The following is a 112534-nucleotide window of genomic DNA, read 5'->3' as shown; positions in this document are numbered from 1 at the left end:
GTACGCGGATGCCGGCGATTTCGAGCTCGATCGGATCGGGGCCGGCGGGGGTGGCGGCGACTACGCCCTCTCGCCCTGGACGAACCCTGATCCCGTCGTCGCGGACGAGAGCGACGCCGACACGTACCGCGGCCCGGACGGCGCCGTGATCCGGCTGACGGGTCTCGACGTCGACACCCCGATCGTCCTCACCCCCGCGGAAGACACCCGCGTCAGCGCCGTCTGGGTCACGGGTGCCGATGGCCGCATCGTCACGGAGGGCGAGGGTGGTGAGCCGCCCCGCTTCTCGACGCTGTGGGACGGTCAGATCGTCATCCTCGTCGAGCAGCCCGACGTCGAACTGTGGATCGACGGCTCCGGCGACGAGCCGTGGGAGGCGTCGCTGCGCTTCGACCGGGGACTGCGCGCCGACGACGTCCTCTCGAGCTCGCAGACCCTCATGTTCACCCACGACGGCGGCGCGACGACGGCGCGCGTGAGCGCACGCGGCGGTGACAACCTCTCGATCCAGGCCGTGACCGCCCACGGCAGCGAACGACCGCTCACCGAGGATTCGCCGTTCGACCGGTCGATCGCCTGGCGCGACGCGCCGCTCGTTCTCTTCTACATCGAGTCCTGGCACGACACGGCCTGGCGGATCGAGTTCCCGACCGACGCCGGATCCACGCCGACTCCGACCCCGGAGGGGACGCCATGACGACCGCGGATGCCCGGATCCGGCGCTTCTCGACGATCACGTTCCTCGCGGGGTCGGTCGTCGCGGTCGTCCTGGCGTTCATCGTCGTGCCGTTCGTGGGCATCAACCCCGCCACGGGGGAGTTGCTGCTCGACGATCCGAACGAGTACGAGTACCGCCCGTGGGCGGACCCCGCCGCGCAGGAGGTCGGTCGCGACGGCGACACGCTGATCGGGGCCGCGGGCACCCGCTATCTCGACATCCCCGCGGGGGACGACGTCTGGGTCATCGGCCCGCTCACCGAGGGTCAGCAGGACTACCTCAGCATCCATCAGCAGATCGACGCCGACGCGAGTACCGCCGACGATCGTCCGGCCTACATCGGCCTCGTGAGCGGGTCGCGGTCGCTCACGTTCGTGGCCGGCGACGACGCGAGCCGTCTCTGGTTCGCCCCTCGGCTGACGGACTGGAGCGCGACGGTCACCCGCGAGACTCCCACGCCCGTCGACGGCGCGACGGTGTCGGGCGAGGGATCTGCCCTCCTCGTCTACGACGGCGAGGCCCTCAGCGCGCGGTTTGTCTACGCCGGTGACGGTTTCTTCGGCGTCGAGGCCGTCTACCCCGGCGAGGCCGCCCTCGACGTCGTGCAGGGGTTCGACGCCGTCGACACGAGATCGTCCTGGCCGCCGAGCGACCGGGTCGTCCTCCGCGTCGACTCCGACGAGGGATCGGGGAAGTGGACGATCCGCTTCGACGAACCGGCATCCGACTCACCATGACCACCACACGAAAAGGAACCGACGTGACCTTCGACGCCACGCTGGATGCGGCCTTCAAGGCCCGCCTGCCCCTGCTGTACCTCGAGACGGCCGAGGAGGTCCGTGCGGTGGCCGCGATCACGGATGCCGCGCACGCCCAGCGCAACCGTCGCCGCGTCTGGACGTGGACGTCGGCGCTCGGGCTCATCGACCCCGACGGCAAGAGCGTCTCGAACACGACGAACCCCGCGCGCGCGCTGCAGCACGCGGCGGGGGTGACCGACCCGAGCGTCTTCATCTTCTGCGACCTGCACGCCTACTTCGGCGGCGAGCACCGGCAGGGCGACCCTGCGATCGTGCGGACGGTGCGCGAGACCGCACTCGAGTTCCGCCACGGCGACGTGTCGCGGACGCTCGTCGTCACGGCGCCGGTGCGGGTGATCCCGCCCGAGCTCGACGAGCTGACCCACCTGTTCGACTTCCCGTTGCCGACCGCCGCGGAGATCCGCGATCTCCTCGACACGATGATCGAGAACAACTCGGGTGACATCCGTGTCGACGCCGACGACGCAGCGCGGGAATCGCTCGTCCAGGCCGCGCTCGGCCTCACGATGGCCGAAGCCGAGAACGCCTTCGCGCAGGCGATGGTGAACGACGGCAAGCTGACGGGCGACGACATCCGCGTCGTGCTGCACGAGAAGCGCCAGGTGGTGCGCAAGTCCGGCGTGCTCGAGTTCGTCACGGGCGACCTCGACCTCGACGATGTCGGCGGCCTCAACAACCTGAAGCGCTGGCTCGAGCGTCGCAACGGGTCGTGGCTGCCGAGCGCACACGAGTACGGGCTGCCCTCGCCGAAGGGCGTGCTGATCACGGGCGTCCCCGGCTGCGGCAAGTCGATGACCGCGAAGGCGACGGCGGCCTCGTGGGGGCTGCCGCTGCTGCGGCTCGACATCGGCCGGATCTTCTCGGGCCTCGTCGGCTCGAGCGAGCAGAACCTGCGGACGGCCATCGCGACCGCCGAGGCGGTGGCCCCCTGCATCCTGTGGGTCGACGAGATCGAGAAGGGCTTCTCGAACACCACGGGGCAGGGCGACTCGGGCACGACGGCGCGCGTGTTCGGCACGTTCCTGACCTGGATGCAGGAGAAGAAGCACCCCGTCTTCGTCGTCGCGACCGCGAACAACATCGACGCCCTACCGCCCGAGTTCATGCGCAAGGGGCGCTTCGACGAGATCTTCTTCGTCGACCTGCCCACGACCGTCGAGCGCGAGGTCATCTGGTCGCTGCAGCTCGCCGCGCACGCGACCCCGGCCAACGGGCTCGACGCGATCGCGAACGATGAGGCGGCCGTCGCCGCCCTCGTCGCCGCGAGCGAGAACCACTCGGGCGCCGAGATCGAGCAGGCCGTGGTCGCCGCCCTGTACGAGGGCTTCAGCGGCCGGAAGACGATCACCACCGATGTCGTCACCCGCGTCGTCGAGACGATGATCCCTCTCGCGGTCACGCAGGCCGAGGAGGTCCAGCGCATCCGCGCCTGGGCCGCCCAGCGCGCCGTCGGCGCGACCGGGACCGAAGACCTCGACGCGCACGACGTCACCGCGAGCGGCACGGAGACCCACGGGGCCCTGTCGTCGCGTCGCGGCGGTCGTACCGTGGACTACTGACCGGTCGAGACACGCAGGAACGGGAGTCGGACATGAAGAAGCTCGTGGTGCAGTTGCGCTCCGACGGGTCGGTCGCGGCCGAGACCTTCGGGATGACGGGGGCCGAGTGCCTCGATTACATCGAGCAGCTCGAGGCGCTGCTCGACGCCGAAACGGCCTCGTCGCAGTTCACCGAGGACTACACGCGCGTCGCGTCGGCGGCATCCGATTCCCTCGTGCAGGAGGATCGGGACCGGTGATCGTCACCCAGTCGCTCGGCGCGGGCGGGGAGGGCAGCCTCCTCGGGACGACGCCGCCCCCGCGCGGCGGTGCAGCGCTGCGGTGGTCGCGTTTCGTGCCGGCCACCGCGGCCGAGGGCCCGGGGCTGCGGGCGGCGGTGTGGGTGCAGGGGTGTTCGGTCCGCTGCCCCGGGTGTTTCAACCCGCACATGTGGGCCGAGCGGGGGGCGCTGCTCGATGACCCCGCCGATCTCGCGTCGCGGTGGGTCGAGGACGCACGTGCCGCCGGCGCCGAGGGCCTGACACTCCTCGGCGGCGAGCCGTTCGATCAGGCAGACGCGCTCGCCACGGTTGCCGAGGCGTTCCGCGACGCGGGACTCGGCGTCATGGCGTTCTCGGGGTACACGCTGGACCGTCTGCAGGCCTGGGCCGCGGAGCGCGACGGCGTCGCGCGCCTGCTCGCCGCGACCGACCTGCTGTGCGACGGACCGTACCTCGCCGACCTCCCCGACACGCGTCGGCCGTGGATCGGGTCGCAGAACCAGTCGATCCGCGCCCTCACGCCCCGGTACGCCGCGGAGGTCGACCGCATCGCGCGCGACGGCGGCCGGGACGCCCTCGAAGTGCGCATCTCCGCCGACGGCGCCGTCGCCGTCAACGGGTGGGCGACGGATGCCGCGCTCGCCGACCTGCTGGACGATCTGGGCGTGCGCGGTGACCGCGTGGCATCCATCAGAAAGGGAACCTCCCGATGAGCATCTCGCTGATCCTCCTCCCCGCCGCCCTCGCCGCCGCCGCGGCCGTCGGCGGTACGGGCGCCCTCGGCGCGATCGCCCTGAACTCGGGGGCGACGTCCGGCCCCCGCGGCGGGTCGGAGGCCGTCCCGATCGCCGTGCAGACCCGCATGAAGGACCCCGACCTGCTCGCGGCCGCGCTCGCCGACCTGGGCGGGGCGGATGCCGCGCTCGTCGACGGTGTGCTGACGGCGACGATCGACGACGTCGAGATCGTCATGTCGCGGACCGCCGACGGGGTCTGGGGCGCCCACCTGTCGCGGCTCGACGGCCACGAGGTGACCGAGGCCGAGGCGACCGCCCTCATGATGCGAGTGGATGCCGCCTACGCCCGTCACGTGCAGCGTGCGGTCGCCGAGCGTATCCGCTCCCGCGCCGATCAGGCGGGGTTCGAACTCGTCTCCGAGACGCGCGACGAGGATGACACCGTGACGATGGTGCTGAACGTGCGGGACTACGCGTGAGCACGCCCGCCCGCGACGGCGGGGTGCCGAGCTGGGGCTGGCTGCTCGGCGTCAGTTCGTGGCTCCTCCTCGTCTTCTTCGGGCCGGGGTCGGCGTGGATCGGCTTCCTCATCGTGGGGCTGGTCTCTCGTCGACGTGCCGCGTTCGTGGCGACCGCCGTGAGCGGGCTGTTGTACATCTCCGTGATCACCGAGCTCTGGGGCGGGCTGACCAGCATGGTCAACGCGGTCGCCCACCTCGGGGGCATCGTCTTCGCACTCATCCTGAACCCCGGGTGGCTGCGGTCGCGGTGGGAGGCCCGCACGTCGCGGGGAGCGGCGCGGACGTCGACCCACGGCTCGCGCGGACGGCGATCCACCCAGCGGTCCACGAAGCGCACCACGACCGCGGCATCCTCCGGCTCGGCCCGCTCTGCGGCCTCGACCCGCTCCGCGGCTCCGACGCGCTCGACCGAGGCGACGCGCCTGGCCGCCTCGGTCGGCGCGTCGTCCGCCGACCTGCTGCAGACGGCGGAGCCGGCCGAACCCGTCGACGTGCAGAACGCGACGGCGGACGAACTGGCCGAGCTGCCGGGCCTCTCCCGCACCAAGGCACGTCGCGCCGTGCGGACGCGCGGCAAGAACGGCGGGTTCACCTCGCTCGAGGACTTCGGCGAGGCCGCCGGCCTGCAGCCGCACGAGATCGTCCGACTGCGATCGGTGGCGACCTGCTCGCCCCGGCCCCGCGGCGAACGCCGGTTCGGCCGACGGGTGGATCTCTGACCGACGCTTTTCCAACGTTGCAATTCGGTCGCGCGGGGTCCAGGATCGGGGGCATGGCCGACTCCCCTCTCGAGCCCCTCGACCCGGCATCCCTCCCCCCTCGGGTCGACGTCAGCGACAGTTCGGCGGCGATCGCCGCGGTGCAGGACGTCATCGACGCCGGCCCGTACGATGCGACGTGGGAATCGCTGCGGGCGTACGAACCGCCGCTCTGGTACCGCGATGCGAAGTTCGGGATCTTCATCCACTGGGGCATCCCCTCGGTCCCCGCCCAGGGCGAGTGGTACTCCCGCACGATGTACCTCGAAGCCGATCGCGCGTTCGAGCACCACCGCGCGACCTACGGGCCGCACGATCAGTTCGGGTACAAGGACTTCATCCCCTCGTTCACGATGGACCGCTTCGACCCGGCCGAGTGGGCCGAGGTGTTCCGCCGCGCGGGCGCCCAGTTCGTCGTGCCCGTCGCCGAGCACCACGACGGGTTCGCGATGTACGACACCGATCGGTCGCGGTGGAGCGCGGCCCAGATGGGGCCCCGACGCGACGTGTTCGGCGACCTCATGACGGCCGTCGACGACGCGTGGATGGTGCGCGGGGCCTCCTCGCACCGTGCCGAGCACTGGTTCTTCATGAACGGCGGGATGCGGTTCGACTCCGATGTCCGCGATGCGCGCTTCTTCGACCTGTACGGTCCCGCCCAGCGCGAGGAGACGGCGCCGAACGAGTTCTTCCTCGAGGACTGGCTGCTGCGCACCGTCGAGATCATCGACAAATACCGGCCGCAGGTGCTGTGGTTCGATTGGTGGCTCGAGCAGCCCGCCTTCGAGCCCTACATCCGCAAGCTTGCTGCGTACTACTACAACCGTGCGGCCGAGTGGGGCCGCGGCGTCGTCATCAACTACAAGTGGACGGCGTTCGCCGAGGGGAGCGCGGTCTACGACATCGAGCGCGGGGCGATGCCCGGCATCCGTCCCGACGTGTGGCAGAACGACAGTTCGGTCGGCAAGACGTCGTGGGGGTGGATCGAGGACCACGACTACAAGAGCGTCGACGACCTGATCGGCGAACTCGTCGACGTCGTCGCGAAGAACGGCAACCTGCTGCTGAACATCGGGCCGAAGGCCGACGGCACGATCGCCCCAGCCGAGCGCGAGATGCTCGAGGGGATCGGCGACTGGCTCACCGTCAACGGCGAGGCGATCTTCGGGACCCGGCCCTGGCTCATCCCCGGCGAGGGACCCACCGAGGTCGTCGCGGGGTCGATGATCGACGACGCGTTCGCGCCGTACACGTCCGAGGACGTCCGCTTCACGACCCGCACGGACGTCACCGGCGACTACGTCTACGCGACGGTGCTCCGCTGGCCCGAGGACGGCGTCGCGTCGATCCGCTCGTGGGGTCGGTCGAGCGGTCTGCTCGGACGCCGCATCGCGGAGCTCACGGTGCTCGGCGCGGGCTCGGCCGAATGGACCCAGGATGCCGACGCCCTCCGCGTCACGCTGCCCGAGACCCCGCCGTCCGCCGTCGGGGTCGTCGTGAAGCTCTGGCTCGAGCCCGTGCACGAGCCGGCGCGCAAGGACTTCCTGCACGGCTGAGTCTCATCACCGACCGCGGTACTCTCGTCGCCGGAGGAATCATGACCGACCCGAACGTCCAGCTGCAGACCCTACGATCCAGCATCGACAACATCGACGCCGCCCTCGTGTTCATGCTCGCCGAGCGATTCCGCTGCACGAAGCAGGTCGGCGTCCTCAAGGCGGAGCACGGGATGCCGGCATCCGACCCCTCCCGCGAGGAGCAGCAGACCGCGCGCCTGCGACGCCTCGCCGAAGAGGCGGACCTCGACCCCGAGTTCGCCGAGAAGTGGTTCAACTTCGTCGTCGCCGAGGTCATCCGACACCACACCGAGGCCGCCGAAGAGCGCTGACGGACGGGTCCTCGACGCGACCCGTCAGCGGATGCAGCAGTTCGGCGGCGACACGCCGATCAGGCGAGGGATGCCGCGGCGCGCCGCGCGGAATCTATTGCATCCGCTGACGCTGTACCCGCAGCCAGCGGACGCCGTGCGGCGCGAGCTCGAGGCCGTCGGTCAGATCCACGGCGGCATCCGTGACGACGTCGATCGCTGTCGCCTCGAACCCCGAGAGCGTGACCGCATCGATCGCCACCGCGTCGTCGCCGACGTTCGCGAGCACGAGCACGACGCCGGCGCCGACGCGTTGGAACCCGACCACCGACGGATGCGGCGTGCGGAACGGCGTCAGCGGATTGCCCGCGAACTCGGGCGTCCGCTGCCGGGCCGCGATGAGCGCGGTGAGCCGGGCGTGGATGCGCCCCGCGACCGTGGCGGTGTCGTGCCGCGCGGCGAACGCCGCGGCATCCGCTGCCGGACGGTGCACCCAGCGGCTGTCGCCGGCGTGCGCGGGGTCGTCGAGGTACGAGTGATCGTTGAGCTGCCCGAGCTCGTCACCGAGATAGAGCAGAGGGATGCCGCCGGTCGACAGCGCGAGCGCATGCGCCAGGATGACGCGGTCCTCGCCGCCCGGGTCGCCAGCCTCGACGCCGGCGAGGGACGCCGTGGTCCCCGCGACGCGGGCGTCGCCGGTCTTCGGGTTCTCCTGGAACGGCACGCCGCGCGAGAACGTGCCGTCGAAGCGCCCCACGTAGAAGTCGTTGAGGAACCGGCGGTGCGAGTAACCGTCGATGCCGAGGGTCGCGGCATCCTCGTCGGCGAAGGTCCAGCCGATGTCGTCGTGGCTGCGGACGTAGTTCACCCACGCGGTGCCGGCGGGCAGGGCGTGCCGCTTGTCGAGCGCCTTCTGCAGGAGGCGTCCGTCGCGGGTCGCCAGCGCCTCCCAGCCGAGCGCCATCTGCAGCGGGTTGTAGGAGAGCTGGCACTCGTCGGGCGAGATGTAGGTGATGACCTCGTCCGGGTGCACGATGGCCTCGGATTTGAAGAGCACCGACGGGGCACCGAGGGCGAGGACCTGGTTGAACGCCTGCAGCAGCAGGTGCGCCTCGGGAAGCGATTCGCAGGTGGTGCCGAGCCGCTTCCAGATGAACGCGACGGCGTCCATGCGGAGCACCTCGACGCCCTGGTTCGCGAGGAAGAGCATCTCGCCCGCCATGGCTCGGAAGACCGCCGGGTTCGCATAGTTGAGGTCCCACTGGAAGTGGTAGAACGTCGCCCAGATCCAGCGGCCGTCGGGCAGCTGCACGAACGCGCCGGGGTGGTCGTCGGGGAAGATCTCGCGGACCGTCTGCTCGTAGAGATCGGGCATCGTGCGGTCGGGGAAGATCAGGTAGAAGTCCTGGTACCCGGGGACGCCGGCGATCGCCTTCTGCGCCCACTCGTGCTCGTTGCTCGTGTGGTTGAAGATGAAGTCCACGACGAGCGAGATCCCCGCCTCACGCAACTCCGCCGACAGGGCGGCGAGGTCTGCCATCGTGCCGAGGCGGTCGTCGACCGCGCGGTAGCTCGACACCGCGTAGCCGCCGTCGTTGTTGCCCTCGGGGGAATCGAACAGCGGCATCAGGTGCAGGTAGGTGAGACCCAGCTCCTGGAAGTACGGGATGCGATCCCGGATGCCGCGGAGGGACCCCGCGTAGCGGTCGACGTAGCAGACGCCGCCGAGCATCTTCTCCGACAGGAACCAGCCCGGGTCGGCGAGGCGTCGCCGGTCGAGGGCCTTGAGATCGGCGGGGCGGTCGCGCCAGCTCGCGGCGGCGGCGGCGATGACGTCGGCGAGGGCCTCCTGCCCGTCCTCGCGCTCGCCGTAGAGCTGCAGGAACAGGCCGTGCAGGACGGGGAACACGTCGTCGAGGCGGGCCTCGAACTCCGCGTCGGGTCGGCCTGACGCGGCGGAGGCGGCGGCGACGGCGGCATCCCTGTCATTCTGCGTAGCCGGTGTCAGACGTGCCATCGTGCTCCCCACCGCCCTGTCGAGTGGATCGAATCGTATCGCGGCCGGGGACCGCGCCAGGCGATCCCCGGCCGCGGCCGTCGGAGGGTGTCGTCCTCAGGCGATGGCTCGTCGGAGCGTCCCGTACGAGACGGCCGAAAGTGCGGCGATGACGAGGACGAGTGCACCCGTCAGGGCGATCGGGGTCAGCGAGCCGAACCAGGTGAACACCGGACCCCAGGCATCCATCCGTCCGACGATCCAGAGGCCGCCGACGAGGATCAGCCCGAGTCCGATCAGCAGGACGGTGAGGATGAGGTTGCCCCAGCGCTTGTAGACGGTCGCGAAGAAGAAGCCGACGACGAAGAACAGCATCGCGACGACGGCGAAGAACAGTCCCGCCACGAGAGGCCCCTGCGACCAGATCCAGGTGAGGCGGAACATGTAGGCGTTCATGCCCCACCCGCGCGTGGCCTGCTCGATGAGTCCGCCGATGACGAAGATCACCGCGAGACCGACGGACGTCAGCGCGGCGGTCAGGAGCGTGCCGAGGTAGAACTCGCGCCGCGTCACGCTCATGGCCTGCGAGAACGGGAAGCTCAGGGTCAGCGCCTGGACGCCGACGGCCAGGAAGTACCAGAGCGGAGCCTGCGCTCCGCCGCCGAACATCGTCGTGGTGTCGATAGCGCTCGTCGAGAGCATGCCGAAGATGAGGAGACTGATGGCGAGCGTCCCGCCCAGCACGATCAGCGGCACCCAGATGAAGGTGGCGCGGTTGACGAGCTGCATGCGCACGACGTTGAGGGTGCGGTTCATCGGAGTGCTCCTTCGTCGGTGTGGACGGCGTTCTGCGTCTGCCGCACGATGAGCTGCTGCAGCGAGACCGGCAGGACGTCGAGGCCCGCCAGCGAGAGCTCGGTGCGGTCCTCGGGGCTCAGCGCGCCGAGGAGGGTGGCGCTCGTGGTGCGTCCGAGGCTCTCGCGGTGGATGACCTCGCGACCCGCGACGAACTCCTCGACCACGGAGGTCTCGCCGACGATCGTCGACGCGCGTCCCCGGATGGACTCGGTGTCCTCGTCCATGATGATGCGGCCGGCGTCGATGACGAGGACCTTCTCGAGGAGGTTGGCGACCTCGTCGATCAAGTGGCTGGAGAGGATGATCGTGCGCGGGTGCTCGGCGTAGTCCTCGAGGAGGCGGTCGTAGAAGATCTGGCGGGCGACGGCATCCAACCCCAGGTACGGCTCGTCGAAGAAGGTGACCTCGGCGCGGGCGGCGATGCCGATGATGACGCCGACGGCCGAGAGCTGGCCGCGCGAGAGCTTCTTGATGCGCGTCTTCATCGGCAGGCGGAACTCGCGGACGAGCCGGTCGGCGACCCCCTGGTCCCAATTCGGGTAGAACAGCCGGGCGATGCGGAAGGCGTGCGTCGGCGTCGCGTCGTCGGGGTACTTCTGGCTCTCTCGGACGAAGCACATCCGGCTGAGGACGGCGGCGTTCTCGTAGGGAGCCTCGCCGAAGACGCGGACATCGCCCGCGGTGGCGAAGTTCTGCGCCGTGAGGATCGACATCACGGTCGTCTTGCCGGCGCCGTTGCGGCCGAGGAGGCCGTAGATGGCGTCGCGCTCGATCGTGAACGAGATGTCGTCCACGGCGGTGGTGTCGCGGTAACGCTTGGTGAGGTTCTTCACGTCGATGACGGCGGTCATCGTGACGTTCCTTTCGTGGTCGTGGCGCGCTCGGTCAGCAGGCGCGCGAGGTCGTCGGGTCCGAGGCCGAGCTTGTGTGCCTCGGCGATCAGAGGATCGAGATAGCGGTCGGCGAAGGCCGATCGCCGTTCGGTGAGGAGCAGCTCGCGAGCGCCGTCGGCGACGAACATGCCGATGCCGCGGCGCTTCACGAGGACGCCTTTGTCGGTGAGCATCGCGATTCCCTTCGCCGCGGTGGCCGGATTGATGCGGTGGAAGGCCGCCAGCTCATTCGTCGACGGAGCCTGCTCCTGCTCGGACAGGCTGCCGTCGATGATCGAGTCCTCGACGCTCTCGGCGATCTGCAGGAAGAGCGGGCGTCCTTCGTCGACCATTCCGACTCCGCGTTCTCGTTCGTTGGTTAGTTACATGAGTAGGTAACCACCGAACCCCAACGGTGTCAACAGCCGGATACGACGAATCCCGCGACCCCTGAGGGATGCCGCGGGATTCGTCGTCAGTGAGGTCAGCTTCGGATCAGCCCCGGACGGCGGCGCCGACCCGGCGCACGATCTGTTCCAGGATCGGTCGCGGCGTCGCGAAGATCAGCCGGGTGAAACCCGTGCCGGCGACGCCGCACATCGACCCCTCGGTCAGCGTCACGCCGGCTTCGCGGGTGAGGAACTCGGCGGGGTGATCGCCGAGCCCGACCGCGCGGAGGTCGATCCACCCGACGTACGTCCCCTCGGGCTTCGGCATCCATGCGTCGGGGATCTCCTCGGCGACAAGGTCGAGCAGGGTGTCGCGGTTGTGCTGGAGGTAGGGCACGAGGTCGGCGAGCCAGGGGTCGCCTTCGCGGTAAGCCGTCGCGTTCGCGATCGCGCCCAGGTTGCTCGTGCCGTGGCCGGCGAAGGGGCCGAGCCGTTCCCAGGTCGCGCGGTCCGTGTCGCTCGTGAGGACGAGCTGGGCGCACTTGAGCCCGGGCAGGTTCCACGCTTTGGACGCGCTCATCGCGGTGATCGTGTGCTGGGCGGCGGCGGGCGAGACCGTGGCGTAGGGCACGTGGGTCGATCCGCTGTAGACGAGGGGCGCCCAGATCTCGTCGGAGAAGACGCGCCCGCCGTTGCGTTCCACAACCTCCGAGATCGCGATCAGCTCATCCCGCGAGAACACGCGGCCGACGGGGTTGTAGGGGTTGCAGAGCAGCAGGAGGTTCCCGCCGTCGTCGAAGGCGCGCTGCAGGGCATCGAGATCGAACTCGTACCGCCCGTCGCGGACGGCGAGCGGCACCTCGATGACGTCGCGTCCGCGCATCGGGGGCACGAAGAGGAACGGCATGTACGACGGCGTGGGCACGATGATCTTCGAGCCCGGCGCGGAGCAGTGCTCCATGGCCAGCTCGAGTCCCATGATCACGTCGGGAACCGGCTGGACGTCGGATGCCGCGACCTGCCAGCCGTACCGCCGCGCCACGAACTCGGCGGTCGCCTCGGACAGATCGGAGCTGATCCCCCTGGGCATGTACCCGAACGACCCAGCGTCGACCGCGCGGTGGAGAGCCGCCGTGATCGCGGGATCGATCCCGAAGTCCATCTCGGCGACGAAGGCACCCAGTGACCCGTCGTCGGCCGACCACTTCGTGGCGCCCGTCGACCTCAGGTGGTCGATCGTCGTGGCGTCGATGCGTCGGGCGAAATCGCTCATGCGTGGTGCTCCTCATTCCGGGTGGACTCCCTCCACTCTGCACCCCCGCGGGCGTGGACGGGTTGCTCTCGCGGCGGGTGCGCGCGCGTGATATCCGCGCTTCGGGAGGAGGTCAAGGGGGTGGCTCGATTTGATCCACGTCAACCGACTTCGTTACCGTCGAACGTGGGCCTCGTGCCCTCGACGACCAGTCCGCGGCCGTTCGAGCCGGCGCCTCAGGGCGTGGTGACGAGCGGACGTATGGTCGGCGGTCTGGGCGATGGACCCGATGTTCGTCGCCGAAGCTCTGCACTCGAGTGAGGTTTCGCTCGTGCGGATGCCGGTGATCGCCACCCGGGCGCTACCGATGCGGACGCGTGCGCGCCCGCCGAGGGAAGCACGTGACAACTGCCGCTGTCGAAGCGAAGAATCTGTTCAAAGTCTTCGGACGCAATCCCGGCCAGGCGGTCAAGCGCCTGAAGGCCGGGGAACCCCGAGACCAGGTCCGCGATGCCGGGACCGCCGCCGTCATCGACGCGAGCTTCCGCGTCGAGCGGGGCGAGATCTTCGTGATCATGGGCCTGTCGGGCTCGGGGAAGTCCACCATCATCCGCATGCTCAACGGGCTGCACGACGCGACCGGCGGAGAGGTGCTCGTGCACGGCGAGCCGATCACCGGCATCCCGGCCGCGAAGCTCCGCGGCATCCGTCGTGAGCGCATCGCCATGGTGTTCCAGCACTTCGCGCTGCTGCCGCACCGCACGGTGGCGGCGAACGTCGCCTACCCGCTCGAGCTGCAGGGCGTCGGCAAGGCGGAGCGGCTCGCGAAGGCCGAGGAGATCCTCGGGCTCGTCGGCCTCGAGGGCTGGGGCGACAAGCTGCCGTCGGCCCTGTCGGGAGGTATGCAGCAGCGCGTCGGCATCGCCCGTGCGCTCGCCGCCGACACCGACATCCTGCTCATGGACGAGGCGTTCAGCGCGCTCGACCCGCTCATCCGTCGCGAGATGCAGGAGCAGCTGCTCGAGCTGCAGCACAAGCTGCAGAAGACGATCATCTTCATCACGCACGACCTCAACGAGGCGATGTTCCTCGGCGACCGGATCGCGGTCATGCGGGACGGCCGCATCGTGCAGATCGGCACGCCGGAGGACATCCTCACCGACCCCGCCAACGACTACGTCGAGCAGTTCGTGCAGGACGTCGACCGCGCTCGCGTCCTCACCGCCGCGAACGTCATGGAGCGTCCCGGGTCGGTCTCGGTGACGGATGCCGCCGGCCCCCGCCGCGCCCTGCGCACCATGCGCGACGCCCGCATGGCCGCCGTCTACGTGACGGACCGCAGCCGCAAGCTCATCGGCATGGTGAGCGACCGCGACGCGCTCAAGCTGGTCCGCCGCGGCGAGAGCTCGCTGGCCTCCGTGCTCCGACCGGTGCCGCAGGCCGTCGGCCAGGACGACGTCCTCATGGACCTCTTCGTCCCCGCTGCCGAGTCGCCGCTGCCGCTCGCGGTGACGGATGCCGAGGGTCGCCTCGTCGGCGTCATCCCGCGCATCACGCTGCTGACCGCGCTCGGCCCCTCGACGACCGAGACGACGGAGATCCCCGTGATCCTCGACCCGGTGCCCGGCTCCGTGATCGATGAGGCACTGGCCGGCGGCGCGGTCGACGGACCGGCCACCGAGAAGGAGGAGGTGCGCTGATGGGTGGTTTCCGCATCCCGATCGGTGAGTGGGCCGAAGCAGGCGTGGCCTGGATCCGCGACACGCTCGGCTGGCTGTTGTCCGGTGTCTCGGCCGTCGTCGGCTGGTTCGTCGACGCGCTCGCGAACGGTCTCCTGTCGTTGCCCATCGTCGCCGTGATCGTGATCTTCGCGGCGCTCGCCTGGGTGCTCCGTTCGTGGCGCTTCGCGATCGGCACGGTCGTTGGCTTCGTCCTCATCCTCGGGGTCGGCCAGTGGGTGACCTCGATGCAGACGCTCGCGCTCGTCCTGGTCGCGGCGATCATCGCCGTCGTCATCGCCGTGCCCCTCGGCATCGCCGCGGCCCGCAACGACACGTTCAGCGCGATCCTCCGCCCCGTGCTCGACCTCATGCAGAGCATGCCGGCGTTCGTCTACCTGATCCCCGCCATCGTGTTCTTCAGCATCGGCGTCGTGCCCGGTGTCGTCGCGACCGTCATCTTCGCGCTGCCCCCGGGCGTGCGTCTGACCGAGCTCGGCATCCGCGGCGTCGACAGCGAGACGGTCGAGGCCGGCCACGCGTTCGGCGCCACCCCGGGCCAGATCCTCCGCGGAGTGCAGCTGCCGCTCGCGATGCCGAGCATCATGGCCGGCGTCAACCAGCTGATCATGCTGGCCCTGTCGATGGCGGTCATCGCCGGTATCGCCGGCGCCGACGGCCTCGGCAAGGAGATCGTCCAGGCGATGTCGACCGTCGACATCGCCAAGGGCGTCGAGGCCGGCCTCAGCGTCGTCATCCTCGCCGTCTACCTCGACCGCCTGACGGGAGCCCTCGGCGCTCTGAAGACGCAGCGCGGCTCGCTGCTCGGTGCGATCGCGCGTCGTCGCGCACCGAAGGACGCTCGCGTCACGACCCCGACTCCCGCACCGGAGCCCGTGGGCGTCTGACCCACCTGACCTGCTCGATACGGAACCAGCAATCACATACGGAAGGCACACATGAACAAGCGACACCTGACCGGCATCCTCGCGATCGGCGCTGCGGCATCCCTCGCCCTCGCCGGCTGCGCGACCGGCAACGACGTCGAGAACGGCGGCGGATCCAACGGGGGCGGCGAGGGCGACCTCGGCACCATCACGCTCGGCTACCTGCCGTCGTGGACCGACGGCCTCAGCACCGCGTACCTGCTCCAGGACCAGCTCGAGAAGGTCGGCTACACGGTCAAGATGCAGGAGCTCACCGAGGCGGGACCGCTCTACGCCGGTCTCGCGCAGGGCGACGTCGACATCTACCCCTCGGCCTGGCCCGAGCTGACCCACAAGTCCTACATGGACCAGTACAAGGACCAGATCGAGGACCTCGGTGCGTACTACGAGGGCGCGAAGCTGACCATTGCGGTGCCCGACTACGTCGACATCGACTCGATCGACGAGCTGAAGGCGAACGCGAGCCGCTTCGGCGGCAAGATCTACGGCATCGAGCCCGGGGCTGGTCTGACGAAGCAGACGCAGGAGTCGATGCTGCCCGAGTACGGGCTGGAGGACAGCTACCAGCTCGTCACGTCGTCGACGGCGGCGATGCTCACCGAGCTCGACAGCGCCGAGGCCGCGCAGCGCGACATCGTCGTGACGTCGTGGCGTCCGTTCTGGGCCAACGACAAGTACAACCTGAAGGACCTCGAGGACCCGAAGGGAGCGATGGGCGAGGCTGAGGCCCTGCACTTCCTCGCGACCGACGGCTTCAAGGAGGAGAACCCCGAGGCGGCGAAGCTCATCGCCGGCATCAAGCTGGACGACGAGGAGTACGCGAGCCTCGAGGACACCGTCGTCAACACCTACGGCGAGGGCAAGTACGCCGACGCCGTCGACGAGTGGCTGACGAAGAACCCCGACGCCTACGACACGATCGTCACCGACTGATCGGTCCGTGAGGTCACGGGGATCCGGCTTCGGCCGGGTCCCCGTTGTCGTTCGGGCGCTCGGTCAGCGGCTGGGCCACCTTCTTCTCGAGCACCTCGACCGCCTCGTCCGAGAGGGCGATGAGCCCGTCGATCTCCTCGCGGACGCGCTGGTAGGCGAGGTGGCGTTCCGCCGGCGTCGCGGCGTCGTCGGTGGCGACGGCGAGCATGCGGGATGCCGTCGCGAGCCGTTTGCGCTCGGCGTCCGTCAGTCCCGAGTCACGGGTGCGACGCGCTTCGCGCTCGGCGAGGTCGAAGGCGACCTCGAAGTCGGTGACGGCCCGGCGGTACTCGGCGACCTGCTCGGCCGTAGGCTTCGAGCCGTCGGCGGGGCGGGCGCGGTCGGCGATCTTCTTGGCGCGGAGGAACCCGGCGGTGAGGGGGTCGCGCCCGTTGCTCATCGACGGGAACGCGATGAGCTTGGCGACGTCGAGCTCGTAGTCGAGCCAGCGGTGCGTGACCTCGTCGTGGACGGCGCGCAGGTCGTCGGCCTGGTCCGCGACGGACTGCGAGGGGGCGTCGATCTCGGCGGCGGAGGCCGACCCGATGCCGCGCTTGGCCGCCGCACGCGCCGCCGTGAGTTCGGCCTTCGCCTTCATGATCTCGAGGCGCTGCTTGTGTCGGCGCTTCGACGACGCGGCGAACGATCCGCTCGCCGCGGAGGCGAGCCCGAACAGCGGGAACACGAGCCACCAGTAGTGGCCCGCGAATTGCCAGAAATCGGTCACTCGCTACACCTTACGGGCGGTGCTGGTCGCGGTCGCGACCGTCCCGCCGTGAGCGGTAGGCGTCCAGAGCGGATGCCGCGCCCTCCGCGGCGCGCGAGATCCCGTCCACCGAGCGGGCGATCGCCTCGGTCGCGACGATCGTCCAGCGTGCAGCGGTCGAGTGGTCCGCGGGGGCGTCGTCGGGTCGGTGTCCGGCGAGGCGCCAGGCCTCCTGCTCCGCGGCGGCGAACGCGCGCCCGGTGTCGTCGACGGCAGCCCGGTAGGTCGAGAACTGCTCGGGCGTCAGGGTGGCGGTGGCGGATGCCGGGCGGTGCTCGCGGGCGATGCCCTCGAGGCGCAGGAACTCGGCCGTGGCGGGGACGCGCACGTCGCTGAGCGCGGGGAAAGCGAGGCGGCGGGCGGCATCCGTCTCGTACTCCATCCAGCGTGCGGCGATCGCGTCGTGCGCGGCCATGAGACGCGCGAGGGGGAGGTGCTTCGGGTCGGTGCCGCGGGCGGGGACGGCGGCGCGCTCCGCGCCGACGCGGGCGCGAGCGACGCGGATGGTCGCGATCGCCGCGGCTTTGGCGCGCTGCGCCGTCTCGAGTGCGCGCCGCGCGGTGCGGACGTCGTCGGGGTGGGCGCGGCCAACGGCGCGTTCGGCCTCGGCGCGGGTGAGTTCCGCCTGCGCGACGCGCGCTGCGGCGCGCGCGCTGACCGCGTCGGATCGGGCCTGCTGCAGCTCATGCTGGGCCGCCGTGAGCCCGAGGCGGCGGGCGCGGGTCGTCCGGCCGCGGCGGACGCCGACGAACCCGACCGCGCCGGCACCTGCGGCGGCGGGTGCGACCCACCAGAACTCCGCCAGCGCGGCTCCGACCCCCACGATCCAGAGCTGCATGCCGCCATGCTAGCCGCGACGGATGGTCGCGTTCCCAGGGATCGGACGTCGGGATGTCGCTCGGGCTCGCTACGCTCTGCCGCATGGGCACATGGAGCGAGGAACCGTTCGGCAACGACACCGCAGCGGACTGGGCGTGGGAACTCGACGAAGCGGACTCGTGGGCTTTCGTCACCGACGTCCTGCAGGGCTACGCGGCGGGTGATGAAGAGGACACGGACCGCGACGCCATCGCCGTCGCGGCGGCCGCCGTGGTCGCACACGGTTCCGGTCTTCCGCTCTCGGAGGAGGAGGACGCCGAGTCGGTCGAGGGCTTCCTCGCGCGGGTCGGCGCGCCGCGGGCATCCGTCGTGGCACTGGCGCGCGCCGCCCTCGACAAGGTCGGCGGCGACTCCGAGCTCGCCGAACTCTGGGATGAGTCCGACGAGATCGACGACTGGCGGGCGACCCTCACCCGGCTGCGGGACGCGCTCCCCGCCTGACGCCCGTCAGCGCACGCGGCGTGCGCTCGAGAAGCGGGTGATGACGCCGGGATGCCGGGCGGGCATCGCGAGCACGGAATCGGGCGCGCGGTCGGCGAGGCCCGGGAAACCGGCATCCGCGAGCAGGCCGTCGTCGAGACGCTCGACCTCGGCGCGCACCAGCGGCCACGGCTCGTGCTCGTTCGCGGCCCAGATCGTGCGGCCGAGGTGTCGCTCGTGGAAGCCCCAGCGTGCCGTGAGGAAGCGGCTCAGATCGTCGTCGACGACCTCGGTCCCCGGGACGACGCGGATGCGGGTGCGCGTCCGGTCGCCGAACCCCGGATGCCGCCGCGAGGCGTACTCGAGCGCGTCGCCGTCCGTTCGCATCGCGGCCTTCGCCCAGCGGTACGGCAGGCCGAAGACGGCACGCGCGCCGAGGACCGGCAGGAGGTGCTCGGCCTCGAGGGTCTGGAAGACGACGCCGCGGCGGCCGTCGGCATCCTTCGCGTAGGTGCGGACGTTGATCTCGACGAACCGGCCGACGAAGGGGACCGGGCGCAGCGGCAGGAAGCGGAACTCACTGAGGACGAACGGAATCAGCCCGACCCACGCCGACCCGTCGAAGAGGTCGGGTTCGGTTCCGGGCGGCAGGTGGGGTTCGACCCGTGCCGGATCGACCCGCCAGTGCAGGAAGCAGGCGCCGCTCCAGCGCTGCTGCAGCACCGCGCGACCCGGCAGGGCAGGCGCGGTGGCGTCCATGGTCCGGGTCAGCCGAACAGGAGGGTGAGGACGGTCGCGCCGCCGCCCACGAGCACCATCGCGACGATGACGGTCCACGCGACCACCTTCGTGCGGGCGCGCTTGCGCCCGACGAAGTCGGCGTATTCCGGGTCGTCGCTCACGCGGTGGCCTCGTCGACGATGGCTCCGAAGGCGGCGGGAAGCGTCGCCTTCGAGACCTGACGGAGCTCGGCGACGGGGACGGTGAAGACACCCTGGATCTCGAGGGCCGCCTGCTCGCCCTCGGCGGCGTCGTCGGTCACGCCGATGCGGAGCACGGGGTAGCCGCGGCCCTCGCAGAGGCCCCGGAACTTCACGTCCTCCTCGCGCGGCACCGACACGATGACGCGGCCGGTCGACTCGCTGAACAGGGCGGTCGCGGCATCCACACCGTCGCGCTCCATGATCTCGCGGAGCCACACGCGGGCGCCGACGCCGAACCGGGTCGTCGCCTCGGCGAGAGCCTGACCGAGGCCGCCGGCCGACAGGTCGTGCGCGCTCGAGACGAGCATCTCGTCGCGCGCGGCCTGCAGCAGGCCCGCGAGGGTCTTCTCGCCGGCGAGGTCGACCTTCGGCGGGCGACCGCCGAGGTGGTCGTGGATCGTGTCGGCCCAGGCCGAGCCGTCGAGCTCGGTGGACGTCGTGCCGAGCAGGTAGATGTTCTCGCCGGCATCCTGCCAGCCGCTGGGGATGCGGCGCGAGACGTCGTCCATGATGCCGAGCACGCCCACGACGGGGGTCGGGAAGATGGGCTGGTCGCCGGTCTGGTTGTAGAAGCTGACGTTGCCGCCCGTGACGGGGACGCCGAGTTCGAAGCAGGCGTCGGCGAGACCGTCGACGGTCTGCCCGAACTGCCACATGACCTCGGGGTTCTCGGGGCTGCCGAAGTTGAGGCAGTCGGTGACGGCGGTGGGCTCGGCGCCCGTGACGGCGACGTTGCGGTACGCCTCGGCCAGGGCGAGCTGCGCACCCGCGTACGGGTCGAGCTGGCAGTAACGGCCGTTGCAGTCGGTTGCGATCGCGAAGCCGAGACCCGACTCCTCGTCGACGCGGATCATGCCGGCGTCGTCGGGGAAGCTGAGGGCCGTGTTGCCCATGACGTAGTAGTCGTACTGGTTGGTGACCCACGACGTGTCGGCGAGGTTCGGGCTGCCGAGGAGCTTCAGGAACTGCTCGCGCAGCACCTCGGGGTCGTCGCTCCGCTCGAGGGACGCGGCGGAGTCCTCGCGGAGCGCGTCGATCCAGGTCGGGTAGGCGACGGGACGCTCGTAGACGGGGCCGTCGACCGCGACGGTCGAGGGGTCGACGTCGACGATCTGCTCGCCGTGCCAGAAGATCTGCAGGCGGCCGTCTCCGGTGACCTCGCCGAGGACGCTCGTCTCGACATCCCACTTCTGGACGACGGCGAGGAACGCGTCGAGCTTCTCGGGAGCGACGATCGCCATCATGCGCTCCTGGCTTTCGCTCATGAGGATCTCCTCGGGCGTGAGCGACGGGTCGCGCAGCAGCACCTTCTCGAGGTCGACCTTCATGCCCGAGCCGCCGTTGGCGGCCAGCTCGCTCGTCGCGCACGAGATTCCGGCGGCGCCGAGGTCCTGGATGGCCTCGACGAGCTCGCCCTGGTAGAGCTCGAGGCAGCACTCGATGAGCACCTTCTCGGCGAACGGGTCGCCGACCTGCACGGCGGGACGCTTGGTGGGGCCGCCGTCCGCGAAGGTGTCGGAGGCGAGGATGGATGCCCCGCCGATGCCGTCGCCGCCGGTGCGGGCGCCGAACAGGACGACCTTGTTGCCGGCGCCGGTGGCGTTGGCGAGCTTGATGTCCTCGTGGCGGAGGACGCCGACCGCGAGCGCGTTGACGAGCGGGTTGCCCTGGTAGACCTTGTCGAAGACGGTCTCGCCGCCGATGTTCGGCAGGCCGAGGCAGTTCGCGTAGAAGCTGATGCCGCTGACGACGCCGTGCACGACGCGGGCGGTGTCGGGGTCGTCGATGTCGCCGAAGCGCAGCTGGTCCATGACCGCGACGGGGCGTGCGCCCATCGAGATGATGTCGCGGACGATGCCGCCGACGCCGGTCGCGGCGCCCTGGAACGGCTCGATGTAGCTCGGGTGGTTGTGGGACTCGACCTTGAAGGTGACGGCCCAGCCCTCGCCCACGTCGACGACGCCGGCGTTCTGGCCCATGCCGACCATGAGCCGTTCCTTCATCTCGTCCGAGACCTTGTCGCCGAAGCGGCGGAGGTAGATCTTCGAGGACTTGTAGGAGCAGTGCTCGCTCCACATGACGGAGTACATCGCCAGCTCGCCCGAGGTGGGGCGCCGGCCGAGGATCTCGCGGATCTTGTCGTACTCATCGGGCTTCAGGCCGAGGGCGCCGTAGGGCTGCTCCCGCTCCGGCGTGGCGATGGCGTTTTCGACGGTGTCTGCGACGGAGGGGGTGACTGGGGTGCTCACGCGGCTGGGCTCCAAGACTCGGGATGCCGGGGGACGCCCTCATCCTATCGGCGGGGCACCGGCATCCCGTCGTGTCTGCGAGGGCCGCGCTCCGATACGCTGACGCCGTCAGTTCGACGCATACTCCTGGGGGATTCATGTCGACACGTCGGTGGCGCTCGGGTGCGCTCGCAGCGGTGGGGTTGGTCGTCGCCGTCCCCTTGATGTCCGGCTGCTCGGAAGCCGCGCTCTACCAGCTGTCGGGCGCGGTCTACCGTGACGCCTCCGGCGTGATCACGGTCGGCGGTGAACTCGACGTGTTCGATCTCGTCGCGGGGGATTGCTTCGACGAATCGGACGCCGTGCATCCTCGGGCCACGGAGGATTCGGTGTACGTCGTGCAGGCGATCCCGTGCGGCGACGCGCACACCTACGAGGTCTACCACGTGTTCGTGCTTCCCGCCGGTGACTACCCCGGTGAGGACGGGACAGCGACAGCGGCCGATGAGGGCTGTCTGCCGGCGTTCGAAGACTTCGTCGGACAACCCTGGGAGGACTCCCTACTCGAGTACTCCTTCTACACGCCGACCGAGAGCGGGTGGGACGGCATCGATAAGGACCGCATGGTGCAGTGCTTCATCGGTGACGAGGGCGTGAGCGTGACGGGCAGCGCCGCCGACGACGGCCGTCAGTCGTCCTGAGAGTCGTCCGGGTCGGAGTCGATGACGCCGATGCCGACGGCGTGGTGGCTGGGCTCCTCGCCCTGAGGCTGCGGCGCCTTCGGCTCCTCGCCGGGCTCCTTCGCGACGCTGGGCTCCTCGAGTTCCTCGGTATCGGGCATCTCTTCGGGGTCGTTGTGCTCGGTGCCGTCGTTGTCAGCCATGAGGGCTCCCTTCCGTTGCCCCCACTCTGGAGGGCGGATGCTGGTGCCGCGACGGTCTTGACGGTCGCCGGGTCGGTGGGTAGGCCTACGCTGACCGGATGGATCCGATCGAGCGGTTGCGTGCGCGCGAGCGGGAGCTGCAGGCGCAGTTGGCCCGGCTCGATGCCGACGATGCGGCGCTGCGGGTCGATCGATCGGATGCGACGGCCGACGACGAGCACGACCCCGAGGGCTCGACGCTGTCGGGGGAGTGGCAGCGGGTCGATGCGCTGAGGGCGTCGACGCGGGACGAGTTGGCGCAGGTCGCGACGGCGCTCTCGCGAGTGGATGCCGGCACCTACGGGGTGTGCGAAAGGTGCGGCCGCCCGATCCCCGAGGCCCGGCTGGAGGTTCGGCCGCAGGCGACGATGTGCGTCGCGTGCGCGTCGCTCGGCTGAGGCGCGGCGGAGCGGTTCAGAACGGAGCGGGGTCTCCGGGTGAAGCTGCGGCAGGGGTGAAGGCGACGGCCGGGGTGGGTGCGTCTTCGCGGTAGATCCTGCCGAGGGGTGAGGTCCATTCGAGGACACCACCCGATAGTTGTCGGACCCGCCAGGCGGTGAACTGCTTCATCGAATGATGCCGTTGGCATAGATGCGCGAGGTTGGACAGTTCTGTCTTGCCGCCGAGGGCGTGGTCGTGGGTGTGGTCGACTTCGCACCGGATGGCGGCGACCCGGCATCCGGGGAACCGGCAATGCTGGTCCCGGGCTTGCAGGAACCGTCGCATCCCGGACGGGACACGGTACGAATCCGTCGACACGGTGACTCCGGTGGTCGGGTCGTGGAACAGGCGCTCCCAGACCCCGGTCGCGCCGGCGAGCGTGCGGGCTGTTGCGGGATCGATGGGGGAACCACCGGCAAGATCGCACGGCCCGTCGTCGGCACCGGCGAGTGTGGCGGCCGGCACGAGCACCTGAACCCGCGCGCGGATCGCGCCTAGCGGCCCGGCGCTCGTGTCACGAGTGTCATCAAGCGCTGGTGTCCCCGCGAGGAGAAGGTCGGCGAGCACATCCGCGCGGACCTGATCGGTGGTGCGCGCATCGGTGGCGACGACGTCCGAGCCGGTTGCACGCTCCTCCCGGGTATCGATGATCGCCCGCGCTTGCTGGGTGAGCCGGTCGTGGATCCCTTCCGCAATCACGGTGGGGAGGGTGGCGATCAGATCCGACATCCCATCCCGCCCGGGGATCAACCGCACGCACCGGCCCGCGGCAGCTTCCTCGTGTCGTTCGGCAAACGAACGCGGGTGCATCCGGTGCGCGAGGATCTCTAGCTCACCCCGAACTCGGTTCGGTGTCTGGCCTTCGCACCGCTCGATCGCGATCGCTTCGAACTCCGCCCACAACTCAGCCGGCAGGTTCACCCCAGCGTCGACGATCGCCTTCACGTGCCCCTGCACGATCCGGCCGGACTCCCACGCCGCCACCGCCGCCGGGAACCCCTCGATCGTCACCCGGGCTTCGCCGATCCGGCGTTGCACCGTCCGATCGGTTGTGCGCATCGCTCCAGCGACTTCGGCCGAGATCGACCGCAGCACCATGTCGTGCAGCGTCACCTTCGCGTTCGGGTGGGCGCCCTGTTCCTCGGCTAGCCGTCCCGCGGCGGCGAGCACACGCAACTCGCGGATCTGCACGCGAGCGACCTCACGGGCAACGTCCTCGACGTCCGCAACGATCCCCGAGATGGCGGCGAGATACGACTCGCCACCGGGGGTTTCCGCCGCATCCGTCATACCTGCACTCTTGCACCAACCTCCGACATCCAGACCCCGAAAACCGCCGGAATCACACGTCGCGAACAGGCCGACAGATGAGAAACGCCTCATCTGCGAGACGCCCCGGGCCCCGAAGTGCACGATGGCGGCGGATCGGCTGACGTCTCATAATGGCGGGGTGACGGACGAGACTGACCCATGGGGGCTCGACGACCTCGACGGCATCGCGAACACCCTCATCACGCACCGCATCGGCGAGTGGGAGGTCATGATCGGCGGTGGGCCCGACAGGTACGTCCTCACTGCGCAGAACCCGTCGGGAACGCGCATCGTCAACGCGATCTCGCCGGCCGCCACGGCGACGGAGGACGACGACGAGGACGATGACGACACGATCGATCTGACCGTCGGAGACCAGGCGATCGACTACCCCCGCGAGTACGTGCTCGATCGCAGCGAAGTGCTGGACGCCATCGAGGACCTCCACACCGGGCAGTTTCCGACCGACCGATGGGGCATCACGGGCGACGCCTGACCCTCACGGGTTGCACGCCGCGCACGTCGCGGGGTCTGCGGCCGAGACCGCCCGGGTCCGCAGCTCGCGCTCGTCGCACGCAGCGCACCCGTGGACGTCCGCGCTGATCTGAGCGGTCGGCTCACCGCACGCCGCGCAGGGGACGCCGCGCCGCACGTCCACGAGCCCGAACCCCGGGCATCCGCAGGAGTGCCGCCCTCATCCACGACAGGCGGCGGAGCGTGCGCGCCGGTAGTCCGGGTTGAGGTGCCCACAGAGGTCCGGTTCGAGGACGCCGGCTCCGCGGCGCACCAGCGCGAGAACGGATGCCTCGTCTTACAGTCCCTTTCACAACTGACCCTCGCTCCGCGCGAAGACAGCCTGCTGCGGAAAACCGATGCGAGCGAGATACCCGCGCCTGCTGCTCACATTCGACCGTCCGCGCCGGCGCGACATCCGCGTACACGCGGAGACCCTGAGAGACGTGGATGCCGCGGCTCAGGTCGACGAACACGGCCTCCTCTTCGTGCACCATCGGCCCGAAGCCTCCAAAGTAATACCCAGGGGGGTATAGTGAGTGGCACTTCGACGAGAACGAGAGGATGCCGACATGGATGAGGCTGCACAGGTCGGCGATCCGGTCACGCACGATGCCGAGGCGAAGCGCAAGGTGGTCAATCGCCTCAAGCGCGCGCAGGGCCAGCTCGCCGCAGTGATCACCGCGGTCGAGGGGGATGCCTCGTGTCGCGACGTCGTCCAGCAGCTCGCCGCCGTGTCCAAAGCGCTCGATCGAGCCGGGTTCCTTGTCATCTCGACGGCGTTGCGCGAGTGCCTGACCGACCCCGACGGATCCGCCGACCTGGACCCCGACGAGTTGGAGAAGCTCTTCCTCTCCCTGGCCTGATCGACCCGCCGACGCCGGGACCTCTTGACGCCCGGCATCCGTTGCCCTAACGTACAACCAAATGGTTGCACAAACGGAGCTCAGCGATGAACAGATCGACCGCGTCTTCCACGCCCTGGCGACGGCGACGCGGCGCGACATCCTGCGTCGCACGCTCGAACGCGAGCAGTCCGTCTCCGCGCTCGCCGCGGACTACGACATGTCGTTCGCAGCCGTCCAGAAGCACGTCGCCGTCCTGGAGGCGGCGGAACTGGTCGTCAAGCGCGCCGAGGGCCGCGAGCGTCTCGTCCGAGCGGACCCCGACATGATCGCCCGCGCCCGTGCGCTGCTCGGCCGCTACGAAGACCTCTGGCGCTCCCGCGTCGACCGACTCGACGCACTGCTGGCCGAGCCCGAGAACTGACCGATCTACGAAGGAGTGAGACATGCCCGTCACCGACATCACCACCGACACCGAGAACCTCACCATGACGCTCACGGCCGACGTCGACGCCCCCGTCGACCGGCTGTGGCGTGCGTTCACGCAGCCGCGACAGCTCGAGCGGTTCTGGGGCCCTCCCGGGTGGCCGGCCACCTTCACCGCCTTCGACTTCTCGGTCGGCGGTCACGCGCACTACGCGATGACCAGCCCGACGGGCGAGACCTCCCGCGGCACGTGGGAGTTCCTCGCGATCGACGAGGGCCGCGGCTTCGAGGTCCTCGACGCGTTCGCCGACGAGAACGGCGAGCCGCTCGCCGAGTTCCCGTCCATGCGGATGCGCTTCTCGTTCGACGAGACCGCGACCGGTTCGCGGCTCTCGAACATCACGTACTTCACCTCGGTCGAGGCGCTCGAGCAGGTCGTCGCGATGGGCGCCGTCGAAGGGTCGCGCCTGGCGATGAGCCAGCTCGACACCGTGCTCCACGACCTGCGCGACTGGTTCCAGGGCAAGGGGACGAACGTCGAGCTGCTCGACGACGTCCACGTCCGCATCACCCGCCTCGTCGACGGTCCGCGCGAGCTCGTGTGGCGCGCTCACAACGATCCCGACCTGATGAAGAAGTGGATGCTGGGGCCCGACGGGTGGTCGATGGTCGAGTGCGTCGTCGGCCAGCACTATCGGACGGTGTGGGAGCAGGACGGTCAGCCCGAGACCCGCTTCGGCTTCGAGGGCGAGACCCTGCTCCTCGACGAGCCGCGCCGCTCGGTCAGCACCGAGAAGATGATCGGCATGGAGGGTCCGTCGACGACGAACGACCTGCAGTTCTACGAGGAGGACGGCGCGACGCTCCTGACGCTCCTCATCGAGTACCCCGACAAGGAGACCCGCGACATGATCCTCGCCACCGGCATGGCCGACGGCATGGAAGCGTCCTACGCTCGACTCGAGCGCGAGGTGCTGCAGGCGGCGTGACGCCCCTCCGAGACGACGCCCTCGTCCGCCGGCTCAGGCCCGGGCGAGGGCGTCCTCGAGCGCGACCCACGCGAGCATCGCGCACTTGACGCGGGCCGAGAACTTGGACACCCCCGACAGCGCTGCGGCGTCGGCGAAGGTCTCCTCGTCGAGCGGGATCGTTCCGCGCGAGCGCAGCGCTTCGCGGAACCCGTCGATGAGCTTCACGGCGTCCTCGCGCGGCAGGCCGGCGTCGCCGCCGTCCTCCTCGATCAGCGCGGCGAGCATCGACGCGGACGCCTGCGAGATCGAGCAGCCCGAGCCCTCCCACGACAGGTCGACGATGCGCTCACCGGCCTCGTCGACGCGCACCCGCAGGGTGATGTCGTCGCCGCACATCGGGTTGTGCTGGTGCGAGCTCGCCGTGCGCCCCTCTTCCGGAGTCAGGCCCTGCCCGTGGGGGTGCTTCGAGTGGTCCAGGATGAGCTCCTGGTACAGCGAGTCGAGACCGTTCATTCGTTCACTCCGAAGTAGGACCGGATGCCGCTGACGGCATCGATCAGGGCATCGACATCGGCGTCGGTGTTGTACAGGGCGGCCGAGGCGCGGACGGAAGCCGTCACGCCGAACCGTCGGTGCAGGGGCGCCGCGCAGTGGTGTCCGACGCGGACGGCGATGCCCTGCGCATCGAGGAACTGGCCGGCGTCGTGCGCGTGCACGCCGTCGACGACGAAGCTCCAGAGGCCCACGCGCTCGGCGCCTTCGGCGTCGCCGAGCAGACGGATGCCGGGGATGTCGACGAGCCCTTCGCGCATCCGGGCCGCGAGCCGGGCCTCATGCGCGTGGACGGCGGTGATGCCGGCATCCTCCAGGTACGACACGGCGGCCGCGAGGCCGATCGCGGGACCGATCGGCTGCGTGCCCGCCTCGAACCGCTGCGGCGGCGGCAGGTAGCCGGCCTCGTCGAGCGTCACGGTCGTGATCATCGAACCGCCGGTGAGGAACGGCGGCAGCGCCTCGAGCACGTCGCTGCGGCCGTACAGGCCGCCGACGCCGTACGGGCCGAGCATCTTGTGCCCGCTGAACACGGCGAGATCGACGCCCATGGCGGGCAGGTCGAGCCGCATGTGCGGCGCCGACTGACAGGCGTCGAGCACCGTCAGCGCGCCGACCTCCTGCGCGAGGGCGACGATCTCGGCGACCGGGTTCACGATCCCGAGCACGTTCGACACGTGCGAGAACGCGACGATCCGCGTGCGCTCGCCGATGATCTGCGCCGCGGCATCCAGGTCGAGCCGGCCGTCGTCCTGCACGGGGATGTGCCGCAGCACGGCGCCGGTGCGCGCGGCGAGCTCCTGCCACGGGATGAGGTTCGCGTGGTGCTCGGCCTCGGTCGCGACGATCTCGTCACCGGGCTGCAGCGCGAACCGAGCGGATGCCGGTGCCCCCCGCCCGAGCGTCGCGTTGCCGATCGAGTAGGCCACGAGGTTGAGCCCCTGCGTCGCACCGCTCGTCCAGGCGAGATGCTCCTCGCGGGCGCCGACGAAGCGCGCGACGGTTGCCCGGGCATCCTCGAACAGGTCCGTCGCCTCGGCGGCGAGCGTGTGCGCACCGCGGTGGACGGCGGCATTGCTGCGGGTGAGGAAGTCGTATTCGGCCTGCAGCACCTGACGCGGCTTCTGGCTCGTCGCAGCGGAGTCGAGGTACACGAACGGATGCCCGTTGACCTCCTGCTGGAGGATCGGGAAGTCCTCGCGCAACCGGGTGGCGTCGAGCGTGGCGGGCTCGGACAAGGCGGGAGAAGTCACCCCTCTAGGCTACGCCGGTGGCGGGTCACCGGGTCGGCCGGCCGGGTCGGTCAGAAGTCGTAGTACGGACGGTAGGAGATCGACACGACCGTTTCGTCCGCGGGGTCGGTGTCGACCCAGGGTGAGTACCCGTCGAGCTCTCCGTTCTCCCCCGCCCCGTCGGCGCGGTCGATGGCGAAGAAGAAGCGCGGCTCGCCGTCCGGCATCGCGAGCTCCTTGTCCGGTCCGAGGGCGCGGACCTCGTCGGCGGTCAGGCCGATCGCCAGGTCGAACTCGGGCGTCACGGTGACGCCGTCCACGGCCTGGCCCGTCATCGTCACGTACGACGGGATGGAGTACTCGTCCCGGGACTTCCCGCCCTCGGTCGGGATCATGTCGAAGTAGGTGAAGCCGTCCCACGTGTACGACGTGTAGTCGGGGAAGTGCGTGCCGTCGCCTTCGTAGACCGACTCCGACGGCTCCGAACCGAACGCGTCGGTGAGCGCGGATACCGCTCCTGCGGCATCGTCGCGCCAGCCGTAGGCGAAGAGCTCCGACCCGTCGTCGGCGACGATCGTGAAGCCCTCCTCTCCCAGCGCGACCTCGTTCGCCGTCGGTTCCTCCGCCTCGGTCGGCGTCGGGCTGGGCGCGACGGACGGAGTGGACGCCTCGGGCGTCGGAGACCCTGGCGCAGGAGCGGCAGTGGGTGCCGGCATCCGATTCATCAGGAGGACGATCGCGACGACGGCGGCGATCGCGAGCGCGCCCGCCAAGGTCAGCAGCGGGATGAGGTTGCGGGGGCGGCGGGACTCGGCCATGCCGTCATCGTGGCAGGACGACCGTCATAAACTCCATCAGTTGTCGGAATGCTCTACCAAACCGTAATGACGCTGGTCGATCCGGCCGCCGCGGTCGTCGCCGGGGAGCGGGCGCGAGCGCCGGCCGTAGACGATCTCGGACGAGTCGAGCAGCCACGGCACGAGGGTCACGGTCACGCCGTGGACCATCATCAGCTGCTGCGCGATGCGCCGCGCACGACGGTTGTGCAGCGGCGTCTCCCACCAATGGCCCACGATGTACTGCGGCAGGTAGACGGTGACGACCGACGGCCCGTGCTTCTCGCGGTACTTCTCGATGAACCCGATCAGCGGAGACGCGTAGTGACGGTAGGGCGAGTCGACGACGACGAGGGGCACCGGCATCCGGTGATACTCCCAATCGGCCTTCAGCTCGGCGATGTCGTCGGAGGTGACCGCGACGTGGACGGCGAGCGTCTTCTCGTGCTTCGCGGCGAGGGCGTAGTCGATCGCCTTGGCGACCGGCTTCTGCAGTTTGCCGACCAGGATGATCGCGAGGTCGCCCGACGAGCCGTACTTGACCGTGTCGTCCATCTCGATCTCGTGCTCGACGTCGCGGTAGTACCGGTTGACGCCGATCATGAGGAACGCGAGGACGGGCATGGCGAGGAAGACGAGCCACGCACCGTGGGTGAACTTCGTCACCGTCACGATCGCGAGGACCGCGACGGTGAACGCCGCCCCGACGGTGTTGATGACGAGGCCCGAGTACGCCGCGCGCCGCTCGGGGGTGTTCCCCTTCAGCAGCTTCAGTTCGCGCCGCCAGTGGCGGACCATGCCGATCTGGCCGAGGGAGAACGACACGAACACACCGATGATGTAGAGCTGGATGAGGGTCGTCAGGTTGGCCTGGAAGACCACGAGGATCGCGATGGCCGCGCCGCCGAGGATCAGCATCCCGTTCGAGAAGACCAGACGGTCGCCGCGCGAGTTCAGCGCCTTCGGCGCGTAGCTGTCGCGGGCGAGGACCGAGCCGAGCAGGGGGAACCCGTTGAACGCCGTGTTGGCGGCGAGCAGCAGGACGCACGCCGTCGCCGCCTGGATGATGAAGAAGAAGATCGAATCGCCGCCGAACGTCGCCGCGGCGACCTGCGCCATGAGGCTCGGCTGGGGGCCCGACGCGCAGTCGAACCCGATGAGCGAGCACGGGTTCTCGGCGTAGTGGACGTTCGCGACCAGGGCGAGCGTCGTGAGTCCGGCGAAGAGCACGATCGCGATCCCGCCCATGAGCACCAGGGTCGTCTGCGCGTTCTTGACCTTCGGGGCGCGGAAGGCGGGCACGCCGTTGCTCACGGCCTCGACACCGGTCAGGGCGGAGCATCCGCTCGAGAAGGCACGCAGCAGCAGCAGGACGAAGGCGACCTGCGACAGGCTCTCGGGCTCGACCGTGTATGCCGCGCTCGACGCGACGGGCGCGTCGCCCATGAGCCAGCGGAACAGTCCGGTGCCGATCATGACGGCGACCGAGCCGATGAAGACGTACGTCGGGATCGCGAACGCCTGCGAGGCTTCGCGGACGCCGCGCAGGTTCACGATGACCAGCAGGATGACGAAGCCCACCGCGAGCTCGACGCGCCACGGGTCGAGGACGGGGAGCGCCGAGATGATGTTGTCGACGCCGGACGACACCGACACGGCGACCGTCAGGACGTAGTCGACGAGGAGCGCCGATCCGACGACCACACCCGCCTTCTCGCCGAGGTTGGTGCGGGCGACCTCGTAGTCGCCACCGCCCGACGGATAGGCCTTGATGAGCTGCCGGTAGCTGAGCACGACGACGATGAGGAGCACGACGACGGCCGCAGCCACCGGGGGCGCGAAGGCCATGAACGCCGTGCCGCCGATGAGCAGGATCATCAGCAGTTCCTGCGGTGCGTAGGCCACCGACGAGAGCGCGTCCGAGGCGAAGATCGGCAGCGCGCGCTTCTTCGGCAGCAGCTGCGCGTCGAGCTTCTCGGAGTCGAGCGGCTCACCGATCAGCATCCGTTTGACGGCGGGGGAGGAGGCCGCGTTCGGATCGCGGCTGTCAGTGGTCACGGCGGGCGACATTACGCCTCCCGCGAACCCGCCGCAACGCGGGCGGGTCGCGCCGTGTTCCCTAGACTCGCGCCATGAGTGGACAGGTCTTCCCCGCGGTCGTCGCGATCCTCTTCGGCGCGGTGGCGGGGCTGGTCCTCTTCGTGCCCGTCGTCGCCCTCAGCTACCGTCGCCGGGGCCGCCTCAGCGTCGGCCGTTTGGGGTTCTGGGCGGCATCCCTCGTCTACTTCCTGGCGATCTGGAGTTACACCCTCCTCCCGATCCCCGCCTCGGACGATTACCGGTGCGCGGGTGCCGTCCTGTCGCTCGCGCCGACCGTCGACGACGTCGTGGGGGCGTTCGCCGACGGGTCGCCCCTCACCGACGTCCGCCTGCTGCAGGTCGTCTTCAACGTCCTCCTCTTCGTCCCCCTCGGCTTCCTCATCCGGGTCGTGGGGCGCCGCGGCGTCGTCCTCGGCGTGCTGGCGGGGCTCGTGCTGTCGCTGTTCATCGAGACGACCCAGCTGACCGGCGTCTGGGGGATCTTCCCGTGCGGCTACCGCCTCTTCGACGTCGGCGACCTGCTGACCAACACGCTCGGAGCCCTCATCGGGTCGGTGCTCGGGCTCATCGTCCCGGCGCGGCTCCGCGGCGTCGAGAAGGCAGCGGATGCCGGGGCTCCCCGCCCCGTCACGCGCGGGCGTCGCCTCCTCGGCGCCGTCTGCGACGTGCTGGGTGCGGCCATCCTGGCCGGAGCCGCGGGCACGGTCGTGCAGTTGTTCCTGCAGTTCGCGCTCCGACGCGAGGACCTCGTGTCGGACGGGGTCATCGCCGACGTCGCGTCGGGATGGGTGCCGATCGTGGTCTGGCTCGGCGTGACCCTCGCGACGGGACGCACGGTCGGCGATCTGTGCGTCGAGCTGCGCTACGACGGCGGGCGGTTCCCCGAGCCGGTGGGCCGCCTGCTCCGATTCACGGGCGGGATCGGCGGCTACCTCCTGCTCGGCGAGCTCGGGGCCGTCGGCGGCATCCTCGTCATCGCGTTCGTCGTGGCGTGGCTCGTGCTGCTGTTCACGACGCCCGCAGGGCGTGGCCTACCGGGTGTTGTCAGCGGCCGTCAGCTCGTCGACGCGCGTGCGAGCGAGCCGGTCGCTCACTGACCCCGGGCGCGGAACGTGTAGGTGATCGACGCGACCTTCTGCGTCGCGTCATCCGATTCGACGAAGGCGCTGAACTCGCGCTTGCCGTTGCTGTAGAACGTGCCGCGGCCCTCGCCGAAGGTGAGGCGCACGTGGCCGTTGGTGAGCGCGAACTCGTCGAACGGGCCCTTGCTCCGCGCCTGGTCGAGGGTGTCGCCCACGGCGACGCCGAACTCGTTCGTCACCTGGACGGACTGCGGCAGCCCCGAGGTCACGGTGACCCACGTCGGTGCGGGGACCTCGCTGCGCGAGCGGCCGCCGTCGCCGAGGAACACGTCGTACAAGCGGAAGCCGGGCCACACGTAGATGTCGTAGGCCCAGTTCTCTGCGTCGCCGTTGACGAAGTCCTCCTTCGGCGCCGTGCCGAAGGCCTTGGTCAACGCGGCGATCGCCGGGCCGGAGTCGTCCGCCCACGTGTGGGTGAACGTGCCGTCCGCGGTCTTCACCGTGAAGCCCGAGCCGTTCAGGGCGATGGTGGATGCCGCGGCGGGAGGCTCCGGCGCGGGCGTCTCCGACGGCTGCGGGTCCTGCGGTGTCGAGGGTGCCGGCTGCGGTGCGGACTGCGAGCTCTGCGCCGGAGCGGGCGCCGCCGTGGTCGGCTCGGTCGCGCGCACGAGATACACGCTGACGACGACGATGACGGCGACGAGCAGGACGCCGGCGACGGCGCCGAGGATCATCGGGACCCGGTTGGGGTTCTCGCGGCGCTCGGGCTCGCGGTGCTCCTGCGGGTCGAGGGGGGCGAAGGGCAGCCAGTCGTCGTTGCTCATGTGAGGAACTCCCGCGCGGCGACGGTCAGGGCGTCGACGCCGCGCTCGATGGTCGGGTGGAGAACGGGGGCGAAGAACGGGGAGTGGTTCGTCGGGATGTCGCGCGAGATCGTGCCGGCAGCGGCGGCATCCGCGTACTGCTGCGGGTCGACACCGCCCCAGAACCAGTAGACGAGCGGGGCGCCGGCCTCGCGGGCGAACCACGAGACGTCCTCGCTGCCGGTGAACATGCCGGGGTCGACGACCGTCCCCTCGCCGAACGCGCGGTCCATCGCCGCCGTCAGCCGGGCGGTCGCGTCCGCGTCGTTGATGGTCGGCGGCAGGGTGTGGAGGGTCGTGATCGTCGGCTCCTGCTCGGCGCCGGATGCCGCGGCCTCGGCGCGGACGACGCGCTCGACGCGGGCGAGGATGTCGGCCCGCGCCGCGTCGTTCGGGTAGCGCAGGCTCAGCTCGAGGGTCGCTTCGGCCGGGATGATGTTGTTCTTCAGGCCGGCGTGGATCGAGCCGACGGTGACGACGGCCATCTCGCGGGGGTCGACCTCGCGCGAGACGACGGTCTGCAGGCGCATGACGGTCGCCGCCGCCATGACGATCGGGTCGATCGTCGAATGCGGGCGCGAGCCGTGTCCGCCGCGGCCGTGGAGGGTGACGGTGATGCCGTCGGATGCCGCCATCTGCGTGCCCGGGCGCACACCGATCGTGCCGGCGGGCAACGGGGTGAGGTGCTGTCCGAGCACGATGTCGGGCTTCGGGTACCGGTCGAGCACGCCGTCGGCGATCATCGCCTGCGCGCCGGCGCCGTACTCCTCGGCGGGCTGGAAGACGGCGACGACCGTGCCGGACCACTCGCCGCGGGTCGCCTGCAGCTTCTCGAGCGCGCCCAGCATCGCCGTCACGTGCATGTCGTGGCCGCACGCGTGCATGACCGGGACGTCCTGCCCGGCGGGGTCGACGCCTCGGGCCGTGCTCGCGTAGGGGAGCCCGGTCTGCTCGGGGACGGGGAGGCCGTCCATGTCGGCGCGCAGCCAGACGACGGGGCCGTCGCCGCTGCGGATCACGGTGACGACGCCGGTGCGGCCGACGCCCTCCTCGTAGTCGAGGCCGAGCGCTGCGAGCTCGCGCGTGATGACGCCGGCCGTGCGGGTCTCCTGGAACGAGAGTTCCGGGTGCCGGTGCAGATCGGTGTAGATCGCTTCGAGATCGAGGGGCATACCTTCGAGCCTACGGCGAGGGACGGCCTGCTACCTCAGCGAGTCCTCCACGGGGAGCGCTCGTTGAGGTGCGCTCGACCAGCCGGAAGGCCAGATCGCCGATCTCGTCGCGGCCGTCGATGGCCGCGAGGACGGCATCCGCTGCGCGCTCACCCTGCTCGTGCGGGAATTGCGCGACCGTCGTCAGACCGAAGAAGTCGCCCATCTCATGCCCGTCGACGCCGACGACCGACAGGTCCCCCGGCACGTCGAGGCCCCGGTCGCGCGCGGCGAAGAGGGCGCCGAAGGCGATCTCGTCGGATGCCGCGAAGATCGCCGTCGGCGGATCGTTGCGCTCCAGCAGGGCGAGCGCTGCGCGATGGCCGCCCTCGATCGTGAAGTCCGCGGCGGCGAAGGGGGCGTCGGGGATGCCGGCATCGGCCATCGCCGAGGCGAACCCGTGACGACGCAGCGACGGGATGTCGAGTCCCGGATCGCCCGCGTACCCCGCACCGATGTGGGCGATGCGCCGGTGGCCGAGGCCCAGCAGGTGCTCGGTCGCGGCGCGGGCGACGGCGAGCTCGTCGACGCGCAGGGCGGGGAACCGCGAGGTCGTCGCGCTGAGACCCACCACGGGCAGCTCGAGCGCCAGCATCCGGTCCACCTCGTCATCGGCGAGCGTGACGGACAGGACGATGAGCCCGTCGACCCGGCCGCGGCGCAGCGACGTGTCGAGCACGCCGTCGCGCTGCGCGCGGTCGTCGCTCATGCTGTACAGCGTCATGTCGTAGCCCTCGGACGCCAGGCGACTCGCGATGCCGTCGAGGACGTTGGCGAAGAACCACCGGTCGAGCAGCGGCACGACCACACCGACGTTCGAGGCGCGGCCCGTCGCGAGAGCGGATGCCGCGGCCGACACCACGTAGCCGAGGTCGGCCGCGGCGGCGCGGACACGGGCGCGGGTCGCATCCGAGATGCGCCCGCGCCCGCTCAGCGCACGGGAGACGGTCGCCGCCGACACGCCTGCGGCGCGGGCGACGTCGTCGATGCCGGTCACGTCAGTCCGCGGCGATCCACACCGTGGTGTCGGCCGGCAACTCGCGACCCGCGAACGCGTCGCTCTCGACCAGAAGCGTGCCCTTGGGAAGCGCGACCGGGGTCGTGCCGACGTTGGCGACGACGGTGACGTCGCCGTTGCGGAACGCGATGACGTCGTCGCCGTAGCCGTCCAGCCACTCGAGTGATCCCGCACCCAGCTCGTGGACGCGACGGGTCGCGAGGAGCGTGCGGTACAGCCACAGCGTCGAATCCGGCTGGTCCTCCTGCACGTCGCGGGCCAGAGCGGTCCACTCGGCCGGCTGGGGCAGCCAGCTCTCGCCGGTCGGGCTGAAGCCGAACGCGCCCTGATCGGCGGTCCAGGGCAGCGGGACGCGGCATCCGTCGCGCCCGTAGCGCTCGCCGTTCGTGCGGAACCAGGTCGGGTCCTCGCGGACGTCGTCGGGCAGCTCCATCGCCTCGGGAAGGCCGAGCTCCTCGCCCTGGTACAGGTACGACGAGCCGGGAAGGGCGAGCATGAGCGCCGTCGCCGCGCGGGCGCGACGCAGGCCTGCGGCCGGGTCGGGCTTGCCGGGCGTGTTCGGCCCGACGCCGTGGCCCTGCGGGTGGCCGGGCATCGCGAGTCGGGTCGCGTGGCGGATGACGTCGTGGTTCGAGAGCACCCAGGTCGCCGGGGCCCCGACGGCGGGGAAGGCCCGCAGGGACTCGCTGATGATCTCGCGCAGCTGAGCGGCATCCCATTCGCTCATCGCATAGGGGAAGTTGAAGGCCTGGTGCATCTCGTCGGAGCGGACCCACTTGGCGGTCTCGTCGACGGTCGGGAGCCACGCCTCGGCGCAGAGCGCACGGTCGCCCTCGTACTCGTCGAGCACGCGGTGCCACTCGCGCCACACCTGGTGGACGCCCTCCTGGCCCCAGTAGGGCACCGGCTCGGCGCCGCCCATCGAGTCGGCCTCGGCCGGCGGGGTGTAGTCGGGCAGGCCGTCGGCCTTGATGAGGCCGTGCGCCACGTCGACGCGGAAGCCGTCGACGCCGCGGTCGAGCCAGAAGCGGAGCGTCTTCTCGAACGCGGCACGCACCTCGGGATTGTTCCAGTCGAAGTCGGGCTGCGAGCTGTCGAAGAGGTGCAGGTACCACTGGCCGTCCGGGATGCGGGTCCAGGCCGGACCGCCGAAGACGGACTCCCAGTTGTTGGGCGGCAGTTCGCCGTTCTCGCCCTGGCCGTCGCGGAACATGTAGCGGGCGCGCTCCGGGCTGCCGGGGGCGGCGGCGAGGGCCTGCTGGAACCAGACGTGCTTGTCGGAGGAGTGGTTCGGGACGAGGTCGATGATGACCCGGATGCCGCGGGTGTGCGCCGCCTCGAGCATGTCGTCGAAGTCGCCGAGGGTGCCGAAGAGCGGGTCGACGTCGCGGTAGTCGGCGACGTCGTAGCCGGCATCCTTCTGCGGAGAGGTGAAGAAGGGGCTCAGCCACACGGCGTCGACGCCGAGCGACGCCAGGTCGTCGAGGTGCGACGTGATGCCGGGCAGGTCGCCGATGCCGTCGCCCGAGGCATCCGCGAAGGAGCGGGGGTAGATCTGGTAGATGACGGCGGTGCGCCACCACTCGGCACCGGGGCGGCTCTCGCCGATCGGTGCCAGCGTCGACGTGGCGGTCGGGGAGGGGGTCGAAGTCATGCGCGCCAGCCTAGCGCAAGCGCTTGCGCACGGTGCATCAGGCAGGGCGAGTACTCTCGACCCAGTGAATCCCGACGCACTCGCCCGAGCCGAATCGCTCATCGCGACGATCCCCGATTTCCCCGAACCCGGCATCCTCTTCCGTGACATCTCGCCGCTGCTGGCGGACCCGGCGGCGCTGCGCACCATCGCGATGGCCATGGCCGAGCCGTTCGTCGGCTCGTTCGACGTGGTCGCCGGCGTCGAGGCGCGCGGATTCCTGCTGGCGGGCGCGATCGCGATCGCCTCGGGCACGGGTCTCGCCCCGATCCGCAAGGCGGGCAAGCTGCCGCGCCCCGCCGGCTCGGTGAGCTACGACCTCGAGTACGGCAGCGCGACGATCGAGATGACGGACGACCTCTCCTCGGGCGCCCGCGTCCTGCTCGTCGACGACGTCCTCGCCACCGGCGGCACGCTCCGCGCCGGCCAGCAGCTGCTCGAGCAGCTCGGCTACAGCCTCGCCGGTACGTCCGTGCTGATGGAGCTCACCGCGCTCGAGGGCCGCTCCGTCTGCGGTCCCGTGCACAGCGTGTTCACCGTCTGATCAGGTCCGGATCACGACGTTCTCGGGCTCCTCGCCCGCGAGCAGGTGCGCGATCTGCCGACGCAGCAACCGCACGATCCGCGGGTGCATCGCGTCGGTCGCGCCCCCGACGTGCGGCGCGATGACGACGCCGTCGAGCGTCCAGAGCGGGTGATCCGCGGGCAGCGGCTCGGGGTCGGTGACGTCGAGGGCCGCACGGATGCCGCGGCTGCGGACGTGGGCGACGAGGGCGTCCGTGTCGATCAGCGACCCGCGTCCCACGTTCACGACGAGGGCGCCTCCGGGCAGGGCGGCGAGGAACGCGTCGTCGATGATGTGCCGAGTCCGGTCGCCACCGGGGAGCGAGGCCACGACGATGTCGACGCCCGGAAGCAGCTCCGGCAGCTCGTCGACGCTGTGCACACGGATGCCGTCCTCGTCGCGCGCGCTCGAGGCGACCGGCACCAGCTCGACCTCGAAGGGGGCGAGGCGCGCGGCGATCGCCTTGCCGACGCCGCCGTATCCGAGCAGCATGAGGCGCCGGTCGGCGAGTCCGGTGGCCTGGAAGGGGGCCCAGTCGCCCGTCGCCTGGGCGCGGACGAACCGGTCGATGCCGCGCTGCGCCGTCAGCGTGAGAGCGACGGCGAGCTCGGCGGTGGCCGCCTCGTGCACGGTCGCCGCGTTCGCGAAGACCGAGCCGGCGGGCAGCCGGTCCTCGATGCCCTCGTACCCGATCGCCTGCCCCTGCACGAGTCCGACCTCGACGCCCTCCAACAGGGGGAGCGGGCTGCCCTTCGACATGTACGGCGGGACGACGACGTCGATGCGCGGGCGGGGGGAGGGGGCATCCATCTTCCAGACGAACACATCGGCCCCCTCGATGTCGGAGAGGTCCTCGGCGAGGCGGGCGGAGGGGACGCTGACGCTGATCGAAGCCATGCGTTCGAGGCTATCGCCCGGCCCGGGGCCTCGGCCCGCGTCGCGGTCAGGACACCTAGGCTGGTTCGATGCCTGAAAACCCCCGCGGCGACGCCGATGCCTTCGTCCGCGTGCGCGGGGCGAACGAGAACAACCTGCGACACGTCGACGTCGACGTCCCCCGCGACGCGATCGTCGCCTTCACGGGCGTCTCGGGCTCGGGCAAGTCCTCGCTCGCGTTCGGCACCATCTTCACCGAGGCGCAGCGCCGGTACCTCGAGTCGGTCGCGCCGTACGCGCGGCGGCTGATCCAGCAGGGTCACGACCCGCACGTGGAGTCGATCACGGGGCTCCCACCGGCCGTCGCATTGCAGCAGCGGCGGGGCGCGCCGAGTTCGCGCTCCAGCGTGGGGACCGTCACCACCCTGTCGAACTCGCTGCGCATGCTGTTCTCCCGCGCGGGCACCTTCCCGGCCGGTTTCACGACGCGCCTCGACTCCGACGCATTCTCGCCGAACACGGCCGCCGGCGCCTGCCCCGAGTGCCACGGTGTCGGCGTCGCGCACACCGTGACCGAGGACACCCTCGTGCCCGACCCGTCGCTGAGCATCCGCGACGGCGCGATCGCCGCCTGGCCGGGGGCGTGGCAAGCCAAGAACCTCCGCGACATCACGATCGCCCTCGGCTACGACGTCGATCGCCCGTGGCGCGAGCTCGACCAGGCCGACCGCGACTGGCTCCTGTTCACCGATGAGCAGCCCGTGGTGCAGATCACGCCGCAGCGCGACCGCGTTGCGAAGCCCTACAAAGGGACGTTCTGGAGCGCGAAGAAGTTCGTCTTCCACACCCTCGCGGACTCGCAGAGCGCGTCGATGCGCAGCCGCGTGCTCGGCTTCGTCCGCACCGGCGTCTGCCCGCTCTGCGGCGGCACGGGCCTGCGCCGCGAGGCGCTCGCCGTCACGTTCGCGGGGCACTCGATCGCCGAGCTGAACGCCCTGCCGATCCGCGAACTCGCCGAGGTCCTGCGTCCGACGACGCGGATCCGGGATGCCGCACCCGCCCTTCCGACCACCGCATCCGGTGAGCGCACCGACGTCGCCGTGGCCATCACGACCGACCTCGTCGCCCGCATCGAGGTGCTCCTCGACCTGGGTCTCGGCTACCTCGGACTCGGCCGGGTCACGACGACCCTCTCGCCCGGCGAGATGCAGCGGCTGCGCCTGGCGACCCAGCTGAGGTCGGGACTGTTCGGCGTCGTCTACGTCCTCGACGAGCCGTCGGCGGGGCTCCACCCCGCCGACGCGGCTCCGCTCCTCGACGTGCTCGAGCAGCTCCGCGCCTCGGGCAACTCGGTCTTCGTCGTCGAGCACAACATGGACGTCGTCCGTCGGGCCGACTGGATCGTCGACGTCGGTCCCGGCGCGGGTGAGGCGGGCGGCGCCGTCCTCTACTCCGGCGAGGTCGCGGGCCTGGCCGCCGTCACCGACTCGGCGACGCGCCCGTTCCTGTTCCCCGACGAGAGCGCAGCCGTGCGCCGCGAGCGCCGGGAGGCCACCGGCATCCTCTCGCTCCAGGGCGTCTCGCTGCACAACCTCGACGGCCTCGACGTGGAGGTCCCCCTCGGCGTGTTCACCGCGGTGACCGGTGTCTCGGGTTCGGGCAAGTCGACGCTGGTGAGTCGGGTGCTCCGCCAGGTGGTCGAGCGGCACGTGCGCGGCGACGTCGCTGAGACGGATGCCGACGACGCGGCGCTCGACGCCGACGACCCGTCCGAGCGCATCGCCGAGGCGACGCTCCCGTCGTCGTCGACCGACACCCTGCGCGTCGGCTCGGTCACCGGGATGGACGGCGTCGACCGCCTCGTGCGGGTCGACCAGAAGCCGATCGGTCGGACCCCGCGGTCGAACCTCGCGACGTACACGGGCCTGTTCGACGCCGTCCGCACCGTGTTCGCCGCGACCGACCTCGCACGCGAACGCGGTTACGCGCCCGGCCGGTTCTCGTTCAACGTTGCGGGCGGCCGCTGCGAGACGTGCCTCGGCGAGGGGTACGTCTCGGTCGAACTCCTCTTTTTGCCCGGCAGCTACGGCCGGTGCCCGACCTGCCACGGCGCGCGCTACAACCCCGAGACCCTCGAGGTGACGTACGACGGCAAGAACATCGCCGACGTGCTCGGGATGACGGTCGACGAGGCGGCACCGTTCCTCACGGCGGTGCCCGCGGCATCCCGAAGCCTTCGGACCCTGCAGGACGTCGGCCTCGGCTACCTGCGTCTCGGGCAGCCGGCGACCGAGCTCTCGGGCGGCGAGGCGCAGCGGATCAAGCTCGCGACGGAGCTGCAGCGCGCGCGGCGCGGCCACACGCTCTACCTGCTCGACGAGCCGACGACCGGTCTGCATCCCTCCGACGTCCGGCTGCTGCTCGCGCAGTTGCACGCCCTCGTCGATTCGGGCGACACCGTCGTCGTGGTCGAGCACGAGATGGACGTCGTCGCGGCGGCCGACTGGGTCATCGACCTCGGTCCGTCGGGCGGGGATGCCGGGGGTCGCATCGTCGCGCAGGGGACCCCCGAAGCGGTCGCGGCAGCGCCCGACAGCCGCACGGGCCCGCACCTCGCCCGCAGGCTCGGCGGCTGAGGCGGCTCAGACGGCGGAGTGCACCACGGCCGAGACGGCCGCGGTGAAGAAGCGCAGTCCGTCCACGCCGGAGCGCATCGCCGCGGCGGTGTCGGGGCCGAAGCCCGGCTCGATCGCGTGCTCCGGGTGCGGCATGAGTCCGACGACGTTGCCGCGTTCGTTCGTGAGCCCCGCGATGTCGTCCATCGACCCGTTCGGGTTGACGCCCGCGTACCGGAACGCGACGAGGTTCTCGCCCTGGATGCGGGCGAGCGTCTCGTCGGAGGCGATGTAGCCGCCGTCGGCGTTCTTGAGCGGGATGACGATCTCCTGGCCGCGGCGGAATTCGTTCGTCCAGGCGGTATCGGCGTTCTCGACCACCAGGCGCTGGTCGCGGCGGATGAACTGCTGGTGCGCGTTGCGGATCAGGCCGCCCGGCAGGAGGTGGGCCTCGACGAGCATCTGGAAGCCGTTGCAGATGCCGAGGATCGGCATGCCCTTGGCCGCGGCATCCTTCACCTCGGACATGATCGGCGCGAGCGCTGCGATCGCCCCGGCGCGCAGGTAGTCGCCGTAGCTGAAGCCGCCGGGCAGGACGAGGGCGTCGACGCCCTCGAGGTCGTGCGAGCCGTGCCAGAGGGCGACGGGCTCGGCGCCGGCGAGGCGGACGGCGCGACGCGCGTCGCCGTCGTCCAGCGAGCCGGGGAAGGTGATGACCCCGACGCGGACGGTCACTCGACGACCTCGATGCCGACGACGTCCTCGATCACGGAGTTCGAGAGGATCTCCTCGGCGATCGTGCGGACCGCGGCGAGGGTCTGCTCGTCGGCCGACTCGACGGTGAGCTCGAACCGCTTGCCGATGCGGACGTCCCCGAATCCGGCGTGGCCGAGGCGCTGCAGCGCTCCGGAGACGGCCTTCCCCTGCGGGTCCAGAAGCTCGGCCTTGGGCATGACGTCGACGACGATGGTGGGCATCAGAAAGCTCCGGGATGTCGCGGGCAGGGGTGCGCGACCAGTCTAGAGCCCGCGGACGCAGCGCACCGTCCGCGTGCGTCGTGTGCTGTGACCAAACCGTGATGGCGATGGTGGGAGCGCTCCCTTGACAGTCGTGGGAGCGATCCCATAGCGTCGGACCCACTCGATGAGAGCGCTCCCATGGGGATGACCCTGCACCTCGCTCTCGCCACACCACAAAGGAGTGTTCTGTGAACGCACGCGCCCTGCGCCGCGTCGGCCTGATCGCCGGCGTCGCCACCACTTCCGCTCTCGTCCTCGCCGGCTGCGCCGGCGGCGGCGACCAGGGCGGCACCGGAGCCGAAGGCGAGAAGGTCACGCTGACCATCGCGACCTTCAACAACTTCGGCTACACCGACGAGTTCCTCCAGAAGTACGAGGACGCCAACCCGGGCGTCACGATCGTCCACAACAAGGCGGCCGAGTCCGGCGACGCCCGCAAGAACTTCTTCCAGAAGCTCGGCAAGGGCGGGCTCGCCGACATCGAGGCCGTCGAGGTCGACTGGCTCAGCGAGGCCATGCAGTACTCCGACCTGCTCGCTCCCGTCCCCGACGACCTCAAGGGTCGTTGGCTCGACTGGAAGGAGAAGGCGGCGACCGACCCCGAGGGCAACCTCATCGGCTACGGAACCGACATCGGTCCGCAGGCGATCTGCTACCGCTCCGACCTCTTCGAGGCCGCCGGCCTCCCGTCCGAGCCCGCCGAGGTCGAGGCGCTGTTCGACGGCGACTGGAACAACTACTTCGACGTCGCCGACAAGTACCGCGAAGCATCGGGCAAGTCGATGATCGACTCGGCGAACTCGGTCCTGCAGGGCATCGTCAACCAGATCGAGTACACCTACGACAAGCCCGACGGCTCCGTCATCGCCACCTCGAACCCCGAGATCGCCGACGCCTATAAGAGCGTCATCGAGCGCGCCGTCCCCAACTCGGCATACTCCGCTCAGTGGGGCGACGACTGGATCGCATCCTTCCAGGGCGACGACTTCGCGACCGTGCTGTGCCCCGGCTGGATGCAGGGCATCATCTCGGGTTACGCACCCGACCAGAAGAACTGGAAGATCGCCAACACGTTCCCGAACGGCGGCGGCAACTGGGGTGGTTCGTACCTGACCATCCCGGCCAACGGAAAGCACGTCGAGGAAGCGCAGAAGCTCGCCGCGTGGCTGTCCGCACCGGAGCAGCAGGTCGAGGCGTTCGTGAACGTCGGAGCCTTCCCGAGCCAGGTCGACGCGTACGAGAACGCGGACCTGCAGGGGTACGTGAACGATTACTACAACGGTGCGAAGACCGGCGAGATCGGCGCCGACCGCGCCGAGGCCGTCACGGTCCTCCCGTTCAAGAGCGCGAACTACTTCAAGTACCACGACGCGCTGCAGAACGCCGTGAACCGCGTCTTCGACAAGTCGGAGTCCGAGGATGCCGCGTGGAAGACCTGGGTCGCCGAGGTCGAGGCCTTCTGATCCGTCCCTGACCGGGATGCCGGCCGCGCTTGCGGCGGCCGGCATCCCCCCACCGCTCGACCACGACGGAGACGCCACGTGACCACCACCGACATCCGACCACAGACCCCCGTGGAGGACCGCCCGGCCGCCGGGGGGCGTCCGATCCGTGTGCTCTCGTTCCGCCAGCGGCTGAGCCGGTGGGACGTGAAGGTCTCGCCCTACCTCTACATCTCGCCGTTCTTCATCCTGTTCGCGATCGTGGGCCTGTTCCCGATCGGGTTCACCGCCGTGATCTCGTTCCAGGAGTGGGACCTGATCCGCAACTCCGGCACCTTCGTCGGGTTCGATCAGTACGCCTGGATCCTGAACGACCCGAAGTTCTGGGTCGCCCTCCGCAACACCTTCAGCATCTTCCTGCTCTCGACCGTCCCCCAGCTGCTGCTCGCGGTGTTCATCGCCGCGATGCTCGACCGCAACATCCGCGCCAAGACGTTCTGGCGGATGAGCGTGCTGCTCCCGTTCGTCATGGCCCCCGTCGCCGTCGCCCTGATCTTCAGCAACATGTTCGGCGACGTCCACGGCCTCGTGAACAACGCGCTGAGCACCATCGGGCTCGACCCGATCGCCTGGCACAAGGACCCGTTCTGGAGCCACGTCGCGATCGCCACCATGGTCAACTTCCGCTGGACCGGCTACAACGCCCTCATCCTGCTGGCGGCCATGCAGGCGGTGCCGCGCGAGTACTACGAGGCGGCCACGGTCGACGGCGCCGGCGCGTTCCGCCAGTTCGTCAGCATCACGCTGCCCTCGCTCCGCCCGACCCTCATCTTCGTGATCATCACCTCGACGATCGGCGGTCTGCAGATCTTCGACGAGCCGCGCATGTTCGACAACACCGGCGAGGGCGGACCCGCCCAGCAGTGGCTGACGATCACGCTGTACCTCTACAACATCGGCTGGGGCGAGTTCAATTTCGGCCGCGCCGCCGCCCTTGCGTGGATCCTCTTCATCATCATCGTGGTGATCGGTCTCGCGAACCTCCTCATCACCCGCCGCCTCGTCCGCGACGAGGGCGGCCGTGGCGTGAGAACGCCCCGCCGCGCACGGAAGGACACCGCACGATGACCACCGTCAGCGAGCCGCCCCTGGCCATCGTCGAAGAGAACATCCCGAACGCCGCCCGCCGTCGGCGCGGGGAGCGCACCACCCGCATCCGCGGCGTCCGTGCCGGCTTCTGGGTCTACGTCGGGCTCGGCGTCGTCGCCGTGTCGGCGATCTTCCCCTACTACTGGTCGTTCCTCATCGGTTCGGGTGACCAGTTCACGATCAACGACCCGAACATGTCGTGGATCCCCGGCGCGAACTTCGTGACGAATGCCCTCTCGGTCATGAACGACCCGGCCGTCAACTTCTGGCTGGCCCTGTGGAACTCGGTCTTCAGCTCGACGCTGATCGCGGCATCCGTCGTCGTCTTCTCGACGCTCGCAGGCTGGGCGTTCGCGAAGCTGCGCTTCCGCGGCAGCAAGTTCCTGCTCGCCTTCGTCGTGGCCACCATGGCCGTTCCGATGCAGTTGGGCGTCGTGCCGCTGTACATCCTGTTCGCCGACCTCGGCTGGACGGGCACCATCGGCGCGATCATCATCCCGGCCCTCACGAGCGCCTTCGGCGTGTTCTGGATGACCCAGTACATCGGCCAGACGGTGCCCGATGAGCTCATCGAGGCGGCCCGTGTCGACGGCGCGAGTCAGATCCGCACCTTCTGGACGGTCGGTGTCACCGCGGCGCGGCCCGCTGCGGCCATGCTCTTCCTCTTCACCTTCGTCGGTGCGTGGAACCAGTTCTTCTGGCCGTTCATCGTGCTCGACCGGCAGAGTCCGACCCTCCCGGTCGCGCTGTCGCTCCTGCAGGCGAACTACTTCGTCGACTACTCGATCGTCCTCGCCGGTGTCCTCCTGGCCACCGTGCCGCTGATCCTGCTGTTCGTCTTCGCCGGCAAGCAGCTCGTCAGCGGCATCATGGCCGGCGCGGTCAAGGGCTGAGGGTCATCCCGTGAACGTGCTTTCGCAGGAGTACTCTGCCCCCGTGCCCGCTCGAATCCCGCGTCCCTTCCCGACCGACTTCCTCTTCGGAGCGGCGACCGCCGCCTACCAGATCGAAGGAGCCGCCTTCGAAGACGGTCGTACCGCGTCGATCTGGGACGCGTTCAGCCGTGTCCCGGGCGCGGTCATCGGCGCCGACAACGGCGACGTCGCCTGCGATCACTACCACCGCTACCGGGGCGACGTCGCCCTCATGAAGGAGCTCGGCCTCGACACGTATCGGTTCTCGACGTCATGGTCGCGCGTGCGTCCCGACGGCGGCCCGGTCAACCCGAAGGGCATCGACTTCTACGAGCGTCTCGTCGACGAGCTCATGGGCGCGGGCATCCGTCCCTGGCTCACTCTTTACCACTGGGATCTGCCGCAGCCTCTCGAGGAACAGGGCGGGTGGACGGCGCGCGAGACGAGCGAGCGGTTCGCGGAGTACGCGCTCTCGGTGCACGACGCCCTGGGGGACCGGGTCACCGATTGGACGACCCTCAACGAGCCGTGGTGCTCGTCGTTCCTCAGCTACACGGGAGGGATCCACGCTCCCGGCCGGTTCAGCATCGGTGACGGGATGCTGGCATCCCACCACCTGCTGCGCGGACACGGTCTCGTGGTCGACGAGCTGCGCCGCCGCGATCCCGCGCTGAACCTCGGCATCACGCTGAACCTCACGGTCGCCGAGGCGGCCGATCCGGCGAAGGCCGAGGACGTCGACGCCGCACGCCGGATCGACGGCCAGTTCAACCGTTGGTTCCTCGATCCGATCTTCCGCGGGAGCTACCCGGCCGACATCGTCGAGGACATCCGCGCCGTCGATCCCGAGGCCGTCGCGCGGTTCGAGGCATCCGTCCATCACGGCGACCTCGAGACGATCTCGCGGCCACTCGACGTGCTGGGCGTCAACTACTACCACGGCGAGTTCGTCGGCGGCACCGCCCCGGCCGACCCGCCGTTGCCGGGCGATGCGCCGACCGACCGCGTGGTGGGTTCGCCGTGGCCGGCGGGCGACGGCATCCACTGGTACGAGCGCGGACTCCCTCGCACGGCGATGCACTGGGAGGTGCAACCCGCCGGGCTCACGGTGCTGCTCGAGCGGGTGTGGGACGAGTACGCGAAGGATGCCGGTACCGCCCTGTTCGTGACCGAGAACGGCGCGGCCTACGACGACGAGAGGGTCGTCGAGGGCGGCGAGGTCCGGGTGCACGACGCGGACCGCGTCGAGTTCCTGCGCGGCCACCTCGCGGCGATCCTCGACGCCGCCGACGCCGGTGTCGACGTGCGCGGCTACTTCTACTGGTCACTCATGGACAACTTCGAGTGGGCGTGGGGGTACGACAAGAGGTTCGGGCTGATCCGGGTCGACTACGCCACGCAGGAGCGGACGTTCAAGGACAGTGCTCTGGAGTATCGTCGGGTCATCGCTGCCCGAGCGATCGAATGACAGCACTCTCCGAGGTGGCCGTGCCCGATACCCTTCACTCTCCGGTGACGATCGAAGAAGTCGCCGCGGCAGCGGGGGTCTCCCGGTCCACCGTCTCGCGCGTCGTCAACGGGTCGACGGCCGTCAGCCCCGCCGCGCTCGAGGCCGTCCGCCGTGCGATCGACGAGCTCAACTACGTGCCCAACCGCGCGGCGCGGTCGCTGGCGAGCCGCGCGACGATGGCGATCGCCCTCGTCGTCCCCGAGGACACGACCCGGTTCTTCGGGGACCCGTTCTTCGCGGCCATCGTGACCGGCATCAACAAGCGCGTCTCGAAGTCGGACTACGTCCTCAACCTGATCATCGCGAGCGATGATCCGAACGACAAGGCGACGGAGTACCTCCGCAGCGGCGCCGTCGACGGCGCGATCATCGTCTCGCACCACACGAGCGACGCCTTCATCGACCGGATCGCCGCGGCCGTGCCCGTCGTCTACGGCGGCCGACCCGTGCGTGAGCGTGAGCGGGACTACTACGTCGACGTCGACAATGTCGAGGGTGGCCGGCTCGCGACGCAGCACCTGCTCGACCAAGGCCGCACCCGCCTCGCGACGATCACCGGCCCCACGACGATGCCCGGCGGCATCGACCGTCTGACGGGCTTCCTCGAAGCGCTGGATGCCGCGGGCCTCGCGCCCGTCGCGGTCGAGGACGGCGACTTCACCGCCGCGGCGGGGGCTGCGGCCGTCCGGCGGATCCTCGACTCCGGTGCGGCGTTCGACGGCCTCTTCGCGGCGAGCGATCTCATGGCGCGGGGGATCCTCGTCGAGCTCGCTCGTGCGGGACTCCGCGTTCCCGAGGACGTTGCGATCGTCGGGTACGACGATTCGCCGGTCGCCACGTCGGTCTCACCGACCCTGACGACGGTGCGGCAGCCGTCGCTCCAGCAGGGCGAGGTCATGGCGGACGTGCTGCTGACCTTGTTGGCGGGCGGTCTCCCGCCGCGCGAGACGCTGCTCGAGACGCAGCTCGTGGTGCGCGAGTCCGCCTGAGGGTTCCTGCGCCGCGCGCGCGGGCTGGTGCGTCGGTTTACCGGACGGCGGCGTGGAGGACGTTGCGCCACGGGTCGGTGAACGACACCGTGCGTCCGTCGTCGGCGATCTGCACGCCGTGGTGGCTCAAGCGCTCGCCGAGCTCACCGAGGCTGTCCTGATCGGGCAGGGCCAGGTCGACCCGGCCGAGACCGAGGGCGGGCATCCTCGGCCCGGCGCCGCGGGAGTTCCAGACGTTCATCGCCATGTGGTGGTGGTAGCCGCCCGCGCTCACGAAGAGCGCTGAGCCGCCGAGCTCGGCCGTCACGTCGAAACCGAGCGCGTCGACGTAGAACTCTCGCGCGGTCCGCACGTCACCGACCGAGAGGTGGACGTGACCGACGGATGCCGCATCATCGGCGCTCGCGCCCTGGGCCGCGGCATTCGTCAGGTGTTCACGGAGGAACGCGTTGGGGTCGAGGTAGAGGGTGTCCATCTCGACCTGGCCGTGGGTCCACGACCAGGCGGTGCGTTCGCGGTCCCAGTAGAGCTCGATGCCGTTGCCCTCGGGGTCGGTGGCGTAGAACGCCTGGCTCACGAGGTGGTCGGCGCTACCGGTGAACGACTGCGGAGCGTGCTGCGCGAGCGAGAACAGCGCGGCGGCCAGCGCCGTCTGCGATTCGAAGAGGATCGCGGTGTGGAACAGGCCCGCGGCGCCGGCGGGTGCGTGGCGGAGCGACGGCTCGTGACGGAGGACGACGATCGGGCGCCCGGCGCGGCCCAGCGTGACGGTGTCGCCCGCCGCGTCGAGCACCGCGAGCGTGACGACGTCACGGTAGTACCGCGTCATCCCGTCGAGGTCGCCGACGAGCAAGGTGACCGCGCCCATCGAGGTGGTGGGGGCGAGCCGGTCGAGCGCGGACGTATTCATGTGAATATGCAACGCGGCCGCGCCCGACGTTGTTCCCGTCAGTCCGGATCGCCGCCGAGCTGTCCGATCGGGACGATGGGACCGCCGTCATCCGCTCCGGTCTTGCGGGCCCGGGCGATCGCATTGCCGGCGTGATAGATCACGAGCGCTGCCACGGTACCGAGGACGATACCGCCGAACTGCAGCTGACCGAGGTCCATCGTGAAGTTCGCGATCGCGATGACGAAGGCGACCGCGACCGTGTACTGGTTCACGGGGCGCGAGAAGTCGACCTGGTTGTCGACCCAGATCTTGATGCCGATGACGCCGATGAGGCCGTAGAGCGCCGTCGTGACGCCGCCGATCACGCCGCTCGGGATCGTGAAGAGCACAGCACCGACGACGGGCGAGAACGACAGCAGCACGGCGATGATGCCGGCCACCCAGTACGCCGCCGTCGAGTAGATGCGGGTCGCGGCCATGACGCCGATGTTCTCGCCGTAGGTGGTCGTGCCCGAGCCGCCGAACGCGCCGGCGAGGGTCGTCGCAAGGCCGTCGGCGAGAAGGGCGCGGCCGGTCCGCTTGTTGACCGTGGGGTCGCCGGTCATGGTCGCGACGCCGCGCACGTGGCCGACGTTCTCGGCCACGAGGACGAGGACGACGGGCAGGAACATCGGCAGGAGGCCCCACGCGACCGGATCGCCGAAGGAGGGCAGGTGGAAGGTCGGAAGGCCGATCCACTGGCCTTGGTCGATCAGGTCGTTGACGCCTGAGAAGTCGACCTTGCCCATGATGAGCGCGGCGATGTAGCCGACGACGACGCCGAGGAAGATCGAGACGCGTCCGAGGATGCCGCGGAACAGCACCGCGAACAGGATGCACGCGACCAGGGTGATGGTCGCGAGCACGGCGTCGGTCTTGAAGTTGTTCCACGCGGCCGGCGCGAGGTTGAGACCGATGAGGGCGACGATCGCGCCCGACACGACGGGCGGCATGAGCTTCTCGAGCCACCGCGTTCCCGTCGCCTGCACGAGGAAGCCGATGCCGGCGAGCAGGATGCCGGCGACGAACACGCCGACGAGCGCCTGGCCGATCTGCTCCGGGCTGTCGAGCGGCTTGCCCTGGCCCGGGCCGAAGGCGGTGATCGGCGCGATGAACGCGAACGACGAGCCGAGGTAGCTGGGCAGCTTGTTGCGCGTGAGGAGCAGGAACAGGAGCGTGCCGAGTCCCGAGAACAGCAGCGTCGTGCTGACGGGGAACCCGGTCAGCAGCGGCACCAGGAATGTCGCGCCGAACATGGCCACGACGTGCTGTGCGCCGATCGCGATCGTGCTGCCCCAGCCGAGACGCTCGCTCGGGGTGACGACGGCTCCGGGGGCGACGCGGCGTCCGTCGCCGTGAAGGGTCCAGATGGGCATGCGCGTGCTCCTCAGATGGTGGGGGATGCCTGGGGTCAGGCTACCTGGGAGCAGGCTGTACGTGCGGCAGCGACGCTGTCAGGACGTGAGGCGTCCCAGGAGTTCGCGATACTTGGCCGCGGTCTGCTCGACGACGTCGGCCGGCACGGCAGGAGGCGTTCCCTGCTTGTCCCAGTTCGCCGCGAGCCAGTCGCGGACGATCTGCTTGTCGAAGCTCGCCATGCGTTCGGCCGGCGTCGAGCCGGTGCGCCAGGTCTCGCCATCCCAGTACCGCGACGAGTCACTCGTGAGGACCTCGTCGGCGAGGGTGAGGACGCCGTCGGCGTCGTACCCGAACTCGAACTTCGTGTCGGCGAGGATCAGTCCCTTCGCCTCGGCGAGGGCGGCGGCGCGGCGGTAGATCTCGAGCGACGCGTCGCGCAGCGCGGCCGCGCGGGCCTCGCCGACGAGCTCGACGCTGCGCTCGAACGAGATGTTCTCGTCGTGCTCGCCGAGCGGTGCCTTGTACGCGGGGGTGTAGATCGGCTCGGGCAGGCGATCCCCGTTGTGCAGGCCCGAAGGGAGCGGGATGCCGCAGACGGTGCCGTCGGCCTGATACTCGGCCCACCCCGACCCGGTGAGGTACCCGCGCACGACGCACTCGATCGGCTGCATGTCGAGTTCGCGGACCACCATGGCGCGGCCGGCGACCTCGGCGGGCGACTCGACGCCCTCGATCAGGTGATTCGGGATCGGCCGGCCGCCGTCACCGCCCGCGAGCTGCGCGAACCACCACAGGCTCAGGCGCGTGAGGAGCTCGCCCTTACCCGGGATGCCGGGGTCGAGCACCTGGTCGAACGCGCTGACGCGGTCACTGGCGACCACCAGCATCCGTCCGTCCGAGCCGTCGGCGGGGCGGTAGAGGTCCCGGACCTTGCCCGAGTACACGTGGGTCCATCCGGGCAGGGCAGTCGCGGCATCCGTCACCCGGCCATTATCGCGGGCGGCGCGCGCCCGTGCGTACCCTGTCGTCATGCGCCGCCCGCTCCTCGCCCTGACCGCCCTCGCGCTGTCGCTCGGTCTGAGCGGCTGCATCTCCACGACGGGGGTGGACGACGCGGCGCCCTCGCCGAGTCGGTCGATGCCGGTGTCGTCCGCGCCGTCGCCGTCCTCGACTCCGTCCCCGTCTGCGTCCCCGGAGGCCGAGGTGCCGGCGGATCCTTCGTACGGGGTCCCCGTCGAGAGCCCGCTCGAGGCGAGTCGCCTCGTGTTCAACGGCGATGCGGTCGGCGTCGAGCCTGAGACGGCCCTGAACGTCGCGGCCAGCGCCGTGCGCGGCCAGGAGTACACCCTCGAGTTCGATTGCATCCCGCGGGACGCGACCATCACCCTCTCGCTGAGTCCCGCGGCGGGCGAGGACGAGCCGCCCGTGACGATCAAGGGGCCAGTCAACATCACGCAGGGGTGCGGTGCCCCGGGGCGTCTGACGGGCATCACCGTCGATCGGATGGTCGGCATCCAGATCACGGCGATCACCGACGGCGTGGATCGGGCCTGGGCCATCCTGCACGTGGCCGACTGACGACTGCAGCGTGGTCCCGAACAGGCGTATAGTCCACATGGACTAATCGCTCGGAGGGAGCCCCATGACGGATGCCGTCTCGCGGCTCACCCCCACCGCGATCATGCTCCTCGCGATGCTGCACGAGGACGACATGCACACCTACGAGATGGTGCGCCTGCTGCGCGAGCGCCGAGCCGATCGCATGATCGCCCTGACGCACGGCACGATCTACCACACGGTCGCCCGCCTCGAGCGGCAGGGCCACATCGCCGAGGTCGGCAGCGACCGCGCCGGCAACCGGCCCGAACGCACGACGTACACGTTGACGGATGCCGGTGACACCGCGCTCCTCGTCTGGATCCGTCGCGAGCTGGTCTCGATCGACGACCCCGAGCGGTTCCGGATCGCGCTCACCGAGGCGCACAACCTCGGCCGGGACGAGGTGATCGCGCTGCTGGCGGAGCGACGCGGGCGGCTCGCGGCATCCTTCGACGCTCACGAGAACGCCCGGGAGTCCGCGATCGCGCACGGGTCCCACCCCCAGTTCCTCATCGAAGTCCACCGGCAGGCCGCCCTGCTCGCCGCCGACATCGCCTGGCTCGACGAAGCGGTCGAGTTCATCCGTCGTCCCGACACCGTCTGGGGTGTCGTCGACATCCCCGTCACCGACCGCTATCTGGCACAGAGAGAATCCGCACGCACATGAGCGAGAGCACGACCACCGTCCGCACGCCGGGCGCACCCCCCGCCCCATCGAATCCGTGGCCCGCCCTCTGGGCGCTCGTCCTCGGGTTCTTCATGATCCTCGTCGACACCACGATCGTCTCGGTCGCGAACCCCGCCATCAAGGCGGCCCTCGACCCGTCGACGAGCAACCTCGACAACGTCGTGTGGGTCACGTCCGCCTACCTCCTGACATACGCCGTGCCGCTGCTGGTCACCGGACGCCTCGGCGATCGGTTCGGGCCGAAGAACATCTACCTCATCGGGCTCGCGATCTTCACGCTCGCCTCGCTCGCCTGCGGCCTGTCGGGTTCGCTCGAGATGCTGATCCTCGCGCGCGCCGCGCAGGGCCTCGGCGCCGCGCTCATGACGCCGCAGACGATGGCCGTCATCACCCGCACCTTCCCCGCCGAGCGGCGCGGAGCGGCCATGGGCCTCTGGGGTGCGACCGCCGGTGTCGCCACCCTCGTCGGACCGCTCGCGGGCGGGCTGCTCGTCGACGGCTTCGGCTGGGAATGGATCTTCTTCGTCAACATCCCGGTCGGCATCATCGCCTTCGTCCTCGCCGTGCGGCTCGTCCCGCAGCTCGAGACGCATCCGCACCGCTTCGACGTCCTCGGCGTGGTCCTGAGCGCGGTCGCCCTGTTCCTCATCGTCTTCGGGCTGCAGGAGGGTCAGCACTACGAGTGGGCCGCATGGGTCTGGGTCATGATCGTCGCCGGCGTCGCCGTGCTCGCGGTCTTCGTGTGGACGCAGGCGCGCACCAAGAGCGAACCCCTCGTGCCGCTCGAACTGTTCCGCGACCGGAACTTCGCGATCTCGAACCTCGCGATCGCCGCCGTCGGTTTCACCGTCACGAGCATGGCGCTGCCGATGGCGTTCTTCACGCAGCTCGCGCGCGGTCTCACCCCGACCGAGTCGGCGCTGCTGCTCATCCCGATGGCGGTGCTGTCGGGTGTGCTCGCACCCTTCGCGGGTCGCATCCTCGATCGCGTCGACCCGCGCGTGCTGCTCGTTCCCGGCCTGTCGCTCATGGTGATCGGTCTCATCGGGTACGTGCTCCTCATGAACACCGAGGCGCCCGTCCTGCTGCTGCTCATCCCCTCGGCCATCATCGGCGTCGCGAACGCCGGCATGTGGGGTCCGCTGGCGACGACCGCGACCCGCAACCTCCCGCCGAAGCAGGCGGGCGCCGGTTCGGGCATCTACAACACGACGCGCACGATCGGTTCGGTCATCGGCTCCGCCGCGATCGCCGCCGTCATGCAGGCGCGCCTCGAGGCGAACCTGCCCGGTGCCGGAGACGCTGCCGGCGGCGACTTCGGAGGCGGTGGCGGGATGCCGCCCGCCGTCGCCGAGGGATTCTCGACCGCCATGGGTCAGGCCATGCTGCTGCCGGCCGCCGTCATCGCGGTGGGCGTCGTGCTGGTGCTGTTCCTGCGCCGCCCGGCGCACCTCGCGAAGCGCTGAGGTTCGCCTAGTTCGAGGCGCTGAGCGCGATGTCGCGGCGGTAGTGCGCCCCCTCGAGCGAGATCTGCTCGAGGGCGGCGTACGCCCGGCCGCGCGCATCGGCGAGGTCCGTGCCGACGGCCACGACGTTCAGGACGCGGCCGCCGGTCGCGACGAGTCCGCCGTCGGCGCTCTTCGTCGCCGCGTGGGCGAGGTGGACGCCGTCGACGGATGCCGCGGCATCCGTTCCCGTGAGGGGGCGACCCGTGATCGGCTGCTCGGGGTATCCCTCGCTGGCCAGCACGACGGTGACGGCTGCCTCGGCTGAGAACTCGGGAGCGGGCTCCGACTCGAGCGTGCCGCTCGCGGCGGCGAGCAGCAGCCGCGACAGCGGGGTCGTCAGCCGGGGGAGGACGACCTGGGTCTCGGGGTCGCCGAAGCGCGCGTTGAACTCGATGACCTTCACGCCGGCGTCGGTCAGGATGAGCCCGGCGTAGAGCAGTCCGATGAACGGGGTGCCCTCGGCATCCAGCTGACGGATGACGGGTTCGGCGACCTCGGCGGTGACCTGCGCGACGAACGCCTCTTCGCTGCCGAAGCGGTCGGCCAGCCAGGGGAGGGGCGAGTACGCACCCATGCCGCCCGTGTTGGGGCCCTCATCGCCGTCGAGCGCGCGCTTGAAGTCCTGCGCGGGACTGAGCGCGCGGACGGTGTCACCGTCGCTCAGGAAGAAGAGCGAAACCTCGGGACCGGCGAGGAACTCCTCGACGAGCACGGGGCCGCTCGGCAGGTACGTGTCGGCGTGGGCGAGGGCCGCCTCGCGGTCGGACGTGACGATGACGCCCTTGCCGGCAGCGAGTCCGTCGGCCTTCACGACGTAGGGGGCGCCGTACTCGTCGATCGCGGCGGCGACCTCGTCGCGGGTCTGCGCGCGCGCCGCGCGTCCGGTCGGGACACCGGCGGCATCCATGATCCGCTTCGCGAACGCCTTCGACCCCTCCATCTGCGCGGCAGCCTTGCCAGGTCCGAAGACGGGGATGCCGCGCTCGCGCAGTGCATCGGCGACGCCCGCGACGAGGGGCGCTTCGGGGCCGATCACGACGAGGTCGATGTGCTCCTCGTTGGCGAAGGCGGTGACGGCGGCGGGGTCGTTCTGGTCGAGGTTCCCGACGAGAGTCGCGTCGGCGGCGATGCCGGCGTTGCCGGGGGCCGCGAAGATCTCGTGCCCGGCGCCTTCGGCGACCAGAGCGAGGATGATGGCGTGCTCGCGCGCGCCCGAGCCGAGGACCAGGATCTTCACCCCGCCAGACTACCGAGCGCCGCCCGCGCGTTACGGTGACATCCATGGCCCGCACCATCACCACCGGAGACGGGCGCGACGCGCTCGCCGCCGTCGCCGCCGGCGGGGCGGCGCGCACCGACCTCGCCACCGCCGTCCGCTATCTGCTGCAGCTGCTCGTCGAGAAGGCGCCCGGCAACTCGGTCGAAGTGCGCGTCCCTCCCTTCGGCGCCGTGCAGGTGGTCGAGGGACCGCGCCACACGCGCGGTACCCCTCCGAACGTGATCGAGACGGATGCCGCGACCTGGATCGCGCTCGCCACCGGCCAGACCGCCTGGGCCGACGCCGTCACGGCCGGCTCCGTCCGCGCGTCGGGCGTGCGCGCCAACCTCGACGGGCTCCTGCCGCTCCGTCCCTGACGCGCGGCATCCGTCCGCCGGTACGATCGCCTGCGGAGAGGAACCGCATGCAGGCACGACACCTCGGGGTGGACGCGCGATCGGCGATCCTCGTGATCGCACTGGCGGCCGCTCTCCTCCCCGTCACCGCGCTCCCCGCCCAGGCCGCGCCCCGCACGTGCACCGTCTCGCAGGCGACGGCGGTGTGGGATGCCGGTGGCTCCGACGTGCAGGCGAGCGGGTCGCTCGCCGCCGCTGACGGGACCCTCACCTTCGACCAGGGCACGGGCGTGTTGGAGCCGGTGGCTCCGTCGGGCAGTGCCAGCTTCGACGGCACGCTCGCGTACACGAGTGCAGCCGGCGTGAAGACGACACTCTCTGCGCCGACCCTCGTCATCGACGGCGGCAAGGGAGCCCTCCTCTTCGACGTGCAACCCGAGGGCGCCGACCAGATGCCGCAGGCTCCGCTGGCGACGGTCGATCTGCGGGCCGCCGCGGTCTCGGAGTCGGGCGACATCGTCAACCTCGACGGCGTGGGCGCGGCGACCGAGCTGACCGCCGAGGGCCGCGATGTCCTCTGGTCGGGAGCCGCCGGCACGTTCGACCTGACCGTCGTCGCGACCTGCACGACCGCCGAGCCCGCCGCGGCGCCGGCCGGTGACGAAGCGGATGCCGGGGGCACCGGCATCCTGGTCCCGGTCGTCGTCGTGGGGATCGCGGCCCTTCTCGCCGCCCTGCTGGCCGTCGGGTCGGTGCAGCGGCGCAAGCGCAACAGCGCCCGCTCGGCGCAGCCCGAGCCGGTCGTCGACCCGCTTCCCTGAGGCGCGGGTGGACAATGGGAGCATGGCCGAGCATTCCGAATCGCACGTCGAGTCCGCCGAGCTGCGTCGGAGTCCCAAGTTCGCCGCCTTCTTCGGCGTCGGCGCTGCCCTCGGCATCCTCGTCGCCCTCATCCTGACCTTCGCCTTCGGTGACGGTCAGATCAGCGAGAGCACGGGCGCGACCTACTCGCAGAGTCAGGTGTTCGGCTTCCTCCTGCTCGGCTGCGTGCCCGCCGGAGTCGCGCTCGGCGGAGTCATCGCCCTGGCGTTCGACCGCGTCCTGGCGCGTCGACACCGGACGGTGCGCATCGAGCGGGAACGCGTCGAAGAGACCGACTGATCAGGCGAGTTCGGCGATGATCGGCTGGATCGCCGGGTCGAAGGCCGCGACGTCGCCGCGCAGGCCGTCGGTGACCGCGATCGTGAGGGACCCGATCCACCACACGCCCCGCTGCGTCAGCGGGAGCACCTGCACGTTGAGCTCGAAAGAGTGCGCGCGCCGCCCGACGCGGCGCTCGTGCTCGGCGATCGCGCTCGCATAGGCGCGGTAGCTGCTGGCCGACCCCGACCGGGCCTGCGCGGCGTATCGCTCGCTCGCCCAGTTCGCGTAGGCGACGGCGTCCCCCGCCAGCGGAGCCATGGCCGTCCGCAGCTCGTCGAACCCCTCGACGGGCAGCACGGCGAGCGTCTCGAACCCGTCGACCAGGTCGAGCGGGACGGGGGAGGGATGCGCCTGCGGCTCGACCGACATCGCCCAGTACGCGAGCCATTGCCGCTGCAGCACCGCCGCGTCATCGTCGTCGACGGGCTGCGCGGCGGGAGCGCCCCGCAGGTGCGGCAGCTCTTCGGGAGCGCGGATGCCGAGCGCCTGGCGCACGAACAGCGCGACGATCACCGTCGCGCTCGCGTCCTCCCGTACGACCCACTCGGGCCGTTCAGCCCCGCTCATGGCGACATCCTATGGCTCCCCTGTGGTCGGCGTCCCGTGGCGACGATGGCGGATCACCCTGTCCGGTGGCCGGTAGGCTGTGCGGGTGGCCTCCACCCCCACCAATCCCTATTCCGCTGCCGGCGTCGACACCGCGGCGGGAGACCTCGCCGTCGAGTTGATGAAATCGGCCGTCCGTCGAACCCACGGCCCTGAGGTCCTCGGGGGTGTGGGCGGCTTCGCCGGCCTCTTCGACGCATCCGCTCTGCTCGGCTACGCCAAGCCGCTGCTTGCGACCTCGACCGACGGCGTCGGCACGAAGGTCGCCATCGCGCAGGCGATCGACAAGCACGACACGATCGGCCAGGACCTGGTCGGCATGGTCGTCGACGACATCGTCGTGGTCGGGGCGAAGCCGCTGTTCATGACGGACTACATCGCGACGGGCAAGGTGTTCCCCGAGCGCATCGCCGACATCGTGCGCGGCATCGCCGACGGCTGCACGGCGACCGGCACCGCGCTCGTGGGCGGCGAAACCGCCGAGCACCCCGGACTCCTCGGCATCAACGACTACGACGTCGCGGGCGCGGCGACGGGTGTCGTCGAAGCGGATGCCGTCCTCGGTGCCGACCGCGTGCGTTCGGGCGACGTCGTGCTGGCCCTCGCCTCGAGCGGCCCGCACTCGAACGGCTACTCGCTCATCCGCCACATCATCGCGAACGCCGGCATCGGCTACGGCGACAACGCCGCCGACTTCGGCCGGACGTGGGGCGAGGAGCTCCTCGAGCCGACGCGCCTCTACACGTCGCCGCTGCTGCGCGCGATCGACGCGCACCCGGGGGCGATCCACTCGCTCAGCCACGTGACCGGCGGCGGCATCGCCGCCAACCTCGCGCGCGTGCTGCCGGTCGGCACCTGGGTCGACGTCGACCGCTCCACCTGGTCGCCGTCACCCGTGTTCCGCGTCCTCGCCGACATCGGCGGGCTGACACTCGAGCAGACCGAGGGCACCTGGAACCTCGGCGTCGGCTTCCTCGCAGTCGTCTCCGCCGAGACCGCCGAAGCCGCGGCATCCACCCTCTCTGCAGAGGGCATCCACACCTGGCAGGTCGGGACGGTGTCGGACACGACGCTGCCCGCCGGCGACTACGAGCAGGGCGCGAAGGGCGTCGACGGGGGCGCAGTGCGCCTGGTCGGCTCCTACGCAGAAACGGACTGAGCTACACCTATGTGCGGAATCGTCGGCGTCGTCGCTCAGGGACCCGCCAACCAAGAGGTCTACGACGCCCTGCTGCTGCTGCAGCACCGCGGGCAGGATTCGACCGGCATCGCGACCGCCGAGGCCAGCGGCATCTTCCACATCGCGAAGAACCGCGGCATGGTCCGCGAGGCGTTCCGCACCCGCGACATGCGCTCGCTGCTCGGCACGATCGGCCTCGGCCATGTCCGCTACGCGACGAAGGGCACCGCCTCGAACGAGGAGGAGGCGCAGCCGTTCTACGTCAACGCCCCGTACGGCATCGTCCTCGTCCACAACGGCAACCTGACGAACACGCGCGAGCTCACCGAGGAGCTCTTCCGCACCGACCGTCGTCACCTCAACACGAGCTCCGACACCGAGCTGCTCGTGAACGTCCTCGCGAACGAGCTGCAGCAGGTCATCTCGGGCCTCGAGCTCGACCACGAGCAGATCTTCGAGGCCGTCACGCGCGTCCACCAGCGCGTCGAGGGCTCGTACGCCGCGATCGCCCTCATCGCCGGCTACGGGCTGCTGTCCTTCCGTGATCCCTTCGGCATCCGCCCCCTGATCCTCGGCACCCGGAAGGCCGAGAGCGGCCGGTACGAGTGGACGGTCGCCTCCGAGTCGCTCGTCCTCGAGAACGCCGGCTTCGAGGTCGTCCGCGACGTCGAGCCGGGCGAGGCCGTGTTCATCGACCTCGAGGGAAACCTGTTCACGCAGCAGGTCGCGCCGAGCCCTCAGCTCGTGCCGTGCTCGTTCGAGTACGTCTACCTCGCGCGTCCCGACTCGGTCATGAACGGCATCTCGGTCTACGAGGCGCGCCTGCGCATGGGCGAGCGTCTCGCCGACACGATCGCGAAGTACACCCCCGAGGGGTCGATCGACGTCGTCATGCCGATCCCCGACTCGTCTCGTCCCGCCGCGATGCAGGTCGCGCGCAAGCTCGGCATCGAGTACCGCGAGGGCTTCTACAAGAACCGCTACATCGGCCGGACGTTCATCATGCCGGGGCAGGCGATTCGCAAGAAGAGCGTGCGCCAGAAGCTCAATGCGATGTCGACCGAGTTCAAGGGCAAGAACGTCCTCCTCATCGACGATTCGATCGTGCGCGGCACGACCTCGAAGGAGATCATCCAGATGGCTCGGGATGCCGGGGCCAAGTCGGTGACGTTCGCCTCCGCCGCGCCGCCCATCCGCTTCCCCCACGTCTACGGCATCAACATGCCGTCGCGTCACGAACTCGTCGCCTACAACCGGACGATCCCCGAGATCGCCGAGGAACTCGGCTGCGACTACCTCGTCTACCAGGAGATCGACGACCTCAAGGCGGCGATCCTCGAGGGCGCGCCTGACGTCGAAGACCTCGACATGAGCTGCTTCGACGGTCGGTACGTCACGGGAACCGTGAGTGACGAGTACCTCGCCTGGGTCGAGGGCACGCAGGAGTCCTGAGCCGCCTAGGCTGAATCGGTGACGTCCTCCGATCTCATCGCCGTGCGACGGGGTCGGATCCTCGCCCTCGTCGGCATCGTCCTGCTCGCGTTCTCGCTACGGTCGGCGGTCGCGTCGCTGTCGCCCCTGTTCGATGCGATCGGCGAGGACTTCGACCTTCCCGCCGCCGTCCTCGGTCTCATCGGCACCGTGCCGCCGCTCTGCTTCGCGGTGTTCGGTCTGCTCGCCTCGGGGTTCGAGCGCCGTTTCGGCTTGGAGCGCACGACCCTCGTCGCGCTCGGGGTCGTCGGACTCGGGCTCGTCGCCCGGGCCGCAGCGATCGACGCGTCGGGGCTGCTCCTCGGGTCGGCCCTGATCTTCGCCGGCGTCGGTGTCGGCAACGTCCTCGTGCCCGCGCTCGTGAAGAAGTACTTCGCCGACCGCATCGGCCTGCTCACGACCGTCTACACGACGACCATGGCTCTCTCGACCTTCCTGCCCCCGCTGATCGCGGTGCCCATCGCGGATGCCGCGGGCTGGCGCGTCTCGCTCGGGCTCTGGGCCGTCTTCGCCCTCGCCGGCCTGGCGCCGTGGATCGTGCTGGCACTGCAGGCCCGGCGGCTCGCGGCGGCCGCCGACGTCGACCTCGCGCCGGTCAGCACCCGTGTCTTCGGGAGGATGTGGCGTCTCCCCACCGCGTGGGCGCTCGCCACCACGTTCTTCGCATCGAGCGCTGTCGCCTACACGTCCTTCGCGTGGCTGCCCAAGATCCTCGTCGACACGGCGGGGGTCACCCCGCAGGTCGCCGGCGTCCTGCTGTCGCTGTTCGCACTGATCGGTCTGCCGGCCTCGCTCGTCGTGCCGGCGCTCGTCGCACGCCGCGACATCGTGCTGCCGCTGTTCGTCATCGCGTCGGCGTGCGGGGTGCTCGGCGCGGGCGGGCTGCTGGTGGCCCCGGCATCCGCCCCCTGGTTGTGGGTGTCGCTGCTGGGCACGCTGCCGCTGCTGTTCCCGCTGGTGCTGACCTCGGTGGGTCTTCGCACGCGCACGCACGATGCGACCGTCGCGCTCAGCGCATTCGCGCAGAGCCTCGGCTACGGCGTGACGATGTTCATCCCGCTGAGCATCGGGCTGCTGCACGACGCGAGCGGGTCATGGACGGCGCCCCTCGTCATCCTCATCGTGATCTCGCTGCTCGCACTCCCGGCCGGCGTCGTGATCGCGCGACGGAAGACGGTCGAACAGGAGTGGGAACAGCGCCACGGATCGTGGTGAGTACGACCGGGGAGGTCAGGCCTTCTCGAGCGACGGGGAGGAGGATTCGGACTCGTCGTCCTCGTCATCCTCATCGGCGTACTGATCGGCCCACTTGTCCTCGTACTGCTCGTCACCAGGCGCGCCGAGCTCCCGCTCGAGCGCGTTGATGTTCAAGCTGTAGGTGTCGTACTTCAGCTCACGGGCGATCTTGGTGTTCTTCGCCTTTTGACGGCCACGCCCCATGCGTAACCCCCTCATTTCACGAGTGCGGGCTTGGTCCGGCAGCCCGACGCAGTCACAGTCCGGCATAGGCCGGGAAGAGTAGCATTCAGGGTACCACGGAGCGTTCCCACCGCCCTCGCGGGCGGCGAGCAGGAAGGTGATCTGCCATGTCCGATGCCGCATCGCAGCCGACCGCCCGTCGCCCTCATCGGCCCGTCATCGTGGGGATCGTGCCGCGGCAACCGTCGCGGGTGCTGCGCGAGGCCGCCCACTACGCCCGGCTGCACGGGGCGTCGCTGCTCGTCGTCCACGTCGATGTCACCCGATTCGTCTCCTACGAGGACCCCGACGGGTACATCCACACCGCGCCCATCAACTTGGACGCGATCCCCGGCGAGGCGCTCGAGTCCCAGCTCCGCGACGAGGCGGCCCGTGCGCTCGAAGGCGTCGACATCGCGTGGCAGCTCGAGATGCTCGCCGGGGACCCGGCGTTGACGATGAAGGATCTCGCCGACCGCACCGAGGCGCGACTGATCGTGGTGGGCACCCGCAAGCGCGGGATCGGCGACTCGATCCGCGAGTTCTTCACCGGATCGGTCGCTGCACGGCTGGCTCACCGTCAGCGCCGACCGGTCCTCGTCGTCCCCACCGGTGAACCGGTGAAGGACGACGAGGACCCGTGGCGCGACCGGCAGTCCTGGCCCGAGGAGCTCTGGCCCGGGGCCTGATCAGCCCCGCGTCGCCCGGCGGACGGCCTCAGCCGCGTCGTCGAGAGCGACCTTGAGGTCGTCGATGACGGATGCCGCGAGGTCGCCGCCCCGCGCGACATGACTGCGGAGGTCGGCGCGCAGCTCGGCTCGGAACTCCGCCAGCAGCTCGTCGGCGCGGCGCACCTGTTCACGGGCGGCCGAGCGCGGATCCGCCGCCGCGGGCTGCGTCGGGGAGGACGAGGGCTGGGATGCCGCGGCGAGATCGGCCTGCAGGCTGCGCATGGCCTCGCGGACACCGGCACGCACCTCGTCGGCGATGAGGCGCACGCTGTCGGCGAGACCCGCTTCGATTCCGGCGAGATCGCCTGAACGGGCCGAGACTTCGGCGCGACCGGCATCCGTGATCTCGTAGACGGTCTTGCGGCCGTCCACCGTCTTCGTGACGAGCCCCTCCTCTTCGAGCTTCGAGAGGCGCGGGTAGACGGTGCCGGCGCTCGGTGTGTAGGTGCCACCGGTGCGGTCCGACAGCGCCTGCATGAGGTCGTAGCCGTGCCGGGGCGCCTCGTCGAGCAGGCTCAGCAGGTAGAGGCGCAGATCACCGTGCGAGAAGACGGGGGGCATGTCAGTACTCCTCGGCGACGGGCGCGTCGTCGGAGATCGCGGCGGCGACCCGACGAATGACGGTGACGTCGCCCGACACCGTATTGGCGCGCACCTCGGCGAACGAGCCGCTGAGCTCGCCGACGGTTCCGGTGTAGTTCGAGCCGATCCCGCTCTGCGAGCGGTCGATGCCGTCGACGTGGAGCTTTCCGCTGACGGTGCGGAGGGTGTACTTCGCGGCCACGGCCTCGTCGAGGCGCAGAGTCGCGGCTCCGCTCACGGTGTTGAACGACACGTTCTGGGTGGGGCCGCTGGAGTCGATGAGGACGGCTCCGCTGACCGTATCGGCGAAGGCGGTGCGGATCGTGCCGACCGCGGTGACGGCGCCCGAGACGGCATTGGCGTTGAGCGCCCCGGTGAGCCCGCGCATCTGTACGTCCCCCGAGACGGAGTTCGCCGTCACGTCGCCGGTGAGACCGTCGACGATGATGTCGCCCGAGACGGTGTTCAGCTTCGCGTCGGAGGCGAGTCCGGCGACGAGCGCGCTCGCGCTCACGACACCGAGGGTGAGGGCGATGTCCCGGGGGACCGCGATGCTGATCTCGGCCTGGGGGCCGCCGCTGCCGAAGTTGCGGAAGGACGTGAGGAAGTTGTCCCAGCGCAGCTGCGCGTGGTCGATCTCGATCGCGCCGTCCTGAGCCTCGATGCGCAGTTCCTTCTGCGTGACCGAGTGCACCTCGATGCGGACGCCCGGTTCGTCATGGGCGACGACGTCGATCTGACCGCCGACGAGTCCCACTTTGAGTCGACGGATGCCGTCGAGGTCGATGATGCGGGTCTCCCCGGGCTGGACCAGCCACTTCTCGAGAGTCATGTTGTCTCCTGCGGATGAGCGCGAATCAAGATATATCGCGTTGGAAGGACGATAACACGATATATCTCGAGTGTCGAGATGGTCAGCGACGGTGCGCACTTGACCTTGACGCAGCGTCAACTCTTAGCGTGATCTCCATGACGCGCGAATGGTCGATCCAGCAGCTCGCCCGGCTCGCCGGGACGACGAGCCGAACGCTCCGTCACTACGACCACGTCGGTCTGCTGCCGGCGACGCGGGTTGGCCCGGGCGGCTACCGGTTCTACGACGCTGCCGCCCTGCGTCGACTGCAACGCATCCTGCTGCTGCGCGAGTGGGGTCTCGGCCTGCCGCGCATCGCCGAGATGCTCGCCGACGACGTCCCCGAGGAGCAGGCGCTGAGCGCCCACCTCGACCTGCTCGAATCCGAGCGGGATCGCATCGAGCGGCAGATCGCCGCCGTCGCGTCGACCCTCGACGCGAGAAGAAGAGGAGAGGAACCCATGGCCGAGACGATGTTCGACGGCTTCGATCACACCGCCCACCGACAGGAGGTCACCGACCGCTGGGGCGCGGACGCGTACGCACGATCAGACGCCTGGTGGCGCGGGATGCCGTCCGCCGAGAAGAAGCAGTGGCAGGAAGACACGGCGCGGCTCGCCCAGGAATGGGCACGCGCGGCGGAGCGCGGCATCCGTCCCGACTCCGATGAGGCGCAGGAGCTCGCGGCGCGGCACGTCGCGTGGCTCCGCGCGGTTCCGGGGACACCCGCATCCGAGGGTGGAGACGTCCGCGGCTACGTCCTCGGGCTCGCCGACATGTACGTGGCGGACGATCGTTTCGCGAAGAACTACGGCGGAGCCGCCGGTGCGACCTTCGTCAGGGAGGCGCTCCGCCATCACGTCGGCGCGTGATCGGATGCCGGACGTGACGAGGCCCCCTCTACCGTGGTCGGGAGGGGGCCTCGAAGCGCTCCTGGGGGAGAGCGCCGCTGACGCACCTGGGGGAGTGCGTCAGACGATCAGGCGTTCTTGCGGAGTACTCGCAGCAAGAATGCGATCAGAGCGATGACACCAACGATGATGGCGACCCACAGCAGGAACTGGAGGCCTTCCGTGATGCCACCCACGATCGCCAAAACGATGGCGATCACGATGATGATGATGAGTGCGAGGTTCATTGGAGGCTCCCTCTGTTTGTCTCCGTTGTCCGCCGGGGCGGGGGTGACGCGGGTGTGCGTCTAGACATTGTTATCAGCGTTCTTTCAGGTGATCACAGGCCCTTGACAGGTTGGCCCTGCGGTGACATAACGTGGCCGCACGCGGGCGATCCTTACCCGCGATCGACACGTGAGGCGGATGCACCATGCCGGCAGGACGCGGCTCGAACAGCCTGAAAGACCCCGAGCTCTACGAGGAGCTCCGCTCCGACGGTGCCTCGAAGGAGAAGGCCGCCCGCATTTCCAACGCGGCGGCCCGCGACGGCCGGAAGGCGGTCGGGAAGCGCGGCGGCGCAGCCGGCGACTACGAGGACTGGACGGTGGCCGACCTTCGTGGACGAGCGAAGGAGCTCGGCCTCAGCGGGTATTCCCGGGCGCGCAAGGCCGACCTCATCGACATGCTCCGATCGCACTGACGTGCCTCGCCTGAAGCGGGTGCGGCCCGGTGTCGACCTCGGCTACCGCCGACTGCGTTCGGGCACCGGGTTCCGATACCTGGATGCCGACGGCAATCCCCTCCCGAAGGAGGAGGCCGAACGGGTCCGCGCCCTCGTGCTGCCGCCGGCCTGGCAGGACGTCTGGATCTGCGCCGACGCGAACGGCCACGTGCAGGCTACCGGCGTCGACGAGGCGGGGCGGGTGCAGTACCGCTACCACCCGCAGTGGACCGCGGGTCGGGACAAGGGCAAGTACGCGCGTGCGCTGCAGCTCGCCGAGGCTCTGCCGCGAGCGCGCGGCCGGGTGACGACATCGCTCCGCCGACAGGACATCGATCAGGAGCGTGTGCTCGCCGCCGCGTTCCGGCTTCTCGACCTCGCCGCGCCGCGCGTGGGCGCCGAGCGCTACCTCGTGAAGCACGGCAGCCGGGGACTCACGACCCTCCTGCGCCGGGACGCCGTCGTCGAGGGCACTGTGGTCTCCCTCCGCTTCCCCGGTAAGAGCGGTCAGCGACAGGAGATGGAGGTCGACGATGTCGACCTCGCAGCGGCCGTCGAACTGCTCGTGGGCGGGCGGCCCGCCTCGCCGCTGCTCGCCTATCTGCGCGGGCGGCGGCGCGTCGCTCTCAGCCCTCGCGACGTCAATCTCTACGTCCGATCCATGACCGGCGGAACCTTCACGGCGAAGGACTTCCGGACGCTCCGCGGGACGATCACCGCGGCCGACGCCCTCGCGCGGATCGGCCCCACGACGAAGAAGAGCGAACTCGCGCGCGCCGAGGTGCTCGCGGTGAAGGTGACCGCCGAGGCGCTCGGCAACACCCCGTCGGTCGCCCGCAGCTCGTACATCGACCCGCGCGTGTTCGACCGGTACCGTCGCGGCATCCTCCTCGACACCTCGGTGTCGCCCGAATCCGCCATCCGGACGCTCATCCTGTCCTGACACGCCCTCCCAGCCTCGGGCCCTGCGGCGCGTGGGATACTTGCGCGCATCCCCGCACCGCCCCCTGCACTGTGGAAATGGGCCTTCGTTGTCTCACCTCGCCGTCCTGAGCCTCAAGAACCGTGCGCTCATCGCCCTCATCACGATCGTCGCCGCGATCTTCGGAGGCCTCGCTCTCACGAGCCTCAAGCAGGAGCTGATCCCGCCGATCCAGCTGCCGCAGCTGTCGATCCTGACGACCTACCCGGGTGCCTCACCCGACGTCGTCAACAACGACGTGTCGACGCCCATCGAGCAGGCGATCCAGGCGGTTCCCGACCTCGAGTCCACATCGTCGACGAGCACGACGAACGCGTCGATCGTCCAGGCATCCTTCGCGTACGGCACCGACCTCGCGACGGCCGAGCAGAAGATCCTTCAGGCGATCAACCGGATCGATTCGCTGCCGGACGGCCTCGACACCAACGTCCTCGCCTTCTCGACCGACGACCTCCCGGTCATCTCGCTCGCCGTGACGGGGTACGACGACGAGGCCGCCGTCCAGGACCGCCTGGAGAACGCGGTCATCCCCGACGTCGAGGACCTCGACGGGGTCGCGGCCGCCCAGATCGTCGGTGGCCGGACGTCCCGCGTCACGATCACGCCCGACCAGGAGAAGCTCGCGGCCGCCGGGTACACCCAGACGGCGATCACCGACGCGCTCGACCAGAACGGCACGCTCTTCCCCGGCGGCACGGTTTCGGAGGGCGACCAGACCCTCACCGTGCAGACGGGCACGAAGCTCGACTCCGTCGACGGCATCGCCGCACTCCCGCTCGTCCCGACCAACGCCGACCAGATCGCCGCCGGCGCACTCACGGTCGGCGACGTCGCCACGGTCGTGCTCGACACCGACCCGGTCACCTCGATCTCGCGCGTCGACGGCAAGCCCGCCCTCACCGTGTCGATCACGAAGCTGCCGGCCGCCAACACCGTCGACGTCTCGCACCTCGTCCGCGATTCGCTCACGAAGATCAAGGACGACCTCGGCAACGGCGCGACCGTGACGGTCGTGTTCGACCAGGCCCCCTACATCGAGCAGTCGATCGAGGCCCTCGCTCAGGAGGGCCTGCTCGGCCTCGCGTTCGCGGTCGTCGTCATCCTGATCTTCCTGCTGTCGGTGCGGTCGACCCTCGTCACCGCCATCTCGATCCCGACGAGCGTGCTCATCACGTTCATCGGCATCCAGGCCTTCGGCTACTCGCTCAACATCCTGACGCTCGGCGCGCTCACGATCGCGATCGGCCGCGTCGTCGACGACTCCATCGTCGTCATCGAGAACATCAAGCGGCACTACGTCGGCGACGCCGACAAGCTGGCCTCGATCCGCCTGGCGGTGCGCGAGGTCGCGGCGGCGATCACGGCATCCACCCTCACGACCGTCGCCGTCTTCCTCCCCATCGCCTTCGTCGGCGACCTCACGGGCGAGCTCTTCCGTCCGTTCGCCCTGACCGTCACCATCGCGATGCTCGCCTCGCTGTTCGTCGCGCTCACGATCGTCCCGGTGCTCGCGTACTGGTTCCTGCGGCCGGGCAAGCCGGTTCTGGATGCCGCGGGCCGGGCCATCGACCCCGAGGACCCGACCGCCCCGCCGAGCCGGCTGCAGAAGTCCTACCTGCCCGTGCTGCGCTGGACGCTCCGCCACTCCGTCGTCACCCTGCTGCTCGCCGTCCTCGTGCTCGGCGGCACGATCCTCGCCGTGCCGCTCATGAAGGTCAACTTCCTGGGCGATTCGGGCCAGAACACGTTCACCGTGACCCAGAACATCGGCGCGACGGCGAGCCTCAGCAGTCAGGACGCCGCCGCGAAGCGCGTCGAAGCGGTGCTCCTCGACGTCGACGGCGTCGACACCGTCCAGACCTCCATCGGCTCCTCTGGTTCCGCGCTCCGCGACGCCTTCTCGGGCGGTGGCACGGGTATCACCTACTCGATCACCACCGACCCCGACGCCGATCAGGAGCAGATCCGCACCGATGTGCAGAAGGCCGTCGCCGACCTGGAGGATGCCGGTGACGTCACCGTCGCCGCTGCACAGGGCGGCTTCGGCTCGAGCGACATCGAGGTCGACATCACGGCGCCCGACGCCGGGGTCCTCCGCGACGCGACCGACAAGGTGGTCGCCCAGCTGAAGGACGCCGACGGCGTCGACCAGGTCGACTCGAACCTGTCGGCATCCCTCCCCTTCGTCTCGGTCGCCGTCGACCGTGACAAGGCCGCGGAACTCGGGCTCTCCGAGGTCGCGGTCGGCGGTCTCGTCGCGAACACGATGCAGCCCCGTCAGATCGGCACCGTCGAGATCGACGATTCCACTCTCACCGTCTACCTGCAGGCGTCCGAGATCCCGAAGACCATCGCGCAACTGCGGGCGCTCGAGATCGCCAGCGCGTCGGGTCCGATCCGGCTCGACGAGGTCGCGACCGTGGCGCAGTCCGAAGGCCCGTCCTCGATCACGAGCGAGCGCGGTCAGCGGACGGCGACGGTCACGGTCACGCCGTCGAGCGACGACCTCAACGCCGCCAACACGACCGTGACCGCGGCGCTCGCCGATGCGGACCTCCCCCAGGGAGCGGACGCGGAGGTCGGCGGTGTCGTCACGCAGCAGCAGGATGCCTTCGCGCAGCTGGGGCTCGCGATCCTCGCCGCCATCCTGATCGTCTACATCGTGATGGTCGCGACCTTCAAGTCGCTGCGCCAGCCGATCCTGCTGCTCGTGTCAGTTCCGTTCGCGGCGACCGGCGCGATTCTGCTGCAGATCGCCTCGGGCGTGCCGCTCGGGGTGGCCTCGCTCATCGGCGTGCTGATGCTCGTCGGCATCGTCGTGACGAACGCGATCGTCCTCATCGACCTCGTCAACCAGTACCGCGAGAAGGGACTGTCGACGCCGGAGGCGGTGCTCGCCGGTGGCGCTCGCCGTCTGCGGCCGATCCTCATGACGGCCCTCGCGACGATCTTCGCGCTCACGCCGATGGCGCTCGGCATCACCGGGCACGGCGGCTTCATCTCGCAGCCGCTCGCGATCGTCGTGATCGGCGGCCTCGTGTCGTCCACGGTGCTGACCCTGCTGGTGCTGCCGGCGCTCTACAACCTCGTCGAAGGCGCCAAGGAGCGTCGCGCCGCGAAGCGCGGCGACGTGGTGCCGGCGGTCGCCGGTGCGTCGGCGGGCACCCCGGCGCCGCTCACGCGTCGCGCGCGACGGGATGCGGCATCCGCTGCCGTCACCGGTGCGGCGGCCGTCGACACGGCGCTCGTCATCGAGGAGTCGCCGGACGTCGAGATCCCGATGGACGCGTCGCCGGACGTCGAGATCCCGATGGACGAGTCCGCTGCCGTCGAGGAACCTGTGGTTCAGGAGCCGGGCGCGGAAGAGTCGCGGCGCGAGGAGTGAGGGTCAGTCGGCCTCGGTGAGGTCGACACCCCACTCGAGCGTCCACGTCTCGCCGGGCGCGAGTCGGCGGAGGCTTCTGCCGGAGTTGAACGCGTCGGCGGGCGCTGTCATCGGTTCGATCGCGACGGCGACGTCGTGGCCGGGGAACCGGTCGGTCGTGAACACCTGCACGTACTCGAAGCCTTCGCCGGCCCACACCGTCAGTCGCCGTGAATCGGGTGCGACGAGATGAGCCTCGATACGGCCACCCCGCCGGGGGAGCCCGGCGAACGCGACGTCGAGCGACAGGTCGCCGACGCGGCGCGGTGAGCTCAGGTCGTGGTCGTCATCGACGGGCTCCTCGGCGACCGGGATGTTCTGCTCGTCGAGACGGAACCACGTCCGCGCCTCGAGCTGCAGCGACAGGTCGGCAGTGTCGACGTCCGAGATGCGGAAGTAGGGGTGGGTCCCGACGGCGACGGGCGCATCGCCGTCCCCGACGTTCGTGACCGCGTGCGTGACGCGCAGGCCGCGCCCCTCGAGCGCGTAGGTCACCCGGTTCTCGAGGTGGTACGGGTACCCCGTCTGCGGGAACACGTCGGCCCTCAGGGTGAGGTCGGCATCCGTCCGCTGTTCGGCCCGGTACGACGCGAACCGCAGCAGCCCGTGCGACGCGTTGCCGAACTTCGGCTCGGTGATCGCGAGCTGGCGGAGCTCGCCGTCGTCCTCCCAACGGCCGTCGCGGATGCGGTTCGGCCACGGCACGAGGACGATGCCGGATGCCGCGGGTGTCGGCACGTCGTCGGGGTAGTCGGGCACGAGATCGACTTCGCCGACGCGCAGCGCACGGAGCGCGGCGCCGACCTCGGTGATCTCCGCGGAGACGTCGGCGGCGTGGAGGCTGAAGCGGGTTCCGGTGGGGTCGGCGGCCATGCGGCCAGCGTATCCGCGCGGCGGCTTCTCAGGTGGGGCGGGTATCGTGGAGCAGTCGGCGGAGGACACCGCGCTGTGCGCGGGCATCCTGTGTAGTCCTCGGGGCCGATCTCGAAACCCGATCCGCGGTTTCGGAACCAGTAACTGGAATGGCCCCCGGCCGACGGAAGTCCGGGTATCACCGTGCGTGGCGCACGGCGCTGTTTCGTGCGAGAACTCAGAAAGCACACGCATGCCCAAGAACAAGAAGCCGGCCGGCGGCCGCGCGCAGAACTTCGAACCCCGCTACGGCAAGAAGACCTCCTACCAGGACGCGAAGCGTCGCCCGGGTCAGGCCTCCGCCGGAACCACCGGCAGCAAGAGCCCCAAGCACCGCGGCTTCCGCGCCGCCGAGGAGTCGGCACCCGCGAAGGGCCGCTGGACCGAGCAGGACCGCGCCGGCCGGGCCGAAGCCCGCGGCATCCGCTCGAACAGCCGCGGCGACCGCGGTTTCGACGACCGTCCCCGTCGCGACGCCGAGGGCGAGCGCCCGCGTTTCGACCGCGCCGAGCGTCCCCGTTTCGATCGTTCCGGTGGTGCTGAGCGTCCGCGTTTCGATCGGAACGAGCGTCCGGCTCGTTCGTTCGATGACCGTCCGCGTCGCGACGACCGCACCGAGCGCCCCCGTTTCGACCGCAGCGATCGTCCGGCGCGCAGCTTCGACGACCGTCCGCGTCGGGATGACCGCGCCGAGCGTCCCCGTTTCGATCGTTCCGGTGGCGCTGAGCGTCCGCGTTTCGACCGGAACGAGCGTCCGGCTCGGTCGTTCGATGACCGTCCGCGTCGGGATGACCGGACCGAGCGTCCGCGTTTCGACCGCAACGACCGCCCGCAGCGCGATGACCGTCCCCGTCGTGATGACCGGACCGAGCGTCCGCGTTTCGACCGGAACGAGCGTCCGGCTCGGTCGTTCGATGACCGTCCGCGTCGGGATGACCGGACCGAGCGTCCGCGTTTCGACCGGAACGAGCGTCCGGCGCGTTCGTTCGATGACCGTCCGCGTCGTGATGACCGGACGGAGCGTCCGCGTTTCGACCGCAACGACCGCCCGCAGCGCGACGACCGTCCCCGCCGGGACGACCGGCCCCGCCGCGACGAGCGAGCGAACCGGTCGGATTGGCAGGCCGCCGAGAAGTCGAAGGCGCACCAGGACCACGTCGACGTCGTGCACGAGCGTCTCCAGGCCGAAGCGGTGGATGCCGCATCCGTCGAGCAGGCCTCGTTCAGCGACCTCGGCCTCGGCCAGAACATCGTCCGGACCCTCGAGGGCCTCGGCGCCACGAGCCCGTTCCCGATCCAGGCGGCCACGGTCCGCCCGATCCTCGACGGCCGTGACGTCCTCGCCCGTGGCCGCACCGGCTCGGGCAAGACGATCGCCTTCGGCGCTCCGCTCGTCGAGCGCGTGCTGCGCGGTCAGGCCGGCAAGCGCCGCGCCTGGGGCCGTTCGCCGCAGGCCCTGATCCTCGCGCCGACGCGCGAGCTCGCGCTGCAGATCGACCGCACCGTGCAGGAGCTCGCGCAGAGCGTGGGACTGTTCACGACGCAGGTCTACGGCGGCGTGCCGCAGGGCCGTCAGGTCGGCGCGCTCAAGAAGGGCGTCGACATCGTCATCGGCACTCCCGGCCGCATCGAGGACCTCGAGAAGCAGGGCAAGCTCGACCTGTCGGAGGTCGGCATCGTCGTCCTCGACGAGGCGGACCACATGAGCGAGCTGGGCTTCCTCGAGCCGATGCAGCGCATCCTGCGCCTCGTGCAGGACGACGCGCAGAAGCTGCTCTTCTCCGCCACGCTCGACCGCGAGGTCGCCGCGCTGGTCGACGAGTTCCTCGTGAACCCGGCCGTCTACGAGGTCGCCGGCGAGACGCAGGAGACCAGCACGATCGACCACCGCGTGCTCGTGATCGACCACCGCGACAAGGCCGAGATCCTGACCTCGCTGGTCGACCGCGACGGCAAGACGCTCGTCTTCACCCGCACGCGCGCCTACTCCGAGATGCTCGTCGAGCAGTTCGAGGATGCTGGGATCGCCGCCGTCGCCCTTCACGGCGACCTCAACCAGGCCAAGCGCACGCGCAACCTGCAGCGCCTGACCGACGGCAAGGTGAACGTGCTCGTCGCGACCGATGTCGCAGCCCGCGGCATCCACGTCGACGACATCGACCTGGTCGTCCAGGCCGACGCGCCCGACGAGTACAAGACGTACACCCACCGCTCCGGCCGCACCGGTCGCGCGGGCCGCGCGGGCACGGTCGTCACCCTCATCACGCGTCAGCGTCGTCGGCGCATGACCGAAATGCTCGAGCGCGCCGAGATCGACGCGCCGTTCGACGAGGCGCGCGCCGGCGACGACGTGCTCGAAGAGATCACGGGTCGTCAGGCCGCGAACGTCGACGCCTGAGATCGCTCACTAGGGTGGGCGGATGCCGATCGTCATCCGCCCACTCGGTGATCCCGACGTCGAGCCGGTCGTGTCGCTGTGGCACGCGGTCGGCCTGACGCGTCCCTGGAACGACCCGCACCGCGACATCGCGCGTGCCCGCGCCGTCTGGCCCGACCTCTTGCTGGTCGCGTCCGATGGCGTTCGTGTCGTCGGATCGGTCGTGGCCGGCTACGACGGACACCGCGGGTGGCTGTACTACCTCGCAACCGATCCGGCGCGCCGCGGTGAGGGCATCGGACGGATGCTGGTCGCCGAAGCCGAGCGTCGACTCGAGGCACTCGGCTGTCCGAAGGTGATGCTCATGGTCCGTGAGGGCAACGACGCCGTCACCGACTTCTACGACACGCTCGGCTACGCCCGCGACGCGACCTCGGTCCTCGGCAAGCGCCTGATCCCGGACGACTGAGTCAGAACAGCATCGCGGATGCCTGTTCCCGGGTCGCGGTCTTCATCGCCGGCCCCGTGGTCCGCACCGGACCCGCTCCCCGCGGTGGGACGTCCTCCTCCTCGAGCCGACCGTGCAGGCCGTGGCGCCGCAGCAGCGGCCGGACGCGCGCCGACAGCCAGGAGCGGTACCCCTTCGGCGCAGACACCGAGGCCCCCGGGTACAGGCCGCGGTAGGCGGGCACGAGGTCGGGGCATTCCCGCTCGAGCCATGCCCAGAACCACTCCTTCGCACCGGGTCGCAGGTGCAGTGCGCCGAACACGACACGACGGGCTCCGGATGCGGCGATCCGCGCGATCGCATCATCGAGGACATCGACCCCGTCGGTGAGGTGCGGCACGATCGGCATGAGGAAGGCGGTCACCGAGAAACCGGCATCCGTCGCAGCCTTCACCGTGTCGAGTCGCGCCTGGAACGACGGGGCACCCGCTTCGAGGAGCTGTCGCAGCGGCTCGTGGGGGATCGCGATCGACATGGCGATGTGGATCGGGACGTGGGTCGCGGCATCCGTCAGCTGCGGCAGGTCGCGACGCAGCAGCGTGCCCTTCGTGAGGATCGAGAACGGCGTGCCGCTGGCCGTCAGCGCGTCGATGATGCCGGGCATCAGCGTGTAGCGCCCTTCGGCGCGTTGGTAGGGATCGGTGTTCGTGCCGAGGGCGACGGGCTCGTGTCGCCACGACGGCCTGGCGAGCTCGCGGGCGAGGACCTCGGCGACATTCACCTTGACGACGATCTGCGAATCGAAGTCCGCGCCCGCGTCGAGGTCGAGGTATGTGTGGGTGTTGCGAGCGAAGCAGTACGTGCAGGCGTGCGAGCAACCTCGATAGGGGTTCACGGTCCAGGAGAACGGCATCGCCGATCCGCTCGGAACGTGGTTGAGCGCGGACTTGGCGACGACTTCGTGGAAGGTCATCCCCGCGAACTCCGGTGTCGTCACCGAGCGGACGAGCCCACCCATCGACTCGAGGCCGGGCAGCGCCGCGTCGTCGACCGTCGAGATGCCCTGCCCCTGCCACCGCATCTCCATAGTCGAACACATATACGAAAGACTGTCAACGACACACGCGAGATGATCGAACACCGAGGATGCCCACTGGTGACTGCGAGACTGGTCACGTGTCAGAAACGAGGAGCGCCGCCCGGCGACGGGTGCTCCGCAGGCGACGCCAGCGGCGTGCTCTCGTGCTCCTGACCCTCGCTGCGGCCGTGACGGTCGCGCTCGTGATGGTCCTGTCTCGTGCGTTCGCGCCGGAGGACGCCGTCGCCGATCCGGCATCCGATCCCGCCGCGTCGCCACCCGCGGCTGAGGCTTCCCTGCCCGCGGCCTCCACGCCCGGGGCTGACCAGCCTGACCAGACCCCGCCGATCTGCGAGACGGATGCCGTCGTCACCGCACTCGACAGCGGCTCGGATCGGGACGTCATCGCGGCATTCGGCGGCGCCGAACCCTTCAGGGCAGCCGTCGCCGAGGGGGAGGCGCCCTGCATCGACCTGCACGAAGCGGGGCGCCTCTGGGTGGTCGCGAACAAGAGGCATCCGCTGAGCCCGATCGACCACTGGCCCACGCCGCAGGCGCGACCGCAGGGCCTTCGGATCGTCGCGGGCGGGTGGCTGCTCGACCAGACCGCCGCCGCTCTCGACGAGCTGTCCGCGGACCTCGGCGCCGCCGGAGCCGGCAAGATCGGTGTGAGCAGCGGCTTCCGCCCTTATGACAACCAGGTCGAGACGTACAACCGCCACGTCGCCAACCGCGGCAAGGCCGCCGCAGACCTCCGTAGCGCTCGCCCGGGGCACAGCGAGCATCAGACGGGACTCGCGGTCGACGTCGTCGCCTGCGACTCCGGATGCGGAGACCACGACGGCTTCGGCGGGACCCCGCAGTCCGACTGGATCGTCGAGAACGCCTGGCGCTACGGCTTCATCGTCCGCTACGAAGAGGGCCACACGCCGACCACCGGATACTCCGCCGAACCGTGGCACCTGCGCTTCATCGGCCGCGAATTGGCCGCCGCGTATGCGGACGGCGGGTTCAATACCCTCGAGGACTTCTTCGGCCTCGAGCCCGCGCCCGACTACGGCTGAGGTTCCTGGTCGACGGGCAGCCAGAGCTCGCACGTCGCGGACGAGAAGTCGTCGGCGCGATCGAGGACGGCGACGATCGACGGCCCCGGTCGCAGTCGCCACGGGTTCGCCGGGAACCAGTCGGTCGCCGTCGCCGCCCACGTCGACTGCAGCGACTGCGGGTAGGCGCCGCTCGTGCGGAACACCGCCCACGTCCCGGCGGGTACGTCGACGACATCGAGGTCCGCGGGAACCGTGCTGCCCTCGGCGCGAGCGACCCCGTGCAGATAGGTCAGCTTGCTGCCCTCGGTGTAGTCGGGGTCGACGTCGGCGCTGACCTGCAGCAGGCCGGCCGGGTCGGTGTCGCTCAGCCCCTTCAGTCGCGCGTGCTCGGTCGCGGGGAGCGCGGCGATGTGCGCCTGGATGGCGGGGTTCACCCCGCGATGCATGAGCGGCACGCGTGCCGCTCGCCCGATCAGGCGGAAGGCCGGTCGTTCGACGATGCGGGTGTCCATGGGGATGCTCCCTTCTACGGTCAGGCGGAACCTGAGCCGGGGTTGTGTGCGGAGGGGGCCTCCGTCACGCCGTGCGACGGAAGGGGCGATGCCGTGCACCGCCCGGAACGCCCGGGCGAACGCCTCGGTCGAGCCGTAGCCGTAGCGCACCGCGATCGTCAGCAGGTCTTCGCCCCCGACCACGTCGCCTGCCGCCGCGGTCATCCGCCGCCGCCGGACGTACTCCGACAGCGGCATCCCCGCCAGCGACGAGAACATCCGGCGGAGGTGGTACTCCGTCGTGCCGTGCGTCCGGGCCACTGCGCCGACATCCAGCTCGTCGCCGAGATGCGCCTCGATGTGCTCGACCGTGCGGGTGAGTGCGGTGATCACGGTGTCTCCCTCCGGCATCCACTCTCCTCTTCGTTCCACGACGATGCCCGATATCTGCGGACCGGAACGGTCGGCTTAGCCGCGGAACTGAGTCGCGCCCACCCTGGCATCCGATCCCACGACGCGCGTACAGTGGAGGCTGGCGACGCCGCCCACGAGCGCAGCGTCGCGCGAGTGTGAGAGCACTGACACGAAGGGGGTCCGCGCATGGAGCGGAACATCTACGACGAGGATCACGAGGCGTTCCGCGACGTCGTCAAGGAGTTCGTCAAGCGGTACGTCACGAACGAGAAGCGCGAACAGTGGGATGCCGCGGGCGAGATCGACCGCGCCACGATGCTCGCGGCGGGCGAGGCCGGCGTCATCGGCCTGAGCGTCCCCGAGGAGTTCGGCGGCGCGGGCATGCTGCAGGACTACCGCTTCCGCACCGTCGTCAACGAGGAGATCATCCGCGCCGGAGCGGGTTCGCTCGCCGGCGCCTTCGGCATCCAGGACGACCTCGCTGTGCCGTACCTCGTGCACATGGGCACGCAGGAGCAGAAGCAGAAGTGGCTGCCGCGCATGGCGACCGGCGAAATCCTCGGCGCGCTCGCGATGACCGAGCCCGGCGCGGGCTCGGACCTGCGCGGCATCTCGACCACGGCGAAGAAGACCGACGGCGGGTACATCGTCAACGGCGCGAAGACGTTCATCTCGTCGGGGACGACGTCCGACATCTTCGTCGTCTTCGTCAAGACGGGCGAGGGCAACCGCCCCGACGCCTTCTCGCTCCTGCTGCTCGAGGCCGACATGGCCGGGTTCGACCACGGTAAGAAGCTGCACAAGATGGGCTTCCAGGGTCACGACACCGCCGAGCTCAGCTTCACCGACGTCTTCGTGCCCGATGAGAACCTCATCGGCGGCGAGGAGGGCAAGGGCTTCATCCAGCTGATGATGAACCTGCCGCTCGAGCGCCTGTCGATCGGCGTTGCCGGCGCGGCCGCCGCGCAGGCCGGTGTCGAATGGACCATCGCGTACACGAAGGACCGCGAGGCCTTCGGTCAGCGGATCATCGACTTCCAGAACACGCGCTTCGCGATGGCCGACCTCGTCACGACGGTCGACGTCATGTGGGCCTACATCGACCGCGCGATCGCCCTCTACGGCGAGAACAAGCTCTCGGCGGAGGATGCCGCCCAGGTCAAGTTCTGGGCCACCGAGCGTGAGTGGGAGGTGCTCGACGCCTGCGTCCAGCTGCACGGCGGCTACGGCTACATCATGGAGTACCCGATCGCGCGCGCGTTCCTCGATGCCCGCGTGCACCGCATCTACGGCGGCACGAACGAGATCATGCGCGATATCGTCTCGCGCCGTATCGCCGGCAAGCGCTGAGTCCCGAAGGCTGCCTTTAGTCGCGTCTTAGGCGCGATTAAGGGAGGCGGGGTGTCATCGACGCATGCGCACTCGACACCTCCGCCTCACTCTCTCGCTCGCTCTCCTCTCGGTCGGCGCCCTCGTTCTGGCGGGATGCGTCGCGCCGGCCGTCGAGGAGGGGGGAGAGGGGACGGATGCCGCAGGCGCCGCGACCTCGACGGCCAGCTTCTGGGACTCCTCGACGGTGCATGCGATCTCGGTCGACGCGGATGAGGACGCGCTCGCCCAGCTTCTGAAGACGTACGGGAGCACGGGTGACAAGGAGTGGATCGAGGTCACCGTCACGATCGATGGCCAGGTCTACGAGCGTGCGGGGCTGAAGCTGAAGGGCAATTCGTCGCTGAAGAGCGTCACGAGCGATGACGACCCCAGTGGCATCCCCTGGGTCATCCGGCTCGACAAGTTCGTCGACGACCAGAACCACGAGGGCATCACCGAGTTCGTCGTCCGAGGCAACAGCTCTGAGACATCGCTCAACGAAGCCGTCGCGCTCGATCTCCTCGACCGGGCGGGGCTCGCCAGCGAGCAGGCCGCGGCCACGCGGTTCACGATCGGGGGGTCCACGTCGTTGCGCCTCGTCGTCGAGAACCCGGGCGAAAGCTGGAACGAGTCCACCCTCGGCGCGACCTCGCTCTACAAGGCCGAGTCGGGCGGGGATTACTCCTACCGCGGCGACGACGCGGAGTCCTACACGGACGTCTTCGATCAGGAGGCGGGCGAAGACGATCTCAGTCCGCTCATCTCGTTCCTGGAGTTCATCAACGATTCCGACGACGACACGTTCAGCGCCGAGCTGTCGGAGCACCTCGATGTGACGGAGTTCGCCACCTACCTCGCGTTCCAGGACCTCGTCGACAACTTCGACGACATCGACGGGCCGGGCAACAACTCCTACCTCGCCTACGATGCGGACACCGACCTGATGACCGTCGTCAACTGGGACCTCAATCTCGCCTTCGGCGCCTCGCCAGGGGGTGCCGGGGCAGGCGGTGCCCGCGGTGACGGGACGGCGATGCCCGACCGTGGTGACGCGGGAGCGCCCGAGGGCGATGCCGGGGCGAACCGACCCGCCCGGCCGGACGATACCGGTGGTGTCGCCGGGCCGGAGATGGGCGGAGGCGGGGGTCGCGGTGGCTCCAACATCCTGGCCACGCGCTTCCTCGCCGACGAGGACTTCCACGCGCTGTACGAGAGCGAGTTGGAGAGACTGCGCGACCTCTTCTACGGATCAGGGGCCGCGGAGGAGATCCTCCAGACGTGGTCGGACGCGCTCGTGGCCGGTGCCGGCGACCTCGTCGACGCCGACGTCATCGCCTCGGATGCTGCGGACCTGACGGCATCCTTCGAACGCCTCGCTGACTGACGCGTACCGAGGTCCCGATCGGGCCGGAAACGACGCGCTGTTTCCCGGCCCGATCGGGACCTCGATCGCGTGCGGCCTCCTACTTGGCGACGAGCGTCGTCTCGAAGCTGTAGAGGTCGGGGCGGTAGCAGTGGTGGCCGTACTCGAAGGCGCGGCCCGAGTCGTCGAACGCGACGCGCTCCATCGTGAGGACGGGCCCCGCGGTCTCGATGTCGAGGAGTTCGCCCTCGTCGCCGCGCGCGCTGCGGGCGCCGATCTTCTGCTTGGCGACGCGGATGGTGATGCCGCGCGCGCGAAGGATCTCGTAGAGGCCGTGCTCCTCGAGCTGCTCGCGGGTGATGTCGGCGAACTCCGGCGGCAGGTAGTTCTCGAGCACGGCGACGGGCACTCCGTCGGTGCTCCGCTGCCGACGGACGAAGAGGACGTCATCGCCGGGTGTCAGGCCGAGGCTGTGGGCGACGACGTCGGTGGCCGGGATGACCTCGTGCCCGAGGACGCGGGTCGCGGGGACGTGCGAGGAGTTCTTGAGGTCCTCGTAGAGGCTCGTCAGCTCGACCGCTCGCGTCACCTGCCCTTGGACGACCTGCGTGCCGATGCCCCGGCGTCGCACGAGGAGGCCCTTGTCGACGAGCTCCTGGATCGCACGTCGGATGGTGGGGCGGGAGAGGCCGAGGCGCTGGCCGATCGCGATCTCGTTCTCGAGGCGTCCGCCGGCCGGGATCGCGCCGGAGTGAATGGCGGCCTCGAGCCGACTGGACACCTGGAAATACAGCGGCACGGGACCGGTGCGGTCGAGGTCGGTGAAGAGTTCCGCGGGCCAGTAGGTGTCGGCATCGACCACAGCCCTCACACTCCTTCTGATGGATGACGGGTGTCGTCGGCGTTTGTACCGACAACATCACGTGACAGGCTAACGGCACATCCGTCCTGGCTTCCGGATTTGTCTATGTGTTATTGTTAGGACATGTTCGCGCCTCGAGACACGACCGCCGGATGACCTCTCGCGCCACCGCCCCCGAGGTCCTGTCGCTCGGCCGTCTCGGCGTCGACATCTACCCGCTGCAGATCGGTGTCGGCCTCGAAGAGGTCTCGTCGTTCGGCAAGTTCCTCGGCGGAAGCGCGGCCAACGTCGCCGTCGCAGCCGCCCGCTACGGGCACGACGTCTCGCTCGTCTCGCGCGTCGGCGATGACCCGTTCGGCCGCTACCTCCGCGCCGAACTGGACCGCCTCTCGGTCGACCCGACGCTCGTCGCCGTCGACGGCACCTACAAGACGCCGCTCACCGTCTGCGAGATCTTCCCGCCCGACGACTTCCCGCTGTACTTCTACCGCGAACCGAAGGCGCCGGACCTCGAGGTGACGCCCGACCAGCTGCCGGACGACGTGCTGGTGGAGGCATCCATCTTCTGGCTCACGGTCACCGGCCTCAGCCAGGAGCCGAGCCGCTCCACCCACTTCGACGCCCTGCGTCGCCGCGGCCGCGCGCGCCACACCGTCCTCGACCTCGACTACCGGCCCATGTTCTGGCCCGACCCCGCCGAGGCGAGCGCGCAGGTGTCCGCCGCCCTCGAGCACGTGACGGTCGCCGTGGGCAACCGCGAGGAGTGCGAGGTCGCCGTCGGCGAGACCGACCCGATGCGGGCGGCCGACGCCCTGCTCGAGCGCGGCGTCGAGCTCGCGATCGTGAAGCAGGGACCCGAGGGCGTCCTCGCGAAGACCCGCACCGAGACCGTCGTCGCGCCGCCGCATCCCGTCGACGTGGTCAACGGGCTCGGCGCCGGGGACGCGTTCGGCGGTGCCCTCTGTCACGGCCTGCTGCTCGGCTGGGACTTGGAGCGGATCCTCCGCTTCGCGAATGCGGCCGGCGCCATCGTGGCGTCGCGCCTGGAATGTTCGACGGCGATGCCGACGACCGACGAGGTCGAGGCGATCCTGAGCGCGGGGAGCGCGACATGAGCGACCGAGTCATCAGCGAGGCCGCCTTCGCGCGTCTGCGCGAGCTGCGCGCCTTCGACCCCGAGGCGATCCGGCACGCTGTCGCGACCCGCACCCGGCGCCACCTCGACACCGGCGACGGCCGCCTCTTCATCGTCGCTGCGGATCACCCCGCCCGCGGTGCACTGGCCGTGGGGTCGGATGCCGCGGCCATGGCCGACCGCTACGAACTGATCGAGCGCCTCGCCATCGCGCTCAGCCGCCCCGGGGTCGACGGTGTCCTCGGCACCCCCGATGTGATCGACGACCTCGCTGCCCTGGGCCTGCTCGACGGCAAGATCGTCGTCGGCTCGATGAACCGCGGCGGCCTGCGGGGATCCTCCTTCGAGATGGACGACCGCTACGGCGCGTACGACGTGCCCTCCATGATCTCCGCGAACCTGGACTTCGCGAAGGTGCTCATGCGCATCAACCTCGAGGACCCGGCGACGGCCGCGACCCTCGAGGCGACGGCGCACGCCGTGACCGCGGCGGCGGGCGCCGGCATCCCGATCATGCTCGAGCCGTTCATGAGCTCGTGGCGAGACGGCCGCATCGTCAACGACCTGTCGACGGATGCCGTGGTCCTGTCGGTCGCGATCGCGTCGGGCCTCGGCGGGTCGAGCGCGTACACGTGGATGAAGCTGCCCGTCGTGCCCGACATGGAGCGGGTCATGGCGGCAACGACCCTCCCGACGCTGCTCCTCGGCGGGGACTCGGGGGAGGACCCCGACACCACCTTCGCCTCCTGGCAGGATGCCCTCGCGCTTCCCGGTGTCCGCGGACTCACCGTCGGCCGGACCCTCCTCTACCCGCCCGACGGCGACACCGCGGCTGCGGTCGACATCGCGGCCGGTCTCGTCCACTCCTCCCTCGTCACGAAGGAACACTCATGAGCACCCTCTCCACCCAGACCCGCGTCATCGGCCACTGGATCGGCGGCGCGCACCGTGCCTCGACGAGCGGGCGGACGGCTCCGGTGTACAACCCGGCGACGGGCGCGGTGCAGGCAGAGGTCGCCCTGGCCGACCAGGCCGAGATCGACGAGGCGATCGCCGCGGCCGAAGAGGGCTTCCGCGTGTGGTCCGCGTTCTCGATCGCGAAGCGTCAGGGCGTGCTCTTCGCGTTCCGCGAGCTGCTGAACGCACGCAAGGGCGAGCTGGCCGAGCTCATCACGAGCGAGCACGGCAAGGTCGTCTCGGACGCCATGGGCGAGATCCTCCGCGGCCAGGAGGTCGTCGAGCTCGCAACCGGGTTCCCGCACCTCATCAAGGGCGCGTACTCGGAGAACGCATCGACCGGCGTCGACGTCTTCTCGATCAAGCAGCCCCTCGGCGTCGTCGGCGTCATCTCGCCCTTCAACTTCCCCGTCATGGTGCCGCTCTGGTTCGCCCCGATCGCGATCGCAGCCGGCAACGCGGTCGTCCTCAAGCCCAGCGAGAAGGACCCGTCGGCCGCGCTCTGGCTCGCCGAGCTGTGGGCGGAGGCGGGCCTGCCCGCCGGCGTCTTCACGGTGCTGCAGGGCGACAAGCTCGCCGTCGACGGGCTGCTGCACAGCCCCGTCGTGCAGTCGATCTCGTTCGTCGGCTCGACTCCGATCGCGCAGTACATCTACGAGACCGCATCGCGGAACGGCAAGCGCGTGCAGGCCCTCGGCGGCGCGAAGAACCACATGCTCGTGCTCCCCGACGCCGACCTCGACCTCGTCGCCGACCAGGCGGTCAACGCGGGCTTCGGCGCGGCGGGCGAGCGGTGCATGGCGATCAGCGTCGTCCTCGCCGTCGAGCCGGTCGCCGACGAGCTGATCGCCAAGGTGAGCGAGCGCATCGCGAAGCTCCGCATCGGCAACGGCGCGGGCCAGGACGGCGTCGAGCCCGACATGGGGCCGCTCATCACCGACGTCCACCGCGACAAGGTGTCCTCCTACGTCGACATCGCCGAGGCCGACGGCGCGACGGTCGTCGTCGACGGTCGCGGGTTCACGGTCGACGGCCACGAGGACGGGTTCTTCTTCGGACCCACCCTCCTCGACCACGTCCCGACGACCTCCCGCGCCTATACCGAGGAGATCTTCGGACCCGTCCTCTCGGTCGTCCGCGTCGAGAGCTACGACGAGGGCCTCGCGCTCATCAACTCGGGCGAGTTCGGCAACGGCACCGCGATCTTCACCAACGACGGCGGCGCCGCGCGCCGGTTCCAGCACGAGGTGCAGGTGGGCATGATCGGCATCAACGTGCCGATCCCCGTCCCCGTCGCGTACCACTCGTTCGGTGGCTGGAAGAAGTCGCTGTTCGGCGACGCGAAAGCGTACGGTGTCCACGGGTTCGACTTCTTCACCCGTGAGAAGGCGATCACCAGCCGGTGGCTCGACCCCGCCACGCGTGCCCTCGGCGAGCACGGCGGCATCAACCTCGGCTTCCCCCAGAACACCTGATCGCACGCCGCCCGGCGGCGGCATCCCGAGAGCGCGAAGATGAGCATCGAGAACACCTGGTTCCACCGCCGCGGCGACCTCGCCGCAGACGGCTGGGAGAGCGTCGTCGGCCGGGGCACCCCCGGCTGGCAGCACACCGGCATCCGTGTCGCCGACCTCGCGGACGGCGATGCGGTGGACCTCACCGAGACCGACGTCGAGCGCATCATCGTGCCGCTCGCGGGCTCCTTCGAGGTCGACCATGCAGACGGCGACGACAGCGCACGGACGACGCTGCAGGGTCGTCGGTCGGTCTTCGACGGCCCGACCGACGTGCTCTACCTCCCGGTCGGACGGACGGCGACGCTCACAGGCCGCGGCCGTGTGGCCGTCGCGGAGGCCCCGGCATCCGTCCGCCTTCCGTGGCGCCACATCGCCGCGGCGGAGACCCCCGTCGAGCTGCGCGGCGCGGGATCGTCGAGCCGACAGGTGCACAACTTCGGGACGCCGCAGGCGCTGGATGCCGACCGCCTGATCGTCTGCGAAGTGATCACCCCGGCCGACAACTGGTCGTCGTACCCGCCGCACAAGCACGACGAGCATGTCCCGGGGCACGAGTCGCGCCTCGAGGAGATCTACTACTTCGAGTCGGCGCCGGTCGCGGGGTCGGCGGCCGCCGAGGACAGTGCCTTCGGGATGTTCAGCACCTACTCCTCGCCCGCGGGCGAAATCGACATCGCCGCGATGGTGCGGACGGGCGACATCGCCCTCGTGCCCTACGGCTACCACGGCCCGGCCGTCGCCGCGCCGGGCTACGACCTGTACTACCTGAACGTCATGGCCGGGCCCGACCCCGACCGGGCGTGGCTCATCAGCGACGACCCCGCGCACGCGTGGGTCCGCGACACCTGGACGGAGCAGGACGTCGATCCGCGGCTCCCGTACCCGACCGAGGAAGGCCGATCCTGATGGCAGAGACGAAGCGGATGACGGTCAGCCAGGCGCTCATCGAGTTCCTGGCCCACCAGTGGACGGTCGACGGCGACGTGCGCGAGCGCACGATCCCCGGGGTCTTCGGCATCTTCGGTCACGGCAACGTCGCCGGCATCGGCCAGGCGCTCACTCAGCTTAACGTCCACGATCCCGACCTCATGCCGTATCACCAGGCCCGCAACGAGCAGGCGATGGTGCACCAGGCCGTCGGCTACGCGCGGATGCACCGTCGCCGCGGCACGTATGCGGCCGCGGCATCCGTCGGTCCGGGTGCGGCCAACATGCTCACGGGAGCCGCGCTCGCGACGACCAATCGCCTTCCGGCGCTCCTCCTGCCGAGCGACACGTTCGCGACCCGCGTCGCCGACCCCGTCCTGCAGCAGCTCGAGCAGCCATGGGACATCGGGCTCACGGTCAACGACGCGTTCCGCCCGCTCTCGAGGTTCTTCGACCGCGTGCAGCGGCCCGAGCAGCTCTACTCGATCGCGCTCGCCGCGATGCGTGTGCTCACCGACCCCGCCGAGACCGGCGCCGTCACGATCGCCCTCCCCGAGGACGTGCAGGCCGAGGCGCTCGATGTGCCCATCGAGTTCCTGCAGGACCGCGAGTGGCACATCCGCCGTCCGCTCCCCGAGCGCGGACCTCTCGAGCGCGCGGTCGCCGCGATCCGCTCGGCGAAGACCCCGTTCATCGTGGCCGGCGGTGGGGTCATCTACTCCGAGGCGGAGGAGCAGCTCCGCGCGTTCGTCGAGGCCACCGGCATCCCCGTCGGGACGACCCAGGCCGGCGGCGGATCCCTCGCGTGGGACCACCCGCAGTACCTCGGCGGCGTCGGGGCGACGGGCTCGCTCGCCGCGAACCGGCTTGCGGCCGAGGCCGACGTCGTCATCGGGATCGGCACCCGCTACAGCGACTTCACCACCGCGTCGCGGACGGCCTTCCAGAACCCGGACGTCGTCTTCGTCAACATCAATGTGGCCGCCTTCGACGCCTACAAGCACGGCTCGGAGCTGCCCGTCGTCGCCGACGCCCGCGAAGCACTGGTCGCGCTGACGCGGGACCTCGAGGGCTTCCGCGTCACGGCCGACCACGCCGAGCGGATCGCCCGACAGAAGGCGGAGTGGGACGAGATCGTCGACCGCGCGTTCGCGCCGTCGGGTGCCGACCGTCCCGGTCAGCCCGAGATCATCCACGCCGTGCACGCCGCGACCGACCCCCGCGACGTCATCGTGCAGGCGGCCGGATCGCTGCCCGGCGACCTCCACAAGCTGTGGCGCGTGCGGGACCCGCTCGGCTACCACGTCGAGTACGCGTTCTCGTGCATGGGCTACGAGATCGCCGGCGGGCTCGGCGCGAAGCGCGGGCTCGTCGCCGCGGGGGATGACCGCGACGTCGTCGTCATGGTGGGCGACGGGTCGTACCTGATGCTCAACAGCGAGCTCGTCACGGCGGTCGCCGAGGGCATCAAGATCATCGTGGTCCTCATCCAGAACCACGGCTTCGCCTCGATCGGACACCTCTCCGAGACGGTCGGGTCGCAGCGCTTCGGCACGCAGTACCGCACCTACGACTCCGCCGCGAAGAACTTCCAGGGCGGCGACGTCCTCCCCGTCGACCTCGCCATGAACGCGCGCAGCTACGGTCTCGACGTCGTCGAGATCGCCGAAGGACCGGATGCCGCGGCGAACCTGACCGATGCCGTCGCCGCCGCGAAGGCATCCGATCGGTCGACGTTCATCCACATCAACAGCGATCCGCTCGTCTACGCACCCGACAACGCCGGGTGGTGGGACGTGCCCGTCCCGGAGGTGTCGACCATCGAGTCCACGCAACAGGCCCGCGAGGCCTACGTCGGCGAACGCGCCGCTCAGCGCCCCCTCCTCGGCGGAGGTGCCCGATGAAGGCAGTCGTCGCCGGTGCTCCCGTCAGCTTCGGCGTCTTCGAGCTGACCCCGGAGGGCGCCGAGACGATCTCGGCCGACGCGATGATGGCGGCGCTCGCCGAGGCGGACTACGCCGGCATCGACCTGGGCCCGCTCGGGTTCCTCGGTGAGGACGCCGCCCTCCGGGGCCGCCTCGAGCGGTTCGGCCTCGGGCTCGCCGGTGGTTGGGTCCAGCTGCCGTTCTCAGACGACGAGGCCTTCGCCGCCGCCCTGCCCGACCTGCGCGCGGCGCTCCGCCAGTTCTCGGCGGGTGCCGAGGCCGGCGCCGGCCCCCTGCCGCTTCCGACGCTCGCCGACGACGGGTCGTCGCTCCGCCGCGGTGCCCCGGGTCGCGGCGCCGAGGTCGACCGGCTCGACACGGATGCCTGGGGCCGCCTCACCGACAACGTCGCCCGCGCCGCGCGCATCGTCCGGGGGGCCGGCTTCGAGCCGACGTTCCACCACCACGCGGGGACCTTCGTCGAGTCGCCCGACGAGATCGACCGGTTCGTCGCCGACACCGACGTCGACCTCACCCTCGACACCGGACACCTCTTCATCGCGGGCGGCGATCCGCTCGCCGCCGTCGAGCGCTGGGGCGACCGCATCAACCACCTGCACCTCAAGGACGTCGACCTCGCCGCGCTCCGACGGGTCCTCGCCGCAGGCGGGGGGATGCCGGAGGTCTGGTCGGGCGGCTCGTTCGTCGCCTTCGGCCAGGGCGACATCGACCTCGCCGCCGTCATGACCGCCCTCGACGCCCGCGGGTACGAGGGCTGGGTCGTCGTCGAGCAGGACGTGCTCAACGGACCCGACGTCGCCCTCGACGCCTTCGTCACCGCCCGCTCCGCCGATCAGATCACCAACCGCGACGCCCTGCGCGCGTGGGTGTGACCCTTCCCCCTCTCTCGACGAACAGGAACGACATGACCGCCACCCCCGTCCGCTTCGGACTCTTCGGCTCCGGACGCATCGGCCAGGTGCACGCCGCGAGCATCGCCGCATCCCCCGACGCCGAGCTGGCGTGGATCGCCGACCCGTTCATCGACGGCGCCGAGCGCCTGGCCGCGCAGTACGGCGGCAAGACCACGACCGATCCCGCCGAGGTATTCGCCTCGGGCGACGTCGACGCCGTACTGGTCGCGTCGCCGACGCCCACGCACGTCGACCTCATCCGCGCGGCCGTGGAGGCCGGCATCCCGGTGCTCTGCGAGAAGCCGATCGACCTCGACATCGCCCGCGTCGAGGCGCTCCGTCCCGTCGTCGCCGCGGCCGGCGTGCCCGTCGCGCTCGGGTTCAACCGCCGCTTCGACCCCGGTTTCCGCACGGCGCGTGACCGCGTCGCCGCGGGCGAGATCGGCCGCCTCGAGCAGCTGACGATCATCAGCCGCGACCCGTCGGCACCGCCGGCGTCCTACGTCGCCGTCTCGGGCGGCATCTTCCGCGACATGACGATCCACGACTTCGACATGGCGCGCTTCTTCCTGCCCGACATCATCGAGGTCACCGCTTTCGGCACGACGACGTTCGACGACGGCGCCCGCGAGCACGGCGACTTCGACACCACGACCGCGATCCTCAAGTCCGCCTCGGGCGCCCTCGTCACGATCGTGAACTCACGCCACAGCACCACCGGCTACGACCAGCGCATCGAGGTCTACGGCAGCGAGGGCGACCTGACCGTCGCCAACCAGGGCACGAGCCTCGTGAGCCTGTCGAACGCGAACGGCGTCGCTGCCGGTGCGCCGTTCGAGGCATCCATGGTCACCCGCTACACCCCCTCGTACCGGGCCGAACTCGCGGAGTTCATCGCGCTCGTGCGCGGCGAAGCCTCGACGAGCCCGACGTTCGACGACGGCCGCGCCGCGCTGCTTTTGGCAGACGCGGCGCAGCGCTCGGCGACCGAGGGTGTGTCGGTCGCCGTCGACCTGACCTGACGTCGTGATGAGGTCCCGATCGGGCCGGGTGAGCGCACGCGTTTCCCGGCCGGATCGGGACCTCGCCGTCGCTGCCCCGTACGATCGACCCTCGTGAGGGATGCCGCCGCCGATCGCCGCTCGTGGGTGTTCCCCGTTGTGGCCCTCGGGGCGGGACTCGCCCTGTTCGCCCTCGCCGTGGCGGTCGTCCTGGCGGCGTCCGACCTGGACATCTGGTCGATCCTGCTGGCCGTCGTCGGCGGATGGGCGCTCGGTGCTGCTTTCGTCGGCGCGGTCGAGCGTCTCGGTGCGGCGGGCCTGATCGTCCACGTCGTCGTCGCGAGCGCGGCGGGAGCCGTGCTCGCCACCGTCGGCTCGTGGGGCGACCTGCAGGGCAGCCCGGTGCTGCGCGCCGTCGTCGTCGCCGGCGGGATCGCTCTCGCCCCGGCATCCGCGTGGATCTGGATCGCCCTCCTCGGACGCGTCCTCGGCCGCATCCGGGTCGGGCGGCGACCATCGCCGCCGTCGACTCTCGATTGGCGTGCTGCGCCGGCGGGAGGCGCCGCCGTGGAGGTCCGCGCGGTGTCGATGTCGATGCGTGGCCTCGCTGCGGGGATCGTCCTCGCGATCATCGCCGCCGCCGTCCCCGTCATCGCCGTGCTGATCGGCCTCTCGGACGTCTTCCCCCGGCTCGGGCCCCGCTCCCTCGTCGTCCTGGTCGCGCTTCCCTTCGCGGGGCTCGCCTACCTCGCTCTGTGGGCCGTCGTCCAGCGCCGGTCGGCGACATACACGATCACGTTCGGCGCCTCTGACGTGCGCATCGCGAACGCGGGGCGCGAGGAGCGCTTCGCCTACCGCGACATCGATCTGCTCCGCTGGCGCGAGCGCGGCGAGTACGCGCGCCTCGAGGTGCGGACCGCCACGACGCACCGCACCCTGCTCGTGGGACTCACCCGCACCCCCGCCCTGCCACCCCTGTCGCGGCGGACGGTCGGCCTGCTCGAGGCCGAGGGGCTCACCGCGCAGGTCTCGCGCGACCGCGCGCTCACGACCTACCGGCGCTGAGCCGCTCTCGAAGTCCCGCTCCGGCCGGGAATGCGCGCCCGTTTCCCGGCCCGATCGGGACCTCGCCCCTCCTCAGGCCTCGGACGGTACGGGATGCGGCTGCTCCCGCATGCCCCACGGCGAGCCGTAGCCCTCGGGCTTCGGCGCGGCGAGCAGCTCGAGGAACGGCTTCGCGTCGAACGCCTCGGGACCGAGCACGCCCGTCCCCGACCACGTGCCCCGGGCGAGCAGCTCGAGCGCGATGACGGGGTTGATCGCCGTCTGCCAGACGACGGCCTGCGAGTTGTCCTCGCGCATCGTCTGCTCGTTGTCGGCCACGTGGTACAGGTACGTCGAGCGCGGCTGCCCGTCCTTGCCGGTTCCCGTCACCCACACGCCGGCGCACGTCTTGCCGCTCATCTTGTCGCCGATGGTGGCCGGGTCGGGGAGGGCCGCCGCCACGACGTCGCGCGGTGAGACCTGCACCCCCTTCACGGTCAGCGGGTCGGTCTTGTCGAGGCCGAGCTTGTTGAGCACCCGCAGCACCTCGATGAACTCGTCGCCGAGGCCGTACTTGAATGTCACGCGCTTGGCCTTGGTCCACCGCGGCATGAGGAGCACCTCCTCGTGCTCGACGTTGACGCACTCGACCGGGCCGATCCCGTCGGGGAAGTCGAACACCTCCGGCTCGCTGAAGGGCTCGGTGACGTACCAGCCCTTGCCCTCCTCATAGATCACGGGCGGGTTCAGGCACTCCTCGATCGTCGTCCAGATCGAGAACGACGGCGCGAAGTCGTACCCCGCGACGACGAGGTTCGCGCCGTCGCGCACGCCCAACTCGTCGATCTCGTCGAACAGCTCATCCTCCGCGTAGCGCGCGAAGACGTCCGACAGGCCCGGCTCGACGCCGATCCCGACGAGCGCCAGGCGCCCGGCATCCTGCCACTCCTGCTCCTTCGCGAACTGCGCGTCGCCGAGCTTGACGCCCACCTCCTCATACGGGCGATCCGGATGCCGCTGCGACAGGCTCATGGCCATGTCGAGGTACGTCGCCCCGGCCGCGAACGCGCCGTCGAAGATCGGCATGACGAACCGCGGGTCGACGGCGTTCAGCACGTGGGTGGCGAAGTGCTCGCGGAGGAGGGATGCCACGGACTCGGCGTTCGAGGCATCCACCTGCGCCGCGGCGAACCGCTCGTCGCCGAGCTCGTCCACGAGCGCCTGCGGGCGGGCCGGGTCGTAGTCGGCGATGATGACGGTCTCGAAGAAATCGCGTCGGCGGAGGATGCGGGCGGCGGCACTGCCGACACCGCCCGCGCCGATGATGAGGATGCGCATGCGGGGGTTCCTTTCGGGCGGTCAGATGCCGCCGTCGATCGAACGGGGGAGCGAGCTGGTGTCGTCGGGGACGAGGACGGGGGTGTCGCGGTTGAGGCTCTCGCCGCGGAAGAAGCGCTTGGCCCGAGGGAAGAAGAACCAGACGACCATGAGGACCGCGCCCAGCGCGAGCGCCCCGATGCCGACCACGAACGTCGAGCCGACCCCGAGCAGAGTGCCGTAGTAGCTGTAGTCGGGGGCCAGCATGTCGATTGCCGACTGGATGAACGCGTACGTCAGCATGAGCGCGCCGATGAGCGGGAACAGCCCCTTGAAGAAGAAGTCGCGCGCGGAGCGGAAGAGGTCGGCCCGGAAGTACCAGACGCACGCGTACCCCGTGATGGCGTAGTAGAAGGCGATCGCGAGGCCGAGGGAGAGGATCGTGTCCTGCAGGATCGCGTCGCTGATCGTCGTCATCACGACGTAGTAGACGATCGCGACGACGCCCATGACGAGCGTCGAGAACGACGGGGTCCGGTAGTCGGGGTGGACGTCCTTGAACTTCACGGGCAGCGCCCGGTAGACGCCCATCGCGAGGGTGCCGCGGGCGGTCGGGAGGATCGTGGTCTGCGTCGACGACACGGCCGAGATGAGCACCGCCACCACCAGAAGCCACCCCCACGGACCGAGCAGTCCGTCGCGGATGCCGAGGAAGAAGTCGTCGGCGTTCTCGGGATTGCCGAGCCCGCCGCCCTCTTCGCCGATGCCCGCGTACATCATCGCGGCGATCGTGACTGAGACGTAGGTGACGAGCAGGAGCACGCAGGTGAGCAGGGCCGCCAGTCCCGGGATGCGCTTGGGGTCCTTCGTCTCCTCGTTGAGGGCGAGGCACGTGTCCCAGCCCCAGTAGATGAAGATCGCGAGCAGGATCGCCTCGACGAACCCGCCCCAGTCGCCGAAGGCGAACGGGTTCAGCCACTCCCAGCTGAACGGCGTCGCCGCCGGTGCGTCGCCGGCGAAGAACTGCGTCAGGGCGGCGATGACGAAGACGATGAGGGCGAGGTACTGGATGCCGAGCAGCACGTTCTGGATGCGCTCGCCGATCTCGACACCGCGCCACGAGATCCAGGTCATCGCCGCGATGAAAGCGACGGCGACGACGATGATGCGCCAGTCGTTCTGCTCCTCGAACTCCTGCCCGAGGAGCGCCCAGAAGTACACCGAGCCGACCTGGGCGAGGTTCGCGAGCACGATCATGCCGGCGATCGCGACGCCCCACCCGCCCATCCAGCCGACCCACGGCCCGAACGCCTTGGTCGCCCACGTGAACGCCGTCCCGCAGTCGGGGACGGCGTTGTTGAGCTCGCGGTAGGCGAAGGCGATGAGCAGCATCGGGATGAACGCGATCACAAACGCGATCGGCGCCTGCCCGCCGACGGCGAGGACGACGTAGCCGAGCGTCGCGACGAGCGAATAGACCGGCGCCGTCGAGGCCAGGCCGATGACGGTCGAGCCCCAGAGGCCGAGTGTGCCGGCGGCGAGCCCCTTGCCGTCCGGCCGGGTCAGGTGAACGGGTGTCGTGGTCACGCGGGCCTCCTCAGAAACGCGAGCCGCTCCCGCGATCGGGTGCGGCCTGCGGCATCGGGAGCGTGGGGCCCTGCGGGAAAGTTGCCTCACAGTAGCACCGGGTTCCTCGCGGCACGAGGCCCGATTTCAGGAGGCCCGAGGAGCCCGCCGTCGCGCCAGCCTGGCCACACCGGCGGCCCGCAGCCGGTCGGCGATGAGGATGCCGGCCCATGTCCCCACCACGCAGCTGACGGCGCAGAGGCCGATGAACAGCACCACGAGCAGCGGACTCATCGACCACAGGTCGAACGACTGGGCGGCGAGGATCGGATACCCGATGCCGATGGCCGCACCACCGGCGTAGTGCAGCCAGGTCGACCAGCGCCGGTAGAGCGTCACCAGGAACGGGAGCTCGGGGAAGAGCGACCAGAAGACGGTCGTCGCGACGGCCGAGATCGTCCAGAACGGAGTGAGGACGAGACCGGAGATCACTCCGACGAGCAGTCCAGCGAACGGGCGGTTGAGGAGGCGCAGCGCGATGACCGCCGGCATGACCCACAGGCCCGCGATAGCGACGCTCGCGAAGGGGACGGTGGCGAACAAGCCGAGCGACACCCACCATCCGACGGTGAGCACGATCCCCGAGGCGACACCGATCGCGGCGCACGTGAGCAGGTAGGCGGTGGTGATCTTTCCCATGTCAGTGTCCCGTCGTCGAGCGCCAGTAGCCGATGAAGCTGATCGCCGCCTTGTCGACGCCCTGCGCGACGAGGTGGCGGCGGGCGGAGGTCGGCAGGTGCTGCTCGCCGACGATGAAGTGGTGGGCGCCCGGGGCGGGGGCGTGGCGCTCGAGCGCGGCGAGGGCGAGGGAGCCGGGTGCGGCATCCGCGTCGCGCACGAGCCAGCGCACGTCGACGCCGGCCGGGGCGTCGAAGTCGAGTGCGTCCTCGGCGCTCGGCGCCTCGATCAGGGCGACGCCGGTGGCGGATGCCGGCAGCGAGGCGCAGATGCCGGCCACCGCGGGGGCGCCCGTCTCGTCGGCGACGAGCACGACGCGATCGACTCCGCGGGCGGGGTTGAACCCGAGGCCCTCGTCGATGATGACGACGCTCTCGCCCGGTTGCGCGCGCTCCGCCCATCCCGACGCCGGACCCGAGGCATCCCCCTGCCCGTGCAGGACGAAGTCGACATCGATCTCCGCGCCACGGGAAGCGGATGCCGGGCGGTACGCACGCACGGTGTAGTTGCGCATGACGGGGCGGACTCCCTCGGGGATGCGGAGGAACCGGAGGTAGCCCAGCAGCCCGTTCGCCTTGGCCGGGATGCGGTCGAGGCCCTCCTCGCCGCCGACGGGCAGGAACAGGCGGAACCACTGGTCGTAGCCGCGGAAGGTGAAGCGGTCGATCTCACCCCCGCCGAGGGTGACGCGCATCCAGTGCGGGGCGATGCGCTCGGTGCGCACGACGGTGAGATGCAGGAGCTCCTGCATCTCGGGCTTCACGAGTGCGCTGGCGCGGGCCATCGGCATCCTTTCATCACAGGGTCCAGGGAAAGAGGGCGATGAGAATCACGGCAGACGCGATCCACAGCGCGCCCGTGAAGACGGTGTCGCGCCGACGCCAGGGCAGGAGGTATCGCTCGGTGCGGTCCGGGTGGGCGCCGAACGCACGAGCGTCCATCGCGAGCGCGACGCGCTCGGCGTGACGGATCGCCCCTGCCAGCAGCGGCACGATGTAGCCCCACCACCGCGCGATCGCCGCGAACGGGCCGCGGCCGGCGTGCGCGCCCCGCACGCGGTGCGCCTGGCGGATGACCTCGAGCTCGTACCCGAAGCGCGGCACGAACCGGAAGGCAGCGAGGGCCGTGTAACCGATGCGATAGGGCACCCGCAACTGCTGAACGAGCGCGCGGACGAGGTCAGGTCCGGTCGTCGTGAGCCCGGCGACGAATCCGAGGGCGAGGATCGCGGCCAGCCGGAGCCCGGTCGCGAGTCCGATCTGGACTGCGCCGAGGTAGAGAGTCCAGTCGCCGACGGAGAGGAGCGGCGCCGACCGGTCGACCCGCGCGGGGTCGGCCCAGAGTGACAGTGCCAAGCCGACCACGGCGGCCCCGACCGGGACCGCGACGAACAGCAGTAGCGAGATACGGCCGGGCAGGCGCGCCCCCGCGAGCACAAGCACGTACGCCAGGCCGAGGAAGGCGGCCGGGGTCGCGAGGTCCCGCGCGAAGATCAGCAGCAGCATGGCGGGGAGCGGCCCGGCAAGCTTCGCCAACGGGCTCAGCTGTGCGAGGAATCCGCGTGAGGGTGCCTCGACGGCGTACGGATCGATCGTGGCGGTCACCGGAGCGCCGCCTCGAGGTCGTCGAGGCGGGTGACTCCGGCGAGGGACGGATGCCGCCTCACGCCGCGCAGTGCGGCGGCGAGCGGCGGGATGCGCAGGCCCGATCGGCGCAGCAGCGCCTCGTCAGCGAACACGTCCCGTGTGGGGGCGTCGGCGACGATGCGCCCGTCGCCGACGACGACCGTACGGGTCGCGTACTCCGAGACGAGCTGCATGTCGTGAGTGACGACGATGATTGTGGTGCCGTCGTCGTTGAGCCCCTGCAGTAGTCGCAGGAGCTCGTCGGCGCGGGCGCGGTCCTGCCCGAAGGTCGGTTCATCGAGCGTGAGGATCGGGGCGCCGCCGACCAGCGCGGTCCCCACCGACAGCCGCCGCTTCTGGCCACCCGAGAGCAGGAACGGATGGACGTCGGCCTTGCCTTCGAGCCCGAATCTCGTAAGGACCTCCATCGTCCGCTCGCGGATGGCCTCGTCCGTGAGGTGCCGACCGTGAAGCCCGTGAGCCAGCTCATCGAAGACCGTGTGTGCGATGAACTGGTGCTCGGGGTTCTGGAACACGAACCCGATGCGTCTCGAGAGGTCGCGGAGCGGGATGCGCGCGGCATCCGTCCCCGCCACCTGCACCGCGCCGCGTGGCGGCGGGATGACCCCCGCGATCGCCTGCAGCAGGCTCGTCTTTCCGGCCCCGTTCGCCCCGACGACCGCGACAAACTCGCCCGCGGTGATCGTGAGGTCGACGTCGTGGAGCACCTCGCGTCGGCCGCGGCGGAGGGTGAGCCCCCGCACCTCGATCACCGGGCGTGCAGAGTGCAGGTCTAGGCGCAGGTCGGTGGCCCGTTCCGGGCCGTCCGGCGCCGCTGAACCTGCCCTGGGCACGGGAGGGGCGGTCGCCTCGAGCGTCTCGCGCAGTTCGGTCGGGGTCAGCGGAAGGCGGGGGAGGTTCCAGCCCGCTCGGCGCAGCGCGAGGGCTGCCGTCGCCGACACGGGGAGCCACACGCCGAGCGCGTGCAGTTCCTCGGCGCGCTCGCGGAGGACGTCGTCGACGGTGCCGTCGGCGATCGTGCGACCGTCGGCGTCGAGCACCACGACCCGGTCGGTGAGCGTGACGGCGGCGTCGAGGTTGTGCTCGACGAGGAGGATCGATCGCCCGTCGGCGACGACGGCGGCGAGAGCATCGTAGACATCCTCGATGCCGGCCGGATCGAGGTTGGCGGTCGGTTCATCGAGGACGAGCAGGTCGGAGCCGAGCGCCAGGGCGCTCGCGATGGCGAGACGCTGCTTGCCCCCACCTGACAGGCGGTCGGGGTTCTCGTGGCGCCTCTCCCACAGGCCCATCCGACGCAGCGCTGCCTCGGTGCGGGCGAGGACCTCGTCGACCGGGAGCCGCAGGTTCTCGGGGCCGAAGGCGACGTCGTCGAGGACGGTGCCCGTGATGAGCTGCGCGTCCGGGTCTTGGAAGACCATGCCCACGCGCGAAGCGAGCGTGGCCACGGGCGTCGTCGTCGCGTCGAGGCCCGCGACCGACACCGTGCCTGTCAGTTCGGCCGGCACTGCCTGGGGGATCAGCCCGTTCGTCGCGAGGGCGAGGGTGGACTTTCCCGATCCGCTCGGCCCGAGGAGGAGCACGACCTCACCCGGTGCGACTTCGAACGAGACGGATGCCGGTACCGCGGTGTGCGCGCCGTCGTGCACGATCGCGACATCGCGGACACGGAGGAGCGCCGGCGGCGTTCCCGGGGCGAGCGGGACGTCGGGCGCGCCGGGGTCGGCAGAGGTCACGGGAGTCCAAACGAGGGAGGGGTACTCCCAAGTTAGCCTACCCTTACCTACGGGTGACGGTCGGTCGTGCGACACCCGCCCGACGCAGACCCGAGCCCACGCCGAGGCCGGCGGCGGTCCAGGCGACGGGCCCGAAGATCGACACCACGAAGTACGCGATCTGCGCCCAGGTGGGGAGCACTGTGAGGTCGGCGGCGACCGCCACCACCCCGGCCACCACGACCCCGATGACGACAGCCGAGACGTAGAAGCGCCAGCGTCCCCAGACGCGGTAACGGGTGAGGGCAGCCACTCCCTCCTGGATGGCACCGAACAGCAGTGCGGTGCCGAGGAAGCGTCCGATCCAGGCCGGGTTCACGGAGCTCGCGACCAGCGCGGCCAGCACATGCGTCGTGAGGGCGACGAGGGGCATCCGGAAAACCTGCTGCGCGATGATGCCTGGCAACACGTGCGAGCCGAGCACGGCGCCGTACGCCCAGGGCGCCAGGGCGAGGACCGCGGGTGTCACGAGCCCGGCTACCCCGCCGAGGATGCCTGTGGCCACGCCGAGCGCCGCGCACACGAGCAGGACGCGCGTGGAGAGCAGGGGGATTCGGGCCACGGATCCAAGGCTATCCGCGGGCGAGCGGGGCCCGGGCCGTGCAAAACCGCGGGCGCCGAGTCAGGTGCGACGGCGCCGTTTCGTCAACCGCACGGTCGGCAGCGGCGGCGCGGGTATCCGCTCGTCGCCGTGCGTGACGACGTGTCCGAAACGCGGCGAGTCCGCCTCCCACTCGTCACGTGCGGCGACGATCTCCTCGTGGCTGCGCCCGACGAAGTTCCACCACATGACGATGTCGCTCTCGAACGGTTCGCCGCCGAGCACGAAGACCGTGACGTCGGTCGGTGCCTCGATCTCGATGACCTCTCGTGCGAGGCCCAGGTAGAGCAGGTCGTGGTCGCCGAGCGTCACGGACTCCTCGTCTCCGGCGTGGACGAGAGGAGCCCCGTCGACCCCGACGAGGGCGTGCTCCCACGCGGGGTTCAGTGGAATCCGCACCCGGGCCCCCGCGGGGATGAAGACCTCCGCGCCGACGATCGGCGTGTACATCGTGGCGGGAGAGTGGATGCCGGCGAGCTCGCCGACCACGACGACCGCCGCTGCGCCGTCGCCCAGGTCCACGACGGGCAGGTCGGTGTGTCTCTCGAAATCGGGCCCGCCGTGGCGGCGCGACTCGGGGAGCGCGACCCAGAGCTGGAGGGCGTCGGTGACGGTGGGCTCGTCGCCCATCGAGTACTCGGAGTGGGCGATGCCCGCCCCGCTGGTCATGATGTTCAGCTGCCCGCGCTTGATGACGACGTCGGAGCCGATCGTGTCGCGGTGGCGGGTCTCGCCCGCGAACGGCCACGTGACGGTCTGCAGCCCGATGTGCGGGTGGGGTTCGACGCGCATCGTCGTCACCTGCGGGCCGAACCGGTCGAGGAAGCACCAGGCGCCGACCATCGGCAGCTCGCGCTGCGGCAGGGCGCGGTGCACCTGCATGCCGCGGACGCCGCCGAGGGGGACTTCGCGCGCGGTCAGCAGCAGTGCGCGCGGGCCGTCACAGGATGCCGGGGCGTCGACGGTCTCGGTCGGGTCGGCGTCGAGGCGGGTCATCCCTCACTCCGCGTCGGGGGAGGCGACCGTGAGGCCGGGGACGTCGTGCTCCGAGAGGTAGCCCGCGACGAACGGGCACTCGGGGACGACCGTCGCGTGCCGGTCGGCGAGGTCCGACAGGGCGTCGGCGACGAGGGTCGAGCCGAGACCCTGACCCTTGTAGGCCGGGTCGATCTTGGTGTGGGGCATCACGGTGCGGCCCGCGTCGTCGGTCGTGAAGAGCGTGTAACCCGCCACCGCCCCGTCGACGTGGATCTCGTAGCGGTTCTTCTCATCGTTGCGCGTGACCGTCGGTGCGGCGTCGTGTGCCACAGGGACCCCCTCTGTCGTGTGGATCAACCGTAAGCGGCGTGACTGCCTTCCCGCCAGGACTGGACAGCGCGAGGTCCGACCGCTCGTCGCGCCGACCGTGCCGCTCGTCGCAGCGCCCATCGACCGCGCCCGGGGGAGCGGCATCCGTCTTCCTACCCTGACGTGTACGCAAAGACGCGCCCGAAGGAGTCGCCCATGTCTGCACCGTCGCGCCGTGGCAAGGCCGCCACGCTCGAACCCGATCCCTCCCTTCCCCCCGTCGCCCTCACCGAGGAGCAGAAGACCAAGGACGGCCGCTGGACGCCGCTGAAGATCGTCGTCTGGGCGCTCATCGCCCTCGCCGGTGGTCTCGGCTGGACGATGCTCGCGATCGTCCGCGGTGAGACCGTCAACGCGATCTGGTTCGTGTTCGCCGCCGTCGCGACGTACCTGATCGGCTACCGCTTCTATTCGAAGGTCATCGAGAAGCATCTGCTGCGCCCCGACGACCGTCGGGCGACGCCCGCCGAGGTCAAGCAGGACGGCAAGGACTACGTCCCCACCGACCGTCGCGTCCTCTACGGCCACCACTTCGCCGCCATCGCCGGCGCCGGCCCGCTCGTCGGTCCCGTGCTCGCGGCGCAGATGGGGTTCCTCCCCGGCACCATCTGGATCATCGTGGGCGTCGTGCTCGCGGGCGCCGTGCAGGACTACACGGTCCTGTTCTTCTCGATGCGCCGCGGTGGCCGGACGATCGGTCAGATGGCCCGCCAGGAGCTCGGCCGCATCGGCGGCACCGCCGCGATCGTCGCGTCGCTGCTGATCATGCTGATCATCGTCGCGATCCTCGCCCTCGTCGTCGTCAATGCGCTCGGCGAAAGCCCGTGGGGCGTCTTCTCGGTGTCGATGACGATCCCGATCGCCCTGTTCATGGGCTTGTACCTGCGGTACCTCCGCCCCGGCAAGGTCACCGAGGTCTCGATCATCGGCTTCGTCCTGCTGATCGCGGCGATCGTCGCCGGCGGCTGGGTCGCCGAGACCGCGTGGGGTCAGGAGTTCCTGCACCTCGACCGCAGCGTCATCGCGTGGGGCATCATCATCTACGGCTTCATCGCCGCGGTCCTCCCCGTCTGGCTGCTGCTGGCACCCCGCGACTACCTGTCGACGTTCATGAAGATCGGTGTCATCGTGATGCTGGCCGGGGCGATCGTCCTCGTCCGTCCCGAGATCACCGTTCCCGCCGTCACCGACTTCGCGATCGCAGGAACCGGGCCGGTGTTCGCAGGTCCCCTGTTCCCGTTCCTGTTCGTGACGATCGCGTGCGGTGCGCTCTCGGGCTTCCACGCGCTCATCGCATCGGGCACGACCCCCAAGCTCGTCGAGAAGGAGCGGCAGACGCGCTTCATCGGCTACGGCGGCATGATCATGGAGTCCTTCGTCGCGATCATGGCCCTCGTCGCCGCGATCTCGATCGACCAGGGCATCTACTACGCGATGAACGCCTCGGCCGCCTCGACGATGGGCACCGTGGAGGGCGCGGTCGCGTTCGTGAACTCGCTCGGCATCACCGGGGTGAACCTCACCCCCGACATGCTGACGAGCACCGCGGCGGCGGTCGGCGAGGAGTCGATCGTCTCGCGTACCGGTGGCGCGCCGACCCTGGCGCTCGGTCTCGCGCACATCATGCAGCAGGCCCTCGGCGGCCAGGCGATGATGGCGTTCTGGTACCACTTCGCGATCATGTTCGAGGCGCTGTTCATCCTCACGGCGGTGGATGCCGGAACCCGCGTCGCGCGCTTCATGCTGCAGGACTCGATCGGCCACTGGGTCCCCAAGTTCCGCGACGTCTCGTGGCGTCCGGGCGTCTGGATCACGACGGCGATCATGGTCGCCGGCTGGGGGGCGATCCTCATCCTCGGCGTCACCGACCCCCTCGGCGGCATCAACACGTTCTTCCCGCTCTTCGGCATCGCCAACCAGCTGCTCGCCGCGATCGCGCTCGCCGTGGTCCTCGCGATCATCGCGAAGCGCGGCCCGTCGTACGTCCGGTGGCTGTGGATCGTCGCCCTGCCGCTCGCGTTCGCGGCGGTCGTGACGATCACCGCGTCGGCGTACAAGATCTTCTCGCCGAACCCGGCGATCGGATACTGGTCGAACCACTTCCGCTACCGCGACGCGCTCGCCCAGGGCGACACCACGCTCGGCGAGCCGGCGGTCATGGAGGCCGTCATCCGCAACACCTTCGTGCAGGGCACCCTGTCGATCGTGTTCGTGACCCTCGCGATCATCGTGATCATCGCCGCCGTGTGCGTCACGATCGCCGCGATCCGCCGCGGCGGCGGCGAGAACCACGAGGACGAGGCGGTGCCCTCGCGCCGCTTCGCCCCCGCCGGGTTCATCGGCACGGCTGCCGAGCGCGAGCTCGAGAAGCAGTGGGAGCCGATCCTCGCCGACGAGCGCACCGCGAACAGGCACTGACATGAGTACACGGACGGATGCCGCGGTGTCGCCGACGCGGGCGATGCTCGACCTCGTGCTGCGGGCGGGTCGCGGCATCCGCTGGTACGTGACGACCCTCATGGGCGACACGGCGTACGCGACGTACGTCGCGCACCACCGCCGGGTGCACCCCGACGAGGAGCCCATGACCGAGCGGCAGTTCTGGCGTCAGAAGATGGACGACCAGGACCGCAACCCGGGCGCCCGCTGCTGCTGACGCCCGCGATCTAGGCTCGTCGCATGACCGATGCCGTCGTCCTCGCCGCTCTGCTCGGCGTGGTCGGCGGCATCGTGCTGTCCGCCCTGCTGCTCCTCGCCCGCCGCTACGCCCGGGGCGCGGGAGGGCTCGGCAGCGAGGCCGAGGAGGCCACGTACCGGGCCCTCCACCAGGCGAGCCTCGCGGCGCCCTACCTGCGCGGCGGGCTCGCAACCCCCGACGTCGCGCGCGCCGCGCGGCACCTGCGGGCCGTGCTCGGCAGCCCTGCCGTCATGCTCGTGGTCGGCGACGTCGTCGTCGCCCGAGACGGACAGACCGAGGGACTGGATGCCGCGGCGCACCGCATCGCGGCGCAGGTCGCCGAGACGGGCAAGCGCCGCGTCTTCCCGCGCGCCGAGGGCGGGGACGGGCTCGAAGCCGTCGGCGCGCCGATCCGTGTGGACGGCGCCGTCGCGGGCGTGCTGGTCGCCTTCGCCGCCCCCGTGCGGGCGGCGCTCGTCCGCGCGGCGGGGGAGGTCGCCGAGTGGTGCGCCGCGCAGGCGACGCTCGGGGAGTTGGATGCCTCGCGCGCTGCACTCGCCGAAGCCGACCTGCGTGCGCTCCGGCAGCAGATCTCGCCGCACTTCATCTACAACGCGCTCACCGCGATCGCCTCGTTCATCACGACCGATCCGCCGCGCGCACGCGAGCTGGTGCTGGAGTTCGCCGACTTCACGCGGTATTCGTTCCGGCGCCAGGGGGAGTTCACGACGCTGGCGGAAGAGCTCCGCAGCATCCACTCCTATCTCGAACTCGAGCGGGCGCGCTTCGGCGACCGCCTCACCGTGACGCTGCGGATCTCGCCCGAGACGCTGTCCACCGTCATCCCGTTCCTGTCGGTGCAGCCGCTCGTCGAGAACGCCGTCCGACACGGGCTCGAGCCGGGGGAGGGCGGGGGGACGATCCTCATCGCCTCGGAGGATGCCGCGACCCACACCGAGATCACGGTCGAGGACGACGGCGCGGGCATGGACCCGGACGAGCTGCACGCGCTCCTGACGCGTGCCGGCGATGCGGCGAACGTGGGCCTGCGGAACGTCGACACCCGGCTCCGGCAGCTCTACGGAGCCGAGGGCGGACTCGTCGTCGAGACGAACACGGGCGCCGGTACCCTCGTGCGCATGCGGATCCCGAAATCGCAGCCGCACCACCTGACGCGAGGCGAGGAGTGAGCGTCGTGATCGACGTCCTGGTCGCCGACGACGAGAAGCCCGCGCTCGACGAGCTCGCCTTCCTGCTGCGCGGCGACGACCGCATCGGAGAGGTGCTCACGGCGTCGTCGGGAGCCGAGGCGCTGCGCCTGCTCACCGAGAGGCCGGTCGCGGCGGCTTTCCTCGACATCCACATGCCCGGGCTCTCGGGTCTGGACCTCGCGACCGCGCTGAGCGCGCTGGCGTCCCCGCCGGCCGTCGTCTTCGTGACCGCGGACGACGCGCACGCCGTCGACGCGTTCGAGCTGCGCGCGCTCGACTACCTGCTGAAGCCCGTGCGCCTCGAACGGCTGCGCCGCGCCGTCGACCGCATCGCGCAGAACGACCGTCCCACCGAGTCCGACGAGGTGCTGCCCGTCACCGTCGGCTCCGCCGTGCGGTTCGTGCACCGCCGCGACGTCCGCTGGGTGCGCGCCGAGGGCGACTACACCCGCCTGCACGCCGACGGCGACTCCGGGCACCTCGTCCGCATCCCGATCTCGGAACTCGAGTCCCGGTGGGCGGATGCCGGTTTCGTCCGGATCCATCGCTCGTTCCTCGTGCGCGCGGCATCCGTCACCGAGGTCCGACTCGCGGGAGCGGAACCGACCGTCTGGGTCGGAGAGACCGGGCTGCCGGTGAGCCGGCGCCTGCTCCCGGCCGTCCGGGACGCCCTCGTCGGCCGGAGCGGGTCATGAGCGCTCAGCGTGTGCGCGTCACCGCCGGGGCGGGGCGTCCCGGGGCGCCGACCCGCGGAATCGCGCTGCCGGGCACGCCGGTCGACGACGCCGAGGCCGCGTACGCGAGAGCGCTCCGCCGCTCGCAGCTGCGGCTGGCCGTGGGGACCGTCCTCGGGTTCGTGACCGTCGCCGCCGTCCTGCTCGCGGTGCTGGCGCTCGTTCCCGAGCTCGACGAGATCGCGCTGCTCGGCGTTCCGCTGTCGTGGCTGCTGCACGCGTTCGGGTTCTACCCCGTGATCGCCGGGTTCGCGATCCTCTACGTCCGCGGCGCCAACCGCAACGAGCGGCGCTGGCGGGCGCTCCGGGACGAGGAGGCGTGAACGCGCTGCTCGACCTCGTCGCGATCGCGGCCGTCGTCGGCGCGACGGTCCTCATCGGCGCGTACGGCCTGCGGATCTCGCGGACCACGAGCGACTTCTTCGTGGCATCCCGCACCGTCAGGCCTGTCTGGAACGCCTCCGCGATCAGCGGGGAGTACCTCTCGGCCGGGACCTTCCTCGGCCTGTCGGGACTCGTCCTGCTGAGCGGGGCCGAGGGGTTCTGGTTCCCCATCGGGTACGCCGCCGGCTACCTGCTCGTGCTGCTGTTCGTCGCGGCGCCGCTGCGTCGGAGCGGTGCCTACACGATCCCCGACTTCATCGAGGCGCGGCTCGAGTCCCGGGCGTCCCGGAGGGTGACGAGCGCCGCGTGCCTGCTCATCGGCTGGCTGTACATCGTGCCGCAGCTCCACGGCGCCGGCATCACGCTGCAGGTCGTGGCCGACGTCCCGCCGTGGGTCGGCGCCGTGCTCGTGGCGGTCCTGGTCGCCGCCGCCGCCGCGGCCGGCGGCATGCGGGCGATCACGTACGTGCAGGCGTTCCAGTACTGGCTCAAACTCACGGCGCTGCTCGTGCCCGCCGTGCTCATCGTGTTCGCGGTCAGCGGGGGTGCGCGCGAGATCGACCCGCTCGTAGTCTTCCCCGCCGAGGCCGGGCCCTCGGGGCTCGACGCCTACGCCGCGGGATCGCTGCTGCTCGCACTGCTCCTCGGCACGATGGGCCTTCCTCACGTGCTCGTGCGGTTCTACACGAGCCCCACGGGCGGGTCGGCGCGGCGGACCACGGTGCTCGTCATCGTGATGGTCAGCGCCTTCTATGCCGTGTCGAGCGTGATCGGGCTGCTCGCACGGGTCGTCGCCCCCGATCTCGCCCAGCCGGGCATCGCCGACACCGTCGCGCTCGTCCTTCCCGCGCGCGTGTTCCCCGGTCTCGCGGGGGAGCTCCTCACCGCGCTCGTCGTCGCCGGTGCGTTCGCCGCGTTCCTCGCGACGTCGGCGGGGCTCACCGTCTCGCTCGCCGGCGTCATCAGCCAGGACGTGTTCTCGGGATCGGTCCGCTCGTTCCGGCTGTCGGCCGTCCTCGTCGCCCTCGTGCCGCTCGCCATCGCCCTGCTGACCCAGCCGGCAGGACTCGTGGCCTCGGTCGGCGTCGTCTTCGTGTTCGCGGCATCCGCTCTGTCCCCCGTCCTGCTGCTGTCGATCTGGTGGTCGCGGCTGACGGCGCGCGGCGCGGTGGCGGGCATGGTGACCGGCGCGGTCGCGTGCGGGCTCGCGTTCGTCGTGCACGCGGCGGTCGGCGGAGTCGGCGTCGCCGCTCCGCTGCTCGCGCAGCCCGCCGCGTGGACCATCCCGCTGGCTACCGCCGTCACCGTCGTCGTCTCGCTCACCGACCGCGCCGGCGCACCCGTGCGAGCCGCCGACTACCTCGCGAGACTGCACACGCCCGGGCGCGGCTGAGGCGCGCGTGTAGGCGAGGGCGCGTGTCGGGCGATCCGGTGCGCCTCTCCACGCGTTCGGTAGTCCGCACTGCCACGCGTTCGGTAGCCCGCGCTGCCACGCGTTCGGTATTCAGTCTCGGTGCCGACCTGTGACGGGTGGATGCCCGGAAATGCGGTGCGGCGCGTCCTTATGAGCATCCCCCGAGACTGAATACGGAACAGCGAGCCCGGCGCACGACGGCCGGTGCAGGCGCAGAATGTCTGTGTGCGTCGGAGGAGATGGTCCGTACTCGCCACCGTGATGGCCGCGTCGATCCTTGCAGGGTGTGCCGCCTCTCCCACGGGGTCCTCGTCGCCGTCCGTCGCACCCTCCCCCGGGACGTCGCCATCGGCGCCCTCTCCCGCCACGTCGCCCTCGGCGGTTCCATCGCCGTCCCGGACGCCGGACCCGATCGACGCGCTCTCGCTCGAGCAGCGCGTCGGCCAGCTCTTCATGGTCGGGACCCCCGCGACCACGGCGTCGCCGACGACCCTGGCCGCCGTCCGCGACCGGCACGCCGGCGGCATCTTCCTGAGCGGGCGATCGCACGCGGGGGTCTCCGGCACGGCGGAGGTGGTCGCACGGTTCACGGCACTCGACCATCCCGAGGGGGCTCCGCTCTGGGTCGCGACCGACCAGGAGGGCGGCGAGGTCCAGGTGCTGCGCGGGCCGGGGTTCGATGCGATGCCCTACGGCATCCGCCAGGCCGACCTGCCGTCCGAGCAGCTGCAGGCGAGGGCCGAGGCATGGGGGCGCGAGCTCGCCGACGCGGGAGTCAACCTCGATCTCGCCCCCGTCGCTGACATCGTCACGAGCGAGGCGACCCGCTTCGACAATCCGCCGATCGGCGGGTACGGCCGCCAGTACGGCTACGACGCGTCGACCGTCGCCGACAAGACGGGTGCTTTCGCGGAGGGGATGCGGGATGCCGGCATCCTCCCCGCGTTCAAGCACTTCCCGGGCCTCGGCCACGTGTCCGCGAACACCGACACCACGGCCGACGTCGTCGACAGGGCGGTGACGCCGGACGGTCCGGACGTCGACCTCTACCGGCCGCTCACTGCGGCGGGTCCGTCGGCGGTGATGGTCTCGTCGGCGATCTACGACCGGATCGACGGATCCACCCCGGCGGTGTTCTCGCCGAAGGTCGTGGGACTCCTGCGGAGCGAGGTCGGCTTCGACGGTGTGGTGTTCTCGGACGACCTCTCGGGCGCGGTGGCTGTGTCGGCCTGGTCGCCCGCCGACCGCGCCGTGAAGGCGATCGCGGCCGGCGTCGATGTGGTGCTCGTCTCTGCGAAGCCGTCGGTGTTCCCCGCGATGTACGACGCGGTGCTCGCGAAGGCGAAGGCCGACCCTCAGTTCGCCGCACAGGTCGACGCCGCCGCCGCTCGCGTGCTCGCGGCGAAGGCCGACATGCCCTGACGCACTCGGCCCTGTGCCGAGTGCAGGGCGGGACGCCCTGCAGAGCCGTTCGAGGGCGTGCGGGGTGGATCGGACCTGCACTGGGCACGCCGTCCCGCCGTCGGTGGGGCAGACTCGAGGGATGACCTCGACGCTCCGGGACCGCATTCCGGCGGGGTCGACCCCCGACGCCGTCTACGAGGGCTTCCTCGAGTGGACGATCGAGCGCGGCATCGATCTGTACCCCGCGCAGGACGAGGCGGTGCTCGAGCTCGCGTCCGGATCGCACGTGATCCTCGCGACGCCGACCGGCACGGGCAAGTCCTTCGTCGCGGTCGCGGCACACGCGGCATCCCTCGCCCGTGGCGGCCGCACGTACTACACGGCTCCCATCAAAGCCCTCGTCAGCGAGAAGTTCTTCGCTCTCGTCGACATCTTCGGACCGGATGCCGTGGGCATGGTCACGGGCGATTCGTCGGTGAACCCCGACGCGCCGATCATCTGCTGCACCGCCGAGATCCTGGCGAACGTCGCACTGCGCCTCGGCCCCGACGCAGAGATCGACCAGGTCGTGATGGACGAGTTCCACTACTACGGCGACCCCGACCGCGGATGGGCATGGCAGGTGCCGCTGCTGCTCCTCCCGAAGGCGCAGTTCCTGCTGATGTCGGCGACCCTCGGCGACGTCACGGCCATCAAGACCGACCTCGAACGCCGCACCGGGCGAGCGGTCGCGCACATCGCGGGCGTCGAGCGCCCGGTGCCGCTCGACTACTCCTACGCCCGGCGGCCCGTGCACGAGGTGGTGGAGGGGCTGCTCGAGAACCGCGAGACGCCGGTCTACATCGTCCACTTCTCGCAGGCCGCGGCGCTCGAGCGGGCGCAGGCGCTGTCGAGCGTGAAGCTCACGACCCGCGAGCAGCGCGACGAGATCGCCGACGCCATCGGCGGGTTCCGGTTCACGACCGGATTCGGCAAGACGCTGTCGCGGCTGGTGCGCGCCGGCATCGGCGTCCATCACGCCGGGATGCTGCCGCGGTACCGGCGGCTCGTCGAGACGCTCGCGCAGCGCGGGCTCCTCCGCGTGATCTGCGGCACCGACACCCTCGGCGTCGGCATCAACGTGCCCATCCGCACCGTGCTGATCACGGCGCTGTCGAAGTACGACGGCACGAAGATGCGGCAGCTGTCGGCGCGTGAGTTCCACCAGATCGCCGGCCGCGCGGGGCGGGCGGGGTACGACACGCACGGCAGCGTCGTCGTGTTGGCCCCGGAGTGGGAGATCGAGAACGCCGTCGCCCTCGCGAAGGCCGGCGACGATGCCGCCAAGCGCAAGAAGATCGTCCGCAAGAAGGCGCCGACGGGGGTCGTGAACTGGGGCGAGGGCTCGTTCGAGCGGCTGGTCGCGGCCGAGCCCGAGCCGCTTTCCCCGCAGCTGAAGCTGACGACGGCGATGCTCATCAACGTGATCGGGCGGGGCGGCGACGTGTTCGGCAACGTCCGCTCCCTCGTCTTCGACAACCACGAACCGCGCGCCCGGCAGTACGAGCTGGCCCGCCGGGCGATCGCGCTGTTCCGCACCCTCACGGCGGCGGACATCGTCGAGGCGGACGCCGACGGCATCCGTCTCACCGTCGACCTGCAGCCGAACTTCGCGCTCAACCAGCCGCTGTCGCCGTTCGCGCTCGCCGCGATCGACCTGCTCGATCCGGATGCCGGTGACGCCGGCGTCGGCAGTGGTCACTACGCGCTCGACGTGGTGAGCGTGATCGAGTCGACGCTCGACGATCCGCGCGCGATCCTGTCGCAGCAGGAGTACAAGGCGCGCGGCGAGGCGGTCGGCGCGATGAAGCGCGACGGCATCGAGTACGACGAGCGCATGGAGCTGCTCGAGTCGGTGACGTGGCCGAAGCCGCTCGCGGAGCTGCTGGCGCAGGCGTACGAGACGTTCGCGTCGAGTCAGCCGTGGGTGCGGGACTTCGAGCTGTCGCCGAAGTCGGTCGTCCGCGACATGTTCGAGCGGGCGATGTCGTTCGGCGAGTTCGTGTCGTTCTACCAACTGGGGCGGAGCGAGGGCCTGGTGCTGCGGTACCTGTCCGACGCGTACCGGGCGATCCGGCAGACGGTGCCCGCCGAGGCGCGCACCGACGAGTTGCTCGATCTCATCGAGTGGCTTGGTGAGTTGGTGCGACAGGTCGACTCGAGCCTCGTCGACGAGTGGAACGCTCTCATCAACCCCGCCGCCGACCCCGAGGCGCCGGTCGTTCCGCCCGCGCCGCCGTCGATCATCGCGAACCGGCGCGCGTTCGTCGTGCTGGTGCGCAACGAGATGTTCCGGCGTGTGCAGCTCGCCGCGCTGCAGAACGACGACGCGCTGGTCGAATTGGATCCGGATGCCGGTTGGCCCGAGATCCTCGACCGTTACTTCGACGACCACGACGAGATCCTGACGGGCGGCGCCGCGCGCAGTCCCGCCCTGTGTGTGTTCGACGAGTCGGATGCCGCGAACGGCATATGGCGCGTCGAGCAGATCATCGACGATCCCGCCGGCGACCACGACTGGCGGATCCGCGCCGAGGTCGACCTGGAGGCATCCGTCGAGGAGGGCGCTGCGGTCGTGCGGGTGACCGAGGTCGTGAGGCTCTAGACCTCGCGGGTCCAATCGCCACCGTCGCGGGTGAAGACGATGCGGGCGTGGCGGCGGTCGGGCGAGCCCTGCCAGAACTCGATGCGCTCGGGGACGAGACGCCAGAGCGCCCATTCGCCGGGTTCGAGGAGTGCACCGGCGGGGCTGCCGGCGATGTCGGCCGCGCTTTCGGCTGGTGCGGCCTCGTGCACGGTTCCGCGCACGCGCACCGCGCGCATGACCGGTTGCCACCAGAAGTTCAGTGCGGCGGCGGGGTTGTCGGCGAGCTGGCGCCACTTCGCGGAGGAGCGCGGGCCGGCGAACTCCCACCCGTCGGCGCTGACGCCCTTGAGGATGAGGGTCCGTGCGTCCGGGCGGCCGGCGGCATCCGCCGTCGCGAGGGTCGCGGCACGCACTTCGGGGATGCCGGCGTCGGCGGCGGCGCGGATCCAGCGGTCGAAGAGGTCGTGAGGGTCGGCCGGGAGGTCGGACAGATCGAGGGGCGGCGGTGTTCCGATGAGGGACGGTTGGTCGCGAAGCCAGCGCGTGAGCTCGTTCATGTCTTCATCCTGCTCCCTCGCGGGGTGTCGGCCGGTCCGGGCAGACTGGGCGGGTGACGACGTATCTGGCCTTCTTGCGGGCGATCAACCTCGGTGCGAAGCGGGTGTTCCCGAAGGAGGACATCCGCCGTGTCGTCGAGGCGGCGGGGTTCGAGGGTGTCGAGACGCACATCAACACGGGGAACGTGCGCTTCGATTCGCGGATGCGGTCGCGCGAACGGATCGAGCAGGCGCTGGAGCAGGCGTTCGCCGCCGACCGGGGATTCGAGGTGCCGACGATCGTCTACTCCGCTGCGGAGTTCCGAGAGGTCGCTCGGCAGACCCATGAGTTGGCCGAGGCCAATCCGGGGCTCGCCCGTCACTACGTGTATCTGCTGAAGGACGAGCCCGCGGCGTCGCAGACCGCCGACATCGAGGCGCGGGCCGATGAGCGCGGCCGGATGCTGGTGCGGGGGCGCGCGGCGCATGCGCTGCTGCAGCCCGGGTATCAGGACGGGGCGGTCGACCCGCTGGGCGCGGCGAAGCTGCTGGGCGTGGCGACGAACCGGAACGTGAACGTGATCGGCACGCTGGCCGAGAAATGGGCCGGAGCGTGAGCGTGGTGGTCCGCGAACCGCAGCTGACGGATGCCGCGGCGGTCGCAGCCCTGCACGTGGCCGCCTGGCGTGAGACGTACGGGCATCTCCTCCCCGCGAGCTATTTCACCGACGAGGTGGCGGAGCGTCGGCTGCGGATGTGGACGCAGATCCTCTCCGACCGACGGCCGGCGCATGCCGTCCGTATCGCCGAGGAGGACGACGAGCTGATCGGGTTCGCGATGTCCGGTGAGTCGGATGCCGGTGGCCGTCAGCTGTACATGCTCTACGTCCTGGCGGCGCATCACGGGACGGGTCCGGGTCAGGCGTTGTTCGAGGCGGTGCTGGCCGACGGGCCCGCGTCGTTGTGGGTGGCGCGGGAGAATCCGCGTGCGATCGCGTTCTACCGGCGCAACGGCTTCGCGTTCGACGGTGCGGAGCAGTCCGACCCGGGGACGCCCGGCATCGTCGAAGCCCGGATGGTGCGGTGATGCTCGGGGTGGAGGCTGTGCTGTCGGCACTGAATGAGGCGGACCCGTACGGGCTGCAGCCGGGATCGCCGGCGGGTGTGCCGGTGGACGAGTACGCGCGTGAGGCGCGCGACATCGCCGAGATCCTGGCGCAGCAGGGACGCGTCTCGCAGGACGACGTCGACGGCATCTGGGAGTCATGGTTCAACGAACCTCTCGTCGACGTGATCGGGATCGCCGAGGTCACCGCGCTCGTCGCACGGATGAACAGCCTCGCTCGGCCCTAGAACGGTGGTGGGTCGGTGGTGAACTGCGGGATGCGTCGTTCGGGGTGGACGAGGTAGATCCGGCCTGCGGGTGAGGTCCATTCGAGTGCACCGCCGGGTTGGGCTGTGACGTGCCAGCCGGTGTGGTGTTTGAGGGTGTGGTGCCCGCGGCAGAGGGGTGCGAGGTTGGTGGCGTCGGTGTGTCCGCCGTGATGCCAGTCGACGGTGTGGTCGATGTCGCACCGATCGGCCGGGATCCCGCAGCCGGGTGCCATGCACCGGGCGGCCCGCCACGCGACGAGCCGGCGGAGGTCCGCGGGCGGTCGGTAGCTTTCTCGTCCGACGGACAGGACGACCCCGGTGTCGGGGTGGGTGAGGACCCGCATCCACCCGGATGCCGCCCCGCACAACTCCCGGGCACGGGCGAGGGGGACCGGCCCGACGCCGTCGACGTGCGCGGCAGAGCCGTCACCGGTCAAGAGGGTGAGAGCGGGCACCGTGACCGTGACGGTCGGGCGGATGCCGCGCACGGTGTCGGGAAGAGACGCGGTCTCCCCGTCGATGAGCAGGTCGCCGAACACGTCGGCGCGCTTCTGGTCGAGTGAACGTTCGTCGCCGAGGGTCTTCGCGATCGCGGTGAGCCTGCCGTGGATCGCGTGCGCTTCGACGGCGGGGAGGTGCGCGGTCAGCCACGCCATCCCGTCCGCACCGGGTTCGACGCGCACGTGCCTGCGGGCGACGGCATCCATGTGACGTTCCGCGATCGTCGCTTCACGCTCCCTGTCCACAATCCGCTTCACGGCGCGGCGGAACGGCCCGGTCGGCATCTCCTCCGCGAGTGCGAGCACTTCGGACACCAGCTCGTCGCGCACGACGTCGACTTCATCGAGCCCGTCGACGATGATCGTCGCGTGGGTGTCGGTGATATCCGCGTGGCTCATCGACTCCCACACCGCCGGGTACCGCTTCACCAACGCCCGCCCGACCCCCATGAGACGTCCCGCG

General features: G+C 70.4%; 112 protein-coding genes and 1 pseudogene (1 of these 113 cut by a window edge). 65 read left to right on the top strand and 48 right to left on the bottom strand.

What is annotated here, in order from left to right; all coding sequences use genetic code 11:
- The 9 genes in view from BLR68_RS05425 to BLR68_RS05385 are tightly spaced (at most 53 nt apart) and all read left to right on the top strand, a layout consistent with a single transcriptional unit that may run on beyond the window.
- Positions 1-697, top strand: partial view of a hypothetical protein gene (locus tag BLR68_RS05425; protein WP_018187859.1) — the 3' portion only. The gene continues 77 nt to the left of window position 1, outside the view; 697 of the gene's 774 nt are visible here — the last part of the coding sequence; the start codon falls outside the window, past its left edge; it ends in the stop codon at positions 695-697.
- Positions 694-1455 (top strand): hypothetical protein, encoded by a 762-nt coding sequence (locus BLR68_RS05420; RefSeq protein WP_018187860.1) that lies wholly within the window; start codon positions 694-696, stop codon positions 1453-1455. Before BLR68_RS05425 ends, BLR68_RS05420 begins: the two co-directional genes overlap by 4 nt.
- A gap of 23 nt (positions 1456-1478) precedes the next feature.
- Complete coding sequence (locus BLR68_RS05415; RefSeq protein WP_018187861.1) at positions 1479-3098, top strand: AAA family ATPase; 1620 nt, start codon at positions 1479-1481, stop codon at positions 3096-3098.
- A gap of 32 nt (positions 3099-3130) precedes the next feature.
- Positions 3131-3337, top strand: a complete 207-nt coding sequence (locus BLR68_RS05410) for a DUF2997 domain-containing protein (RefSeq protein ID WP_018187862.1) — start codon at positions 3131-3133, stop codon at positions 3335-3337.
- Positions 3334-4071, top strand: a complete 738-nt coding sequence (locus tag BLR68_RS05405; protein WP_018187863.1) for a 4Fe-4S single cluster domain-containing protein — start codon at positions 3334-3336, stop codon at positions 4069-4071. The genes BLR68_RS05410 and BLR68_RS05405 overlap by 4 nt, the downstream gene beginning before the upstream one ends.
- Positions 4068-4574 carry a hypothetical protein gene (locus BLR68_RS05400; RefSeq protein WP_018187864.1) on the top strand — a complete coding sequence of 169 codons (507 nt, stop codon included), beginning with the start codon at positions 4068-4070 and terminating at the stop codon, positions 4572-4574. The genes BLR68_RS05405 and BLR68_RS05400 overlap by 4 nt, the downstream gene beginning before the upstream one ends.
- The gene (locus BLR68_RS05395) at positions 4571-5335 is read left to right on the top strand and encodes a ComEA family DNA-binding protein (protein ID WP_018187865.1); all 765 of its coding nucleotides are present in this window, start codon (positions 4571-4573) and stop codon (positions 5333-5335) included. Before BLR68_RS05400 ends, BLR68_RS05395 begins: the two co-directional genes overlap by 4 nt.
- Positions 5336-5388: 53 nt before the next feature.
- Positions 5389-6930 carry an alpha-L-fucosidase gene (locus BLR68_RS05390; protein ID WP_018187866.1) on the top strand — a complete coding sequence of 514 codons (1542 nt, stop codon included), beginning with the start codon at positions 5389-5391 and terminating at the stop codon, positions 6928-6930.
- Positions 6931-6971: 41 nt separating this feature from the next.
- Positions 6972-7262: a chorismate mutase gene (locus tag BLR68_RS05385; RefSeq protein ID WP_018187867.1), complete on the top strand. Its 291-nt coding sequence runs from the start codon at positions 6972-6974 to the stop codon at positions 7260-7262.
- A 94-nt stretch (positions 7263-7356) separates the two neighbouring features.
- Here the strand turns inward: BLR68_RS05385 and BLR68_RS05380 are convergent, their stop codons facing one another.
- The 5 genes from BLR68_RS05380 to BLR68_RS05360 form a co-directional block, all read right to left on the bottom strand.
- Positions 7357-9258, bottom strand: coding sequence for an alpha-amylase family protein (locus BLR68_RS05380; RefSeq protein ID WP_018187868.1), 1902 nt, complete (start codon positions 9256-9258; stop codon positions 7357-7359).
- A 96-nt stretch (positions 9259-9354) separates the two neighbouring features.
- Positions 9355-10053 carry a hypothetical protein gene (locus BLR68_RS05375; RefSeq protein ID WP_018187869.1) on the bottom strand — a complete coding sequence of 233 codons (699 nt, stop codon included), beginning with the start codon at positions 10051-10053 and terminating at the stop codon, positions 9355-9357.
- Positions 10050-10946, bottom strand: coding sequence for an ABC transporter ATP-binding protein (locus BLR68_RS05370; RefSeq protein WP_018187870.1), 897 nt, complete (start codon positions 10944-10946; stop codon positions 10050-10052). The genes BLR68_RS05375 and BLR68_RS05370 overlap by 4 nt, the downstream gene beginning before the upstream one ends.
- A complete protein-coding gene (locus BLR68_RS05365; RefSeq protein WP_018187871.1) occupies positions 10943-11320 on the bottom strand; it encodes a GntR family transcriptional regulator in 378 nt (125 codons plus the stop codon). Before BLR68_RS05365 ends, BLR68_RS05370 begins: the two co-directional genes overlap by 4 nt.
- A gap of 142 nt (positions 11321-11462) precedes the next feature.
- A complete protein-coding gene (locus BLR68_RS05360; RefSeq protein WP_018187872.1) occupies positions 11463-12629 on the bottom strand; it encodes a MalY/PatB family protein in 1167 nt (388 codons plus the stop codon).
- A gap of 380 nt (positions 12630-13009) precedes the next feature.
- Between BLR68_RS05360 and BLR68_RS05355 the strand changes: the two genes are divergently transcribed.
- Genes BLR68_RS05355 through BLR68_RS05345 form a run of 3 tightly spaced genes read left to right on the top strand, consistent with a single transcriptional unit; the run spans position 13010 to position 16206 of the window.
- Positions 13010-14308, top strand: a complete 1299-nt coding sequence (locus BLR68_RS05355) for a quaternary amine ABC transporter ATP-binding protein (protein ID WP_018187873.1) — start codon at positions 13010-13012, stop codon at positions 14306-14308.
- Positions 14308-15234: an ABC transporter permease gene (locus BLR68_RS05350; protein ID WP_018187874.1), complete on the top strand. Its 927-nt coding sequence runs from the start codon at positions 14308-14310 to the stop codon at positions 15232-15234. Before BLR68_RS05355 ends, BLR68_RS05350 begins: the two co-directional genes overlap by 1 nt.
- A gap of 51 nt (positions 15235-15285) precedes the next feature.
- Positions 15286-16206 carry a glycine betaine ABC transporter substrate-binding protein gene (locus tag BLR68_RS05345; RefSeq protein WP_018187875.1) on the top strand — a complete coding sequence of 307 codons (921 nt, stop codon included), beginning with the start codon at positions 15286-15288 and terminating at the stop codon, positions 16204-16206.
- Between the two features lie 13 nt (positions 16207-16219).
- Here BLR68_RS05345 and BLR68_RS05340 read toward each other — a convergent pair whose 3' ends face one another.
- Together BLR68_RS05340 and BLR68_RS05335 are read right to left on the bottom strand one after the other, a co-directional pair.
- Positions 16220-16972, bottom strand: a complete 753-nt coding sequence (locus BLR68_RS05340; protein WP_018187876.1) for a hypothetical protein — start codon at positions 16970-16972, stop codon at positions 16220-16222.
- 10 nt (positions 16973-16982) lie between these two features.
- Positions 16983-17849 carry a hypothetical protein gene (locus BLR68_RS05335; protein WP_018187877.1) on the bottom strand — a complete coding sequence of 289 codons (867 nt, stop codon included), beginning with the start codon at positions 17847-17849 and terminating at the stop codon, positions 16983-16985.
- A gap of 83 nt (positions 17850-17932) precedes the next feature.
- On the opposite strand from BLR68_RS05335, the gene BLR68_RS05330 reads away from it, so the two are divergent.
- Positions 17933-18331 carry a DUF4259 domain-containing protein gene (locus tag BLR68_RS05330; RefSeq protein ID WP_026302953.1) on the top strand — a complete coding sequence of 133 codons (399 nt, stop codon included), beginning with the start codon at positions 17933-17935 and terminating at the stop codon, positions 18329-18331.
- 6 nt (positions 18332-18337) lie between these two features.
- Here the strand turns inward: BLR68_RS05330 and BLR68_RS05325 are convergent, their stop codons facing one another.
- Genes BLR68_RS05325 through purL form a run of 3 tightly spaced genes read right to left on the bottom strand, consistent with a single transcriptional unit; the run spans position 18338 to position 21542 of the window.
- Positions 18338-19069 (bottom strand): YqjF family protein, encoded by a 732-nt coding sequence (locus tag BLR68_RS05325; RefSeq protein ID WP_018187879.1) that lies wholly within the window; start codon positions 19067-19069, stop codon positions 18338-18340.
- An 8-nt stretch (positions 19070-19077) separates the two neighbouring features.
- The gene (locus BLR68_RS18160; RefSeq protein WP_018187880.1) at positions 19078-19212 is read right to left on the bottom strand and encodes a hypothetical protein; all 135 of its coding nucleotides are present in this window, start codon (positions 19210-19212) and stop codon (positions 19078-19080) included.
- Positions 19209-21542: a phosphoribosylformylglycinamidine synthase subunit PurL gene (gene purL, locus BLR68_RS05320; RefSeq protein WP_018187881.1), complete on the bottom strand. Its 2334-nt coding sequence runs from the start codon at positions 21540-21542 to the stop codon at positions 19209-19211. The genes BLR68_RS18160 and purL overlap by 4 nt, the downstream gene beginning before the upstream one ends.
- Positions 21543-21679: 137 nt before the next feature.
- On the opposite strand from purL, the gene BLR68_RS05315 reads away from it, so the two are divergent.
- Positions 21680-22222 carry a septum formation family protein gene (locus tag BLR68_RS05315; protein ID WP_256335324.1) on the top strand — a complete coding sequence of 181 codons (543 nt, stop codon included), beginning with the start codon at positions 21680-21682 and terminating at the stop codon, positions 22220-22222.
- On the opposite strand, the gene BLR68_RS05310 is transcribed toward BLR68_RS05315, so the two are convergent.
- Positions 22210-22404 carry a hypothetical protein gene (locus tag BLR68_RS05310; RefSeq protein WP_018187883.1) on the bottom strand — a complete coding sequence of 65 codons (195 nt, stop codon included), beginning with the start codon at positions 22402-22404 and terminating at the stop codon, positions 22210-22212. The two genes, BLR68_RS05315 and BLR68_RS05310, sit on opposite strands and share 13 nt — an antisense overlap.
- A 98-nt stretch (positions 22405-22502) precedes the next feature.
- Between BLR68_RS05310 and BLR68_RS05305 the strand changes: the two genes are divergently transcribed.
- Complete coding sequence (locus BLR68_RS05305) at positions 22503-22841, top strand: TraR/DksA family transcriptional regulator (protein WP_018187884.1); 339 nt, start codon at positions 22503-22505, stop codon at positions 22839-22841.
- 16 nt (positions 22842-22857) lie between these two features.
- On the opposite strand, the gene BLR68_RS05300 is transcribed toward BLR68_RS05305, so the two are convergent.
- Positions 22858-24174, bottom strand: coding sequence for an HNH endonuclease signature motif containing protein (locus BLR68_RS05300; protein WP_018187885.1), 1317 nt, complete (start codon positions 24172-24174; stop codon positions 22858-22860).
- Positions 24175-24334: 160 nt separating this feature from the next.
- Between BLR68_RS05300 and BLR68_RS05295 the strand changes: the two genes are divergently transcribed.
- Positions 24335-24691 carry a hypothetical protein gene (locus BLR68_RS05295; RefSeq protein WP_018187886.1) on the top strand — a complete coding sequence of 119 codons (357 nt, stop codon included), beginning with the start codon at positions 24335-24337 and terminating at the stop codon, positions 24689-24691.
- 3 nt (positions 24692-24694) lie between these two features.
- Here BLR68_RS05295 and BLR68_RS18275 read toward each other — a convergent pair.
- Positions 24695-24868: pseudogene (locus BLR68_RS18275) on the bottom strand (DUF6671 family protein); the annotation flags it as partial.
- Positions 24869-25280: 412 nt separating this feature from the next.
- On the opposite strand from BLR68_RS18275, the gene BLR68_RS05290 reads away from it, so the two are divergent.
- The 3 genes from BLR68_RS05290 (at position 25281) to BLR68_RS05280 (ending at position 26968) form a co-directional block, all read left to right on the top strand.
- Positions 25281-25574, top strand: a complete 294-nt coding sequence (locus BLR68_RS05290) for a metal-sensitive transcriptional regulator (protein ID WP_018187887.1) — start codon at positions 25281-25283, stop codon at positions 25572-25574.
- Between the two features lie 61 nt (positions 25575-25635).
- Positions 25636-25977: an ArsR/SmtB family transcription factor gene (locus BLR68_RS05285; protein WP_018187888.1), complete on the top strand. Its 342-nt coding sequence runs from the start codon at positions 25636-25638 to the stop codon at positions 25975-25977.
- A 22-nt stretch (positions 25978-25999) separates the two neighbouring features.
- On the top strand, positions 26000-26968 hold the full coding sequence (locus BLR68_RS05280) for an SRPBCC family protein (RefSeq protein ID WP_018187889.1): 969 nt from the start codon (positions 26000-26002) through the stop codon (positions 26966-26968).
- Positions 26969-27001: 33 nt separating this feature from the next.
- Here BLR68_RS05280 and sufU read toward each other — a convergent pair whose 3' ends face one another.
- The 4 genes from sufU to BLR68_RS05260 are packed head-to-tail and all read right to left on the bottom strand — an operon-like array spanning position 27002 to position 31640.
- On the bottom strand, positions 27002-27463 hold the full coding sequence (sufU, locus tag BLR68_RS05275) for a Fe-S cluster assembly sulfur transfer protein SufU (protein WP_018187890.1): 462 nt from the start codon (positions 27461-27463) through the stop codon (positions 27002-27004).
- Positions 27460-28755 carry a SufS family cysteine desulfurase gene (locus BLR68_RS05270; RefSeq protein WP_143015725.1) on the bottom strand — a complete coding sequence of 432 codons (1296 nt, stop codon included), beginning with the start codon at positions 28753-28755 and terminating at the stop codon, positions 27460-27462. Before BLR68_RS05270 ends, sufU begins: the two co-directional genes overlap by 4 nt.
- Before the next feature lie 50 nt (positions 28756-28805).
- A complete protein-coding gene (locus BLR68_RS05265) occupies positions 28806-29552 on the bottom strand; it encodes a hypothetical protein (RefSeq protein ID WP_040570583.1) in 747 nt (248 codons plus the stop codon).
- 36 nt (positions 29553-29588) lie between these two features.
- On the bottom strand, positions 29589-31640 hold the full coding sequence (locus tag BLR68_RS05260) for an APC family permease (RefSeq protein WP_018187892.1): 2052 nt from the start codon (positions 31638-31640) through the stop codon (positions 29589-29591).
- 62 nt (positions 31641-31702) lie between these two features.
- On the opposite strand from BLR68_RS05260, the gene BLR68_RS05255 reads away from it, so the two are divergent.
- Positions 31703-32767: a VanZ family protein gene (locus tag BLR68_RS05255; protein WP_018187893.1), complete on the top strand. Its 1065-nt coding sequence runs from the start codon at positions 31703-31705 to the stop codon at positions 32765-32767.
- Here BLR68_RS05255 and BLR68_RS05250 read toward each other — a convergent pair.
- Genes BLR68_RS05250 through BLR68_RS05235 form a run of 4 tightly spaced genes read right to left on the bottom strand, consistent with a single transcriptional unit; the run spans position 32761 to position 37498 of the window.
- Positions 32761-33576: a hypothetical protein gene (locus BLR68_RS05250; RefSeq protein WP_018187894.1), complete on the bottom strand. Its 816-nt coding sequence runs from the start codon at positions 33574-33576 to the stop codon at positions 32761-32763. The two genes, BLR68_RS05255 and BLR68_RS05250, sit on opposite strands and share 7 nt — an antisense overlap.
- On the bottom strand, positions 33573-34787 hold the full coding sequence (locus tag BLR68_RS05245) for an amidohydrolase (protein ID WP_018187895.1): 1215 nt from the start codon (positions 34785-34787) through the stop codon (positions 33573-33575). Before BLR68_RS05245 ends, BLR68_RS05250 begins: the two co-directional genes overlap by 4 nt.
- A gap of 10 nt (positions 34788-34797) precedes the next feature.
- Positions 34798-35823 carry a LacI family DNA-binding transcriptional regulator gene (locus BLR68_RS05240; RefSeq protein ID WP_018187896.1) on the bottom strand — a complete coding sequence of 342 codons (1026 nt, stop codon included), beginning with the start codon at positions 35821-35823 and terminating at the stop codon, positions 34798-34800.
- Position 35824: 1 nt separating this feature from the next.
- Entirely contained in the window at positions 35825-37498 is a 1674-nt protein-coding gene (locus BLR68_RS05235) for a glycoside hydrolase family 13 protein (RefSeq protein WP_018187897.1), read from the bottom strand.
- Between the two features lie 64 nt (positions 37499-37562).
- Between BLR68_RS05235 and BLR68_RS05230 the strand changes: the two genes are divergently transcribed.
- The gene (locus BLR68_RS05230) at positions 37563-38081 is read left to right on the top strand and encodes an adenine phosphoribosyltransferase (RefSeq protein WP_018187898.1); all 519 of its coding nucleotides are present in this window, start codon (positions 37563-37565) and stop codon (positions 38079-38081) included.
- Here the strand turns inward: BLR68_RS05230 and BLR68_RS05225 are convergent, their stop codons facing one another.
- Entirely contained in the window at positions 38082-38999 is a 918-nt protein-coding gene (locus tag BLR68_RS05225; protein ID WP_018187899.1) for a 2-hydroxyacid dehydrogenase, read from the bottom strand.
- A 68-nt stretch (positions 39000-39067) separates the two neighbouring features.
- Between BLR68_RS05225 and BLR68_RS05220 the strand changes: the two genes are divergently transcribed.
- Positions 39068-41614 carry an excinuclease ABC subunit UvrA gene (locus tag BLR68_RS05220; RefSeq protein WP_018187900.1) on the top strand — a complete coding sequence of 849 codons (2547 nt, stop codon included), beginning with the start codon at positions 39068-39070 and terminating at the stop codon, positions 41612-41614.
- Positions 41615-41620: 6 nt separating this feature from the next.
- Here BLR68_RS05220 and purQ read toward each other — a convergent pair whose 3' ends face one another.
- Together purQ and purS are read right to left on the bottom strand one after the other, a co-directional pair.
- Positions 41621-42328 carry a phosphoribosylformylglycinamidine synthase subunit PurQ gene (gene purQ / locus BLR68_RS05215; protein ID WP_018187901.1) on the bottom strand — a complete coding sequence of 236 codons (708 nt, stop codon included), beginning with the start codon at positions 42326-42328 and terminating at the stop codon, positions 41621-41623.
- On the bottom strand, positions 42325-42570 hold the full coding sequence (gene purS / locus BLR68_RS05210) for a phosphoribosylformylglycinamidine synthase subunit PurS (protein WP_018187902.1): 246 nt from the start codon (positions 42568-42570) through the stop codon (positions 42325-42327). The genes purQ and purS overlap by 4 nt, the downstream gene beginning before the upstream one ends.
- A 230-nt stretch (positions 42571-42800) precedes the next feature.
- Between purS and BLR68_RS05205 the strand changes: the two genes are divergently transcribed.
- The 5 genes from BLR68_RS05205 (at position 42801) to BLR68_RS05185 (ending at position 48616) form a co-directional block, all read left to right on the top strand.
- Entirely contained in the window at positions 42801-44075 is a 1275-nt protein-coding gene (locus tag BLR68_RS05205) for an ABC transporter substrate-binding protein (protein ID WP_018187903.1), read from the top strand.
- Between the two features lie 78 nt (positions 44076-44153).
- Positions 44154-45182: a carbohydrate ABC transporter permease gene (locus BLR68_RS05200; protein ID WP_018187904.1), complete on the top strand. Its 1029-nt coding sequence runs from the start codon at positions 44154-44156 to the stop codon at positions 45180-45182.
- Complete coding sequence (locus BLR68_RS05195; protein ID WP_018187905.1) at positions 45179-46096, top strand: carbohydrate ABC transporter permease; 918 nt, start codon at positions 45179-45181, stop codon at positions 46094-46096. The genes BLR68_RS05200 and BLR68_RS05195 overlap by 4 nt, the downstream gene beginning before the upstream one ends.
- A gap of 43 nt (positions 46097-46139) precedes the next feature.
- On the top strand, positions 46140-47585 hold the full coding sequence (locus tag BLR68_RS05190; protein WP_026302954.1) for a GH1 family beta-glucosidase: 1446 nt from the start codon (positions 46140-46142) through the stop codon (positions 47583-47585).
- Positions 47582-48616, top strand: coding sequence for a LacI family DNA-binding transcriptional regulator (locus tag BLR68_RS05185; protein ID WP_018187907.1), 1035 nt, complete (start codon positions 47582-47584; stop codon positions 48614-48616). The genes BLR68_RS05190 and BLR68_RS05185 overlap by 4 nt, the downstream gene beginning before the upstream one ends.
- A 37-nt stretch (positions 48617-48653) precedes the next feature.
- On the opposite strand, the gene BLR68_RS05180 is transcribed toward BLR68_RS05185, so the two are convergent.
- From BLR68_RS05180 to BLR68_RS05170, 3 genes are all read right to left on the bottom strand, one after another.
- Positions 48654-49526 carry a VOC family protein gene (locus tag BLR68_RS05180; RefSeq protein ID WP_018187908.1) on the bottom strand — a complete coding sequence of 291 codons (873 nt, stop codon included), beginning with the start codon at positions 49524-49526 and terminating at the stop codon, positions 48654-48656.
- 38 nt (positions 49527-49564) lie between these two features.
- Entirely contained in the window at positions 49565-50923 is a 1359-nt protein-coding gene (locus BLR68_RS05175) for a uracil-xanthine permease family protein (RefSeq protein ID WP_018187909.1), read from the bottom strand.
- Between the two features lie 78 nt (positions 50924-51001).
- Positions 51002-51937, bottom strand: a complete 936-nt coding sequence (locus tag BLR68_RS05170) for a phosphoribosylaminoimidazolesuccinocarboxamide synthase (protein WP_256335322.1) — start codon at positions 51935-51937, stop codon at positions 51002-51004.
- On the opposite strand from BLR68_RS05170, the gene BLR68_RS05165 reads away from it, so the two are divergent.
- The 3 genes from BLR68_RS05165 to BLR68_RS05155 all read left to right on the top strand — a co-directional run bounded on the left by BLR68_RS05165 (position 51936) and on the right by BLR68_RS05155 (position 54659).
- Positions 51936-52484: a hypothetical protein gene (locus BLR68_RS05165; protein ID WP_018187911.1), complete on the top strand. Its 549-nt coding sequence runs from the start codon at positions 51936-51938 to the stop codon at positions 52482-52484. The genes BLR68_RS05170 and BLR68_RS05165 overlap by 2 nt on opposite strands.
- A gap of 64 nt (positions 52485-52548) precedes the next feature.
- On the top strand, positions 52549-53172 hold the full coding sequence (locus BLR68_RS05160; RefSeq protein ID WP_018187912.1) for a PadR family transcriptional regulator: 624 nt from the start codon (positions 52549-52551) through the stop codon (positions 53170-53172).
- On the top strand, positions 53169-54659 hold the full coding sequence (locus BLR68_RS05155; RefSeq protein WP_018187913.1) for an MFS transporter: 1491 nt from the start codon (positions 53169-53171) through the stop codon (positions 54657-54659). The genes BLR68_RS05160 and BLR68_RS05155 overlap by 4 nt, the downstream gene beginning before the upstream one ends.
- 7 nt (positions 54660-54666) lie before the next feature.
- Here BLR68_RS05155 and purD read toward each other — a convergent pair whose 3' ends face one another.
- Positions 54667-55938 carry a phosphoribosylamine--glycine ligase gene (purD, locus tag BLR68_RS05150; protein WP_018187914.1) on the bottom strand — a complete coding sequence of 424 codons (1272 nt, stop codon included), beginning with the start codon at positions 55936-55938 and terminating at the stop codon, positions 54667-54669.
- A 44-nt stretch (positions 55939-55982) separates the two neighbouring features.
- Between purD and BLR68_RS05145 the strand changes: the two genes are divergently transcribed.
- Genes BLR68_RS05145 through BLR68_RS05135 form a run of 3 tightly spaced genes read left to right on the top strand, consistent with a single transcriptional unit; the run spans position 55983 to position 57476 of the window.
- Positions 55983-56336, top strand: coding sequence for a sterol carrier family protein (locus BLR68_RS05145; protein WP_018187915.1), 354 nt, complete (start codon positions 55983-55985; stop codon positions 56334-56336).
- 47 nt (positions 56337-56383) lie between these two features.
- A complete protein-coding gene (locus BLR68_RS05140; protein ID WP_018187916.1) occupies positions 56384-57136 on the top strand; it encodes an HtaA domain-containing protein in 753 nt (250 codons plus the stop codon).
- Between the two features lie 22 nt (positions 57137-57158).
- On the top strand, positions 57159-57476 hold the full coding sequence (locus BLR68_RS05135) for a hypothetical protein (RefSeq protein WP_018187917.1): 318 nt from the start codon (positions 57159-57161) through the stop codon (positions 57474-57476).
- Here the strand turns inward: BLR68_RS05135 and BLR68_RS05130 are convergent, their stop codons facing one another.
- Positions 57477-58085, bottom strand: a complete 609-nt coding sequence (locus tag BLR68_RS05130) for a hypothetical protein (protein ID WP_018187918.1) — start codon at positions 58083-58085, stop codon at positions 57477-57479.
- 79 nt (positions 58086-58164) lie between these two features.
- On the opposite strand from BLR68_RS05130, the gene purM reads away from it, so the two are divergent.
- From purM to BLR68_RS05115, 3 genes are read left to right on the top strand one after another with little or no spacing between them, the layout of a single operon-like run.
- A complete protein-coding gene (gene purM / locus BLR68_RS05125; protein ID WP_018187919.1) occupies positions 58165-59283 on the top strand; it encodes a phosphoribosylformylglycinamidine cyclo-ligase in 1119 nt (372 codons plus the stop codon).
- A gap of 9 nt (positions 59284-59292) precedes the next feature.
- Positions 59293-60756: an amidophosphoribosyltransferase gene (gene purF, locus BLR68_RS05120; RefSeq protein WP_018187920.1), complete on the top strand. Its 1464-nt coding sequence runs from the start codon at positions 59293-59295 to the stop codon at positions 60754-60756.
- An 18-nt stretch (positions 60757-60774) separates the two neighbouring features.
- Positions 60775-62010 (top strand): MFS transporter, encoded by a 1236-nt coding sequence (locus BLR68_RS05115; RefSeq protein WP_018187921.1) that lies wholly within the window; start codon positions 60775-60777, stop codon positions 62008-62010.
- Positions 62011-62025: 15 nt separating this feature from the next.
- On the opposite strand, the gene BLR68_RS05110 is transcribed toward BLR68_RS05115, so the two are convergent.
- A complete protein-coding gene (locus BLR68_RS05110) occupies positions 62026-62235 on the bottom strand; it encodes a DUF3073 family protein (protein ID WP_018187922.1) in 210 nt (69 codons plus the stop codon).
- Between the two features lie 146 nt (positions 62236-62381).
- Here BLR68_RS05110 and BLR68_RS05105 point away from each other — a divergent pair, with 146 nt between their 5' ends.
- Entirely contained in the window at positions 62382-62942 is a 561-nt protein-coding gene (locus tag BLR68_RS05105; protein ID WP_018187923.1) for a universal stress protein, read from the top strand.
- Here the strand turns inward: BLR68_RS05105 and BLR68_RS05100 are convergent, their stop codons facing one another.
- On the bottom strand, positions 62943-63545 hold the full coding sequence (locus BLR68_RS05100) for a PadR family transcriptional regulator (protein WP_018187924.1): 603 nt from the start codon (positions 63543-63545) through the stop codon (positions 62943-62945). It abuts the gene before it with no gap.
- 1 nt (position 63546) lies between these two features.
- Positions 63547-64398 (bottom strand): DUF4097 family beta strand repeat-containing protein, encoded by an 852-nt coding sequence (locus BLR68_RS05095; RefSeq protein WP_018187925.1) that lies wholly within the window; start codon positions 64396-64398, stop codon positions 63547-63549.
- Between the two features lie 137 nt (positions 64399-64535).
- Here BLR68_RS05095 and BLR68_RS05090 point away from each other — a divergent pair, with 137 nt between their 5' ends.
- On the top strand, positions 64536-65291 hold the full coding sequence (locus BLR68_RS05090) for a MerR family transcriptional regulator (protein ID WP_018187926.1): 756 nt from the start codon (positions 64536-64538) through the stop codon (positions 65289-65291).
- A gap of 107 nt (positions 65292-65398) precedes the next feature.
- Here BLR68_RS05090 and BLR68_RS17950 read toward each other — a convergent pair whose 3' ends face one another.
- A complete protein-coding gene (locus BLR68_RS17950) occupies positions 65399-65557 on the bottom strand; it encodes a hypothetical protein (RefSeq protein WP_018187927.1) in 159 nt (52 codons plus the stop codon).
- A gap of 185 nt (positions 65558-65742) precedes the next feature.
- Between BLR68_RS17950 and BLR68_RS05085 the strand changes: the two genes are divergently transcribed.
- From BLR68_RS05085 to BLR68_RS05075, 3 genes are all read left to right on the top strand, one after another.
- Complete coding sequence (locus BLR68_RS05085) at positions 65743-66012, top strand: DUF7218 family protein (protein WP_018187928.1); 270 nt, start codon at positions 65743-65745, stop codon at positions 66010-66012.
- Position 66013: 1 nt separating this feature from the next.
- Positions 66014-66976: a DNA topoisomerase IB gene (locus tag BLR68_RS05080; protein WP_026302957.1), complete on the top strand. Its 963-nt coding sequence runs from the start codon at positions 66014-66016 to the stop codon at positions 66974-66976.
- 88 nt (positions 66977-67064) lie between these two features.
- The gene (locus tag BLR68_RS05075) at positions 67065-70400 is read left to right on the top strand and encodes an efflux RND transporter permease subunit (protein ID WP_018187930.1); all 3336 of its coding nucleotides are present in this window, start codon (positions 67065-67067) and stop codon (positions 70398-70400) included.
- A gap of 3 nt (positions 70401-70403) precedes the next feature.
- On the opposite strand, the gene BLR68_RS05070 is transcribed toward BLR68_RS05075, so the two are convergent.
- On the bottom strand, positions 70404-71312 hold the full coding sequence (locus BLR68_RS05070; protein WP_018187931.1) for an aldose 1-epimerase family protein: 909 nt from the start codon (positions 71310-71312) through the stop codon (positions 70404-70406).
- A 232-nt stretch (positions 71313-71544) separates the two neighbouring features.
- Between BLR68_RS05070 and BLR68_RS05065 the strand changes: the two genes are divergently transcribed.
- Positions 71545-73749 carry a DEAD/DEAH box helicase gene (locus tag BLR68_RS05065; RefSeq protein ID WP_091362294.1) on the top strand — a complete coding sequence of 735 codons (2205 nt, stop codon included), beginning with the start codon at positions 71545-71547 and terminating at the stop codon, positions 73747-73749.
- 22 nt (positions 73750-73771) lie between these two features.
- Positions 73772-74197 (top strand): GNAT family acetyltransferase, encoded by a 426-nt coding sequence (locus tag BLR68_RS05060; RefSeq protein WP_018187933.1) that lies wholly within the window; start codon positions 73772-73774, stop codon positions 74195-74197.
- Between the two features lies 1 nt (position 74198).
- Here BLR68_RS05060 and BLR68_RS05055 read toward each other — a convergent pair whose 3' ends face one another.
- Complete coding sequence (locus BLR68_RS05055; RefSeq protein WP_040570610.1) at positions 74199-75257, bottom strand: Rv2578c family radical SAM protein; 1059 nt, start codon at positions 75255-75257, stop codon at positions 74199-74201.
- Positions 75258-75352: 95 nt separating this feature from the next.
- Between BLR68_RS05055 and BLR68_RS05050 the strand changes: the two genes are divergently transcribed.
- Positions 75353-76318, top strand: a complete 966-nt coding sequence (locus BLR68_RS05050) for a M15 family metallopeptidase (RefSeq protein ID WP_256335321.1) — start codon at positions 75353-75355, stop codon at positions 76316-76318.
- Here BLR68_RS05050 and BLR68_RS05045 read toward each other — a convergent pair.
- Positions 76309-77202, bottom strand: a complete 894-nt coding sequence (locus BLR68_RS05045) for an AraC family transcriptional regulator (protein WP_018187936.1) — start codon at positions 77200-77202, stop codon at positions 76309-76311. The two genes, BLR68_RS05050 and BLR68_RS05045, sit on opposite strands and share 10 nt — an antisense overlap.
- Before the next feature lie 189 nt (positions 77203-77391).
- Here BLR68_RS05045 and BLR68_RS05040 point away from each other — a divergent pair, with 189 nt between their 5' ends.
- Both BLR68_RS05040 and BLR68_RS05035 read left to right on the top strand, forming a co-directional pair.
- Positions 77392-78555: an acyl-CoA dehydrogenase family protein gene (locus tag BLR68_RS05040; RefSeq protein WP_018187937.1), complete on the top strand. Its 1164-nt coding sequence runs from the start codon at positions 77392-77394 to the stop codon at positions 78553-78555.
- Between the two features lie 64 nt (positions 78556-78619).
- A complete protein-coding gene (locus BLR68_RS05035; RefSeq protein ID WP_018187938.1) occupies positions 78620-79960 on the top strand; it encodes a CotH kinase family protein in 1341 nt (446 codons plus the stop codon).
- A 79-nt stretch (positions 79961-80039) separates the two neighbouring features.
- Here BLR68_RS05035 and BLR68_RS05030 read toward each other — a convergent pair whose 3' ends face one another.
- On the bottom strand, positions 80040-80801 hold the full coding sequence (locus BLR68_RS05030) for a GntR family transcriptional regulator (protein ID WP_018187939.1): 762 nt from the start codon (positions 80799-80801) through the stop codon (positions 80040-80042).
- Positions 80802-80953: 152 nt separating this feature from the next.
- Between BLR68_RS05030 and iolC the strand changes: the two genes are divergently transcribed.
- The 8 genes from iolC (at position 80954) to BLR68_RS04990 (ending at position 90242) form a co-directional block, all read left to right on the top strand.
- A complete protein-coding gene (gene iolC, locus BLR68_RS05025; RefSeq protein ID WP_018187940.1) occupies positions 80954-81916 on the top strand; it encodes a 5-dehydro-2-deoxygluconokinase in 963 nt (320 codons plus the stop codon).
- Positions 81913-82830 (top strand): Cgl0159 family (beta/alpha)8-fold protein, encoded by a 918-nt coding sequence (locus tag BLR68_RS05020; protein ID WP_018187941.1) that lies wholly within the window; start codon positions 81913-81915, stop codon positions 82828-82830. The genes iolC and BLR68_RS05020 overlap by 4 nt, the downstream gene beginning before the upstream one ends.
- Positions 82827-84368: a CoA-acylating methylmalonate-semialdehyde dehydrogenase gene (locus BLR68_RS05015; RefSeq protein WP_018187942.1), complete on the top strand. Its 1542-nt coding sequence runs from the start codon at positions 82827-82829 to the stop codon at positions 84366-84368. The genes BLR68_RS05020 and BLR68_RS05015 overlap by 4 nt, the downstream gene beginning before the upstream one ends.
- Before the next feature lie 39 nt (positions 84369-84407).
- Positions 84408-85316, top strand: a complete 909-nt coding sequence (iolB, locus tag BLR68_RS05010) for a 5-deoxy-glucuronate isomerase (RefSeq protein ID WP_018187943.1) — start codon at positions 84408-84410, stop codon at positions 85314-85316.
- Positions 85316-87241 carry a 3D-(3,5/4)-trihydroxycyclohexane-1,2-dione acylhydrolase (decyclizing) gene (iolD, locus tag BLR68_RS05005; protein ID WP_018187944.1) on the top strand — a complete coding sequence of 642 codons (1926 nt, stop codon included), beginning with the start codon at positions 85316-85318 and terminating at the stop codon, positions 87239-87241. The genes iolB and iolD overlap by 1 nt, the downstream gene beginning before the upstream one ends.
- Positions 87238-88155 (top strand): sugar phosphate isomerase/epimerase family protein, encoded by a 918-nt coding sequence (locus tag BLR68_RS05000; RefSeq protein WP_018187945.1) that lies wholly within the window; start codon positions 87238-87240, stop codon positions 88153-88155. Before iolD ends, BLR68_RS05000 begins: the two co-directional genes overlap by 4 nt.
- A gap of 32 nt (positions 88156-88187) precedes the next feature.
- Entirely contained in the window at positions 88188-89198 is a 1011-nt protein-coding gene (gene iolG, locus BLR68_RS04995; protein WP_018187946.1) for an inositol 2-dehydrogenase, read from the top strand.
- 93 nt (positions 89199-89291) lie between these two features.
- Positions 89292-90242 (top strand): hypothetical protein, encoded by a 951-nt coding sequence (locus BLR68_RS04990; protein ID WP_018187947.1) that lies wholly within the window; start codon positions 89292-89294, stop codon positions 90240-90242.
- A 72-nt stretch (positions 90243-90314) separates the two neighbouring features.
- Here the strand turns inward: BLR68_RS04990 and BLR68_RS04985 are convergent, their stop codons facing one another.
- The 9 genes from BLR68_RS04985 to BLR68_RS04945 all read right to left on the bottom strand — a co-directional run bounded on the left by BLR68_RS04985 (position 90315) and on the right by BLR68_RS04945 (position 99172).
- Positions 90315-91559 carry a saccharopine dehydrogenase family protein gene (locus tag BLR68_RS04985; protein WP_018187948.1) on the bottom strand — a complete coding sequence of 415 codons (1245 nt, stop codon included), beginning with the start codon at positions 91557-91559 and terminating at the stop codon, positions 90315-90317.
- 21 nt (positions 91560-91580) lie between these two features.
- Positions 91581-93125: an APC family permease gene (locus BLR68_RS04980; protein WP_018187949.1), complete on the bottom strand. Its 1545-nt coding sequence runs from the start codon at positions 93123-93125 to the stop codon at positions 91581-91583.
- Between the two features lie 126 nt (positions 93126-93251).
- Positions 93252-93803 carry an ECF transporter S component gene (locus BLR68_RS04975; RefSeq protein ID WP_018187950.1) on the bottom strand — a complete coding sequence of 184 codons (552 nt, stop codon included), beginning with the start codon at positions 93801-93803 and terminating at the stop codon, positions 93252-93254.
- Between the two features lies 1 nt (position 93804).
- A complete protein-coding gene (locus BLR68_RS04970) occupies positions 93805-94626 on the bottom strand; it encodes a siderophore-interacting protein (protein WP_018187951.1) in 822 nt (273 codons plus the stop codon).
- 13 nt (positions 94627-94639) lie between these two features.
- Positions 94640-95446 (bottom strand): energy-coupling factor transporter transmembrane component T family protein, encoded by an 807-nt coding sequence (locus tag BLR68_RS04965; protein WP_018187952.1) that lies wholly within the window; start codon positions 95444-95446, stop codon positions 94640-94642.
- Positions 95443-97224: an ABC transporter ATP-binding protein gene (locus BLR68_RS04960; protein ID WP_018187953.1), complete on the bottom strand. Its 1782-nt coding sequence runs from the start codon at positions 97222-97224 to the stop codon at positions 95443-95445. Before BLR68_RS04960 ends, BLR68_RS04965 begins: the two co-directional genes overlap by 4 nt.
- 43 nt (positions 97225-97267) lie before the next feature.
- Entirely contained in the window at positions 97268-97825 is a 558-nt protein-coding gene (locus tag BLR68_RS04955; RefSeq protein WP_018187954.1) for an ECF transporter S component, read from the bottom strand.
- 60 nt (positions 97826-97885) lie between these two features.
- A complete protein-coding gene (locus BLR68_RS04950; protein WP_018187955.1) occupies positions 97886-98860 on the bottom strand; it encodes a pirin family protein in 975 nt (324 codons plus the stop codon).
- A 3-nt stretch (positions 98861-98863) separates the two neighbouring features.
- Positions 98864-99172, bottom strand: coding sequence for a GNAT family N-acetyltransferase (locus BLR68_RS04945; protein ID WP_018187956.1), 309 nt, complete (start codon positions 99170-99172; stop codon positions 98864-98866).
- A 195-nt stretch (positions 99173-99367) separates the two neighbouring features.
- Between BLR68_RS04945 and BLR68_RS04940 the strand changes: the two genes are divergently transcribed.
- From BLR68_RS04940 to BLR68_RS04905, 8 genes are all read left to right on the top strand, one after another.
- Entirely contained in the window at positions 99368-101629 is a 2262-nt protein-coding gene (locus BLR68_RS04940; protein ID WP_018187957.1) for a carbon starvation CstA family protein, read from the top strand.
- A gap of 1 nt (position 101630) precedes the next feature.
- Positions 101631-101867, top strand: a complete 237-nt coding sequence (locus BLR68_RS04935) for a YbdD/YjiX family protein (RefSeq protein ID WP_051082830.1) — start codon at positions 101631-101633, stop codon at positions 101865-101867.
- 23 nt (positions 101868-101890) lie between these two features.
- Positions 101891-103078 (top strand): sensor histidine kinase, encoded by a 1188-nt coding sequence (locus BLR68_RS04930; protein WP_018187959.1) that lies wholly within the window; start codon positions 101891-101893, stop codon positions 103076-103078.
- The gene (locus BLR68_RS04925) at positions 103075-103794 is read left to right on the top strand and encodes a LytR/AlgR family response regulator transcription factor (protein WP_018187960.1); all 720 of its coding nucleotides are present in this window, start codon (positions 103075-103077) and stop codon (positions 103792-103794) included. The genes BLR68_RS04930 and BLR68_RS04925 overlap by 4 nt, the downstream gene beginning before the upstream one ends.
- Positions 103791-104156 carry a hypothetical protein gene (locus BLR68_RS04920; protein ID WP_018187961.1) on the top strand — a complete coding sequence of 122 codons (366 nt, stop codon included), beginning with the start codon at positions 103791-103793 and terminating at the stop codon, positions 104154-104156. Before BLR68_RS04925 ends, BLR68_RS04920 begins: the two co-directional genes overlap by 4 nt.
- The gene (locus tag BLR68_RS04915; protein WP_018187962.1) at positions 104153-105610 is read left to right on the top strand and encodes a sodium/solute symporter; all 1458 of its coding nucleotides are present in this window, start codon (positions 104153-104155) and stop codon (positions 105608-105610) included. The genes BLR68_RS04920 and BLR68_RS04915 overlap by 4 nt, the downstream gene beginning before the upstream one ends.
- A 282-nt stretch (positions 105611-105892) precedes the next feature.
- Positions 105893-107053 (top strand): glycoside hydrolase family 3 N-terminal domain-containing protein, encoded by a 1161-nt coding sequence (locus tag BLR68_RS04910; RefSeq protein WP_018187963.1) that lies wholly within the window; start codon positions 105893-105895, stop codon positions 107051-107053.
- 121 nt (positions 107054-107174) lie between these two features.
- Positions 107175-109679, top strand: coding sequence for a DEAD/DEAH box helicase (locus BLR68_RS04905; protein ID WP_018187964.1), 2505 nt, complete (start codon positions 107175-107177; stop codon positions 109677-109679).
- On the opposite strand, the gene BLR68_RS04900 is transcribed toward BLR68_RS04905, so the two are convergent.
- On the bottom strand, positions 109676-110218 hold the full coding sequence (locus BLR68_RS04900) for a pyridoxine/pyridoxamine 5'-phosphate oxidase (RefSeq protein ID WP_018187965.1): 543 nt from the start codon (positions 110216-110218) through the stop codon (positions 109676-109678). The genes BLR68_RS04905 and BLR68_RS04900 overlap by 4 nt on opposite strands.
- Before the next feature lie 53 nt (positions 110219-110271).
- On the opposite strand from BLR68_RS04900, the gene BLR68_RS04895 reads away from it, so the two are divergent.
- Genes BLR68_RS04895 through BLR68_RS04885 form a run of 3 tightly spaced genes read left to right on the top strand, consistent with a single transcriptional unit; the run spans position 110272 to position 111550 of the window.
- The gene (locus BLR68_RS04895) at positions 110272-110814 is read left to right on the top strand and encodes a DUF1697 domain-containing protein (RefSeq protein ID WP_018187966.1); all 543 of its coding nucleotides are present in this window, start codon (positions 110272-110274) and stop codon (positions 110812-110814) included.
- Entirely contained in the window at positions 110799-111284 is a 486-nt protein-coding gene (locus BLR68_RS04890) for a GNAT family N-acetyltransferase (protein ID WP_018187967.1), read from the top strand. Before BLR68_RS04895 ends, BLR68_RS04890 begins: the two co-directional genes overlap by 16 nt.
- Positions 111284-111550 (top strand): hypothetical protein, encoded by a 267-nt coding sequence (locus tag BLR68_RS04885; RefSeq protein WP_018187968.1) that lies wholly within the window; start codon positions 111284-111286, stop codon positions 111548-111550. The genes BLR68_RS04890 and BLR68_RS04885 overlap by 1 nt, the downstream gene beginning before the upstream one ends.
- On the opposite strand, the gene BLR68_RS04880 is transcribed toward BLR68_RS04885, so the two are convergent.
- The coding region (locus BLR68_RS04880; RefSeq protein WP_091362297.1) for an HNH endonuclease signature motif containing protein at positions 111547-112534 on the bottom strand (988 nt) is incomplete at its 5' end. The two genes, BLR68_RS04885 and BLR68_RS04880, sit on opposite strands and share 4 nt — an antisense overlap.

This window comes from Microbacterium sp. 77mftsu3.1, assembly GCF_900100525.1.
Classification (GTDB): Bacteria; Actinomycetota; Actinomycetes; order Actinomycetales; family Microbacteriaceae; genus Microbacterium; species Microbacterium aquilitoris.
This window is presented reverse-complemented; position numbering and strand designations above follow the sequence as displayed.

Bases quoted from the DNA above. Each gene is read 5' to 3' on its own strand.
- BLR68_RS05420 (WP_018187860.1), top strand. From the start codon at position 694: ATGACGACCGCGGATGCCCGGATCCGGCGCTTCTCGACGATCACGTTC.
- BLR68_RS05410 (WP_018187862.1), top strand. From the start codon at position 3,131: ATGAAGAAGCTCGTGGTGCAGTTGCGCTCCGACGGGTCGGTCGCGGCC.
- BLR68_RS05400 (WP_018187864.1), top strand. From the start codon at position 4,068: ATGAGCATCTCGCTGATCCTCCTCCCCGCCGCCCTCGCCGCCGCCGCG.
- BLR68_RS05390 (WP_018187866.1), top strand. From the start codon at position 5,389: ATGGCCGACTCCCCTCTCGAGCCCCTCGACCCGGCATCCCTCCCCCCT.
- BLR68_RS05385 (WP_018187867.1), top strand. From the start codon at position 6,972: ATGACCGACCCGAACGTCCAGCTGCAGACCCTACGATCCAGCATCGAC.
- BLR68_RS05380 (WP_018187868.1), bottom strand. From the start codon at position 9,258: ATGGCACGTCTGACACCGGCTACGCAGAATGACAGGGATGCCGCCGTC.
- BLR68_RS05375 (WP_018187869.1), bottom strand. From the start codon at position 10,053: ATGAACCGCACCCTCAACGTCGTGCGCATGCAGCTCGTCAACCGCGCC.
- BLR68_RS05370 (WP_018187870.1), bottom strand. From the start codon at position 10,946: ATGACCGCCGTCATCGACGTGAAGAACCTCACCAAGCGTTACCGCGAC.
- BLR68_RS05365 (WP_018187871.1), bottom strand. From the start codon at position 11,320: ATGGTCGACGAAGGACGCCCGCTCTTCCTGCAGATCGCCGAGAGCGTC.
- BLR68_RS05360 (WP_018187872.1), bottom strand. From the start codon at position 12,629: ATGAGCGATTTCGCCCGACGCATCGACGCCACGACGATCGACCACCTG.
- BLR68_RS05350 (WP_018187874.1), top strand. From the start codon at position 14,308: ATGGGTGGTTTCCGCATCCCGATCGGTGAGTGGGCCGAAGCAGGCGTG.
- BLR68_RS05345 (WP_018187875.1), top strand. From the start codon at position 15,286: ATGAACAAGCGACACCTGACCGGCATCCTCGCGATCGGCGCTGCGGCA.
- BLR68_RS05335 (WP_018187877.1), bottom strand. From the start codon at position 17,849: ATGCAGCTCTGGATCGTGGGGGTCGGAGCCGCGCTGGCGGAGTTCTGG.
- BLR68_RS05330 (WP_026302953.1), top strand. From the start codon at position 17,933: ATGGGCACATGGAGCGAGGAACCGTTCGGCAACGACACCGCAGCGGAC.
- BLR68_RS05325 (WP_018187879.1), bottom strand. From the start codon at position 19,069: ATGGACGCCACCGCGCCTGCCCTGCCGGGTCGCGCGGTGCTGCAGCAG.
- BLR68_RS05315 (WP_256335324.1), top strand. From the start codon at position 21,680: ATGTCGACACGTCGGTGGCGCTCGGGTGCGCTCGCAGCGGTGGGGTTG.
- BLR68_RS05310 (WP_018187883.1), bottom strand. From the start codon at position 22,404: ATGGCTGACAACGACGGCACCGAGCACAACGACCCCGAAGAGATGCCC.
- BLR68_RS05305 (WP_018187884.1), top strand. From the start codon at position 22,503: ATGGATCCGATCGAGCGGTTGCGTGCGCGCGAGCGGGAGCTGCAGGCG.
- BLR68_RS05300 (WP_018187885.1), bottom strand. From the start codon at position 24,174: ATGACGGATGCGGCGGAAACCCCCGGTGGCGAGTCGTATCTCGCCGCC.
- BLR68_RS05290 (WP_018187887.1), top strand. From the start codon at position 25,281: ATGGATGAGGCTGCACAGGTCGGCGATCCGGTCACGCACGATGCCGAG.
- BLR68_RS05285 (WP_018187888.1), top strand. From the start codon at position 25,636: ATGGTTGCACAAACGGAGCTCAGCGATGAACAGATCGACCGCGTCTTC.
- BLR68_RS05280 (WP_018187889.1), top strand. From the start codon at position 26,000: ATGCCCGTCACCGACATCACCACCGACACCGAGAACCTCACCATGACG.
- sufU (WP_018187890.1), bottom strand. From the start codon at position 27,463: ATGAACGGTCTCGACTCGCTGTACCAGGAGCTCATCCTGGACCACTCG.
- BLR68_RS05265 (WP_040570583.1), bottom strand. From the start codon at position 29,552: ATGGCCGAGTCCCGCCGCCCCCGCAACCTCATCCCGCTGCTGACCTTG.
- BLR68_RS05260 (WP_018187892.1), bottom strand. From the start codon at position 31,640: ATGTCGCCCGCCGTGACCACTGACAGCCGCGATCCGAACGCGGCCTCC.
- BLR68_RS05255 (WP_018187893.1), top strand. From the start codon at position 31,703: ATGAGTGGACAGGTCTTCCCCGCGGTCGTCGCGATCCTCTTCGGCGCG.
- BLR68_RS05250 (WP_018187894.1), bottom strand. From the start codon at position 33,576: ATGAGCAACGACGACTGGCTGCCCTTCGCCCCCCTCGACCCGCAGGAG.
- BLR68_RS05245 (WP_018187895.1), bottom strand. From the start codon at position 34,787: ATGCCCCTCGATCTCGAAGCGATCTACACCGATCTGCACCGGCACCCG.
- BLR68_RS05235 (WP_018187897.1), bottom strand. From the start codon at position 37,498: ATGACTTCGACCCCCTCCCCGACCGCCACGTCGACGCTGGCACCGATC.
- BLR68_RS05225 (WP_018187899.1), bottom strand. From the start codon at position 38,999: ATGGCTTCGATCAGCGTCAGCGTCCCCTCCGCCCGCCTCGCCGAGGAC.
- BLR68_RS05220 (WP_018187900.1), top strand. From the start codon at position 39,068: ATGCCTGAAAACCCCCGCGGCGACGCCGATGCCTTCGTCCGCGTGCGC.
- purS (WP_018187902.1), bottom strand. From the start codon at position 42,570: ATGCCCACCATCGTCGTCGACGTCATGCCCAAGGCCGAGCTTCTGGAC.
- BLR68_RS05195 (WP_018187905.1), top strand. From the start codon at position 45,179: ATGACCACCGTCAGCGAGCCGCCCCTGGCCATCGTCGAAGAGAACATC.
- BLR68_RS05185 (WP_018187907.1), top strand. From the start codon at position 47,582: ATGACAGCACTCTCCGAGGTGGCCGTGCCCGATACCCTTCACTCTCCG.
- BLR68_RS05180 (WP_018187908.1), bottom strand. From the start codon at position 49,526: ATGAATACGTCCGCGCTCGACCGGCTCGCCCCCACCACCTCGATGGGC.
- BLR68_RS05175 (WP_018187909.1), bottom strand. From the start codon at position 50,923: ATGCCCATCTGGACCCTTCACGGCGACGGACGCCGCGTCGCCCCCGGA.
- BLR68_RS05165 (WP_018187911.1), top strand. From the start codon at position 51,936: ATGCGCCGCCCGCTCCTCGCCCTGACCGCCCTCGCGCTGTCGCTCGGT.
- BLR68_RS05170 (WP_256335322.1), bottom strand. From the start codon at position 51,937: ATGACGACAGGGTACGCACGGGCGCGCGCCGCCCGCGATAATGGCCGG.
- BLR68_RS05160 (WP_018187912.1), top strand. From the start codon at position 52,549: ATGACGGATGCCGTCTCGCGGCTCACCCCCACCGCGATCATGCTCCTC.
- BLR68_RS05155 (WP_018187913.1), top strand. From the start codon at position 53,169: ATGAGCGAGAGCACGACCACCGTCCGCACGCCGGGCGCACCCCCCGCC.
- BLR68_RS05145 (WP_018187915.1), top strand. From the start codon at position 55,983: ATGGCCCGCACCATCACCACCGGAGACGGGCGCGACGCGCTCGCCGCC.
- BLR68_RS05140 (WP_018187916.1), top strand. From the start codon at position 56,384: ATGCAGGCACGACACCTCGGGGTGGACGCGCGATCGGCGATCCTCGTG.
- BLR68_RS05135 (WP_018187917.1), top strand. From the start codon at position 57,159: ATGGCCGAGCATTCCGAATCGCACGTCGAGTCCGCCGAGCTGCGTCGG.
- BLR68_RS05130 (WP_018187918.1), bottom strand. From the start codon at position 58,085: ATGAGCGGGGCTGAACGGCCCGAGTGGGTCGTACGGGAGGACGCGAGC.
- purF (WP_018187920.1), top strand. From the start codon at position 59,293: ATGTGCGGAATCGTCGGCGTCGTCGCTCAGGGACCCGCCAACCAAGAG.
- BLR68_RS05110 (WP_018187922.1), bottom strand. From the start codon at position 62,235: ATGGGGCGTGGCCGTCAAAAGGCGAAGAACACCAAGATCGCCCGTGAG.
- BLR68_RS05105 (WP_018187923.1), top strand. From the start codon at position 62,382: ATGTCCGATGCCGCATCGCAGCCGACCGCCCGTCGCCCTCATCGGCCC.
- BLR68_RS05100 (WP_018187924.1), bottom strand. From the start codon at position 63,545: ATGCCCCCCGTCTTCTCGCACGGTGATCTGCGCCTCTACCTGCTGAGC.
- BLR68_RS05095 (WP_018187925.1), bottom strand. From the start codon at position 64,398: ATGACTCTCGAGAAGTGGCTGGTCCAGCCCGGGGAGACCCGCATCATC.
- BLR68_RS05090 (WP_018187926.1), top strand. From the start codon at position 64,536: ATGACGCGCGAATGGTCGATCCAGCAGCTCGCCCGGCTCGCCGGGACG.
- BLR68_RS17950 (WP_018187927.1), bottom strand. From the start codon at position 65,557: ATGAACCTCGCACTCATCATCATCATCGTGATCGCCATCGTTTTGGCG.
- BLR68_RS05085 (WP_018187928.1), top strand. From the start codon at position 65,743: ATGCCGGCAGGACGCGGCTCGAACAGCCTGAAAGACCCCGAGCTCTAC.
- BLR68_RS05070 (WP_018187931.1), bottom strand. From the start codon at position 71,312: ATGGCCGCCGACCCCACCGGAACCCGCTTCAGCCTCCACGCCGCCGAC.
- BLR68_RS05065 (WP_091362294.1), top strand. From the start codon at position 71,545: ATGCCCAAGAACAAGAAGCCGGCCGGCGGCCGCGCGCAGAACTTCGAA.
- BLR68_RS05060 (WP_018187933.1), top strand. From the start codon at position 73,772: ATGCCGATCGTCATCCGCCCACTCGGTGATCCCGACGTCGAGCCGGTC.
- BLR68_RS05055 (WP_040570610.1), bottom strand. From the start codon at position 75,257: ATGCGGTGGCAGGGGCAGGGCATCTCGACGGTCGACGACGCGGCGCTG.
- BLR68_RS05045 (WP_018187936.1), bottom strand. From the start codon at position 77,202: ATGCCGGAGGGAGACACCGTGATCACCGCACTCACCCGCACGGTCGAG.
- BLR68_RS05040 (WP_018187937.1), top strand. From the start codon at position 77,392: ATGGAGCGGAACATCTACGACGAGGATCACGAGGCGTTCCGCGACGTC.
- BLR68_RS05035 (WP_018187938.1), top strand. From the start codon at position 78,620: ATGCGCACTCGACACCTCCGCCTCACTCTCTCGCTCGCTCTCCTCTCG.
- iolC (WP_018187940.1), top strand. From the start codon at position 80,954: ATGACCTCTCGCGCCACCGCCCCCGAGGTCCTGTCGCTCGGCCGTCTC.
- BLR68_RS05020 (WP_018187941.1), top strand. From the start codon at position 81,913: ATGAGCGACCGAGTCATCAGCGAGGCCGCCTTCGCGCGTCTGCGCGAG.
- BLR68_RS05015 (WP_018187942.1), top strand. From the start codon at position 82,827: ATGAGCACCCTCTCCACCCAGACCCGCGTCATCGGCCACTGGATCGGC.
- iolB (WP_018187943.1), top strand. From the start codon at position 84,408: ATGAGCATCGAGAACACCTGGTTCCACCGCCGCGGCGACCTCGCCGCA.
- iolD (WP_018187944.1), top strand. From the start codon at position 85,316: ATGGCAGAGACGAAGCGGATGACGGTCAGCCAGGCGCTCATCGAGTTC.
- BLR68_RS05000 (WP_018187945.1), top strand. From the start codon at position 87,238: ATGAAGGCAGTCGTCGCCGGTGCTCCCGTCAGCTTCGGCGTCTTCGAG.
- iolG (WP_018187946.1), top strand. From the start codon at position 88,188: ATGACCGCCACCCCCGTCCGCTTCGGACTCTTCGGCTCCGGACGCATC.
- BLR68_RS04985 (WP_018187948.1), bottom strand. From the start codon at position 91,559: ATGCGCATCCTCATCATCGGCGCGGGCGGTGTCGGCAGTGCCGCCGCC.
- BLR68_RS04975 (WP_018187950.1), bottom strand. From the start codon at position 93,803: ATGGGAAAGATCACCACCGCCTACCTGCTCACGTGCGCCGCGATCGGT.
- BLR68_RS04970 (WP_018187951.1), bottom strand. From the start codon at position 94,626: ATGGCCCGCGCCAGCGCACTCGTGAAGCCCGAGATGCAGGAGCTCCTG.
- BLR68_RS04950 (WP_018187955.1), bottom strand. From the start codon at position 98,860: ATGACCCGCCTCGACGCCGACCCGACCGAGACCGTCGACGCCCCGGCA.
- BLR68_RS04940 (WP_018187957.1), top strand. From the start codon at position 99,368: ATGTCTGCACCGTCGCGCCGTGGCAAGGCCGCCACGCTCGAACCCGAT.
- BLR68_RS04935 (WP_051082830.1), top strand. From the start codon at position 101,631: ATGAGTACACGGACGGATGCCGCGGTGTCGCCGACGCGGGCGATGCTC.
- BLR68_RS04930 (WP_018187959.1), top strand. From the start codon at position 101,891: ATGACCGATGCCGTCGTCCTCGCCGCTCTGCTCGGCGTGGTCGGCGGC.
- BLR68_RS04920 (WP_018187961.1), top strand. From the start codon at position 103,791: ATGAGCGCTCAGCGTGTGCGCGTCACCGCCGGGGCGGGGCGTCCCGGG.
- BLR68_RS04910 (WP_018187963.1), top strand. From the start codon at position 105,893: ATGGCCGCGTCGATCCTTGCAGGGTGTGCCGCCTCTCCCACGGGGTCC.
- BLR68_RS04905 (WP_018187964.1), top strand. From the start codon at position 107,175: ATGACCTCGACGCTCCGGGACCGCATTCCGGCGGGGTCGACCCCCGAC.
- BLR68_RS04900 (WP_018187965.1), bottom strand. From the start codon at position 110,218: ATGAACGAGCTCACGCGCTGGCTTCGCGACCAACCGTCCCTCATCGGA.
- BLR68_RS04890 (WP_018187967.1), top strand. From the start codon at position 110,799: ATGGGCCGGAGCGTGAGCGTGGTGGTCCGCGAACCGCAGCTGACGGAT.
- BLR68_RS04885 (WP_018187968.1), top strand. From the start codon at position 111,284: ATGCTCGGGGTGGAGGCTGTGCTGTCGGCACTGAATGAGGCGGACCCG.